The sequence below is a fragment of the Paraglaciecola sp. genome, from assembly GCF_039942875.1.
Classification (GTDB): domain Bacteria; phylum Pseudomonadota; class Gammaproteobacteria; order Enterobacterales; family Alteromonadaceae; genus Paraglaciecola.
Map to the genome: position 1 here is coordinate 57672 of NZ_JBDVBQ010000049.1, position 115343 is coordinate 173014.

Below are 115343 nucleotides of genomic sequence, written 5' to 3' on the forward strand. Positions count from 1 at the left end.
ACAAAGGTAACCACAAATAATGCTAAAGCCACAAAGCCGTAAACAGTCATAGTGAGCTGCCAGCCCAAAGCTTCATTACCTTGGCCTAACCAAACCACTAACTTTGGTGTCATATATGCCACTAATGTTCCGCCAGAAAATGCCCCGATAAACCTAAAGCTAGTCAAGGTAGTGCGTTGTTGGCTATCCGCTGTTACTACACCTAACAAGGCTCCGTAAGGCACATTTATAAAGGTGTACGCCAACATCATAAATATATAGGTACAGTAAGCCCAAATAAGCTTACCGCCCTCATCTAAATCAGGCACAGTAAAGGTTAATATACCAGCGGCTGCAATTGGGATGATGCCCCACAGTAAATAAGGTCTGAATTTACCAAAGCGAGTTTGAGTACGGTCGGCCATGGCGCCCATTATAGGATCAGAAAAGGCATCAATGAGCCTAGTCACCAACATCATAGTACCAACAGCAGCGGGAGATAAACCAAAAACATCGGTATAAAAAATAAAGAGAAAAACATCAAACACACGCCAATAGAAATTTGAGGCTACATCCCCCATGGCATATCCAACTTTTTCAAACATAGTAAGTTTTGAGTTTGAAGATTTATCGGTCATCAAGTACACCTTAATTAAACGTACAACTTTAAAACATAATAAATACAATGCTATTACATTAATGAAAACGTTTACAGTGTTATTTGATTTCTACAATCAAACCAAATAAAAGTTACAAGTTTTGCAGGTGTTGTTTATCTATGATTGATTTTTTACCGCTGGACTCAAGTAACTTGAGTCCATGATTAAATTCATCAATCCATTTTTGACCTTGTGGATGTTGTTTACTGATAACTAAATAAAGAGGGATATTGCCTAGTAACTCGTTAAATATCCTAATTGAATCTACTTTTTCATCAGAGATAATATTTATTCTCGCCGCATCAATATAGCCATTGGTAATTCCTGCATCACTCCAGCCTTTGTTCACATGCTTTACACATGCAAAGCCGTCTTTAGCTCTATTGATAATCATCTCAAATTTATCAAAAATAGCTTGTTCCACCGAACCGATAGTATAGTCCAAAGGAAAACACAGCCGTTTACCTTTAAGTTGCTCTATGGATAAAAAGTCCGAATCTTTGGCGACATACATATGTATAGGTACATAGTTTATTGGTTCAGAAAAAAGAAATTGCTCCGCACGCTGCTTTGAATAAACGAATGGAAACGCAGCCAGCACCTTTCTATCCTTGGTCCATTTTAAAGCTCGGTCCCAAGGTAGGACATCAAGCTGAATATCTAGACTTAGCTGCTTAAATGTCTGCCTAACTATATCTACAGACCAGCCCCCAGCAGACAAATCTTCATCTACAAACGGAGCATATCCTTTACCTGTTGCTAGTTTTACTGAGCCTCTTTCAAAAAGCTCATCAGCATAGCTAACGGGTAACCATCCGAAAACAATTACCAGTACAGACATGGGAAGGAATATCGAAAATTTCATAGAAACATTCATTCTTGGCCCTATTAAGTCCTTTATTTATGGGTCTTTTTGTAAAAATCAAAAACGAAAACGCTTACTTAGCGAATACCGCATCAACAACACATTTAGCTGGAAAAGCGAGTATTAAAGGCAAGTAAAGTTAAAAATTACAGGCTATTAAATAATAAACAACCGCTAATGTGTATCATTAAGTTAGCTCAAAAAAGAAAAACAAAATAACTCACCAATCAGTCAATGCATCCATTATAAATTTATGGCCTTTATAGCTTAAAATAACCTGCTGTGGAGAAATGCTAATAATTTCAACTGCGCTTTCTATCATATCTCCCTCAACCATTCTGGTTCCATTTACTCTGACCCAACGTTCAGAGTCATCAGAGGCGTACATATGGGCAGAAAATGACATATTTGGTAGCTCTGTCAGTACCCACACAGGTAATTGATCTATTCTAGACACGCCATTATCAAGCTGAGCATTTTGTACTTCTGGATTTGGAGCATCTTCTCCTACTTCAGACACAGCCTCTCTAAATTTTGCTAACAGATCTGCAGATATCGGCTGCTCTTCTAATGGTGTAGTCGCAGGTTCTGGAGCTAATTCAGGCGTAGCTTCTTTAACTAAGTGTGCTTTATCAGAAGTTTGGGGGACAAGTTTTTCATCATTTTGTGGGAGTTGAGCCGAACTTTCTTGAGTAGGTAAGGCTTGTGTAGAGATAACTTCATTTTCGCTATCCACAGTTTCAGAAGATGACAGGTTACCGCTTTTATTAACTTGTGGAGGAGCTGCTTCTACCACTGATTTATCTAAGTTAGGCTCGATAACAGGGGCTGAAACAAACAACTTTTTAACCCCTTCATAATGAGATACTGCCCACCCAAGCCCAAAACCTGCAATAGCAATTAACACAGCTAAGCCGTATCGTTTAGTATAAAACAGCCATGCTGACGGAATATCTTGCACGGAAGGTAGAAACAAGCTGCGATGGAATTGATCAGACAAGCCATCATCTATCCGTGTATTAGTAACGTGGTTACTTTCAAGCATTTTCTGGGTAGCAGACTTATTAACCTTTGGAGGCTCAACTTCGACGGTTTGCTCTGGGTCTATTTCAACTTCTTGAATACCCATTTCAATCAAGCCTTGCACCATAGCTTGGCTACTGACTAAGCCAGTCTTTCTTATCTTCACAGGGCCATTTTGTTGAGTAACTCGGATAATTACCATGCCAGGGGTTAGCGCTTGTATATTAATTACCTTACCCATTTAGCGACCCTACCCAAAAACCTGCAGCCACGGAGGCTGCAAAAATGACTAACAGGGTATATGCCCATAGCTTACCTCGCCTTTGTTTAACAACATCAGCGCCTAAAATTTGCTCCGCTGCCACTACAAATATATGTTGTGGTACCGTGGGTAACTGTTTGGTGAATGTCAAAGTCAGTGCTCTGTCACACAAAAGATTAATCACTCTGGGGATGCCGCCACTTATATGAAATGCGGTTTTGAGCGTAGCTTTTGAAAATACACTCACGTCACCATTTGCCACTCCTAGTCTATGGCCAATATATGCACCGACCTCAGCAGAGGTCAATGGCAATAAATGATACCGGGCGGTAATACGCTGAGCTAATTGCCGCAACTCATTGCGCTTTAACAATTGCTGTAGTTCTGGCTGCCCAATTAGCACCACTTTAAGAAGCTTTTCTCGATTGGTTTCTAAGTTGGTTAATAACCTTAACTGTTCTAACACCTCGGGCAATAAGTGCTGCGCCTCATCTACAATTAGCACAGTATTAATGCCCAACTCATGATTGCTGGCTAATTTATTTAAAATCTTGTCTGTAAAATACTTCAAACTAGCCCGTTCGCTCGAATATTCAATACCTAACTCATCACATATAGTGGCCAATAACTCTAATGCTGAGAGTGTTGGGTTTAAAATCATTGCCACTTGGGTGTTTTCAGGCAACTGCTGCATTAACTTACGTGATACAGTGGTTTTTCCAGTACCTACCTCACCAGTTAACATCACAAATCCACCGCTTTCTCTTAACCCAAAAATCAAATGTGCCAAGGCTTCTTTATGCCTAGGGCTCATGTATAAATAATCAGGATTAGGAGCGATTGAGAAAGGATTATCAGATAATCCAAAATAGCTTAAGTACATAAGTTTGGTAGATACTCGTGAGTTAAATAGCAGGTTAAAGTAACTGACGTAAACTAACCAGTTAGCTGGATATTGTCAAAGGCACTGTGTTTTTTTAATTGTATTTTTTCGACAAAGTTGGCTTCTGCAATGCAGTGCACTGAGGCATAATAGTTTGAATGAAAATTACGAACTTATTATGCAAACCTACCTAGTTGGCGGCGCTGTCCGCGATAAATTATTAGAACGCCCAATTAAAGATAAAGATTGGGTGGTGGTAGGCGCCACCCCAGAACAAATGTTACAACAAGGTTATGTGGCGGTGGGGGCCGATTTCCCGGTATTTTTGCATCCTAAGAGTAAAGAAGAATACGCATTAGCCCGCATAGAAAGAAAAGTAAGTGCAGGTTACACAGGCTTTAGCTGCGACGCTTCAAGCAAAGTGACCTTAAAAGAAGATTTATTGCGCAGAGACCTCACCATCAATGCCATGGCCATGGATGAAACAGGAAATGTCATTGATCCTTTTAAAGGCCAAGAAGATCTAGATAAAAAATTACTACGTCATGTCTCTGAAGCTTTCGTAGAAGATCCTTTAAGGGTATTGAGAGTAGCTAGGTTCGCCGCCAGATATCATTACCTAGGGTTTACCATAGCCCCAGAAACTCTATCGTTAATGCAAACCATAGTGACCAATGGCGAACTTAAAGCCCTGAGTGCAGAGCGAGTCTGGCAAGAAACCGCTAGGGCAATACTTGAAGATCACCCAGAAGTGTACTTTGAAAGTTTAAGAGCCTGTGGTGGATTAACCGAGTGGTTCCCAGAACTAGATGTATTATGGGGCATACCCAACCCCCCTAAATGGCATCCAGAGGTAGATACTGGCGTTCATATTATGATGGTTTTACAGCAAGTAACTCGGCTTTCAAAAACCTTATCTGTACGTTATGCGGCGTTAGTGCATGACTTAGGTAAAGGTTTAACGCCACCAGAAAAATGGCCATCACACAGAGGGCACGAAAAACTAGGGTTAGATGCAATTAAAACCTTAAGCGCACGCTTAAAAGTACCCAATGGCTGCCGAGATCTCGCTTTAATGGTAAGTGAATATCACACCCATGTGCATAAAGCGTTTGAGCTGAAAGCCAGTACCATTTTGTCTATGCTGAACGCCTGCGATGTGTGGCGTAAACCAGAGCGTTTTGCTGACTTTTTATTAGCATGTAAAGCCGATGCGAGAGGTAGAACTACCTTTGAAGACATCCCATATACAAATGCAGACTACATATGGCAAGCCTATTCACGGGCCGCTAAAGTTGATATCAAAGCCATAGTCGCCAAAGGTTACAAAGGCTCGGCCATAAAAGAACAACTTAACCAAGAACGTATACGCGTTATCAACGAACTTAAAAATAGCGACAACAAATAAGGATCCGCTCCATTATGCTTACACCCACGCAATTAGCCACTATGTTAACGTTACAAGGCAATATGAATGCAAAAGTAAACCCTGATTGGTTAAACGCCGGTTATGCTTATTTACGAGCCGCTATGATTGAATCTGTTGAAGGGATTGAACACCACGGCTGGAAGTGGTGGAAAGCACAGCATAGAGATTTGCCACAACTGCAAATGGAGTTAGTAGATATCTGGCACTTTGCCTTATCAGAAATACTCATTAGTTTTAAAGGTGATGTAGAACAATCGGCCAACACCATAGCTGGGCAACTCACCTCGACTAAAACCACGGTTACCTTCGATGGCAAAGATTACGATTTTAGCACCTTAGATATTTTAGATAACTTAGAACTAATGACAGGTTTATGTGCGGCTAAACGCTTTGATGTGCCACTATTTATCAAAATAGTAGAGCAAGCTGAAATGGACTCAGACGAGTTGTACCGCCAGTATGTGGGGAAAAACGTTCTAAACTTTTTCCGCCAAGATAATGGCTACAAAGACGGAAGTTACATTAAGGTTTGGAATGGCCAAGAAGACAATGAACATTTAGTAGAAGTGTTGAATAGTTTAGATATCAGCTTATCCGATTATAGTGATCAAGTTTATGTTGGGCTTCAAAAACGCTACCCAACAGCTTAGTCTTTTTAATCCTTTTTAAAAAATTAACGCGCTAACCCAAGTGTTTGGCGCAACTTATTTCAGCCACTTTTGGCTTAATAATAATCCAAACGAACAAGTACCCGCCTTATGAAAAATAACCTATCAGATTGGGGTCTCAGCAAGTATCTATCTTGTATCTTATGTTTACTGGCCTTCAGCCAAGACGTCTATGGGAAAATTGATTCAGAATTACAAAACCGTTTAGTCCAAATGGCTAAACAATCTCTAGAAATAACTCAACAAAACCATTCGGACAACAATGAGGTATTACAACAGCTACAAACCGATTTGCTGAATTTACATAGCGAAACACTACAAGCAATCGTATCCCTGCACGGCTGGCCAAGTGAGTCTTTAGTGGGCACTCAAGGGGTCACGGCGGCCTTTATCATAGTGCAGCATTCACAAGACCTGCTGTTTCAACAAAATATGTTGCCATTGATTATTCAGTCTTATTTAAATGGCCAAGGTATAACAGGGCAAAGTGTCGCCATCATCACTGATTTAGTGGCCATCAAGCAAGATAAGCCACAAATATTTGGTACTCAATATGATGTCATCAATGGCAAGGTTATTTTTAAACCCATTGCAAACATTAGTACTATTGACTCACTAAGGGCTGAGTTAAGCCTAGTGCCATTTGCTGAATTTAAGCAGCAACTTGAATCCAAATATAAAGACAATTAGGCACTAACGTTCTAATTTAGAAAACCCAAGCTTCAGGTAAGTATCCACCTACAGCTTGGGTAGGCTCTAACCCGTTAGGCTCGCTAGTCCACACCACTAAGGCATACTTTTCAGCCCTAGCTGATAGTTTGGGATATTTTATTAGATGCTGGCCACTTTTGAAGTTTTCTTGTCTGTAACCTAACACTATAAAATTTTCAGACAGTGTACGGTGAGCGTTTTCACCGGCTTGGACTTGAGTATTTAAGTCAAACCCTAAAACCGCTAGATGCACCTTGCCCTCTTTATTACTGTTTGGCTCAGTAAAAGCGTACTTAATATTAACCCTGTCTTGTTCAGCAGCGGCAGTGAGGTTGATATTAGATGTACGCTCAAGTTTAGTAGGGTCTATATCTTGTCCAGTAAACCAGCCCTTCCATTCATGCCCATTAACAACAAACCCTGGTGTGTATACTGAATTGACTAAACCCTCACGACCAAAACTTCTTTGTCGGCTCGAAAACTTGGGAGATGAAAAGGGGTCTTTCCACCCAATGTAATCCCAATAGTCCACATGAAACACAATAGGAATAAAATGACTCCATAAATTAGGAGACTCAGTAAAGCTATTTACCCAGCGCTGGGCAGGTGGACAGCTACTGCAACCTTGAGAAGAATATAATTCAAGTAAGACTGGGCGCACTTCAGTTGAAGTAAATACAATGTCGTTTGCACTGGCCACATTACAACTGCACAAAACAATCACTGCCGCGCACATCGCTTTGAGAGTGCTGGCTTTACAAACTATTGAAGAAAATTGAAAACTCATAAATAGGTTACCCCTGAAAACACTATCAGAGATAACATCCTAAACCCTAGTCATCACAAAACCGTCACAGCAATTGTCACATTTTTAAATCATTTACTGATTAATAAGAGACTTCAAGGCCAGCGTTTTAGCAAATAACCTAGCATCATCAATGTCGTTCAGCATGCTATGGTCAGGTAAACAGTCATCATCCACATAATCAGCAAAATCAGAGCTCGCATCAAAAACAAGTATGTCCCAAGCTAATCTTTCTAACCCATATAAGCCGCGGTGTATCATGTCTGCTGAAAACACTAATAGGTCGCCTGCTGCCAAAGGAATAGTTGCACTGTCAGACAAGCTATCATTACTCAGTTTGCCGTTGAGCTCTTCACGCACCTCTAGCTCTTGTTGATTATCCCAACGCTTATGAGTACCAGGAATCAGCTCCATACCCAACTCATCAAATAATGGTACCCGCAGGTGCACCACTTGCGTCTCTTGGATCGCTTTTTGTTGTCCCGCAAGGTCATGGTCGTATTGACAGTCTCGATGCCAAAAATCTTTTAATTCAGGATTTACCGGATTGAAAAACAATTGGGTATTCATAAAAGCAGCATGAGTTGGGATCAAAGACTCAATCACATGCATCATTTTTGGTGAACTAATAAAATTAAACAGCTTAACCCTGTCTTTAGCTTTAAGGTATTGGCTACCGGTAATCAAAGAAGAATTAAACGCCACTTCTTTATAAAACTCAGGGTTATCTTGTTTCCATCTTTCATGAAACATTAAGATAACCTCTCTAAGTGCCGACATTTCAGATTGAGTGAAATACTCTCTAACTACAAAATATCCCAACTCGTCATACTGACATTTCCAACCACTTTGTTTATCTACCAAACCCACTTAAACCCATCCTGCTTTACTAAAATAATGTGAGTAAGTGCGACTACTTACTCATTTCTTTCATTGAAGTTAACCCTGCTACGCGCACCATGTAATACACCACAGGCATTACCAACAGTGTCATCACAACGGCACTTGCCATGCCCCCAACCATAGGAGCTGCAATTCGACTCATAACTTCAGACCCTGCTCCCGTTCCGTACAAAATAGGTAATAAGCCAACAATAATAGCAAGAGCCGTCATCATCACAGGCCTTACTCTCATGCCTGCACCATGCAACACCGCTTGCGCTAAATCAGTTTTATCGGGGAGCTTGTTTTCAACACGGCAGCGATCATACATGTTATTAATTGACTGATTAAGGTAAACCAACATAATCACGCCTATTTCTACTGCCACGCCAGCTAATGCGATAAACCCAACCCCTACCGCCACAGAAAAATAAAATCCTTCTAGGTACATCAACCAAATGCTGCCAACCATAGCAAAGGGCAATGTCCCCAAGATAATGGCGACTTCAGTCACATTTCTAAAATTTAAGTAAAGTAAAAACAGAATAATGCCAAGAGTAAGAGGCACCACATAGGTTAGTTTTTCTTTGGCCCGCTGCATATATTCGTACTGTCCAGCCCACGAAATAGAATACCCAGCAGGTAACTCTAGGCTTTCAGCTAAAACTTGTTTTGCAGCCACGACATAACTCCCTACATCTACCCCTCCAATATCCACAAACACCCAACCATTAATTCGCGCATTTTCGCTTTTTATCCCAGGAGGACCATCTTCAATGAATATATTTGCGACATCAGCTAGGGCAATTTGCTCTCCATTAGGAGTAATCAAAGGCAGCCTTGCTAATTGCTCTGGTGAATCTCGATAACTTTGTGGGTAGCGTAAATTAACAGGATAACGCTCTTGTCCTTCAACGGATTGCGTAACATTCATGCCACCAATTGCAGACGAGATAACATCCTGCACGTCAGCTATGTTTAAACCATAACGTGCCGCTCTATCCCGTTGAATATCTACTTTTAGATAACGACCGCCTGCAACACGTTCAGAATAAACCGAAGCAGTCCCTGCAACTTGCGGCAAAATCTGTTCTAGCTGCAAACCAATCTGTTGAATAATGTCAAGATCTGGCCCTGCGACTTTAATCCCTACAGGAGTTTTTATACCTGTCGCTAGCATATCAATCCGCGTTTTAATTGGCATCACCCAAGCATTTGTTATCCCTGGAAAGTTAACCACATCATCGAGCTCTTTTTGTAAACTTTCGCTGGTAACACCCGCTCGCCATTCTGACTTGGGTTTTAATTGGATAAACGTTTCAATCATGGTCAGTGGAGCGGGATCGGTAGCCGTTTCTGCTCGGCCTACTTTTCCAAATACGGTTTTAACCTCAGGTACTGTTTTTATTAACTTATCTGTTTGTTGCAACAACTCCCTAGCTTTACCAATTGAAATGCCGGGATAGGTTGTTGGCATATACATCAAGTCACCTTCATCTAAAGGCGGAATAAACTCATGACCGATTTTAGATAGGGGGACAAAACCCAAAACAGTAATGATTACGGCGGCAACGATAGTTGACTTAGGAAATGCCAAAACAAGCTTTAATGCCGGCATGTAAACTTTAATAAGCACTTTGTTTATTGGATTTTTATGTTCAGCCAGTACTTTTCCTCGAATAAAATAGCCCATTAACACAGGTACTAAAGTCACCGCAATGGCGGCTGATGCAGCCATTGCATAGGTTTTGGTAAAGGCTAAAGGTGAAAACATTCGGCCCTCTTGAGCTTCTAGGGTAAACACAGGTACAAAAGATACGGTAATAATTAATAAAGAAAAGAATAAAGCAGGCCCTACCTCAGACGCAGATTCAGCCACAATTTGCCAACGGTTATCTTTGGTTAATGGCGTTTTTTCCATGTGTTTGTGCATATTTTCAATCATAACTATTGCGCCATCAATCATGGCTCCAATCGCAATCGCAATACCTCCTAACGACATAATATTGGCGTTAATTCCTTGCAGGTGCATGACAATAAAAGCAGCCAGAATACCCACGGGTAAACTAAAAATAGCCACCATAGACGAGCGAACATGAAACAAAAACACCACACACACTAACGCCACCACGATGAACTCTTCTAACAACTTACTCCATAGGTTTTCTACTGCCTCTGCAATCAGTCCAGAACGGTCATACACTGTGACGATTTCTACGCCATCCGGTAATCCTTGTTTTAATTGTTTAAGCTTTGCCTTAACACCATCAATCGTTTTTTGGGCGTTTTCACCAAAGCGCATCACAACTACGCCCCCTACAACTTCACCCTCTCCATTTAACTCAGCTACACCACGGCGCATTTGTGGGCCAAGATTGACCTGTGCTAAGTCACCCACAGTCAGAGGAGTGCCCTGTCTATTCAGATCTAACGGAATAGCTTCAATATCCTTTATGCTTTTAATGTAACCCGAAGCACTGACCATATATTCAGCTTCGGCCATTTCGATAACAGACGCGCCTGTTTCTTGATTACCTCGCTTTAATGCCATTTTAATGTGGCTTAAAGGTATGCCGTAAGCCCTTAATTTAATAGGGTCAACTTGCACTTGATATTGCTTCACCATGCCACCAATGACTGCCACTTCTGATACACCAGGCACAGTTTGTAGCTCATATTTTAGAAACCAGTCCTGAATACTGCGCAATTCACTAATATCTAAATTTCCAGTTTTATCAATCAAAGAATAAAGATAAACCCACCCCACCCCAGTAGCATCAGGCCCTAGTTGAGGTCTAGCATTTTGTGGCAGTGATGGGGTTACTTGGCTTAAGTATTCGAGCACTCGGCTACGCGCCCAATATAGATCTGTGTCTTCGTCAAAAATTACATATACAAATGAGTCACCAAAAAACGAATATCCTCTGACGGTAACCGCTCCGGGAACCGACAACATAGCCGTAGTTAATGGATAAGTAACCTGGTCTTGCACAACCTGAGGGGTTTGGCCTGCATAGTTAGTTTTAATAATAACCTGTACATCAGACAAATCAGGCAAGGCATCAATTGGGGTGTTTTTTAAAGAATACAAACCACCTCCGATAATAAGTAAGGTGGCTAACAACACAAAAAACCGATGACCAATCGACCATCTAATAATAGACTCAATCATGACAGTTCACTCCTTACTTAATGATGGGAATGATCAACATCATGATCATTCGACATAGTGGATGGCATGCTAGTGTTTGTTGGCATCATTCTTTTAAAGTCTGAGCTTTTGCTTGATTCTGAATCTAATAGAAATTGAGCTGAGGTCACGACTTCGTCACCTTCAACAATGCCTTGTAATATCTCAATACTGTGATGATCAACACGGCCAACGGTCACTTCGACTGACTTAAACTGCCCTTCTCCTAGCGCTAACACCACCCTGTCTTGACTGCCTGTTCTGATAACAGCATCTTTAGGCACTAACACTGTACTTGTGCTTTCAAGCTGAATTAAAAGCTGTGCAAACATATTGGGTTTCAACATCAAATCTTCGTTATCAAACTTAATGCGAACCCGTAATGTTCGTGTTTTGGGATTTAGTGCGGGGTATACATAATCCACTACACCTGACCAATTTTCGCCAGGAAAATACCCTAGAGTCATAGATACTGCTAGCCCTGCTTTAACTAATCCTGAGTCACGCTCAAATACCTCAGCTTCAACCCAAACTTGTTCAAGTTGACCGATGCTCATTAAAGTAGTGCTTGGTTTGACATAAAAACCTTCGCGTATATCCAGACCCACGACTACGCCAGATTGAGGGGCGTAAAAAGTGACGGTTTGCTTAACTTGTTTGGTTTTCTGTAGCTGTTGAATAAACTGTTGAGGCACCTGCAATGCCTCTAAGCGTTCTTGAGCTGCATTAATTAAACTGATGTTATTTCGCTTTAGAGCAATGAGAAGCTCTTCTTGGGCATTAACCAATTCTGGAGAATACAAGGTATAAATAGCTTGGCCTTTTTCGACTGGGTCACCTTTTGCTTTTACAAATAAGGCGTCAACCCAACCATCGACTCTAGGGTGAATATGTACCAGTTTATCTTCAGCATATTGAACATACCCTACTGTTGATAAACTAGTATTCATTGGCTTGAACTCTGCAAGCCCAGTTGTCACGCCAAGGTTATTGATCACATGAGAGGCAATGGTCACAGCACCTTCGATAACCTCATTAGAGTCAGTATGTTGTGCATAAACGGGAATAAGATCCATACCCATAGGCGACTTACCCGGTTTATCCCTGCGGTAATTTGCATCCATAGGTGCGACCCAATACAGAGCCTTATCTTGTGACGTAGCAGTATCATCATCATGGCTATCAGCTGAATAAAAAAAGCTGACAGCGCCTGCCCCAAGAGCTCCCCCTAAGAATACAGCAACAAGTATTTTGCTATTAATTGACATTAGGCTCTCCAGAATTTTGATGTTTAGATTTGGTTAAGAAATAATTGATTTTGGAAATGGTTTTTAACACATCAATATCGATTTGAAGTGCCGAAATTTTAGTGTTCAATTCAGTGATTCTTGCCCTTACCACCTCAGAAAAATCACCGTCGTCATTCGTATAGGCAGTTAACACAGATTCCGCTTGGTCGTGGGTTTGTTGTAGCAGTTGATCTTGATACAGAGCTTGACGGTCAAACAACCTTTTTAACGAACTGGTTTCTTTTCCTAAACTAGCCAGCATCTTTTTCACTAACAGTAACTTTTCAGTTTTAATCGCTGCTGATTCCGATTTTGCAGCTGATAACACTCTATCTTGGCGGTTAGAAGTAAATAAAGGCACATCAAAGGTCACACCTACCGAAAATAAATCCGCTCTATCAACACCAGCAGAAGCATTATCTCGCAACCCATAACTCGCATTGACCTCCCATTGTGGTTTGTATTCTTGTTTAGCTAACAGAACACCTTTACGTGCGACTTCTTGTTCAACCTCAAGAGCTAATACCGAGGGGTGCTTAAGAAGCTTCTGGGCTAATTCATTACGTGAAAAAGTGCCGCTGTTCACTAGGCCAATATCCTTTAATTGCATGGCGCTCAACTGAATAGAAGGTAATAAGGACGGAAGCGACCATTCATGAGAGTGTGAGTCAAAATCTATGGCATAGTTAGCGTCGCTATCATATGGATGCAGCCACTCGTTCAACTGTGCAAGAGACGCCTCTAACTTTTGCTGTTGCACAATTAATCGGTCATCAAGCTGCACAAGCTCTAGTTGTGAACGAATCACGTTTTGCTGGCGAGTATTACCACTAGCAGTGGCATAACTTGCCTTGGCAACATCAACAAGCTGCTCAAACAAAGCTTTATCTTGGTTAATTAAGTTTATAGTGGTTTGTGCAACGTAAACACTTAACCATAATTGACTCACAATCGTTTTAACCTTTGCTTGACGGTCGTCACGTAATAGTGGGAATTTCTGCGCAGCGCTACGCAACTGAGCCTGTTTAATATTTAAAGCATTACCGCGGGGGAAAACCTGAGACACTCCCACTTTTAACTGTGTCATGTTTTCTTGCTCAAAATTCCAAGTATCAGTAGGCAAGTTGGCCACACTAAGAGACACTTTGGGATCAGCTAATGTACCAGAAGCTATGCTTCTATCTAACATGGCTGACTCCTTCAGCCTGCTCCCCTGTAACCAAGGATCATTCACTTGTGCAAGCTCTATAGCCTGCGCTAAAGATAAGGTAGGTTTTGCAACCACTGGCTGCATAATAAAACCAATACTTACAAGTATTAGCACAGATGTAACTTTCAAATATCTAGATATCATTTTTGCCTCCAGAACATCTGGAATTCAGCCTCAAAGCACATAGTCATAAAGCATACTGGCTTAAAGCGATTAAAAAGGGGGGTAACTAAAGTGAGTGCGTGAATTTTAGGCGCACTGATCCTGTATTAGGCAAGTATTGGGGGGCGGTATAAAGATTTTTGGTATGAAGTAATAACAGAAATATTAATAATAAGAAAAGAATTTTCTCTGAGTGGGACTCTGTCGGATAAGGTAACAGCATTTAGCATTGAAAGACTAGAACATACGTTTGAGGGGCATTCACAATCAATACCGCAGCAATCATCAACCTGAGTATTGTCATGCATCTGAATCATATCAGCAGCCATACTCATACCATGTTGCATACTAGCATGGTCCATAACCATCGAGTTTTCATCTAACATGTTCGACATATCACAAGACATAGCTGTATACGCCAGCGTTTGCCCTATAAAGGCAAGCAGCATTGTCGTAACCACTAATACTTTTGAAAATGACTTGAACATAATGTTCTCTTTTTAGAAATTATCTAAAGGATACGCTGACAGTCTACATCTGTAAATATAGCTGTATCAGCATATTACCTCTCGGACTACTGATAAGAACTATTATTAATTTTGAAATATCAAAAACATAAAAACACATCACAGCTATTGAACGTGTATCTCGCCTGTTTCGTCATTTATAAACCCGTGGCAAATATACCCAACTAACAATCTAGGCTTTTTGTTTAAATATAAAAAGTGTTCAAAACCAACAGAAAAAGCAAACGGGTTGGCATTGTACTCAGCGTAATACTGGTCTCGACCTAAGCGGGCTTCGTTCACCCCCGACGCAAATCCGCTTAAAAAATCATCTCGGTTATTCATGATGAGGCAGCTTAACCCATCAGTATCATCTACCAGCTCTAACAAACCAGCATCAATAAATTTATTGACTACAGCTTGATTGAAATATCCCATGTACTGCTCGGTTTCGATATCATAAGTAACGGGGGTACCTTCACTTTGTGCTTCCATCATAGACGTAAAAAGTTCACGGACTTTTTTAGAAATCATATGTTTAGTTATGCCTTAATCAATATTTTTTGCAGGGCTTGGGGCGAGTTGATGCCTTAAAGAATAAACACCTAATGATATGATACTGCCTAATTTGAAGGAACTCATTTAACTGCAAAAAAATTCAATAAATATCGTTAGCAAATACTATTTTGTTTTTCGCATTCACCTATATAATAAGTGAGCACTACTGACTGGTAGTGAAATAACAACCTTTAAAGGAACCAAAATGAACAAACAAAAAAAGCAATTAGCAAAAGCTAATAATAAAACTGACTTGGGGCGAGGAGAAATTAAAGATAATTTTTTAGCGGCGTTAGTCACATCTAACGTTTACAAGATGCAAGTTGTCAAACCTAAAAAAGGTAAAGGCTCTTACCAACGTAAAGCTAAAAATGTAAGACAAGAGTCTTATTTAATAGCTGCTTAAAGCATGGCTTGTAGCAGTTATCAAATAAGGTTTTTGTCTTTGAATCTTACCATAAGACACATCAATTAGGCCGACACCACATGGCTAAGCCTAATAAAAAAGCTCCTAGCTCCTCAGTCGATATCTATTGTAGCCAATGCAAAACTCAACTTTTTAAATATCGTAAGGGCGGCAAAGGTGCCTTAGTGAAATGCTTTAAAGAACGAATAACCAAAGACTTTACCAGTACGCCCTGTACTTGCCCAAATTGTCATGCCACTTTTGCCAGAGATACCCTTATACGGGGCGCACCCGCTTTTAAAATAATTGGCGGAAAAGTATTTAGCAAATGAAGCCTAGCGGCCTCCCCTTCAAGAGGTCATCACTTAAACTCTTGAAATTCCGAGTTTTTAAGGTCAACATCAGAGGCTGTCTTGCCAATTAAACCAAAATTTAAGGAATCACAATGCGGTATCTAGTTCTCAAGATAATTGCGATAACTCTCTTTCTAACAGGGTGTGGCTCAACCACCATTCAATCAACTCATATATCATCCAGCAGTGAGCTACCTATGGGTAATGGCGTAGTCGCAGTGCAGGTCATCAACAATACTGACAGATTAGCCTCATTACACAAAGGCTGGACAGAAATTATCGTTATTCGCACCGATAACATGGATGAACTCAAACAAATCGCCATTGATGCAGCCAAAGCTAAGGCAGCATCCAAAGGTAAAGCCTTTGATCCAGACAAAGTGGACTGGGATCCCGAAATATATTCCTTAGCACCCAATAATATGGGCGTGATTGATAGCCAACTGTTTGTGGGAAGCATGCCAGAAGGCACCTATATGATTTCTAGCTTGTACAGTTTCTTTTCAAATGGCGACCTAAGTTCATGGTTATCTATGCCTGTATACCAAGCGGCAGGCACTTTTGAAGTCAAAGAGAATAGGTTTACAAATTTGGGAAGCTTAGTATTTCAACCCCTTTTAAACGTTAAAGAAAAGTCCTTTTGGAATAACCGCTCTTCTCAGAAGGCCTATGTCACACGCTTAAATGACACCCAAGATTTTACTCGCTTTATTCTTAGCCACTACCCTAACTTAAGTGAGAATATTAATTTTGAAGATACCCTCAGCTGGACCGCTGATGATCTAGATACACTTAGGCAAAAGCTAGGTGAGCTTTCAAGAGAAAACGCTTACGGAGAAAGGGCATCTTATCTAAACACAGGATCGATGGGAGCCATTGCCGCTAGGTTTGGACAATTGAAAATTTTACAAGAAGATGGCGAGTGGATCCAAAATGACCTCCCCACCAATGGTCAACTATCATCGGTCATTGAGCTTGGTAATACGATTGCTGTAGGCAGTGAGCGGGGATTGGTTTTTGTCAAAGAAAGCCAAGCCCAAGATTGGACAGAATTACAACCGGTAGCAGCAAAAGAAGCCATAGTTTGGTTTGGACAAGGTGTAGATAAACACTATGCCTTGACTAGTGAAGCCATGGACTATCACGTATACGAGTTTGAATCACTCACCACTCCTTGGAAACATGTGGGTAATTTTAAAAAGAAAAACAAGAATGATTGGTTAGTACAAAACGGCGGCTTATTTCCTTGGATTAAAGCAGACGGCTCTTTAAGAGTGATAAATGACAACAAAGTATATGACTACAGCAGTACAACTGGCGCTTGGACTTCAACTAAAACGAATTCTTTGGTAAAACTTGAGAAGCTTAGAAGCGGAGCCTTAGTAGGCCTTGAAGTCAGTCAGTGGGACGGTGTTGGCGATCAAGTTTATAGCTTAGATGACGGACAGACCTGGCATGACATAAACCGTAACTTAAAATTGTTCGGTGATGCAAAAAGTGATACTAGCTTACCGACTATTCTAGCCGACAACACGGTAGTGACGGTGGCAAGAGTAAGAAAGAGCAGTGCAAAATCTAGCGAGTTAAAAATTGTAACTGCTGCCGCGGTAGACACAGTTAGCAAGAATGATTGGCAAGCTCACGGGCTAACCCAAGATACCTGTCACACCTTACTTCCCAAGCTCACTTATCAACAAACCTTGTTCTTTTTATGTGACAAAGGTGAAGTGATAAGTACCAAAGATTTTGGAGAAACCTGGCAAACTGAATTTGATATCGACCTAGATGACATGCAGAAAAAGTTTCAAGCTATGCTCGAAGCGATGAAAGAACAAGAAAGTGAAAGTGAAGTCGAATAAAGCACTCTCTATCAGATCAAAATCCTAATCTTTGCGACTTAACAGTGATTTTTAAAAGCACAAAAGAAAGAGGCTGAGCAACCTAACGGTAGCTCAGCCTCCAGATATTCAATTTAACTTAAAGTACATAACCTTGTACTTGATTGAGTTCGGCTCAAATTTTAAGCTTTAACACTTAAATTACCAATTTCAGGTTAAGTATCTTGTTATGTAGATTTAACTTAAAGGGCGATAACTTTGTTAGCGCATGGACCTTTTTGACCTTGGCCAACTTCAAACTCAACAGCTTGACCGTCGGCTAAAGTAGCGTATCCGCCACCAGCTTGGATCTCTGAATGATGTACGAACAAATCTTTGCCGCCATCTTCTGGAGTTATAAAACCAAAACCTTTGTCAGCGTTAAACCACTTAACTGTACCTTTACTCATATTAATGTCTTCTTTAATCGGTGAATTTTAATGACTAAACTCGTTATCACCATTACGAGCTCAGTTTTTTGAATCACAAATAACAGACTTTATCACCTAGCCAAATCTTTATTTTTTAAGACTTAGTAGTTACAAATTTAGGGAATACATCACTAAATGTCTGTTCAAGTGCGAAGAGACTAACAGATTAAGTACGCAGCTAACAGGATAACTCGCCATTCAAGGCAAACTAACTAAGAAATACAGCAAATAAACAAGAATCAGCCAAGATATCATGCAATAAGTATCATATTAGGTATCGTTTAACTGCTAGTTGCAAGACAGCGTCGAAACAGCAGCAGGCTTCCCCCAAAAAATAAACCACCTAAACTCACCATAGTCACCAACTGCGGCCAGATAATACTGAAGTCGGCACCACGAAACACAACCGCTTGAGAAAACGAAACAAAATGTCGTGACGGAAGAAACCAAGTCACCGGTTGTATTAATTGGGGCTGGCTTTCAATGGGCGACATTCCTCCCGACAAGGTCATCAAGGGTATGATTACCATCATAACCAACAAACCAAATTGCGCCATGGTACTGGCTATGGTTCCTAAAAAGATACCAATCGCAGCCGCCGCAAATAAATATAAAGAGGTACCTATCAGCAGCAATAGACTCGAGCCCGCCAAAGGCACATCAAGTGCCCATCCAACTATGAAGTACAAAGAGACCCCATAAGCTATCAGAATAACCAGGCCATTAGCCCAGACCTTAGCCATTACAATTTGAAACGAGGTGAGAGGCATTACCATTAAATGCTCTATGGTGCCGTGCTCTCGCTCACGCAATAATGCAGAACCAGTTAAAATAATGGTGATGATAGATATTTGATTAATTAAGGCATTAATCGCACCAAACCACATGCCGGTTGCATTGGGGTTAAAGGCAAACCGCTTAACCAATTCAACCGAACTCTGAGTACTGTTATCTGTGCGGTTAACGAATAGACTCACTTCTTTGTTCACAATACTTTGAATATAACTGCTGCCAAGGCTGGCCTGTGAAACAGCGGTTGCATCCACATTAATTTGTACCTTTGGTTGGCGCCCTTCACGAATATCACGTTCAAAGTTTGGGGGGATTTCAACCACGAACATAAATAGGCTTTGATCCATTGCAGCATTGACTTGATCCGCTGAGATCAACTCAGGCACATTAAAGTAAGGCGGATACAGGGCATTAGCAATAATGCCTGACAAAGCAGAATGATCTTCATCTACAATAGCAACCGAAGCATTATTGACGTTTTCACTGGTCGCAGTAGCTTGACCATAAATGGCTAAGGTAAATGAGTAAATAATCAAAATCACCATGCCTGTATCACTCATGATACTGCGCAGCTCTTTGGTACCTAACCAAAAAATGTTCAACCACGTTTTTAGCATTTAAGCCTCCTGCTTCTTAAGAAACATAGTCGCTACTGTGACTAAGATAGGCCCCATAATGGCGAGAATGATTAAGTCGTAGCCCAACTCATAAAAGCTTAAACCTTTAGTGAAAGCCGCCACACTTAAATGTAAATAGTAAGTCGCAGGCCAAATTGTACCTATAAAGTACGCCCCTCCCTCTAATGTAGAAATAGGCTGTAATAATCCAGAGAAAGAGATAGTCGGCATAGCAGTGAGAATGGTTGTGGCAAATACGGCAGCCACTTGCGACTTAGTGATTGAAGACATTAACAAGCCAAAACCAGTAGCAGCAAATACATACAAAAAAGCCCCTAACGTCAAACCCACTAAACTGCCTTTGATAGGCACCTGCAACACAAACACCACTAACAAAGTTAAAATAAAGAAATTAGCCAAACCTATACCCAGATAGGGTAACTGCTTACCTAACAAAAACTCTAAAGGTCGAGTTGGCGCCACATAGAAATTAGTAATGGTGCCAATTTCTTTTTCTCTGGCAATACTCACTGCCATCAAAATAGCAGGAAACATTAATAGCAATAAAGCTGGGGTTTTGGGGCCAAAAGAATAAATAGACTCAAAAGAAGGGTTGTAAACAAAACGAGGTTGTAATGAAACCTTCAGTGCTGCACTTGCATCAATACCAGCATCAGTTGCAAGTTGCGTTAAATACCTGGCATGACTTCCTTCCACATAGCCTTCAATGGTGCCAGAACGTAAGGTATTGGCTCCATCTATCCAAACAGAAACGACAGGCGTATGACCATTTTTTAAGTCTCGCCCAAAGCCCGATGGTATCTCAATGGCCAAGGAAATATCATTAGCTTTTAAGCGGCGCTCAACCTCATCGACACTATGTAACTCATCTTGTTCCAAAAAATAATACGAACCAGAAAAGTGACTTAAATACTGGCGACTCTCAGGTGATTGGTCATTATCTAATGCAGCAAACCGCAGGTCTTCTACGTCTAATGAAATACCATAGGCCACAACGAGTAATAAAATAGCACTTCCGAAAAAAGCAAAGGCGATACGCACAGGATCTCGCATTACTTCCATCACTTCTAAATAACTATAAGCCAAGAGACGGGTCACACTAAAACCTTGCACGGCCTTTTTAGGTGATGAAGATGTGGCCAGATTTGAGTTAATGACCGGCTCTATATCAGCAGGTTTAGAGGCTGTAGTTGCCTCACGCTTTTCTAGCTTTTGCTGTTGAACTTGGCTGGCATCTTCTAAGTAATGAATAAAGGCCTGCTCTAATGAATCCGCTTGTTTGGTTTCAATAATTTGTTGTGGTGTATCGTAGACAAGTACCTGACCTGCATGCATTAACGAAATACGATCACAGCGCATTGCCTCATTCATAAAATGGGTCGAGATAAAAATGGTGACCTTATCTTTACGGGACAACTCGATAAGTAATTCCCAAAAACCGTCACGCGCAACGGGGTCTACACCAGAGGTAGGTTCATCAAGAATTAACATTTCTGGTTCGTGGATCACAGCGACTGCTAAAGACAAACGTTGTCGCATGCCCAAAGGTAAAGCATCAGCTTTTTCATCTAATTGGGCTTTTAAGCTAAATCGCTCAACTAAACTTGCGATGCGTTCTTGGCATTTTTCTGCACTCAGGTGAAACAAACGCCCATGTAACACTAGGTTTTGTCTCACAGTCAGCTCACCATAAAGAGAAAATGCTTGGGTCATAAACCCAACGCGTTTACGGGTTTCTAAATCATTGGCATCTAATGGCTTACCAAATAACTTAGCTTCCCCCTCAGACAAAGGTAACAAACCAGTTAGCATTTTCATTGTGGTTGTTTTACCGCAACCGTTAGATCCTAAAAATCCAAATATTTCACCTGCTTGTATTTCAAAACTCACATTATTCACAGCAATAAATTCGTCAAAACGCCGAGTCATTCCCTTAGCAACTATGGCAGGTACCCCAGTACTTTTTGCTAATGGAGGGATAGTTAGTGAATGACTATCTCCTCGCTTACTTTCAGGCAACAACTTTACAAAGGCGCTTTCGAGATTATCAGTGGCAGTTTTGGTTTTTAATTGCTGGGGGCTGCCTGTATCCAAAACTTGCCCTGCATCCATGGCCACCAACCAATCAAAGCCCTCCGCTTCGTCCATATAAGCCGTCGATACAAGCACACTTAAATTGGGTTTTTCTTGACGAATAGAATCAATTAATTGCCAGAATTGACGTCGTGATAATGGGTCTACCCCAGTGGTAGGTTCATCTAGAATAAGTAAATCTGGATCATGGATAAGAGAGCAGCATAGACCAAGCTTTTGTTTCATCCCTCCTGATAATTTACCTGCAGGACGAGGCAAAAATGGATATAGGCCAGTAGCCTTAGTTAATCGTTCAATGCGCTCTTTACGCTCTTGTGAACTTTGGCCAAATAGCTTTCCAAAAAAATCGAGGTTTTCATTTACACTGAGATCTGCATACAGGTTTTTACCCAGCCCTTGAGGCATATAGGATATTTTAGGCCTCACGAGCTCTCGATGTTTCAGCGATCCCATGTCTCCGCCCAAAACCTCTAGGCTACCTGTTTGAAGCTTACGAGCGCCAGAGATAAGGCCAAGCAAGGTAGACTTACCTACACCATCAGGCCCAAGCAAACCTATCATTAACCCTCTGGGTATAGATAAGCTAATGTCATCAAGAGCCTGAACTTTCTTATAAACATGAGAAAGGCTTTTAATACACACAAGTGGTTGCTTGTCATCAGCCATATGCTGTCGTTACCCTATTGTGTTGTATCAGTAGATGGGAGATATCCTGATGGCAAGTTCTTTAGAAATTTGGGCCAAGGAGTAACAGAGTCTCCCGCAACAGGGCTCAATTGAATATATGCCACGCCTCTTACGCCGGTTTTCACAAGCTCAATATGTTGTTGCACTAAAGCTTGAGGGACCCTCACTTTAACGCGAAACATCAATTTTTCTCGCTCGGTAGCGGTTTCAACAGACTTAGGTGTAAATTGAGATTCAGGAGAGACAAAACTCACGTTGGCAGGAATGATAGTGTCCATGAAATCTAGTTGAATACGTGCTGGCGCGCCAATTGAAATACGCTGTACCACAGAGGTAGGTAAATACACCTCCATGTATATATCAGTCAAATTCAATAAGGTTAGTACCTTGCCACCACTGCCCAACACTTCACTTGGCTCTGTGAGACGGTATAAAACACGTCCTTTGCTAGGCGACACGAGAGTGGAGTCGTCTATCTGAGTCTGAATTTCGAGTACAGTAGCTTCTGATGCATCCACATTACGTAACCTAGACTCCAACATTGCTTCGGCGGCGGCTACATTGGCTTTTGCCACGGCCAGTTGGCTTACTTTAGTGTCGTATTCTTCGGTGCTGGTTAATTGTTTTTTGACTAACTCTTTAGAACGGGCCAGCTCTTGCTCGGCTAATACCTGCTGGGCCTGGCTTTGTGCTATGGCTGCCTGAGCGGATGCGACCAAACTCTCGGCACTTGCGACGGCGGCCTGAGCTTGAAGTAACTTGGCCCGCAATTGACTGGTTTCTATGCTGGCAACTATTTGGTCTGCTTCTACTAAATCGCCTTCTTGGACCAAAATAGCATCGACTCGCCCGGCAATTTTGGTTGAAATATCGGTTTGTACCGCTTCTATTCGGCCATTACCAAATGCTATGCCATCTGGCACACTTGGCTCTTGCATCTTTTGCCAAACTTGCCACACCACAATGGCAACACCAGTGACGATTACGGCCACCAATAATTTTTTTAAGCCTGTCGCCATAATATAAAACTCTCCAGTAATACCTGAAAAGTATTATGACAAAGACTAAAAAATGGTCATTGATGTGGGTCAATTATAAACTTATTTATGTTACTTAAAGTTCATCAATAAAGCTTAAGTGACCCATTAGTTACTCAGCAATTTTAATCTCAAATTCGGGCATGGCTTGAATCACTTTTTTAACCGTGCATGTGTTAGCGGCAGCCAATAACGCTTTTTTGTATTTTTGAGGAAAGCTGTCAGGAACGCTCACATCGATACTAAAACGCTTATGATATTTATCTTCGCCAATATTACTATTGTCTTGAGTTAAGGTTATGCCCTCGGTACTGATATCTCTTGACTCACAAAACTTGCGTATATAAAAAGCGGCGCAAAGCGGCATACTGGCAAGAAAGTAATCGAAGGGCTCAGGGTGAGATTCATCACCGCCGGCACTTATACTTTGATCACTAATAATTTTATGTTTGCCAAAACTCGCCTGTATTTTTTGACCTTCGAGTAAATCAATTTCAATTTTCATAACGCACCTTTACAATAAAAATTAAGCTGGTCTTTCAGTATACGTCAGAGCCAAAACAATAAACTAGGTTACTCAATTTCTGTTTTTTCAACTAACTGTTCAGCTAATTCATAGTTACCTTGGCTAAGTGCTATATCCACTAGGCTATTTCCAGAACTATCTTTAGCACCTAAATCAGCGCCCGCTTCTGTTAGCGCAGTAATCGTCTCTGTGCGATTAAAAAGTGTGGCGAACATTGCCGCGGTTTGACCGTTTTCATTAGTTTGGTCAATATCACAATCAGCACCAATTAACGCTTTTATCGCGCCAAAGTTACCTTTAAAAATTGCGCCCATTAACGCGGTGTTTCCAGAGTTGTCTTCTTGACAAGCGTTAGCATTAACCTCATTAAGCAAATAATTAACGGCATCTGTTTCACCGTGATAAGCCGCTAAAATCAAAGCTGTGTAGCCTTTCTTATCTGCAACATTTGGGTTTAACCCTGCAGCGTAATAAGCGGTGAGTGTTGATACGTCGCCTTTTCTAGCGGCATCAAAGTAAATGGTTTTTAATTGCTCACTATCAACGGGCTCTGCTTGGCCTGAAAATGCCAGAGTAAGCACAATTAGTGTCATCATGCTTTTAATGGATAGTTGAAAAACTGTCTTCATGATTGCGTCCTCTTTAAATAAAGAAGGCGTGCGATGACTGAACCACTGCGCGCCTTAACGTTAAATTGTTTCCTGCCACTGTGTGACTTAAAACGTGGCAAGCGACATACTTGAGTTATAAATCAGCTTTGTAAGAAATACGGCTGAAACCCTCTGCGACTTTCTTAGCGCGCTTTTCACGCTCAGCTTGTACATCCATTAATTGCTTAGCTGTGACTTTTACTTTGCTTAATGGTGCATTCGCAAGCTTAGCAACACCTGTACCGTAGTTTTTATCAGCGTTATACATGTAGGCACTGATAATGACGCGGATTTCTTCTTCAGGTACACCAGCTAGTGTTGTTCCTAAGTTTTCAATTAAGTGCTGCTGCTCAACTTTTGTGAAAGAGCGGAATTTCTCACCTGCTTGTGCAAAGTTACGTTGCTTGTAAAAAGGGGCTTGTTGAGTCGTTCCAGCCAAAGGCGTTTGTGCGTATTTGTACTGGTTGTCGTCATCTAAAGCAATACGGCGACTTGGTTGATAATTCACATCACGAGAGCTGCTTGTAGTACGTAACTTGCCGTGTTGTTCATGGTTATCAATCACTGCATTACGAGGAGCATTGATTGGAATGCGGTAAGCATTCACGCCAATTCTGTAACGCTGTGTATCAGCATATGAAAACAAACGACCTTGTAACATTCTGTCTTCAGACGGCTCGATACCAGGAATTAAGTTACTTGGAGCAAAGGCTGCTTGCTCTGTTTCTTCAAAGAAGTTATCTGGTACACGGTTAAGTGTTAATTTACCAATTTTCTTAGCCGGAACTAAAGATACAGGCCAGATTTTAGTGGTATCTAATGGGTTAAAATCAAAGTCATCTAGTTGCTCAGGGTTCATAGTTTGTAAGTATAAATCCCAAGAAGCTGTTTCACCTTTTTCACCGATACGAGTATAGATATCAGTCGTCATAGGTTGGAAATCTTTACCTTGCATAGCTTGCGCTTCTGCAGCAGTGAAGTTTTTCTCACCTTGGTTAGTTTTCCACGTTAACTTAAAGTATTTTACTTGGCCTTTGGCATTCACAAATTTAAAGGCGTGAACACTAGAGCCGTCCATGTTTAAGTAGCTTTGTGGCGTGCCCATATCAGAGAATAAGTGCGTCAACATGTGAGTTGATTCTGGCACGTGAGAGAAAAAGTCAAACAATCGTGCTGCACTTTGCGCATTAGTCACAGGCGAAGGTTTTAAGCTGTGAACCATATCAGGGAACTTAATTGCATCACGAATGAAGAAAATCGGGAAGTTGTTACCCACTAAATCCCAGTTACCTTGTTCAGTATAAAACTTAACAGCAAAGCCACGAGGATCACGCAATGTTTCTGGTGATTGGTGACCATGTATTACAGCTGAAAAACGTACAAAAACATCAGTTTTTTTATTTTCGCTTTGGAAAGGAGCAGCCACCGTAATGTCTGACAAATCCACATAGTTTTCATAGTAACCATGCACACCGGTACCACGAGCATGTACAACACGCTCTGGAACACGCTCACGGTCAAATGCAGCTAGTTTTTCAATTAAGTGACTGTCTTGTAATAATACAGGTCCCCAAGGGCCTGCAGTTTGAGAATTTTGGTTGTCGCCAACTGGCGCGCCATTCTGGCGTGTAAGCGTATTAGCACTGGACATAGTCGCTACGCTAAAAAGCGTTGCTGCAATCATAATTGATGCTTTGATTTTCATAATAAGTCTCCAATTTAGTCTTATGTTGCTTAGGGTCATTTGTGTCAACAACCTTAAGCTGTGTCTTTCGTTTTAAGTTGCGACAATTCACTTTGTCGTGTGTCGCAAACATTTCACAATTCGAATTTTTCGCTAATCTAGTTGTAATTTTTGCGGCCAATCCTGTGGCTTGAAAGAAGTATGCTGAGAAAGGTAATACTAATAAATTGAATTAAATCGAAGGTGATGTTCTAGATTTGTGAAGCAAGGGGTAGGGTTTGAAAATGCATGTAAATAAAGGGCTACATATATAACTTTGTAACCTAATTAAATCTGGAAAAAGTTAGAATTTCGGTTTGTAATTAGAGTATTCTTGAATTAAGGCTTGAATTTGTTGCAAGCTATCCTCGATGGCTTGGTTAAATACCCCCAATTGTTGCTCATCCATTAACCCTTTCCTCAACATGTAATATACGGGCTCATTGAATACAACTATTTGGGTATTAACTATATGTTCATAATAATTTGCATCTGCCATCAAAAAAACGCCAGCCAACTCATCTTCAATAGCAAAGTCTACTCTGCCTTTCTTAAGCAAATCGAAACGCTGTTTAGCAAACGTAGTACTAATTGTATTACCTTTAAAATCACCTAAAAACTGATTGAATTCTTTACCGTAATGACTTCCACGGTGCACAGCTATAAAAGTATTTTCTTGATTAATATAATCTTTATAATTTGCAGTGGTGGCGAGAGGTTGAGAAAGTGTTTTGTTATGTTTATTTTCAAACATAACCATTTTTTCATCACGATACGATTGACTAAACTGCGAAAAATTCGCTCTGTCTTGATTAAAACTTGAAGCAACAAGTAAGTCTACTCGATTATGTTTTAATTCTTCAACAGCTCGGCTTAAAGAGGGCATAGCCACAAATTCTATACAGTAAGGTGTTTTTTCTAACACTGTATGTAATATATCAACTTCTAAGCCAGCTTCTTTACCGTAGACTTTATAGAAATATGGAGGCCAATCATCACTACTAACAGCCTTTATCATCAGCTCACAAGCCGTCGACGGTAAACCGATCATTAGCATGCAGCTCAATATCATTGAATAAACGTAACGGGGGACTTTGAACATTTAACACCTTACATCAACATACTTGGCGCGATAGAGCGAGCACTACATTTCATGCAAAACTATCTACAAGCTTATGATTTTACAATAAAAACCAAAAAACAAAAGGTAATATTACATATACCTACTTATTAGATTACATAAGTGGGGCTGTGTTACAAACATCAGCTCCCAGTTTTAGCTAAACGTAACTTCAGCTCATATTAAAAAACACAAAAAAAAGCCCCGATGCTTGCGCTCGGAGCTGTATTTTTTGACGACTAAGAATTATGCAACATCAAACCTATCTGCATTCATAACTTTTACCCAAGCTGCAACAAAATCTTTTACAAACTTCTCTTTGCTATCATCTTGCGCATAAACTTCAGCATATGAACGTAAAATTGAGTTTGAGCCAAAGACTAAGTCCACTCTCGTCGCTGTCCATTTCACTGCATTGGTTTCTCGGTCACAAATATCATATGAATTTTTACCAGTTGGTTTCCAACTGTAATTCATATCGGTAAGGTTTACGAAGAAGTCGTTGCTCAAAGCACCTTCATTATCAGTAAACACACCATGCTTGGTGCCGTTAAAGTTTGTACCTATAACTCGCATTCCTCCCACTAAAACTGTCATTTCTGGAGCGGTTAATCCCATCAACTGACTTCTATCAAGCAATAGTTCTTCAGGCGTCACTACGTAATTGGCTTTTAGGAAGTTACGGAAACCGTCATGTACAGGTTCTAACACTTCAAATGCCTCTACGTCAGTCATTTCAAGACTTGCATCACCTCGGCCCGGTGAAAATGGCACATGCACATCGAACCCCGCTGCTCTAGCGGCATGCTCAACACCAATATTACCGGCAATAACGATGACATCGGCAACACTTGCACCTGTTTCAATGGCAATACCTTCTAATACCCTAAGCACACTGGCTAAGCGTGCTGGTTCGTTTCCTTCCCAATCTTTTAGGGGGGCAAGTCGGATACGAGCACCGTTAGCACCACCACGTTTGTCTGAGTTCCTGTAAGTCCTGGCACTGTCCCAAGCAGTAGACACCATATCGCTAGCACTTAAATCACTTTCGATTATTTTTGCCCTTACAGAATCGATATCATAGTCAGTTGCACCGACTGGGACAGGGTCTTGCCAAATCAAATCTTCACTGGGCACATCAGGCCCAAAGTAACGTGCTTTCGGCCCTAAGTCTCTGTGGGTTAACTTAAACCATGCGCGAGCAAATACTTCAGAGAAATAAGCTTGATCCTTACTGAATTTTTCTGAAATCTCTCGGTAAGTAGGATCCATTTTCAGAGCCATATCTGCGTCTGTCATAATCGGGTTCAAACGAGTTATTAAATCTTCAACATCAACGGGCTTATCTTCTTCAGCAATATCGATAGGCTCCCACTGCCAAGCCCCTGCAGGGCTTTTTTTCAGTTCCCATTCGTGATTCAGTAGTAACTTGAAAAATCCATTGTCCCATTTGGTTGGGTGTGTGGTCCACGCTCCTTCAATACCACTTGTGACTGTATTTCTACCAATACCTCGCTTGGTATTATTCATCCATCCAAAGCCTTGCTCTTCTAAGCCTGCGCCTTCTGGATCCGCTTCAAGTAAAGCAGCATCACCATTTCCGTGGGTTTTACCTACAGTGTGCCCACCAGCAGTTAGTGCCACAGTTTCTTCATCGTCCATTGCCATACGCTCAAACGTCACACGCATATCTTGAGCCGTTTTAAGTGGGTCAGGATTACCATCTACCCCTTCAGGATTGACGTAAATAAGGCCCATCATCACTGCCGCCAAAGGATTCTCTAAATCTCGCTCACCAGAGTAACGAGAACCTTCGCCACCGCTTGGGGCTAGCCATTCTTTTTCAGCTCCCCAATAAATATCTTTTTCTGGGTGCCAAATATCTTCTCGGCCAAATGCAAACCCAAAGGTTTTTAAACCCATAGATTCATAGGCGATGGTACCTGCGTAGGCAATTAAATCAGCCCAGCTTAGTTTATTGCCATATTTCTTCTTAATGGGCCAAAGTAAACGCCGAGCTTTATCCAAATTAGCATTGTCAGGCCAAGAATTTAATGGTGCAAAACGCTGATTACCCGTCGCAGCACCTCCACGCCCGTCGGCTATACGGTAAGATCCAGCGGCATGCCAAGTCATTCTTATCATCAAGCCTCCATAATGGCCCCAATCTGCGGGCCACCATTTTTGGCTATCTGTCATCATTGCATGCAGGTCTTTTTTCAGTTCGTCAACGTTTAGTGTTTTAAGCGCTTCTGTATAATCGAAACTATCTCCCAAAGGGTTGGTCTTTGTATCATGCTGATGCAAGATATCTAGGTTGAGGGCTTTTGGCCACCACTCCATTACTGACATATTACTTGCTGTTGCACCACCATGCATAACGGGACATTTGCTCTGTGACATATCTAAATCTCCTACTTCTTTAATGGAATGAATTATTTACTTGTAAGTGTCTATGTCGTCATTATTAACGACAATCACAATCACTTAAAATGATTAATATAGATTCAACTAATAGCTTTTAACTATTAATAGGTATTTAACATATTGATGAAGATGCTATTGTTAAATTGCTAATAAGGTATAGCATAAGGTTAACAACTCTGTTGTTGTGTAAGGTATTGGTTTCGAAACTATTATTGCCAGCGGACCTGCAGCCAATGCAAGCAAACACTCTATTATAAAGCTACTCTGGGCGACCCAAAAACCGCCCCAATATTGCTATTTACATAGTGACATCAGGGTTTCAAAAATTACTGTTTATAGCTTATTAAGTCTTTGTAAAAATGACATGGGTCTTACTTTAATGTAACAATCAGTTGTACTGAACGCCTATTCAGCAGTCTAAATTTTACAGTCCCGCTAAGCTAAAGACGTATAGATGAATACTAACAGGGCGAACTCACCGTAATAATACAAAGGAACCTTGCAATAAATCTTTTGTTGCTTTTAAAAATCCTTAGACCTAGTAATCCAATTAGGGCATCTAATTACGACATAAACATGTCTGTTTCTCACCAACATCATTAGACCTTAGTTGTATTATTCAATCAGTAAGTGTACAAAACTAAAGCTCTTTTTGGTTTTGCAGAAAACGTGAAAAAAACTTCCAACTTACTGTTTTCTATTAACATTAGATTAAAATAACTATGACAATAAAATCTAAAATAATTGCTCTGATCGCAGTCAGTGTGATTCTTCCTTTACTAATAATTTCATTAGTAATTATTAACAATGTACGCTCAAATGCTTTACTCGCTTTCGAACAGAAAAGCACCCATGAAATTGGACTAGTCGATACTATGTTTTCCCATTTCCTTAATGGTCTAGCTGAAAACGCTGCTTTTTTTGCAAGTGCAAATGCACTCACAGAATTGCAGCCTGGTGATATTAAAATTTATTTAGACCAAGCATCGTACATGATGACGCCCGATAAAAACTCAGTAGCTGAGCAAAAAGCCTTTGCACTGATGGATGACTTTGGAACATCTCACCCAGAACTTGCCTATATTTGGCTAGGTAGCAGCGACGCAGGTTATTTACAATGGCCACCTTCGGTGGGAAGTGCTAATTACGACCCAAGAAAGCGGGACTGGTATACTAAAGCCGTCAACAGTAAAAAAGCTGTGCGTATTCCAGCCTACGCTAACGCATCGGATGGAGAGCCACTATTAGATTATGTTCAAAGGTTTGATGGCAAAAACGGTTTTCATGGGGTAGTAGGAGTCGATGTTTCCTTAGCTAAACTAACCGAAGTAGTAAAAGGTGTGAAGTTTGGTGGAGATGGTTATGTGGTCATGGTTGAAGATACCGGTTCGGTATTAGCTGACCCTTCAGATCCTAATAACAACTTTAAGCCCTTGTCAGAATCTTCAAAACCATACTTTCAGTTAACTAATAACACCGCACTACAAGAAATAGAAATAGACGCTGAAACCTGGCTTGCAAAAGTCTATACCTCGCCCGATTTAGGTTGGAAATTTATTGGTTTAGTCCCAAGTAGAGTAGTTTTTGCCAATGCCAACAAACTCATAATTACCACTGTGATCATTGCTATTCTCATGGTGGCGATCTTTATCGTTATTGGATATTTCTTAGCAAGTACCGCCATTCGCCCTATTAACGTTATGGCAAATCGCCTAACAGACATCAGCCATGGTGAGGGAGACTTAACTCAACGTTTGTCGATAAACTCCAATGATGAGTCGGGACAAATGGGACAAGCTTTCAATCACTTTGTTGAATCAATCGACAGTATTATTGGCCACACAAAGTCATCATGTGCTCAAATTAGCGATGTTGCAGATCAATCGGACACCCTGTCTGATGAATTAAGTGAAGTAGTTTCCCATCAAGTCAAATCTGTTGATCAAGTATCAACTGCTTTTAATGAGATGGTTCAAACATCTAATGTGGTTGCCACAAACTGTACAACAGCAGCCGAAGCTGCAGAGAATAGTGAAGAGCAAGTACAAGAAGGTAATGACTTAATCAAACAAACCATGACATCGCTGCAAGATTTGCAAGTTGAGATTGACGAGTCAAACGATACAATGAGCGCCTTGGCAAAAGAGTCTAGCAACATTGTAGGAATTTTAGACACCATTAAAGCAATCGCAGCACAAACAAATTTATTGGCTCTAAACGCTGCTATTGAAGCGGCAAGAGCGGGTGAACAAGGCAGAGGGTTTGCAGTGGTAGCAGATGAAGTAAGAACTCTAGCTGGGCGCACCACCGAAGCCACCGATGAAATTGATAGAATGCTCAACAACTTTCAACTAAAAACCAATGCTTCTGCAACCAAGATGAGTCATAGCGTAGCGGTAGCGAAAAGCTCTGTAGACTTAGCGACCGAAACATCTTCAGTGTTCGAAAACATATTACAGTCAGTATTAGATATAAAGAGTAGAATGATAGAAATCAGCTTATCTGCCGAAAAGCAGCATCATGTTGCCGAAGAGATCAATACCAACGTAACCCAAATTCATAATGGCACAGTAAAATCAGACGCCCTGTCTAATCAAGTATCCGAATCAGCTACTACGCTAAATAAATTATCCACAGAATTACAAAGCATGGTATCCCATTTTAAATCAAGTGAATCTTAGTGATTAAGGAAACATGGCAATTTAAAACAAACTTTACGTGAGTCACAAAAGGTTAGCTGAGGCGGATTAAAAACAAGATTTGCGGTTACTTGGTTCGACTTAAGCACAGTAAACATTTACTGAACCTTAAACTCCGCAGTAAAGTGATTGGATTGGTTTAAAATATACGAGCTTTTTGGCACACCATGGGGGGCAACAAATAACTTTGTAGTATGCCTATATATATCTTTCACTGCACCATTTACCACCTTAACTGCAGCAGTGTTCACAGGTATTTTTACCTCAGTAAAAAGCACTGAGGTCTCGTGTCCCAGATAAACTGTACCTTTCCCAAGTGAAATAACGTTACCTTTCACAGTCACTTGTAGTGTTTTATTTAAATGGGCCAACACTTGCTGATTGAACTCCTCGGGGGTGGTGTATGGAGTATCAGAAAAATGCATTTTCACCTCTTTTCTAAATGCGTCTAATGACGATTTTATCTGTAAGCTCCAAGTATTGTTATCTTGCTCGGTAAACGTCACCACGGAATAGTCAAAGCCGTGAGCTTGAACATTTAATGATAACCAAAAAACCGCTATAAACAGTATGAATTTTTTCATACTAAACGCACCTCAATTAATTTACGTGAAATTGAAAAAAAACCTAAACCTTTCTAGTAAGGTTTAGGTTCTGTACTTGAATAAAACTATTTAAATAAAGTCGTCATCACGCTATTTTATTCAGCCCAAGCTCCATAGAAACAATCTAGAAACTCATTACTTTCCAATGACAAGACATGATAATGGTAACCACGGGTATCATCCGTATGCCCCCTACATTCATCTAGTTCAGTCGCTTCGTTATCTTCATCATCTAACTTCGCGTACAACCCATAGCCATCTAAGGCATAACCAATCATGGCAGAATGACCATCAGACTGTTCAATACGGGTCGTCATGCCAGTATCACCATGGTAGTGATAACCCAAACTATTGTTAACATGCCCGCCAGCATCATCTACTGGTGCTATTTGATATCCGGCTAGAATAATATCTATGTCAGCTGGATGATCAAACCTCACACCATTAAATGCTAAGCCTCGCACAGTTGGGCCATACTCAACCCCTTGCACTTCTAGGGTTGGCCCATCACTAAGAACGACTGACTCGCTTTGTTTACTTGGGGTAATTGGAATTAAGTAAGACACCTGAGTACTCACCCACTCTGGCAAACACTGGGCACACATATTAGTAAACTCATCTTCGATATTAGGATCGGCACCTTGGGCGCATTGCTCCGCGGTTTCCATACGGCGCACAGACCCATCATCTTCATACATCTTAAAACCGGGGTCATCATAGTAAGTCGCCAGGTTTAAAATAAACTCACCATCAAGGTCGTTTATTTCACCATTATCAAACCATAAACCACCGTTTTCAGCAGTGTCATAAATAGTCTCTGGGCACCAAGGGCCCATATCATGTTCGGTGGCAGTGTGTTTAGAGGTAATTTCATAACACAAGGTTTCTGTACCATCACTTAAGGTACAAGACACAGTATCAACACTGACATTTTCACCCGTTAAAAATAAAGTAGCGTCTACATCTAAAACAAGCTCATCAGAGTCAACACTTGAGTCGTCAGTGCCACTATCAACGACAGTGTCTTCGCCAACCGTGGAATCGTCAGAATGACTATCGCTACAGGCCGCCATAAACAGACAAAATGTAATAGCACTTACTCGAATTATTTTATTATTCACACCACTCTCTCCAATCAACGCCAAGAATTAAAGTCACAACTACAACCAAACACATAAGTAGTTTTTTAATGAAAAGGTGCTAGCAAAAATAGTAGCTAATTAAAAACTGAATACTTGATAGCAACCGATATCGAGGTTTACTCTAAAAGATAAAAAATAAAAGAATGTGGATAAAATGAGGAAGCGGTAACATTTAATAACAAGGGCTATTTTCTTAATACCTTAAAGTACAAAAATACTTTAATAATCGTTTTAAGGTTTTCTTCTATTTTATAAAACTAAAATACTTTAAAAACCTTACACCTGTGATGAAGAAGATCACCCCCAATTTTGAAAATATGTGTGTTTGATTACAATCATAATAAACAGCTGATAACGGCAGTTTTTCTAATTTCCTACTTCCTTTTAAGATTGGCCACTTATTTCCCAGTCAAAAGTGACTGAATACTGTCAAAACCAGAGCGTTATGCGAACTAAATTCCAACATCATCAACTCCCTCTCCTAGATTTGCTTTCAGTCTAACAACAAAGCGTCCTTCATCAGGCTCAGCCTCTTCATTGTCGTTAAGTTGCCATTCACCAACTAATAACAAACGGTTTTGATCTTCTAATCCACCATATTCTTCAAATCTTAAAGAACCAGTCCACGCTTACTCATAAAATATATCTATTAGAGACCTTAGAGTTCAAAAAACATGCCTACTTAAGTCTAGAATCGCACTCCTAAACCTAAGAAAAAGTGACCTGTTACTTAACGACTAAAAATCATTATGCTGATTAAATCTCTAAAAATAATAATTGAAACCGAATGACAACGTTTTTCCATATAAGTCCTTGTCATAAGATGCGGATACAGCACTATAATGGTTTACCTTTGATGTACCCGTGAGCTTCACGATATTACCCAGATTCGATACATTATCCCCAAAAAACTCACGTCCTACTGTAACCGAAAAACGAGTGTTAGTATTAAAGTTAGCGGTTAGACTGAGTGTTGGCGCAATGAAAACGCTGCCATTATTAGCCACATTATTACGTACACCACCCTTTATTCCGTATTGTAGCCAAGTACCATTTCCCAAAAAATAAACATCACCAAAATAACCACTCGCAGAAAATAGCCCTTCAAAACCATCACCTTTAAGCTCTACATTTCGATAGTTAATTTTCATTCCCCATTCAAATGCATCATCTCCATATTGGCCTGTCTTACCGATTTCACTCTTATGAACATCAACAATATCTAAAGAATCCAAGGTGATTTTGTCTCCGATGAATAACGATGTTTGAAAGAAAATCAACTTCCCACCGTTACTAACATCATCAGGCCTATCAGTTTGGTTATAATGCGCAGGACGAAAAACCAGTTTCAACCCATTCCTGTAATTTCTATTTTCCCAACTTACAGCTACTGTTACTGGCGCACGACTAGTCAAATCTTTTTGTTTAAACTGACTCTTATCATAGGCTTTACCACCAGAAAAAAATAATCGTAGCTTTTTAATAGCATTTAGCAGTTCGACATCGCTTTCTTCATTTAGATGAGCGTAACCATAAAATAACAGGGCTTCTGCAATTTCTTTATCAATTCCATTAGCGACTACTTTTACACTCTCCTTAGCTTGGAGTTTCAAAATCGCCATATCTATAGATTTTCGCTTCTCAGACGCAGCTGCAAAATATAATTGAGAAAATTTAGTTTTATTTGAAGGTGAGTATTCAAATGACCTAATCAAACTATGTTCATTTAAGTAGGCAATCAAATGCACAGGATAAAATAAAGGCTTAGCACCAATATGAGTCATGTTGGGTTGTGCGTATAAAAATCGGTAAATTTCGTAAGCACAATTCCGATGTGTAAAATAATAGGTGAAGTTTGCTTGTTGCAATTCATATAAATGTAAACTTAAAAACAATACACTCTCTGAGCTTAAATTAAGTTTGTACTCATACAAATCACGGCCTTCTAGTTGAGAGTAAACATGACTTTGTTTGTAATAACTCGTTGACGTAAATTGGGTTTCATACACACCAAACACCCCCTTAACCATATACGCTAACGGGTTTTCATTTTCTGGAACATTAGCACCAATGTTCAAGGTCTCGTTGGCAAGTTTAATGTTACTTCTGCCAAGTTTAATAAACATATGCCCAAAATAAGAAGCCGGATTCCCCATATATCCAGCTGCAAATACGATGGATATATCATTTACACCCTTTATAAAAATCGCCAACTCAGGGCAGTTTTGATAATGGGCAGACGGTAAATGACTTAAGTGTTTCTGAAGAACATAATAAGTAGCTGGGAAACGACAATAATAAGACGCTACATTTTGCTGTTGGGTTAATAGTTGTAAATGCTTATCTAAAAATGCTATTTCTTTTTCTGGTGAAAAGTATTGGTCATCTGAACTAAATAACCGGGGGTTGGTAAATTCAGTTTTGTATAATTCCTCTTCTTTTTGAGCATGCATCACTCGTACAAATTGCTCTACAAACGTGTCCGAATAACTAGCAGCAAATACTGTAGGCGAGAAAGAAAAAAGATAAAAAAAGACCGATAGAACTCGGCCTTTGTCTAAAACAGCTTTCATCTAGTTACTAAGATTGTATTGAACAGCTTTTAGCAGCTTCAGTACTCATAACATTTAAATATAAATCTTCAGCTTTTTCTAAACGTGAAGAGTCTATTGCCAATTCAGCGCTTGCAATATTTTGACGAACTTCAGCAGTCATTTTAGAGGCCGCATCTGCATCACAAGACATGATAGTAGCAAGCGTATTAATGTATTCGCCTTCTCCTTGAATTATATTTTGCTCAAGAGATTCATAAGTCTCATTGATGAAAACAGCCGTTTGATAGCTAGTTCCATTACATGTTTCTGGGCTAGCAGTTGCAGAAATAACAGCGGTTGTACCTACATCCCAAATAACGTTTGAGGTCACTGCAGCCCAAGCTGTATCTTTAAATAAAGCAGCACCGATGCCACAATCACTAAAAGGGTTGGGGCCATTACCGGCAGCAAAAACACCACTAGACAGTGACGCCAATAACATTGTTCCGAAAATACTTTTTTTCATTAATAATCCTTAATTTATTATAGACCTATTAAACTAATAGCCCATGCAGAATACTACCTAAGTATATGTATTTTGACAAAAAATATTATAAGTAAGCAAGATTGGTTCAATAAGCTTTAAAAAATCAGAAATATATTTAATCAAAAGGCACTGCCAATATCCCTTGTAAAACACACCTACTTAAATCTATTCTCGCACTTCTATGTCCAAAAGAAAGTTACTTCTTAATTTGAAATTCAAATTAGTGAGAGAAAATGCCATATCGATGTTTTAGGTTACCTTTTACCCAATAAAAAATTACGTAAGAAAAACTATCCCCCGCCAAGAGAGCCATACCCAAAACCAATGTTTTCCGTAACTTATAAAGGAGTTAATTTAGATGTCACAGCTCTCTGAGCCTCTGCGCAATCCAGACGAGAGCGAGAACACTTGCTGCAAGAGCAATAATTTTACCACGCTCTGAAACACTCTATTTCCCAGTCAAAAATGACTGAATACTGTCAAAACCAGAGCGATATGCGAAATAAATCCCAACATCGTCAGCTCCTTCACCTAAATTTGCTTTTAGTCCGACAACAAAGCGTCCTTCATCAGGCTCAGCTTCTTCATTGTCGTTAAGTTGCCATTCACCAACTAATAACAAACGGTCTTGATCTTCTAATCCACCATATTCTTCAAACCTTAGATAACCAGCCCACACTTTGCCTCTTGGTATTGAGTTTTTGTTAGTACGCATGTCTTTACCGTAATAACGATACTCAAGAATCGGTCCGTAGTAATAAACCACCGCATCTAAATCATCAGCCACTTTATCTCGTGTTTTAAAGCCAGCAATGCCCCCGACTGCAAAATAATCTTTCAACACACCAGAATCATCATTCCAAAAGCTCGTAGTAAGCTTGGTGTATACATCTAAAGAACCTACAACATCATTGAATGTAGGTTTAGTTACACTAGTCACATCCTCATCGGTGGCGGTATCGTCATCGGTATCAACCTCTACTTCCTCCTCTGCACCTGGTTCAGGATCAACATCTAATTTTGATGAGCTATCCTCTGCATCAATAAACGAAGGGCTACTAGCCAAAAACCCACCTATCTCCCAATGAATAGGCGCTTTCTTACCAACAAGCCATCGCCCATCAAAACTAAATTGAGCTAAAGGAGATTGCTCAGTCAGCCCTTTATGTGTGCCATCATCTTCATAGGCCGAAGCAATGGCGTACCCCACCATAAATTGATTAGTCCAACTAGATGACTCGGTAAAAACTGCATTGTTCTTTTCTATTTCTTCTGGAGTGGGTTTGTCTTTACATAGCTTTAATACAGCGCTTATCCAATCAGCTCTAGACTGTTTTGTGATATCTGTAGGAGGATCTGATGGAAACTTCTTAACAGCAAATAGATCAAGATCTATAAAATCATAGTTTTTTGTTTGCTCTTGTGAACACAACTCAATAGCCGGAATTATGGTTTTAAGCTCAGTACTCAAGCACGTTTTTTGTTCATTATTCTCACAATCGACAATGATATTATTAGCCTCCGAAGTATCAGCAGTACTAATAAATGAGGTGACACAAAGACTTAAAAAAACAGGTGCGATTAAGGTTAATGCTTTCATTTTGACTCTCCAATTAAGGTTTAACTTAGTTGGTGATACGTAAATCTAATACCTCTCATAAAGTGAAAGGATTTTTGAAAAGCTGATAATAATAAATTTGGCGTGACACCTATGCTAATTACTTAATTTTTAGCTCCCAATCATTTTAAGTAACATTTTGCCATGAGAGATAACTAGAATAACAACCACTAGTAAAACAAGTAACTGATTTGCTAACTCCTCAGAAAATTAATAAGGACAAGAAATGAAGTATTTATTAGTAGTATTCTTTTTAGCTGTAATGACTTCTTGTGGTTCAACAGTGTCAACAAAACATAGCCTTACTGATTGTGAACACCCATCAGGGTGGTGTAAAGAAATTAGAGAAACTGCACAATCTTCATTTATTTTTGCTCAAATAGCAGCTAACACATATGAACCAACGCCTTTATTCACATTACCGAATCAATACTCGTTGATCGAGTTTAAAGACAATGACCCAATAGGTTTTGCGTATTCAATTTATGAAAATAAGAATACAAATACGCTAATAATTTCATTTCGAGGTACTGAAAATATGAAAGACTGGTGGTATGGTAATATCCTCGCATCACAAAACAAATCAGGACTGAATCTATTTGATAAACTTAGAGAAAAATATTCTGATGACACTAACTTTATTGTTACAGGTCACTCACTAGGTGGGGCCATCGCTTTGGAGGTGTCACTAAAAAGAAATAATGTTGATGCATATGTTTTTAATACCTCTCCACGATTCAGTTCTAAAGGGTACAATATCTCAAATAAAAGAGTTTCAATTGTAGAGTATGGAGAAGCTCTTAAAATTCTGAGAGCACCATCCATAGAAGCTTCTCAAAAATATACTTCTATTGGATGCTCCTCGGGCTGGCCTATATCTCAACATGAACAATCAAAATTGGCGGCTTGCTTAACTCAAATCGCAGCAATACACTCCGATTTAGCGAAGGAGTCATTAAAAAATAATAATCTTGAATTTAAATACAAGTAAAAATTGATCCTAGGGAGCATTAACATAACACCCTATTTTTAGGATCACCCTCATAGTTGATTCCATAATTAAGGGTTACCGTAAACAAAATAAATAAGCTAAATGAGTACAACTAATATTTGGAAAAGTGCCCAAAAAAAACGCCCGTGAAAAGTTTACATAGTTCGTATACTTTTTACGGGCGTCTCGTTTGTCCGATTATTTAGCGTTTAGCTATAATCCATACTGCGTGAATAATTCCTGGAATATCCCCTAAAATAATCAGAAGTATGTTTAACCAAAAGGCTCCGCCTAGGCCCACTTGTAAAAATACGCCTACTGGAGGAAGTAAAATTGAAAAAATAATCCTAATTAAATCCATTATTGAGCTCCTAAATGTTTGAGAAAGAAACGTGTTTTTACGCAACACATAGCATCAAGAGCAAATGCCATACCGATGTTTGAGATTTACCCTAGCCGATTTAAAACTAACTAAGAAATTACTCTGCAAAAAACAATGTTGTGCTAAGTACAGTGTTGCCAAATTCTTTTTCATAACCAGTGGCATTTTGTTTGAGCTTAAATCTAAATAGATATTAATAACTTAGCGTACTTGCGTTAAGTACGTAATTGTTACAATATAACAATTAAGACATTGACTGTCTTTGATTCTCCCCATCACTTTCTGTGGGCAATGCCCGACATTAAATGAAGAGTTATTACGCTTTTAAATTTAACCTAGATGCCCTAAGGGGTTTCGGTAAAGTTTTATGCGCCTTTTTATCAGTCTAAATTGAATGGTTAACTAATATGAATAACAAATTAAACCTTTTACCAATTGTTTTTGTTTTATTGATTACTGCCTGCTCTTCTGAATCTGAGCCTGAAACACAGGTTGCAGCTGAAGAGACAGAAGAGGCACTTATTACCCGAGCATTAGAGATACACGACAGGGTATTAACATTTGATTCTCATGCTGATACCCCTTTAAGAATGATCGAGCCTGGGTTTGATATGTCACAGCGACATGACCCTAAAGAAACAGGTTCAAAAGTCGATTATCCAAGAATGAAGGAAGGAGGGCTAGATGCCATTTTCTTCGCGGCATTTGTCGCTCAAGACATCCGTGATGATGAAGGTAATAGTCGCGCTAAAAAACTGGGTCTTCAAATGCTCGATGCCGTCATTGAGTCAACCGAGAAAAACTCAGATATTGTTGGCCTAGCACTTACCCCAGAAGATGCTTACAAGTTAGAAGATGAAGGTAAGCGAGCGATTTTCCTTGCTATAGAAAATGGCTACCCCATCGGCAATGACATTTCTAATATTGAGTTATATTACGATAAAGGCGTTCGTTACATCACTTTAGTACATTCAACTAATAACGATTTAGCAGACTCTGCAACCGATTCAAAAGGCCCTGAGCACCAAGGTATAAGTAAATTTGGTGAAAAGGTAGTAGCAGAGATGAATCGCCTTGGGATTATGGTTGATGTTTCTCATGGCAGCGAAGAAGTATTCTATGACGCTATTGCCGTGTCAAAAGCCCCTATTATTGCGAGCCATTCGAATGCGCGAGCAGTAACCGAGCACGACCGTAATATGTCAGACGCCATGCTAAAACTCATGGCCAAAAATGGGGGCGTAGTACAACTCACTATGCTTGCTGATTACCTTCGAAAAGCACCAGAAAACCCAGAGCGCACTGCAGCAATAAAAGAGTTCAGGGCAAATCTAAAACCCACCAGTGAAATGACTGACGAAGAACGCAAAGCTGCAAGAGCGGCCTACGCAGAGCTAGCAAAAAAGTTTCCTGCAGCGCCAGCAACCGTTCAACATGTAGTTGACCATATTGATCACATAGTCAAAGTGGCGGGTATTAATCACGTGGGGATAGGATGTGACTTTGATGGCGGCGGTGGTATCGAGGGAATTTTTGATGCCAGTGAAGTTATGAACATAACAATCGAGTTGGTGAAACGTGGATATACCGAAGAACAAATTGAAAAAATTTGGAGTGGTAATTTAATGCGTGTATTCCGAGAGGTACAGGACATCGCCACAGAAATACAAGCAGCCAGCGTATAATTTATAACACTATGTGGGTGAAATCTTTTTGTATTAGATGTGTTTTCCCGCTGATTTTGCTGTTAACACATCAACATTCAGCGGCCCATCCTCTTAGACTTTCTCTGAGCCAAATTGAGTATTCTTCAGAAAAGAAGTTGTTATCACTTAGCCTCAGGTTGTTTGTAATGGATGTGAACGAGGCAATAGTTTTTGACCCAGAAAGTACAGAGTTAAACCTAGGTCTACCTACTGAGTCAGAGAATGCAGAAGTCTTGTTGTTGCAATACCTCAATCAATATTTTTACATCAAAGTAAACGGACAAATTCAGCCTTTAAACATAGAAAGTAAAAAGCGACATGGAGAAGGGATCAACACTGCACTTGGCCTTGTTTTTGAGTTTAGAAATCTGCAAGCTTTAACATCACTTGAAGTAAAAAATACCGTCTTCACAGATCTATTTTTTGATCAAAGTAACATAGTCTACTTACACATAGATGGAGATTCAGACAGCTTTATGCTCAACAAAGACACACCTACTCATCACTTGGAGTTCTAAAATGGGATCATTTGACCTGTATATAAAATTAGGCTTCGAACATATTTCGGATTTCGCAGGGTTTGACCACATTTTATTTCTTGTCGCCCTGTGCGCTATTTATAGAATTGAACAATTTAAAAGCCTATTGATACTGGTTACCGCCTTTACTGTGGGGCACAGTATTACTTTAGGTTTATCTTCCATAGGTACTATTAACATACCTTCAGAGATAATCGAGTTTTTGATCCCAACGACTATTTTAATCACAGCTTTGCATAACGTGATGAGCCATTCTTCTGGTGATACAAGCTCAAGAATGACAAATAACTATATAGTGGCGTTATTTTTTGGCTTTATCCATGGTATGGGCTTTTCCAACTTCTTTAAAGCTTTACTCATGGGCGATAACGCTATCCTAATGCCTCTGTTAGGTTTTAATATTGGTTTAGAACTTGGCCAACTGATGATTGTGGCAGTAATAATTGGCCTTGCTTATGTGTTTTTGAATATTATTAAAGTCAAATATCGAGACTGGAATGTATTTATATCTGGAGCTGCAGCTGGCCTTGCCATATACCTAATGTTCGAAACCAAATTTTGGTAAGGCTGTTTCGATTAATCTAGAAAAAGTCATCACGACTGCAATATGAATAGTAGGGGGAGAATAAGCAATCGAATAGCATACTCACTTATCTAGCGAATGAAAAACGCAGAGACCCCTCGCCTATTATGCTAACCTCACCAAGCAAAGAAAAACAACCGTCACCCACACCATTGGAAAAGACATAATCATGCAAATTTTTTCTTACTCTACTTTGCTTGCTGTACTACTAATATTTACAAGCTTGTCGAACCACGTAAAAGCCGAAAAATCATGGCCAAACAACGATAAGGTGGCGATTAGTATTTCTTATGATGACGCCCTACCCAGCCAACTAGACAACGCCTTACCCGCATTAAATAAACACAATTTCAAAGCTTCGTTTTACGTTGTACCGCTATCTGAAACATTTAAAAACCGTCTGAGTGAATGGGCTCAACTTGCTAAAACTGGCCACGAGTTAGGAAACCATACCTTATTTCATGCATGTAAAAAGTCTAAACCCAACCGAAACTGGGTACCATCGCATAATAATTTAGACGATAGACGGGTACTTTCTATGGTCGATGAAATCACCGTAGCCAACACACTTTTAATGGCCGTTGACGGTCAATCTATACGCACATTGACCCCACCATGCGGTGATAAATCAGCTAAAGATGGAGATTATATAGAGGCAGTAAAGGATCAATTTATTGGAATTAAAGGCAGCGAAGATCCAAACTTTGCACGGCTCATTGCACCGAATAACATCAGCGCCCAACAAATCATTACGTACATAGAAAAGCAGCCAAAAAATATAAAGCTAATCAACGTGTTATTCCACGGTATAGGCGGCGATCACTTAGCCATCACCACAGCCGAGCACAGTAAGCTATTAGATTATTTACAAGCTAACAAAGATAAATATTGGGTAGATACCTATCGTAATATAATGTTGGCCATGCCCAAAAATTGATGAAACCCCGCCTAAAAACGTAAAGAATACCATTTAAAAAACATACAGTGACGCAGCGCGAAATTCCTATTAGTATGTGCATAACATAATCAAAAGTTAACTAGTTGGTCTAGTTGTCTTTTAAGGATATACATCCTATTACACTTGGCATGACCTAGAACACATATTGCTATTTACAATTTATTATAGAGCTAATTAATGGAAATAATCGTTCGAAGTAAGTCATTCTTTTCGCCATCAAATATTATGGTATTTGCCATTATGGTAGTGAGTTATATGGCCATGATCTATCTAAGCGCTGCTTTTTTCATGGTGGGAAATATAGCCATACTTTGGCTAGGAAATGGTATTGCAAGCGCATTATTTTTAGTCTGCTCCCCAAAGCGCTGGCCGCACTTAGCTCTGGGTATTACGCTCGCTTATTTTATGGGGGTATATACCCATTTTGGCAATTTTGAAATCGCTCAAACTGCATTTCTATTAGCCAATGTATTCAGTGTCACCTTAGCTGCCACCATTTTTAAACAGCTATGCAAAGAACCCATTACCTTCATTAATTTACGTCAAAATATTCTATTTCTAACCGTGCTATGCATGCTTAGCGCTTTGTTTAATGTCGTCATAGGCGTCACTGCACTGTGGGTTATTTCAGGTTTAGTGCCAGTTCTCAGCCACTCACTGATTTGGTTTGTAGGCAATACGGTAAGCATATTTGCGTCAACTCTTACAGCTTTCCATATTTTTAACTCTATCAAGCACAAAACATTCTCTGTGCATGTAAACAAACACAAAGTCATCGAACTTGTAGTGATGTGCGCAGCTACTGTGCTGATCCTCGTCGAAGTATTTGGTAGAGAGCACTACAACAAATTTACTGTAAGTTTAATTTTTTTACTGTTTCCCGTGGCTATGTGGGTGGCGTTGCGATTCAATCATTACATCACCTCGGTTTGGATAACCGTTGTTTTTTTAACTTGTGGCTTTTACAGCACAGCAAAGCTCGGTCCCTTCATTTTTATGTTTAATGACTTGAGTTATGCAATTTTTTACATGCAAATTTATATTTTTACCGCATGTAGTACGGCACTTATTATAGGAACAATGAACACAGAAAAAGAAAGTAAAAACCAAATGATTGCTCAGTTAAATAAGCAATTAGATAACCTCACTAAAATTGATCCTCTTACCCAAGTCGCCAACCGCCGTAAATACGACGACGCCATAAAAAATGCACTGGCAACATCTAATTCAGAAGGCACACCTTTAACGCTCATCGCAATTGATATTGATTATTTTAAGCTGTTCAATGACGAGTACGGCCATTTAATGGGTGATGAATGTTTGATATCTGTGGCAAATGCTATCAATCAAAATTTACTACGAACTCACGATATCGTAGCAAGAATGGGCGGAGAAGAATTCTTTTGTATCTTACCGGATACAGATGCCGTAGCGGCACTTGGTATTATGCAAAAAATACAAGCCTCAATCGCTGAACTTAATATTCCCCATCAAGCCTCACCCATTGAACCTTATCTAACCGTAAGTATGGGCGCTTGCACTAAAACACATAAAGATAATATTGATGCCATGCGTTTATATCAGCTTGCAGATACCGCCTTGTATGCAGCGAAAGAACAGGGCCGAAACACCTTTGTAAGTGCTGATTACACCGACCATTCTGCTTAGGTCGACAACATGTTCACCCTACTATCTTTAGTTGTCAAAGTACTGCTAATTGAGTTGCTACTTTCAGCTAAAGCACATCATGGCTAGGCGGCCAGTTTAATCCCGGCCAACCTTTTGAAGTCAGTGACACAAGGGTTCACTCTCATCTAATTTTTATAACTAGGATCTAACCTCTCTAGCTTTCTAAGCCAAGCCTGCCACACTATTTGGCGTTCATGCTCCACTTTTTTAAACTGAGAACTAACATACTGAGACAATTCGTTAGAGATGGTATTCATTTTTGACAGGCTCCCCATTTGAGCCGCCGCTAGTTGAATTTCACAAGCTCGATTTAGGTAATACATAATTTGAAAAGCATCAGCGACACTTTCACCTACCGTTAGCAAGCCATGACTGCGCAACACTAAACCTATGTTATCGCCCAGCGATTGTTGAATACGCTTACGCTCTTCTAAATTCCAAGCCACCCCTTCATAATCATGATAACCAAGGCGATCGTAAAACTCGGTACTAATTTGATTTAGCATCAACAGCCCATCATCGCAGGCAGCCGTAGCCATGCCTGCAGTGGTATGAGTATGCATAACACAATGAGCATCGTCGCGAGCCATATGCACAGCACTGTGAATAGTAAAGCCCGCTAGATTATAATCAGCATTGCCTTCTAATATTTTGCCCTCGGCATCAACCACCACTAAATCACTGGCACAAATTTCATCAAACATTAATCCAAATGGATTAATTAAAAAACGAGGAGTGCCAGCGCCAGGCAGTCGAACTGAAAAGTGGGTATATAAGGTATCTTCCCACCCCAGCATGGCTGCTAATCTATATGCGGCAGCTAAATCGCGGCGTAATTCGGTTTCAGTTTGTATACTTTTACTACTCATAGCTTCAATCTCAAATGGCCTCAATAAAAAATTGCAGCAATGATGTCGTGTAAAATGCATAAAAGAAAGCACTAAACACTATCAGATTCAAGATATCGATCCGTTTTAGGCTCTACCGACAGTTTCTTAGAGACCAAGAATCAAATAAGTCTCCTTAGATGCCCCGACTATATTCAGAGAAATAAGAATCACAGTATCCGCAAAGTCCAAAGTATAAGGGCATTTAGTCGGTAAGATTTCTAGGTACAAATCGCTTAATTAGTTAACCAGGTCTATTATTAAAACCAATAATTTTTCTATTGATAATACTGAAGCTCAAGCTGAAAAATTAAAAATACTTAATTATTTGAAATATTTTCGTCAATAGAACGGTTAATACCGATATAGAACTTCAATCACTAATGAGATGCCCATGAGAAATTTATTTAAATATTTAGCAGTTATCGTTATTACGTTTTTTACAATACCCGCTTTTGCATTAGACGACGCAGTAAACACTGGCCGCTTTAACAATATCGCCATTGATGGTTACGACACGGTTGCATATTTTACTGAAAGCAAACCGGTTAAAGGCAATAAAAACATCACAGCAGTCTGGCATGACGCAACATGGCAGTTTTCTAGTGAAGAGAATCTAGCCTTGTTTAATGAAAACCCAGAAAAATATGCTGCACAATATGGCGGTTGGTGTGCTTATGGCATGTCGAATGAAGCAACTGTGCGTATCGACCCTGAAGCATGGCATATAACAGACGGTAAGCTTTACTTAAACTACAGTAAAAGAATTCAGAAAAAATGGTTAGCAGACAAGATGTATAGAATTGAAGATGCTGACTTGTATTACCCTGAAGTGACTAATATAAATACGTTTTCTGACAAGTAATGGGCTAATAAACCAGTTAAATGAAGTGGATAGAGGCAAGCTTTTTCTATCCACTCAATAACAAAACCAACTGTAATTTATTACTCACCCATTACTCAATTCACGTTTTTGTACATCATTTAAAACGTTAGTACCATATCATTCTATCTAGCTCCTCCATGACTCGAAGCAGATACGCCACCATTAACAAACCCTAGCCTCTCGTAGAATTTAACTAAATAATCTTTGCAAGTAAGTACCATTCCTTCACGCTTACCTACTCGACTAACTTCAATAAAATGCTTAGTGAGCGCAGACGCATACCCTCGATTCTGATACTGAGGCTCAACCGCAAGCCCGAAAACCGTTTGGTAAGCACCATTTGGGCAATGTAAGCTAACATCAGAATATAAGGCATCAGGAAGCTCTGGCGCACTGTAAACACAGCCATTAATGTGGCCTACCACAATGCCTTCAACTTCAAGTACATAAAAACACTCAGGAAATACCGAAAAACGTTTTTTAAATGACTCCAAAGACGCGGCCTCTGACTCAGGAAAACAAACAGATTCAATGTCTGCCATTCTGTTAATATCTGCATGCGTCGCCTGGCGAATTGTGTACATCTTTCACTCCTAATAAAAATAATCACTCACCCACCGCAGAGCCAAAAGCCACAACGGAAGCGTTACTGAATAAACATCTCTTTACGCAGCGCAGATTGATTGCAAGCCAACAGCCCACCTTTTTAAAGGCCATAACGAAATTGAATCACCTTAACATGATTGCAATCAACTCAAATAGACTAACTTTGACAAAGTCGGTTAGCGCGTCGCGTTAATAAAATCGCGACAAATTTTCCATGACTCACCAGTAAGGGGATGGCTTTTTTATAAAACAACAAAGCATGAGCATTTTTGTCTCCTTAGTAATGACTCACGCTCAAATTAAAAATTAAGTAAGATTTTTACACTTAATCGGGTCTGGTAAGTGAATTCAATTAACGAAAGTGTGTGACCCATGTCGAAAATGTTATATTCCTGCCTGTTTATTTGTTTGCTTAGTTTTAATGCATTAGCCAAAAATGAAATACTTACCGATGGTTTCAACCACATAGGCTTAACAGTAAAAGACTTAGAAAGCTCTACAAACTTTTTTACAGATACATTAGGTTGGAACGAAGTAGGAGGTGACCCCTCTTATCCTGCAAAATTTGTGAGTGATGGAAAAATATTTTTAACCTTATGGCAAACCACCGCAGGTCAAAATACCATCGAGTTTAATCGTAAACATAACGTTGGCCTTCATCATTTAGCACTAACCGCTGTAAGCTTCGAAGCATTGGATGAGCTTTATGAGCGCTTTAAAGAAGTTGAAGGGGTAGTGATAGAGTTTGCACCTGAACTAGCATACGGAGGCCCAACAAAACACATGATGATACGTGAGCCAAGTGGCAATCGTTTAGAGTTTACGTTTAACCCCAAAAACTAACACACTGTTCAGCAAACAATTATTACCTTGTTCGAATAAAGACGTCAAAGTGTAAGCTGATGAATGAGAAACCACATTCTGTCGCTTGACTCGCTCAACAAGGATGTTGAAATTAGGTGCCAATCATTAGGGGTGTATGATTAACTAATTCAAAGCAATTTAATTCACCGCTTTGGCATCGTTTATGAAATCCCCCTTTCGCCTCTCACTGTTCAAAAAGGCTAACTTGTGGGTGCCCCTGCGACCACCACATGTCTCTTTTTGTTAAACTTTTTGAATAAACGCTGCTATTTAAGTTTATAATGACGGCCACCGAATTATCCCAGTTGATGAACCCAGCCGAGCAGAAAATGGCCCATAAAGTACGTTATAAGTTTAAAGGTGTGGCAAAAGAGATTAGTTTTTCTTACAGCCTCCATCAAAATATGCATGAAGCGGTGGCCGATGCTGAAGGAGTAGACCTTACCCACTTTTTGCAAACTGAGCAGCAAATTGCCTCAATCAGTAAAGGCAAAGCTACCGTAAGAAATTTTAGAGATGCCGAATTTGTAAAAATGGGGTTTACTGAATTATATTTCTTAAAAAATGGCCAAGAATGATGTTCGTTTTGGGTCATTCGCTTAATAACGTCGTGCTTAAGCAATGATTATATCGACATCAACAAATCGACGAGAAAGCCGATTGGCACAGGGCGTGCCTAATGCATATCTATTGCTAGTCGAAATCTGATCTCGAAATACATATTTTTGGTTCAAGACCGCTGACCTTTATATCTAATCTCTACTCTACCCATAAATTATAGTTAATGTGCGTGCCGCCCTATAGCTCTAAAAACAAAGCGTCGTAAAGAATTTCTATTTTCTAACCTAATACAGAGTTATTCCAATTTTGTTCTTGTTTTACACTATATATCAAGATTTTGTGATCTGAATCTGCATTTGGCACATAACCTAGATATGAACTTAAAATGTACCAAAGGATTGTTTTGGTTTAGGCATGACTTACGCTTAGAAGACAATCAGACCTTAAATCTATTATGTGCCAAAGTCGATAGGCTAATATGCGTGTATGCATTTGACTCATACTCGGATAGACAAGATTCCTTGTTAGAAGGCGAGGTAAGCGCTCATCGAAAAAACTTTGAGTGGCAAAGCGTCGCTTTGCTAGATAAAGCATTGCGTAGTAGAGGCCAGCACTTACATATAATTAAAACAGACAGTGTCACGAATATCACTAAGCTAGTTGTTCAGCATAATGTGACGCATATTGGAGTCGCAAGTCATGCTGGTGTCTACGAACAACAAGACTGCGCGGCATTGAGAAAGGCACTGCCTCAGGTAAGCTTTATTTCAGAAAATGGACATAGCTTATTTGATATTCAACAATTACCTTTTTCTCTTGCCGATTTATCTCCCAGTTTTACTCCGTTTCGCAAGCAGGTTGAAAACCTAACTATATCTGCCCCTACGAGTGCTTGTGCTGACTTACCAGAAAGTGTGTTGTCTACTCCTGCTGAGCCTAAGTTGACAACCACTGTTAGCACGGTACAAGGAGGTGAATTTGCGGGGGTAGAACAACTGCAACGTTATTTGTTTGAGAGCGACGCTATCAAACACTACAAACAAACCCGAAATGAGTTAGATGATTGGTATAACTCGAGTAAATTATCGTTCTGGCTAGCTAACGGCTGCATATCGGCCAAAACGGTGTACAGGGAAATTAAACAATACGAGCTTTTAAGAGGGGCAAATGAGTCAACCTATTGGTTATATTTCGAGTTACTGTGGCGTGAATATTTTCATTGGAATTTAACCTTGCATCAATCCAGGCTGTTTACTTTTGACGGCGTGAAACAAGTAAAACCCGAAACCACTTTTGAACAACCAAAGTTTACCCACTGGTGCGAAGGCACAACAGGTTACCCTATTGTTGATGCATGTATGCGTCAGCTTAATCAGACTGGGTATATGTCGAACCGAGGACGGCAACTTGTCGCCAGTTGTTTGATACATGAGTTGGCGTTGGACTGGCGTTATGGGGCAGCCTATTTTGAACAACAGCTCATTGACTATGATGTGGCCAGTAATTGGGGGAATTGGCAATACTTGGCTGGGGTGGGCGCAGATCCTAAAAAAGATCGTCGCTTTAATTTGCAAAAACAAACCGAACTTTATGATCCCAATGGCACCTTCAGGAAAAAATGGTTATAGATGTAAAGTGAAGACATCCATAATAACTAATTTCAAAGCATCTCCTTGAGTTGGCGAAGCCATGCTTTTGATTTGCCCAAGACTCAAAGCTCACCCAGCAACGCAGACAAAATAAGAGCGCACTTTAGTGCGACCCGCAAGGTGACATATAAGGTTGTATTTCGTAAAATAAGTATACCGAGCAGCACACCTCTGGTCCCAAAACCCTTTTATTCGTCGCTCAAAATCTTAAAGTTAGCTCACATTTTTTACTCACTAAATTAGATGCAGTATAGTGAAGGTCCATTTTTAGGTAGTAAATGAATGTCGATTAACCTGCGTAAAACAAGCCGCAATTTTCACTTGTGGCTTTCATTAGCCATCTTTATTCCTGTCGTTGTTGTGATTGGCAGTGGCCTTTTGCTGCAGGTGAAAAAAGAGTTTGATTGGCTACAACCTCCTACCCAAAAAGCGGCCGGTCGCGCGCCTTCTATTAGCTTCGATAGCATTATTGAAGCGGTGCAACACGTTCCCGAAGCTGAACTGAATAGTTGGGATGATATCGACCGTTTAGATGTTCGCCCCAATAAAGGCATTATAAAAGTTCGCGGAAAAAATCACTGGGAAGTACAGCTGAATGCAAGCAACGGCGAAGTGCTGCAAGTTGCTTACCGGCGTACCGATACCATTGAAGCTATTCACGATGGCAGCTGGTTTTTTGAAGGGGCAAAACTATGGCTGTTTTTGCCCGCTGCCATTTTGCTTTTCATTTTATGGCTAACAGGCTTAGTAATGTTATTTACTACCTTAAATAGCAAATATCGAAAACGTTATTATCGTTCACAGCAAAAAGGTTAATGCTAGCTGTACGCTTTCACCTTGGGCAAACGCTGCTTTATCATCGGCGCTCACATAATATTGTTGATTGGTAAGATTACGCCAACTTGCTTGCACTGAAGTACGTGGGTTGAATTGCCATGCCGCGCCAATATCTAAGGTAGTTACATTATCGAGTGCTCTTTCGCCATCTGCAATATCTCGCTTGCTGGCACGATAAACAAGCGTTGAAAATAGCCGTAACTCACTCACCTCATACCCTAGTGTTAATCGCTGACTATTAGGTGAAATATCAGCAATGGCACTGCCATGATTATCTTCGCCATCAATCCATGCGCCATTTAATTGCGCAAACCAATAGCCCTTTTCTGGTACGGTGTTTTGCGATTTAATTGCAGCTTGTGATTGCTGCCAATCTAGCTGATAGCTAATTCCGGAAATCGTCGCACTGTCTAAATTACTATAAATTTCCACATCTTCAGATACCCTAGTACGTTCAATGTAGTGATTTATTTTCTGATGAAATACTTCCACAGAGCCCTTTAAACCACTGCTCTTGTACGATAAAGAAGCCTGTAAATTTGTGGCCTGCTCTGTGTCTAGATGGACATCACCTAGCACTGTGCCCCTAGGGGTTTCTCCTGAAAAATAACGTTCGGTTAATGACGGGTTCCGAAAGGCGCTAGACAAATAAACACTTGCCGCCCATTGTGGCGAAAGCGTATGGCTCGCCCCAATAAAGCCACTTACGTTAGTACTAGTGACATCATCAGCATTGTTAGACTGTTGCTGCCAATCAAGCCTGCCTCCAAACGCTAACGAAGTAGCGCCAAAGGTACACGATGCATCGGCAATACCTGCAACTGTGGTTTCACTGGCATCCAAAGTACGAAGCTCGTATGCCAATTCAGGTATAAAGGAGCTCTCGGTCAAGTCTGAAGACTCACCTACAGGAGACTCGTCTATAAGCAATTCAGTAGCAGAGGAAACTAAGGTTAACTCTCTTTCATCAATAATAACCCCTGCCCGTCCCATCAATTGAACTTGCCAATTGACTTGCCAGTTATTAATACGTGCATCACTGCCCACATTAAACCCGAAATCTAATGCCTCGCTTTCACTTTCATTTATCCGGTCTTCGGGCCTTAAGATATGAGTGTCCAATGTGGACTGATGCCACCAAAGATTGCTAATCAGTTCTGTGCTAGATGGGTCATTGCTAAATATATTAGAAAATGCAAACGACATTTTGCCTAGCCAATGAGTATTTTCTGGGTAGGTAGTCACTCTATCTTCTGGAAAATCACTGCTAGATTTACCAATATCACTGTTGTCTGAATATAAAGTCCATGCTTCTTTCAGCACCCCATTTTCTGGTCGATGCCTGATAAACAACGCGGTTTGTTCGAACTTATCAAACAGGGTATTACCTTGTGCGTCAGAGCCATTATTGCCTTTACGGTACGAAAGGTTCCAATCGGTATTCCCTGCGTAATCGGCATAACTATAATCTTGGGCCTCTTGGTTACTACTCCAGCCTACTTGAAGGTTTGCTTGTGTATTGTATGAAAGTAACAAATCTACCGCGCCCCCCATAGCGCCCGACCCTAAGTAGGTAGACGCAGCACCTGGAGTTACGGCAACACCTTGAATAAACGAGGGAGGCACAAACCCAACACTGGCCCCTGCTCGGCGGTCGCTAACAATAGGTACGCCATCAAGAAGCGATTGAATTCGCCAGCGAGAAAAGCCACGAATATTGATGTTTTGAATTTGCCCACCTTGCCCATTTAAGTTAACAGAGGGCGCTTGCAGCAAAATATCATTGATATGGGGGCTACCCACAAGGTTTGACTTATCGTAGCTAAGTTGAGGAAAAATACTGTTTAAGGTTTGATTGTAATACGGGCGCTGTGCGGTGACAGTGTAGCGCTCTAGCTCATCAGCACTTTTAGTGTCAGTGCTCATATCATCGGCCCCGGCACAAAAAACGGGGGCAGTTAAAAATAAAACGGTTGAAAATAACTTAAATTTTGCTGATTCAACACTCGATAACTTAGCACGGGGTATAACACAACAAGGATACAACTGGGTTTTCATTAAGTATTGCTACGGTAATAAAATTAAAAAGGAAGGGTTAAAAAAAATACGGCAGCTTAACGCTGCCGCACCTATCTTCGCTAGCGCAGGTTAGTTTGCAATAACAGGAATGCCAGCAGTCCAAGGACCACCTTCACTCACAACCGCTTGCTGTAACGCTGGCACAGTCGTTTCATGCAGAGTTTTAATCCGTGCACTTACTTGGTTTAATTCATCTTCAGCATAACCAAGTTGGTCTTTATGTTGTTGAGTAGGCCCATAAGATGAGTTTAATGCTGAACTTGCATAGCGTAAACGGCTCAAAATATTAGCCGGCTTAATACCTTTACGATCTCGCGATTCTAACCCACTAAACGCCTTATTAATGTCGTTTAATTCACTTTGAATACCCGCAAAATCAGCTTCAAGCTGGCTGACATCGCTAGGGGTACGGTCAATAGCAATACGCAACAATGCCAAGGTTTCTTTCATTTTCTCAAGTACGGTGGTTGAAGACATGGCACGTTTTTGGACTTGTGTTACCGCGTTTCCATAGGCTGTAATGTCATCCGCAGATGCCCCTTTCAGTGCGCCTTCGTAGATAGACTCCAATGTAAAATCAACAGGCTCAGCTAATTGAGTAATCGTCGCACCTTCACGCTTAAATAAAGTAGCGCTGTACGTACCAGGCAATGCCATTAAGCCATTACTCCTGCGGCCTTTTTTAGCAGTTGACGTGGTATTCGCATACTTCATATCCCACGTAATGCGGTGTAGTCCTTTTTTAGTGCCACCCGCTACACGATTTATGACATCGCCAGTATTATCACGAATTTCGATGTAAACTGCAGGCTTTGGCTCTTGGTTTTCAGCTTCTATCGCCTCCCAACTTGGGTACTTAGGATATTTTCTATCTTCAACTAGCTTTTTCTCAGCTTTTTGACGTGTTTCCTTCGCGGTTAACAAACTGTCTTTCAAGAAATAAGTTAACGTAGCCCCATGCGCAGGGTTCTCAGCCACAAAGCGATCGTCACCGTCTGAGTCAGAATGATTAGTATCTAACTTAAACCATTTCACAGGGCGGCTAGGTGCGAACAACAAAGCGTCTTGCTGCATCGATTTTTCAGTTAACTCACGAAGCGGTGCGTAGTCATCTAAGATATAGATACCACGACCAAACGTACCGGCCACTAAGTCGTTTTCTCTGCGCTGAATTTTCACATCGCGAGTTGAAATAGTTGGAATACCGCCTTCAAGCTCAAGCCATTTTTTACCGCCGTTAACCGTAAAGAAAATGCCAAACTCGGTACCAATGAACATCAAGTCTTTTTTCACATGATCTTGAACAATACGCCAAACCAGATGTTTTTCAGGAAGGTCAGCAGCAAGTGATGTCCACTTTTTACCTAGGTTAGTCGACTTAATTAAGTACGGTTTATAGTCACCATATTTATGGTTATCCAAAGCCACATACACGGTATTCGGATCGTACAAATCAGCACGAATATCATTTACATAAGCGGTATCAGGAATACCTCTAATATCGTCTAATTCAATCTTTTTCCAAGACTTACCGCCATTGGTGGTTACTTGAATAATGCCATCGTCGGTACCTGCCCACAGAATGTTTTCATCCACAGGGCTTTCAGAGAAGTTAGCAATGGTGTGGAACTCTGTCATAGCATACAAATCCCAACCAGCTTCAACTGACCACGTTCTGCCCATCATAGGCATATGCATGCGGTTTCCGTCTTGGGTAAGGTCGCCAGAAACAGCTGTCCAGCTATCGCCGCGATTATCTGAACGCCATACTCGCTGCGAAGCAAAGTAAATACGAGCAGGGTCGTGGCTAGACACATTAATGGGTGCATCCCAGTTATAGCGCTCAGCTGGGTCGCCCGGCAATGGTTGCGGCTTAACATACACACCCTCTTTGGTGGTCATATCTACGCGGGTAAGGTTACCCTGTTGCCACTGAGAATACATGATATCTGGATTGCCCGGCTCAATTGCTGGCTGATGCCCATCGCCGCCCAGTGTTAAAAACCAATCTTTGTTCTTAATGCCTTCTTTGCGTTTAGTACGTGATGGCCCACCTTGGGTAGAGTTATCTTGTGCACCAGCATAAATCGTGTAGAAAGGTTTTGAATCATCCGGCGCAACTTTATAAAACTGAGTTAATGGCAAGTTAGCCATAAAACGCCAGTTCGCCATTCTGTCATGAGACATGTAAATACCGCCGTCTGAACCCATCAAAACAAAATCAGGATCAGTAGGATGGAATGCCATAGCATGGTCATCTACGTGCTTGCGTTTAGTGTTAATTGGCGTCCAGGTTTTGCCACCATCATCAGATACTTTACTGTAGTTACTAGCAATATAAACACGATCGAATTTATGTTGGTCAGCAAATATTTCTTGGTAATAATGAGGGCCCGTGCCTGCACCTATTTCATCAGATACCTTGGTCCAACTTGCGCCTTGGTCGGCTGAACGATAAAAGCCACCTTTGCGGTTATCTGTTTCGATAGTGGCATACAGCACATCTGGGTTCATAGGCGATATCGCCATACCTATTTTACCCATGTTGCCTTTTGGCAAGCCGGTTTTAAGTTCGGTCCACGTTTCGCCGCCATCGTCAGAGGTATGAATGCCAGCTCCTTCGTTAGTCCCTACATATACAGCAATAGTACGCTGGCGAGCCCATGTGGCAGCGTAAAGTTTATCAGGGTTGCGCGGGTCAATAAGTAAAGAGGTTACGCCCGTCCATTTGTCGGCAGGTGTAAGTACTTGCTTCCACGTATCGCCACCATCGGTAGTTTTATACAAACCGCGTTCGCCGCCCCCAGTCCACAACGGACCTTGAGCTGACACCCACACAATATCCGGGTTGCTTGGGTGAATAATAATGTCAGAAATGTGCTCCGATTTCTCTAGCCCCATATTCTCCCATGTTTGACCGCCATCGACAGACTTGTAAACACCGTCACCAAAGCTAATATGGCGACCGCCGTTGTTCTCGCCTGTCCCCACCCAAATTATGTTCGAGTTACTCGGTGCAATGGTCACGTCGCCAATAGAATATACATCTTCTTTATCGAAAATGGGCGTCCAGGTATTACCTGCGTTAGTGGTTTTCCATACGCCACCAGAGCCTACTGCGGTGAACCATGTTGAAGGATTATTTTGATCAATAGCAATATCGGCAATTCGGCCCGACATATAAGCAGGGCCAATATTTCTAAGTTCCATCGCTTTGAATGTTGAACTGCTAAAAATAGGTTTGTCGTCGTCAGATTTTTCTGCAAAAACAGTCGAGCATGAGAGTGCAAGAGATACAGCAACTGCAGCTTTAAGAAGCTTTTTCATTATAATTATCCACGGATTAATTGTTATATTATCACATCGAGTGAATGTGACCCATTAGAACTACTAATAAACCGATAAAGATTCAATCAACACGCGACCAAATACCGAATATAGAAGTTAAACAAAGGCAATTATTTTTTGTGGCTGACTCACCGGTTGACACCACAAAAACTTTTGCCATATGGCTTACAACAACGCAGTATATGCACTTCTACCTTTAAAAATAATAAACATAATACAGGGCACTCAACTATGATTTCACGAAGAATGTTTGCGACTATTGCTATTTGCATTAGCGCACTTTCTAGCGTCTCAAATACGGCTTATGCACTCAACGATACGGTTAACCCAGCGCTTTTCGATAAACTAGAATATCGCTTTATTGGCCCCTACCGAGGTGGGCGCTCGACGGCGGTAACTGGGGTTGCAGGCAATACCAATCTTTATTTCATGGGGACGGCAGGGGGCGGTGTTTGGAAAACTGAAAACGCGGGCTTATCTTGGACAGCCATTTCAGATAAAGAGTTCGCAGTGGGCACCATTGGGTCAATTGCTGTTGCCCCTTCTGACCCTAACGTTATATACGTGGGCACAGGTGAAGGCCCTATTCGCGGCGTAACCACTAGCCACGGTAAAGGCATTTATAAGTCAACTGACGGTGGTGAAAGCTGGAAGCTAGTAGGCTTAGATAACCGTGGTCAAATCCCTAAAATTCGCATCCATCCTACAAACCCTGATATAGCGTGGGCTGCTGTACAAGGCAATATTTGGGGAGCAAACGAAGAGCGTGGTATTTTTAAAACCACCGATGGCGGAAAAAGCTGGCAACATGTTTTAAAAGTTAATGCCGACACTGGCGCTGCCGACTTAACTATCGACCCAACTAACCCGAGAATTCTCTACGCCAGCATGTGGAATCACGGCAGAACGCCATGGTTTATTAAATCTGGCGGAGACGGTGGCGGCCTTTATAAATCAACAGATGGTGGCGAGAGTTGGGACAAGTTAGAAAAAGGGTTGCCTAAGCTAATTGGTAAAGTGGGCGTGGATATCGCCGCCTCAAACCCGAAACGTCTTTACGCCATTATTGAAGCTGATGAAGGTGGCTTGTATCGTAGTGATGATGCAGGAAAGTCTTGGTCGCTAATGAACGGCGACAACATTCTTAAAGCACGTGCATGGTATTACAACCACATTAAGGTTGATCCTAACGACGAAAATACCCTTTACGTGATGAATGTGCAGCTTCATAAGTCTATTGATGGTGGCAAAACATTCGAGATTAAATCCTTGCCTCACGGTGATACCCACGACATGTGGATTAACGCAGACAACAGCTTAAACATGATTAACGCCAATGATGGTGGCGCAACCGTTACTTTTGACGGTGGCAAGTCGTGGTCGAGTATTTACAACCAACCAACGGCACAGTTTTATCGAGTCATTACCGACAACTTAGACCCTTACTATGTCTATGGCGGCCAGCAGGACAACACAACAATGGCAACGCCTTCTAAAACGTGGGATCGCGGAATTGGCATTGAAGATCAATTCTCGGTAGGCGGTGGCGAAAGTGCCCATATTGCGTTTAATGCAGATGATCCCAAACTAATTTATGCAACCACTATCAACGGTACACTCACAGAATTCAATCGCGATACAGGGCTAACCCGCCCCATTATGCCGTACCCTGAATATGTGTTTGGCAGAAACGCACGAGATCAAAAATATCGCACCAACTGGAATGCACCCGTGTTAGTGTCAAAGCACAACCCAGATACCGTGTACTACGGTACTCAGATGATTTTGAAAACCACCGACCGTGGCGTGAACTGGCAGGAAATTAGCCCAGACTTAACCCGTAACGACCCTGCAAAGCAAGGGCTTAACGGCGGGCCAATTACCAATGAACAAGCGGGCGCTGAATACTACAACACGGTTTTCTATATTGCCGAATCAGCGGTAAACAAAGGCGAGCTTTGGGTAGGTGCAGACGACGGTAAACTTCATATTACCCGTGATGAAGGCAAAAACTGGAAAGACATTACCCCCCACAAGAAAGAAGCACAGGTCAATGCCATTGAGCTTAGCCCTCATGCCCAAGGCAAAGCCTACGTAGCGGTAACAGGGTATAAACTTAATGACTATACACCCTACATATATAAAACCGTTAACTACGGCAAAAGCTGGATGCGTATAGACAAAGGCTTACCCGATGATGCATTTGTACGTGTGGTTCGCGAAGACACAGAGCGAGAAGGTTTACTGTTTGCAGGCACCGAAAGCGGTATGTTCACTAGTTTTGATAACGGTGAGAACTGGCAGAAATTAGAGTTAAACCTACCGCCAGTAGCCATTACCGACATGCAAGTAAAAGACAATGACTTAGTGGTCGCCACCCAAGGCAGAGGCTTTTGGATTTTAGATGACATCAGCCCGCTGAGAGAAGTACATAAGTCACTAGATAACGAAGCGCTTTTCCAGTTTGAACCCATTGATGGTGTTCGTTTATTATCTGGCGGTGGTATGACAGATCAGCCCCAAGCGAAAAACCCACCGCGGGGTGCAAGCTTCCGTTATTACCTAAAAGATGCGCTAGAAGATCAGCCCCTGCGCATTGATATTTTTAACGCCGATAATAACTTGGTTCGTTCGTTGTACTCAACTCCTAGCGCGTTTGAGATGTGCGCAAAAAGCAACCAAGATAAGCGCAGCCCTATTTCGTTTAAGCACCCTTCGATCCACAAAGGTTACAACACCTTTGTATGGGATCTCCGCCGACAGCCGCTCGACTGTATTGAGAACGTAAAACTGTTTGGTGGCTGGGAAGGCGCAAGGGTGATGCCGGGTGACTACAAAGCCAAAATAACCGTAGGTAATTTATCGCAAACACGAGCGTTTAAGGTACTACCCGACCCAAGAGAAGAAGCCGACAAAGCTCAACTTCAAGTGGTTGAAAAAAGCATTCAAGCGACTGAAACACTGCTAAATGATTTGTTTTTCAACTTGCAGAAAGCACGTGACGTTCGTACCCAATTAAATAATGCAACAGCAACCAACTTAATGCTGGCAAGTGATGTATCTGCATCTATTGAACGAATTGTTAGCGCTATTAATGATTGGGAAGCACTGGTTATTCAACCAAAACATCAAACTTTTGAGGACGACATTAACTGGCCCAATATGCTTGATAGACAAGTACGCTTCTTAATGGACAACTTTGATAGAACAGGCGCACCTGCGCAAGCCGGCGCACTCAAACGTTTAGAAGATTTAGAAACTAAATGGCAGCAGTACAAAGTACAGCTAGAAATATTGTTTAGTGAAGAAGTAAAACCCCTAAACAAAAAGCTATCTAAACAGGGGGCGTTTGACTTAGAGCAGTTGTAAATACGTTAACGTTTTCGGACATGAATAGCCTCGCATTTAGCGGGGCTTTTTATTGATGTAAGCGAAAGCGTTCGCCCACTTTAACTTAGATGACGTGTTAAAATTTTGAGTACGTTGCACATCGTTTGTGCCACCCAAGTAACCAGTTTTTTTCAATGTCTCGCTGGGGTGAGTTTCTTACACGATTTGACAAGACTCTTTTACATGATTCGCTAAAAGCTATATGAATATTTGCCTCATCGGCAGTATCGATCCCCAACAACACTTGCAGTAAACCCCACCCTTGGTTTTGATAGCGCTCACTCTGTGATACCCCCTCCCCTTTAAAGTTGATGTAATCTATCAATGTGTACAAACCAAGTTCCGTTTGGCTTAAATCAGCAAACTCTTTTGCCACTAAGGCTTTTTGTTGTTCGCTGTCGATAGTATCTAATATCTTTGGAAGCGCCGCTTGCATGCGTAAATGAATAAAGCTTATCTGAAATTCAAACGTCGAAAGTAATAAGGCCTGTAAATCACGCCATTGTTGAGTTTCTTTGGCCTTAGCTTCTGCGAAACTTTTTTTACTGCTCCACGGGCAATGTCGGTTAAATAACATCCAATAAGGCACCTCTACCTTTTGTTCGATTAAATACTCAATAAAATCAGGAAACGTCTCAGTAAATCTACTTTGATGCCCATCAGCAAACCAAATAAAGTGGCCTATACCTGCGCTGACAAAAGATTCGCCATTATTCCAAACTATTAGGTTTTCGGGCTTAGCGCCCGTTTCATTTTGATAAATTTTGTCTGCAATATGAAGAAGTTGAGCTTGGGTTAAATCCATTCCTGAATGTTGTGCTTTAACATTCTGCGAATAGAAAACATGTAACAAAGCAATAAAAAAGCAAACTACAAAAAGAGGTTTTAAAGTAAGCACATTAACCCACCACAGTAATTAAGAGTGGCAGTATTATACTCAATTGACGCTCACCTTATAAAGGGGCGTTCGTCACGCTAGCTTGCCACCGTCCCTACAAACTTTACGAATGAGCACCTTGTTGTTCTTTATAAAAGGGATTGCATAGAGCATGAATCATTTAATTTCACTCTGGCCTTCTATTACGGCAATGAAAATAGGTATCGATAAATACCTGGGATGTGGCGTATTTTGTGCTAGTTCTTCATCTGTCTAGCGAAATTGCTTTGTCACTCTATGTTATTGCAATCTATTACTAGATTAATGAAGCAACGAAGCCAAGCGCTGCACTATTTTGCGTCAATACTTATATTGACCCTTCGCCGTAAAGCGAGTTTACACCGCTCACGCCATCTTGGTTGAGCTCACAGTTATTGTGATAGTTAACGATGAGAAGTAACCAATACTATGTCGACACAAAACGCCACACCTGCGCCCCCTTCGCTACGCCAAATTATGCTTCTTGCTATAACCATCATAGGATGCATAGTGTCGTTTTCTGTTGTTAACAATGTGCCTGTTCAAGTGCCATTAGTGTTTAGCTGGTTTAGTATTATCGGGCTGGGCATTCTACTTGGCCACTCCTATCATTCTCTTCAAAAAGGCCTAATTGATGGCATTACACAAGGGGGAGACGCTATTTTGGTACTCATTGCCGTTGGAGCGCTCATTGGTAGTTGGATCTCTGGTGGAGTGGTACCCAATATCATCTATTACGGCTTATCGGTAATGAGCCCCGAGTATTTTCTTGTAGGCGCTTTCTTTGTTTGTAGTATCACCTCACTGGCAACCGGTACATCTTTTGGTACTGCGGGTACCGCTGGCGTAGCCATGATGGGTATTGGCGCCTCGTTCGGCCTGCCATTACCTTTGGTAGCTGGCGCGGTTATTAGTGGCGCCTATGTCGGAGACAAACTCTCGCCTTTATCAGACACCACAGTGATGGCAGCCTCTCTGTGTGAGGTCAATATAGTTGAGCATATTAAATCAATGCTAACGGTAAGCTTTCCAGCAATTATAGTAGCTGCCAGCCTCTTTTTAGCGGTAGGGCTGTTTTATGATTTTGACCCATCCAATAACCAAACTGACGTTGTGCTTATGGCTTTGGAACAAAACTTTTCTATTGGCTGGTACATGCTGTTACCAGCGGCCATCGTCATTGCCCTACTGGTATTAAAACTCCCCTCTGTACCTGTTATTTTCTTTGGAGCATTACTGGGTGTGATATGGGCAATGCTATTTGAAGCAAACAGCTTCGACACCGCATTTGGAAGCCTAGTTAACGGCAATACCATTGAATCAGACCTTCCCTTTTTAAATATATTGCTTAACCGCGGTGGAATACAGTCAATGGCAAGCGTGGTAGTGATCATCATTCTTGCCTTGGGTTTAGGCGGCTTAATGCAAACCGTGGGGGTACTCGATACAGTATCAAAGCGCATCAAAAAATGGGCAACATCCATAGGCCGCTTAACATCAGCAACCATGATTGCAGGCATTATGGGCAATGTGATTGGCGGTGCCGCCTACGTGGCAATCATTACAGCCAGCACACTGACCAAGGAGAATTACCGACACCTTAATATTGATAAACGTGTTTTATCTCGCAACACCGAAGCGGGGGCAACCATTCCCACGCCCATGGTCCCTTGGTCTGACGGGGGTATTTTTATGGCGTCGACCCTAGGTGTCGCTACGGTATCGTATTTGCCATTCTTGTGGTATCACCTATTGGTGATTGCCATCACACTCATTTACGGAAAATTAGGCTGGTTCAATTTTAACAAAGATTAAGGGGTAACCAGCCACAAGCTCATTTCGGACATAATCAAAATGGTATGTCCCCTTCCCTGCTGGGTTTCTGGAAATGTTACATCCTGCCACTAAATGTTGAGAAATAATTGCGGCAGGAAGGCGAGAGAAAACAAATAAAAACCGATAGGGTAACAAAATCCAAAATCATCGTCTCTGCCCCCTTTGATTAGGCTACCCGATTAGCTATTTTAGCTGATATTTAGATAATTTCTGTAACTAGGATGAACAGACCACACAACATCATTATTTTTATTTTCCTGCGAGTAAAATAAATCAGGATCATCTGAATAGAACGTGAAATTTTGCTTACTATCTGGGAGTTTTGATATTAAGCCTGTCTTATACATAAAGTGGCCTAAATCAATCGGTGCCGTATAAGGCTTACCATCAATATCAGGGATATCACAAGATTCTCTACCTTTTATGAACTTGGTATCAAAGATAATTTCTAAATCAGAACATGTATACTCTTTTTGACCTGCTCTGAATGAATCTATAAGGTTCTCAAGCTGACGGAATTGATGAATATGTTCTTTAATTAGGTCATCTCGCCTGTTTTGACCAAATTTAGTTAAAATTTCATTAAATTGCTTTAATGAAACTTTACATCTACTTTTATGAGCTTGATTCGCTGCCATTCGACATAATTGCCCCATTGAACGAGGTCTGTGATTGGAAAATGCGTTTATTGCATCAAAAACAGGTCTTTCTTTCCCTGACCATCTAATAGGGGACAGGAATATTAAAGCTATCAATTTATTGTAATCTTTATCAAAAATATACTTAGCTTCCGATGACTCAGGATGTTTCCTTTTTACATAGGATAATATCTTTTTGGCCAGCATGTCCCTCATTTGGCGTTTAGTCCAAACGATATTAATTATATATTGATCCCATTTATCTAAATCTTCTACGTGTCTTAAGTTGGTCCAAACATCCGAACGCACTGTAGCTCTTATATTTAAGTTTTTTACATCGTGACACAGGCCTCTAATAGCACTAAAAAAAGAACTTATACGATGTTGGTAATCTTCAGTATCAATATATTTAGCGTCTATATCATCAACTAATACCCAAACTTTCTTTTCACTATTTTTTTCTAGGTAACTAGATAATAAACGTTCTAAACTTTCCGGTTGAAAACCTATAGTTTCAGCCGATAACAAAGGTAGCTTACCTTTAATTCGAGAGATAAGACCGCCTATTAAATTTTTACTTTTCATTCCCTCCAGTTCAGAGATTTCAACCATAGATATTTCATCACTGGTAAATGCAAAGTTAAGGCTATTACCTATATGAATATTTATTTCTTTGCATATTATTCTTTTCCAATAATTTTCTAAATAAGCCGGATCTTTATCCGCAAAGTCTCCCAAACCTAGTAGTGAATTTCCTGTCACCCTAACGACGATTGGGCTACCAAACTCTTCTTTAGTACTCAGGTCAAAATCTAATTTAGATAGGAGAGTAGATTTCCCCATTCCTTTTCTAGCGCTAACTACACTTAGCCGGTTATCAGGTTCATAAAAGTCATCAAAATCATCATTTTCAATGAAATATGAATTAAGTACTTCTTGTAATTCATCTTCTCCAGCATCATTTCCAAATAGTGATTTATCGTTTAACTTTACTCTTAACGTTTTTACTTACTTCCATATTAGTTTTTTATTTTTTTCGCCGTTCATCCCAAGTTTCTAGAACAAAAAGTGCGACTGTATGAGCGGAGTTGATCGCTAAGCGAGCATGCCTTGGTTTAAGGTTATAGACTTTACGACCTTCACCATGAGCTGAGCTTGCATGCGTGCGTGCGGAATGCGCCAATTCCATCGACTATTGACATAATCCCACTTAGAACTCTCTTAAGGTCTTCATCTTGAACTAATTTAGTATCGAAGCCTAAATCTCCGCGAACGATTTTCCAGACGTTTTGTAGGTCTTGCTTTTGTGGTTTACTTAACCCTTCATCAGCTATGTAAACTTTAAAAATTGACTCTAATATATTACATGCAGCTGAAACGGCTTCTCTTGGTTCAGAGTTAACGTTAGCCAATGCCCTGTTAAATTCAGCGTCAATTGATGGAATATCACGCCCCTTAATAAGCTCGGATAAAGCTTTACTTGGCGCGGAACTACCATCGGATAAATGCCCCCCTGAAGTATACGTAAGGTTGCATTGCTTAAAAATTGATAATAATTTTTCTTTAAACTCTTTCTTATGATTAGTAACATTATGTCCCCACAAGATTTGCTCTTGCTCATCTTGCTCGGGTAATTCCATATGAGTCTCAATTAACTTTCCTAATACCTTTAACGGATAATCACATTCTTTATTAATTATTCTGAGCCATGATTGAACCTTTACTACTTTTGAGCCTTCTGGCGGCTCACCTGGGGCATCTGCATATAAGAACAGATTGTCGAGGCTCGCGTGTGTTTCTAAATCGGAAAGGTTTTGAGAAACAACTGCAATAATTGGTGCTGGGATTTCTTTTTTCATCATATCTCGAAAGTTTGACTAAATAGCTAACAGCTTATTAGTGCGACCTTGCAAGCTATACCCCTACTGTAAAGTAGGAGTATAGCTATGTATCGACGCACCAGTAAATATCAAAAATTATTAGCCAAATCATACACTAAAAGAGTAAAAAAAGAACCGGGGTTTGAGGCGGATGTTGACCATCAGCCGGACATTTACAAAACCTTAACAGGATAGCTAAGATAACTTCCCGCTTTTTCTTAGCTGTAGACCATATTTACAGGATAAATATAAAACCTTAACAGGACAGCCATCATTGCCTGCATCAGAAAGATGATTGTGATACTCAATTCAATGCTTAGAGATGGGGCAAATTAACAGGGCAGGTTTTGAATACCAAAGCTTACTCTAAGTAAGAGCATTCAGCTGATTTCTACCTATTGGATAGTATTTGAATAACGAATTTATCTCGGGGTGTTTCAAGCTTAAATCCCTTTACAAACTTAGAATATTTTTTGATATCTTAAGAGTGAAACATACAAAGGAAAAAGTGGCGCGGGCTCAGGGAGTTACCCCGTGGCGTCTACATCCCAAGCTATCGTTACTATTTCAGAACCAGTACTAGACTTGAAGCCTTTGCCCGCGCAAACACCACCCCGCACCAAAATACTGTCTCCATATTAATATCCTTAAAGAGCTTATCAATTACTAAAGAACCAAAACAAACTAAAGTTGCGAGATCCGCCATCAATGGCAAGTAACTTAGCCCTGAAATAAATAACAATACCAATTGGAATTCAGGTAATCTTTCTCAAAATATCAGCTTTTAGAAGTAATTACTACCGCGCATTGGATAGGCTTGTAATGTTCCTTTCCAAGAACCCTTTTGTTGTGATCATATAGTCAAACGCTTTTAACAAAGTTATGAAGCCAACAATAAATGTAGAAAAGATTAGTGAGCCGTTAAATATTTGGCTAAATAAATCACTTTTTGGAGATAGTGTAGAGAAAAAGCCACCAAGAACAGATAAGCTAAAAAACTACATTATCAGGACATCCATAATAATTATTTGCAAAGCAACTCCTTAAGTAGACGCAGTCATGCTCTTGATTTTACCGCGACTCCAAATTCCCCATCAATTTATTGGCTTGTCGAATGTCCGAACAAGGACGTTCGGACAAGGCAATCTTTTATAGCAGGGAGCGGCTTATTGCCGCTTCGACATCAAAGCCAATAATTTTATGGAAAAGGAACTTGGTTGGAGGCCGGCCTCTTTCTGGTTACTCTTTCTTGGCTGTTGAAGAAAGAGTAACTGGCTCTCACGGATGTGAGTCATAAACTGCATGGATTGCGGTGAACGAAGTGAATAATCTCAGTGTGCGCAGCACATACCCTGTGCACGAAGTGCATGCCTAGTAAGCGAAGCTTATGCCCTATGGCGCAGCCATGCTTTTGATTTACCCGCGACTCCAAGTTCACCGAGCAATGCAGACAAATAAAGGGTAAATGACAGGCGACCGCCAAGGATGGCGGAAGGTAGAATAACGCAGGACGCAGTTATCGAGATGTCATTTAAGCAATGCCTTGTCGGGAACAAATCATTGCCACAAAGGCGTTGCGACCTTTATTTGACAAGTCGCGCAGGTAACAAACCTTGATCATGTTAGTTTTAGAGATTAAATAATCAGTACTAGTGATAAGGTTAGGAAAGTATTTTAACTCGGATTTAGTTCATCTAACTTATATTTAAATTTACGGCTTACTTTTACAACGTCACCAGTACTTAGCAATGCCATATATTCACCATTTGAGTTGGGAGTCAGTTTCAATAACTTACTGAGGTTAACCATGGCTGAACGACTAACTCGGGCAAACACCTCTGAATCCAGTTCTTTTTCAAACTGTTTTAAAGTCTTACGAATTATATGTGTACCCTCTGTTGTGTGCACACACATATAGTCACCGGCAGCTTCGATCCAAGAAATAGTATCAATTTTCACTCGGAGCCATTCTGAGCCATTTTTCAAAGAAATCACTTGTTGCATGCTTTCTAATGAAGTTCGCGCTGATAGCTCTAAGTTTTGCATCAGTCCGTCGATAGATTTACCCGTTTTTCTGAGTAACAACGAGTCTAACTTTTTGTGTTGTGTTGCGGCTTCGCTCTCAGCTAATGCTTCTTCAAGATTATCAATACATGCCACTAGACGATTGTCGAAAAAAGGCTTTAATAAATAGTCAAACGCTTTAAACTCGAAAGCATCAATTGCAAACTCTTGAAAAGCAGTCACAAATACTATTTTAGGGCTAACTTGCATGTGCAAGTTAAGATACATAGCTAAATCTAAACCACTCATACCTGGCATTTTTATATCTAAAAAAACCACATCTGGCTGCAGCTCTATAATGCATGTGAGAGCTAACTCTGCATTGTTACATTCGGCTAATATATGGACTCGTTCATCTTGGCTCAATCTTAACCGCAACCCCTCACAAGAGAGCGGTTCATCATCAACTAGAATAACCTTAATCAGTCTGTCCATGAATATTCTACGGGGATTGAGATAGTCACAGTAAAGCCGCTTGATTGCTGATTAGCTATCTCAAAAGTATGTCTTTTGGGATAAAGTACATTCAATCGCTCTTTAATATTTTTGATGCCTACGCCAGAATGCCCTTTTTCATTTTCTTCATGCTTTAGCTTACGATTAACATCAAGATTGGGACCGTTATCTGCAACCATAAGTACCAACTTTTGTTTTTTCAACTGAGCACTGATCGTGATAGTCCCCCCTAGTATCATATTAGCAATGGCGAACTTAATTGAATTTTCAACTAATGGTTGCAACAATAAGCTAGGCACCAGCATTTTTTCAGTACATGATTCAACCTGAAACTCTATACTGAGCCGCTCATCAAACCGAGTCTTTTCTATCTCAAGATATAACATCAAAGCTCTTAGCTCTTCATATAAAAGGATTTTCTTTTCAGGATCATTGTCTAAAGAATAACGTAAAAACGTTGCTAGCTTTACCAACATGCCATTAGCCTTATTCTTATTACCTTTTACCACCAAAGTTGAAATTGCATTTAAGGTATTAAACAAAAAATGAGGATTAATTTGATACCTTAGCATTTTGATTTGAGCAATATGAGATAGCTTATTTGCATGTAAATGCAGCAGCTTCTCTTCTATTAATCGATAATGATAGTTAATACCAAAATATAGACTGCTCCAGGCTAGAATCATAAAAAAGGCATTGCTCATAGACATAAAAAGCATGAACCACTTAAATTTAGGCTCAATATATTCACCACTTATAAACCCCCAAAAGTCAAAGTCTTCGTAAAACGACCACATCACTAAGTTCTTGATTGGTATCCAAATCATAGTGACAATAAAACTTGCCGAAATAGTAACTAATATTAAATTTGATGCAGATAAGCTCCAACAATGTCGATAAAAATAACGTAAAGGAAGCGTCAAAACAGCTGCTGCTAAACCAGACAGTATTAACGGATAAAAAATTTCAACTCCAATCGTGTTAAATTCACCAAAGAAAAAAAGCCCATCAAAAGCAAAAATAATGACATAACAAAACCAACCGATACTATGCAAAAGCCAAAACGACGGTTTACTTTTTTCATCTAAATAAGTTTTTACTGATGTTCTCAACTCAATACATCACTGAGAGTTTGGTTTTCGTATTGGCTAGGCAAAGCTCCCTTTTCTTCTGGGTTATCTATGCCTAAAGATTCGAATAATGCTCCTTTATGACCTTGCCCGATCTTAACTTCATCACCATTTGTTAGATGTAATAACGAAAAACGACCTAATTCGCTACTCAGGGATTGAATGTGGTCTATGTTGACAATAGACGAACGATGAACACGGAGAAACTTACTAGGGTCAAGCAGGTACGCTAAGTTGGTCAGTGTTTCTCGATGTAATAGCATTTTATGTTTACAATGCAATTCAACATAATTGGCCGCTCCTTTTACCCATATGATGTCTTGCACATTAATGAACTCTACTGTACCAACAGATTTAACCGCCAAAATCGATTTTCTTGAACCTGACTCTCCAGCTTTTAATTTTTCAACTTTCATTAATGTTTCTACAAGCCGGCTATCTTCAAAGGGCTTCAACAAATAGTCAGCGACATTCAGCTCAAATGCCTTAATTGCAAACTCGTAGTGAGCAGTCGAGAAGACCCAGTGACACGTTAATACTTGATTCAGAGATTTAACCAGCTCTACTCCACTACCGCCTACCAAGTTTATATCCATAAAACACAAATCAGGCTTGTGGTGAATTAACATTGCTTGTGCTTGTGAATACTCACCACAACTTGCTACAACTATCCATCCAGGGTGGGCATTAACAAAGCTTACTATTCGCTCTCTTGCTAGACTTTCATCGTCAATGACTATACATCGATACATATCAAAACCTTAGAATACCTATGGCACAAAATATACATAAGCAGTGACTAATTCCAAATTCATCTGAGATGAAGCGCGGTGAGCTGCGATTAAAGAAAAGGAGGTCAAAAATGTTTTAAGAGTCTTGCAGTCACTCTTAAGTCGTTACTTCTCCAATTTACTTTGGGACTAACAACAAATATCCCCGTATAAAAAAGGGCTGAGTTTCAACTCAGCCCTTCTATTTCAGGGAAATATACATGTTAAAATAATTAACACATATTTATCGGTTCACTACACCGACCTTTCTAGTCTAACTATCCATTATCCTAGTAAGTCCACTTAGTGACGAACTACACTACTGGTGGTATTAATTGTAAAAATACTTAGAAGCGCGCTTCAAACCCTATTTCTACGTAACGAGGAGTTTGCCAAGTATAAGCTGCACCATAATACTGGTTAAAACTCCCCTCTGAACGTAAGTTTTCATAGTGTTCATTTTGAGAAGACACGCCCTGATTATTTAACACGTTGTATATGTTAAGTGTCGCACGCATATCAATGCCACTTACATTGAAGGTATAATTTGCAGATAAATCTACATTAAATGTCCAAGGTGTACGGCCCACCGTACCACGAGGTTGGAACTGATAAATTTTTCCGTTTTGTGGACAGGCATTATCAACCAAATCAACGGTACATTCATTATTAGTAAATAAGTAGAATGTGTCTCCGTAGCTTCCATAAACAGTTGGATCGTTATCAGGGTATCCTTGACCAAAAGCACTGAGCGGGCGACCGCTAGACAAGACGGAATTGACACCTAATGTTAGATCATCAGTGACACTATAAGAACCAAAAAGCTTAAATACATGACGTCTATCGTTGGCTTGATACCCATAGGAACCATCCTGTAATGCAGGAAAGTCAAAATCTTGCGTAATACCAGCATCAGCTTGTCCTATATCTGATTTTACTGCCCCTTCAAAATTACCGATACTGCGACTCCAAGTATAAATAAACGTCATACTCCAATCGTCTGCTATATAGTTTAATTGAGATTGCAATGCAGTATATTCATTCACGGCTTCTGGCAACCCAATTTCCTCAGCTGTATAGGTTCTTCGACTATTAGCATCGGTCACACTATCGAAATCATTATCTAATTGCCAAGTTGAATCTGAACCAGGATTAAGAAGCGTACAAGTTGCCTGAGATGCAAACGGCCCACAATAATCATCTAGCGCTGTAGCTACTTCTCGGTATATACCACGCAACGAAACAGACAAATCTTCAGTAATTTGAGTTTCATAACCTACTATGTACTCATCTTTGCTAAATGGCTCGGCTTCTTCTGCTTGAAAGGTGTCTTGAGTGGCAGGATTAGGAACAGAATTTACTACTTGCGAGTTAGCATCGGTACCAGCTATTGGAGATAATCCAGTTGCCGCGCCAGTACTATCTGAACCAGTAAAGGTATAGTAAGTAGTAATATCGCTTATCCCTGATGCCGCACGATAGTTAGTATTATTAGGAACCGGCAGATAATAGGTACCATAAGTACCGAAGAACTTCGATTCTCCATCACCAGTAGGATCCCAACTAAAGCCTAACCTAGGTGCAATATCAGTTTTAAACGATGAGAATACTAAGCCTGTAACCCCTGAGTTCTCAAATTCATCTTGACGTAAACCTAGATTTAAACGCAGGTCATCAGTTACTTGCCATTCATCTTCAATGTACCAAGCGTTAAGGTCGGTAGTAAAGCCACCACCACCCGCAAAAATACGGTCGCTAACGAAGTCTAATTCAGCACCGGTATTATTCGTAAACAAAGGCCCATCTGTACCAGAAATAACTGCGTTGGCGTTTAAGGTTGAATATGTCCACTGATGACCAGTAATGGGCTCGGTAGTGTGGAAGGTCTCACGTACTTGTTTGTCGTATCCCACTCTCAATAAATGGTCATCAAATGCATATTCAATGTCTATACGGGTTTGTTTATTATTATCGATATTAACCCCAGTAGAACCACCTGCACCACAACTTGAAATACGCTCAGAAGCTGACACACTGCGAGCATCTAACACTGTTGGACAATCCAAATTACTAGGCGTATCTGTGTATTCGGTTTCAATCTCTCCATACATAGCGGAAACAGTTAGTCTGTCTGTGAAGTAACCTTTATATGACAAGCTTTTTAGTTCACCACCGCGTTTACGTATTGTGGACTGAGTCAAATCGCCAATTTCAGCAGTTTCAGGATCAAAGTCGAAAGTATTTGAGGTTGTATCATCTTTATTAGAGTAGGCAAAAAAGTTAAGTTGATGGTCATCGTTAATTAGCCAATCTAATTTAAGCCCCCAAAATAAATTATCGGAACCGCTTGATTCACGATTGATAAAAATATCGTCAGAAGCATATTGCTGTCTTCCACTGGATTGAGAAGAAAAGTTATTTTCTACATCTCGAGGGTTAACCAGCGCGTATACGAATAATGTATCTTTAATCAGAGGACCAGATGCTGAGAGCGTAAGTTCCGTTTTTGAATACTCGTCGTTTGTTTGATTACGAAAAACTTCGATACCATTTTCGCCACCTGCAGAATAAGATATTTGTCCATCTTCTCGCAAAGACTTTGGAGTAAATAACGCGGTGGCAGCAAATTCCCAATCATTCGTTCCGCTTTTGGTAACCGCGTTTAAAACGCCACCAGTCGTTCGGCCAAACTGAGCAGAGTACCCTCCAGTTTTTACTTGAAACTCCTTATAAAACTCAAATGGAACACTACCACAACCTAAACCTTGGCTAGTATTTGTAACTTCCATACCATTGATGTAGCAAGAATTCTCTGCAACAGAAGCGCCACCAAAAGAAGCTGTTCCTCCGGAATTAGGTGAGCTAAAACTTGAGTCTCCTTGTATTGTACCTGGCGCCAATAAAGCCACTGAAGTGATATTTCTCGCGACTGGCATACGATCTAATTCAAACTCTCCAATGACTAAACCTGAGTCAGTTGAACTCAAATCAATCGCAGAGATACGTGCCCCAGTAACTTCAATTCTTTCAGTTCCATCTTCTTTTAAAAAATCAAACTCTAGCCCAGTATTTGAACCAAGAGACAACCTTGCTTGCTGCTTAGCAACGACTGCTCCATTTTTAGTAACGGTGATTTCATATATACCAGTTGGTAATTGCGCAAACCTAAACTCGCCACTCTGGTTAACTGCCACTTCACGCTTTAAACCCGTTTTTGGATCAGAAGCTGTTACAACATATTGTGAGTAGTCGTTAGCGCTAATAGAACCGCTAATATTAGACGTTATGCTATCTGCAAGTACAGGAGCACTCAGACCTAATGCTACAGCTACGGCTAGTGCTTTTACATTGCCTTTAAATATCTGTTTAGGTTGGATATTAATTTTTTTCATTTACAAACTCCCTGATAGTTATATTTTTATTTTTAGTCGCCCATAGTCGATGTATCAGACATAAATACGGACTATTGGCAACTAGCCGAAGCTATCAAAAAGTTCAACTGGAAAACTGCAATAGGGATAAAGAGAGCGCACAGTGTGTTAAAAACCTAATATATTAGGGATGAATAATTACTGAAAAAGATAGGTAATGCGCATAGTGGAGAGGGATAAGGCTTAGAGTGTACCGTACATAAAAAAGGCGAGCTAAATGCTCGCCTTACTTAATTTTTTAAAAATCCCTAATCTTGATAACTCTCAATACTCGGACATTCACAAAACAAATTCCTGTCTCCGTATACATCATCTATACGATTCACACTTGGCCAGAATTTATTACGCTTCACTGATTCAACCGGGTATGCGGCAAGTTGCCTGTCGTAACTGCGGGTCCACTCGCTATCGCAGATGTCATCTAAAGTATGCGGGGCATTATGTAATGGGTTGTCGGTTGCGTTCCACTCGCCGCTTTCTACTTTAGCGATTTCGTAGCGAATATTAACCATAGCTTCTATAAACCTATCTAGCTCAGCTTTTGCTTCTGACTCGGTGGGCTCAATCATCAACGTACCTGCTACTGGGAAACTCATAGTCGGTGCATGAAAACCGTAGTCGTTTAACCGTTTGGCTACGTCCATTTCGGTTACACCACTGGCTTCTTTAAGTGGGCGTAAATCGATAATACATTCGTGAGCCACACGGTTATTGCGGCCACGGTATAACACTGGGTAATGAGCTGATAATTTCTCGGTTACATAATTGGCATTTAACATAGCGACTTCGGTGGCTTTTTTAAGGCCTGCGCTGCCCATCATTTTAATGTACATGTAGCTGATTGGTAAAATAGATGCACTACCCCATGGTGCAGCCGATACCGCACCGTGCTCGCGCACTTCGCCGTCGCCTGCGTTTTCTACACCGATGATTTTGTGGTTAGGTAAAAATGGCGCCAAATGCGCTTTTACACCTATTGGCCCCATACCTGGGCCGCCGCCACCGTGTGGAATACAAAAGGTTTTATGTAGGTTTAGGTGCGACACATCTGAGCCAATAAAGCCTGGCGATGTTACCCCTACTTGGGCGTTCATGTTGGCACCGTCCATGTACACTTGGCCACCAAACTCGTGCACTATGTCGCACATTTCTTTGATGGTTTCTTCGTATACACCGTGGGTAGACGGGTAAGTGATCATGGCACAAGATAGGTTCTCGGCGACTTCTTCAGCTTTTGCTCTAAGGTCGGCCAAATCCACATTGCCGTCTTTATCGCAGTTCACTACGACCACTTTCATGCTAACCATTTGTGCCGAAGCAGGGTTGGTACCATGGGCAGAGCTTGGAATTAAACAAATATTACGGTGCCCTTCGCCGCGGCTTTCGTGATATTTCTGAATGGTGATAAGGCCCGCGTATTCACCTTGCGCCCCTGAGTTGGGTTGCATTGATAGCGCATCGTAGCCTGTAATATCAATTAACCATTCGCTTAGCTCGTCCATCATTTGTTTGTAACCTTGCGCTTGCTCAATAGGTGCAAACGGGTGTAATTGACCAAATTCAGGCCAAGTCACAGGTATCATTTCGGCGGTGGCGTTTAGCTTCATGGTGCAAGAGCCAAGTGAAATCATTGAGTGATTTAAGGCTAAATCTTTGTCTTCTAATGACTTGATATAACGCAGCATTTCGGTTTCGCTGTGATAGCTATTGAACACTGGGTGTGTCATAAACTCAGTTGTTCTTTGTAATTTTGCTGGGATAGATTGGCTAGCATTTTCAACAATATCTTTGTCAAAAGCATCAATGTCTAACTCTACATTGGCCCCAACAAAAGCTTGATACAAAGCTTGTAAGTCATCACGGCTAGTGGTTTCGTCTAAGCTAATAGCTAACGCGCCTTCAATGTCGGTGCGTAGGTTTAAATTGCTGGCTAAGGCTGCCGCCACAATTTTATCTTTGTTAGCGCTTACTTTCACGCTTAGGGTATCAAACCAAGTATTGTTTACTAACTCGAACCCAGATTTTTGTAGGCCAGCTGCTAGAATATCTGCAAATCTGTGTACGCGAGATGCGATGGTTTTAAGGCCTTCAGGGCCATGATATACCGCATAAAACGACGCCATATTGGCGAGTAATACTTGGGCTGTACATATGTTTGAGTTGGCTTTTTCGCGGCGAATATGTTGCTCGCGAGTTTGCAATGCCATGCGCAGAGCTGGGCGACCACGGGTGTCTTTAGACACACCAATAATACGCCCGGGTAATGAACGCTTGTAGCTATCGCGAGTAGCAAAAAATGCAGCGTGTGGACCGCCATACCCCATAGGTACACCAAAACGCTGGGCACTACCTAGCACTACATCTGCCCCGAGTTCACCCGGAGGCGTCAATAAGGTTAAGCTTAATAAGTCGGCAGCAACGGCAACTATGCCTTTATTGCTTTGAACAGCGGCGATTATCTCTGAAATATCGTTAATGGCACCTGATGTTCCAGGGTATTGCAATAAGGCACCAAATATATTGTGCTCGCTGGCAGCGCTTGCTGGGCCAATAATAATATCAAAACCAAACATATCGGCACGGGTTTGCACCACGTCTAATGTTTGTGGATGTACATCGTCGGCCACATAAAAGCTGTTGGCTTTGCGATTTTTAGACATACGCTTGGCGAGGCCCATAGCTTCGGCAGCGGCTGTGGCTTCATCTAATAATGATGCAGAGGCAAGCTCCATACCTGTCAGGTCAATGGTCACTTGTTGAAAGTTTAATAAGGCCTCTAATCGACCTTGGGCTATCTCTGGTTGGTACGGCGTATAAGCGGTGTACCAACCTGGGTTTTCAAGCACATTTCGCAAAATAACGTTGGGGGTTAGGGTGTCGTAGTAACCCATACCAATAAACGAGCGCATTACTTTGTTTTTGCTAGCCACATCTTTTAAATAGGCTAATGCGTTGGCTTCTGTTTCGGCCTCTCCTACTTTTAAAGATTCTGCTAAACGTATGCCTTCAGGCACGGTTTGTTGCATTAAGTCATCTAGTGATGTGGCACCAATGTCAGACAACATAGCGGCCATTTCTGTGTCACTTGGACCTATGTGACGACGGACAAAATCTTGGGTTTGTTCAAGTTGAGATAGAGAGTGAGTGACAGACATAGCTAACTAATAATTCCTAATAAAAGCAGGCGACCAAAGTATGCGAACTACTTTGGCCTCAGGACTAAAAACGTATAAAACAGAACAGCGCTGTTGAGTGTTGACAAGCAGCACCAAACAAATGGGCAATACTTGCCCTAGGCTTGCTATTCTTCGATGTTGCCTTCGTATGCTTCAGCGTCTAACAAGGCATTTACTTCTTCAGGGTCTTCAGCTTTAATTTTGAAAAGCCATCCATCACCGTAAGCATCTGAGTTTACAAGTTCAGGGGCATCTTCTAGCTCTTCATTCACAGCAACGATTTCACCGCTAATTGGTGCATATACATCAGAAGCAGCTTTTACAGACTCAGCTACTGCGACATCGTCACCAGAGCCAACTTCAGAGCCGATTTCTGGTAATTCAACAAACACCATATCACCCAATAATGATTGGGCATGATCACTAATGCCTACCGTAAATACACCATCGCCGTCTGGACGAACCCATTCATGAGTACTTGCATAACGTAATTCTGTAGGGATATTGCTCATCTTAGTTCCTATTTTTTATTTAGTTTGATGTAATTTTGCTTATTATTAATGACAGTTATAAGACACTTTTACCATTTCTGACGAAGCTGGGTTTGACCACTTTCACTGTAACCCACTTTTTGCGGATTTCAACTTCTGCGTCAGCTTCTACTGTCGCAGGCACTCTGGCCATGGCAATGCTGTGACCTAATGTTGGTGAGAAGCTACCCGAAGTAATAACCCCCTCGCCACCTGCTACTTTTACTTTTTGGCCAGCGCGTAATACGCCTTTGTCGGTCATCACTAAGCCTACTAATTTTTCAGTACCTTGCGCTTTTTGCTGCTCAAGTGCGCTACGGCCAACAAAGTTTCTATCACTTGGTTCCCAGGTGATTGTCCACCCCATATTGGCGGCAAGAGGTGATATGGTTTCGTCCATATCTTGACCGTATAAGTTCATACCCGCTTCTAGTCGCAAGGTATCTCTCGCTCCTAACCCACAAGGCACTACACCGGCATCTAGTAACTTTTGCCAAAAATCAGCTGCATCATCAACAGGCACCATGATTTCGTAACCTGCTTCACCTGTATATCCTGTGGTGGCAATAAATAAGTCTTCAGCTTGCACACCGTAAAATGGCTTCATATCTGCAACAGACTCGACTTGAGCGGCTGAAAAAAGCTTAGCAGCTTTAGCTTTAGCGTCTGGACCTTGCACCGCAATCATTGCAAACTCTGGGCGCTCGTTAATAGTGACGTCAAAATCAGATGCTTGAGAATGTAACCAGTCCATGTCTTTTTCGCGGGTAGCAGAGTTAACCACTAGGCGATAATTAGTCACGTCAAAATAATAAACGATTAAATCATCTACCACGCCACCGATTTCATTCAACATGCCGCTATATAATGCTTTACCTTTGTCTTGTAGCTTGGCCACATCGTTAGCCAACAAAAAGCGTAAGTAAGCTTGAGCTTGGTTACCAGTAATATCAACGATTGTCATGTGAGACACATCAAACATGCCTGCGCCTTGTCTTACAGCGTGATGCTCTTCAATTTGAGAACCATAATTAATTGGCATTTCCCAACCATGAAAATCCACCATTTTGGCACCAGACGCTAAGTGCTGTGCATGTAAAACTGTTTTATTTGGCATGTGATTTAGTGTCCATTGAAAATAGATTGAGCTGAGTATATGCACTGAGATTATTCACAACAAATTGAAAGTTTTAATCTATACATTTATATTTTTAATGTATTATTAAATAAGCATTTAAAACTCTTATTTATCAAGGCCTAACTTTGAGACAACTATCACTCGATAATTTACGCACTTTTGTCACAGTAGTAGATTTAGGTGGTTATGCTAAAGCGGGTGAAATGCTGGGGCGATCTCAACCCGCTATCAGCATACAAATTAAGCGCCTAGAGCAACAACTCACAAAACGCCTTTTTCATAAACAAGGTCAACGGCAGGTTGTTAATCAAGATGGCCTTGCTTTATATCAACAAGCACGCACCATGCTTGCTCTAAACGATAATATATTTAAACAGTTTCAGCCTACTGGTTTAAAAGGGCGTTTACGTTTGGGTATACCCAGTGAGTTTGCAACAACTTTATTACCTAATATTATTGGTGAATTTGGCAAGCTCTACCCTGATGTATCCCTTGAGGTCACTTCAGCGTTGAGCAAATCTTTGTTAGCTAAAGATACCTCTGAGTCGTTTGATTTAATTATGGCATTAGTGGATCCAAACGAATCCTTTGATGGTCAAATACTATTACACGATGATTTAGTATGGGTAGGTGACAAAGCATTAGGATTACAAACTCAAGCCTTATCTTTAGTGCTTGCTCCAAACGGATGTGTGTACAGAAGTAGAGTCATCAGTAAACTAAAACAACAGACTCAGAAGTGGAAAATAAGCTATACCAATGCAGATTTAACTGGGATCACTGCTGCAATAAAACAGGGCCTTGGTATTACTGCGCTAGCTAAAAGTAGTGTCCCTGAGCAATTAGATATAATTAAACATAAAAGCTTACCTGAGTTAGGTAAGATCAAAATTTGTTTATTTAGTGGTAATTCTGCACACCCACAAGCCAGCGCTAAACTTGCCGAGTTTATTCAATCTAAGTTGACCCGCTAAACGCCCCAAATAGCCTACTAAAACTAAAAAAGCCGATTACTAAGTTTTAGTAATCGGCTTTTTTAATTTATTTCTATACACAATGAACATTATCCATTGTGTTGCAACAGAAATATCAACGCACATGTTATGCAAACTAAAAGAACTAACTCTCTTCTATGATACTTGCCATGGTAATAAGCTTTCCGTCGTTCCTTGATAACAAAATTACTGGGAGCTCCTTCAGACGACCTTCGTCTATCCCCAATTAAGTTTTTCATAGAACACTCCCAAACTTAAATTAAAGACACAAATATCAAAGTTTTTTGAGCCTAAGCAGAATAAAAAATACCTGCGTATAAGATATTATCCCATTCATAAAACTTATTCACCGACTTTTGTCATAAAAACTTAATTATTTTGTGCACTAATTTAAATTAATGGGCTGGAGCCTCCAAAACTAATCATCTGACTTCATTCTGACGTAGGTCTTGTACTTTTTTTGTAATAAGCGATCTATATATCGAGTCAGTTTTATCTTCTGACTCAGGGCATTGTCTAATGCGTCAACTAACTCAGTTAACATAGTTTTATAATAATCAACGTCCTTAATTTGTCCGTCTTCTGTGGTTGCATCAAGAATTCCAGCAGCACTTTTTACTTTTGGTTTAGCGGCCTCTTGGTCTTCTGGCTGAAACATTTCTACTGACACTTCTTTTATGACGTTTTCAACAGCATTTTCATCTAGGGTTTCTAACTCTTCAAGAAAACCATATAAAAGTATTCTGTCCATAAGTGTATTAATTTTACGGGGTACACCATGGGTAAACTGATAAATTCGATCGTATGCCTCTGCTGAAAACAAAGTCGCTCCAGACCAACCAGCATGCTGCATACGATACTCAATATAAGCTTGGCATTCTGTATCCGTTAATGGCGCTAAATGACAGGATGCAACAATGCGCTGCCTAAACTGCTCCATGTTAGGTGCTCGTAAAATAGGCTGTAACTCTTCTTGCCCGAGTAAAAAGCTTTGTAACAAAGGCTTACCTGACGCTTGAAAATTGGACAGCATTCGTAACTCTTCAATGGTCTCTAGTGGTAAATTTTGCGCCTCATCTACTAACAATAACGCTCGTTTCCCCTGTTTGTGGAGATCCATCAAAAATAATTCGAGATCATTCAATATATCTGTTTTAGTACTGCCCTTAACTGGCACACTGAATTTACTGGCTACCATTTTTACTAATTCGTCGGGGGACAGTTTTGGAGATACAATTTGTGCTGCCACGATATCTTCTTGCATATCGTCTAATAAACTATTGGCAATAGTCGTTTTACCTGTCCCAATATCACCCGTAATGACGATAAACCCCTCGGCTTGAGATAGACCATATTGAAGGTATGACATAGCGCGCTTATGCCACTTACTCCCAAAAAAGAAGCTTGGGTCAGGTGTCAATTGAAACGGTTTGGACTTTAGCCCGTAATAACTCTCATACATAAATAAAAATCGCTCAATCCGAGATAAGAAAAAGATAGTTAACTGTTAGCTTAAGCGATGTAACTAAGGCATAGCAATTAAATACCTAGAGAAATGTTATCCTTGATTGCAATCAGGTATACATAATGATGAGCTGATTAAATGACGTATTGGTATATTGACCAAAAATGGCAAACGCAACCTGCAATAACAAATAAGTGCCAAACAACATGAGTAAACTGAAATTGTTTAGCCGCATAAAATACCGCACCCAAGGTATAACATAAGCCACCAGCCAGTAGTAGCCAAAACCCTTCTGCTTGTAGAGAGTTGTATAAAGGGAAAGCAAAAAATACCGCCAGCCACCCCATCAATAAATAGGTCATTAAGGACAATTTTGGGAAACGACTACTGACAAAACATTTACAGTAAATACCAATTGCGGCCAAGGCCCAAATTAAGCAAATTGCCAACATGCCTAATTGGCCTCCCACGGCAAAAATTGTATATGGTGTGTAAGTACCCGCTATCAACAAATAAATAGCAACATGGTCAAATATCTTTAATTTTGCTTTAAGATCTGGACGGCTTACTCCATGATACATAGTTGACGATAAAAACATTAACATCATGGATAATCCATAGATTACACATACAAACTGGGCCATTAAGCCATCCACTTTGAGTAGCATTAATGCCAACCCAATGCATGCTGCCAGAAACCCTAAACCATGGGTCAGCGCATTTAACGTTTCTTCTGTAGTTGAATAAGTCGAGGTATTTTTTGAAACTGATGTGTTCATTTAACTAACTAAAAGTTTGTAGGTCTTTATCATAATATTTGCTAACCCGTTTGCACACCCAATATTTATATAAATCAAAGACAAGAACACAGTACACTAGGCAAAAAATACTTAAGATAAAGGTACTCAGTGACTCACTGGCATGTATATATTATTGAGAACAAGCTCAAACAATATTACACAGGAATAACCAAAGACATTCAGCGACGTTTCAATGAACATCAAGAAAGCGGCCCTAAATGTGCCAAAGCCCTAAAAGGTAAAGGGCCACTCACTCTGAAGTTTTATAGTAAGGCGCTAACCCATTCTGAAGCGTTAAAAACTGAAATTTGGATAAAAAAGTTAAACAAGGCAGACAAAATTAAATTGGTCAATAATCAGTTACATGACTCAACGATTAAAAACATAAAACGATTAGAGCCAAGCCCAACGCCTTGCGAAAAGGTATCAAATGTATGAACTCAGCACCCAATAAATTACCCAATGAATTGAACTTGATAGCCGAACAGAGATGGCAAGAATTTAGTGCCAATGTGAATTTTTGTAAGTCAATAGAGCCGCTCAAGGCCGACATAAGAACAGCATTGGCCTTGAGTGACTTTATTCACAAGCACAGCCTTTCTCATCCCGAATGGCTAGAAACTTTTTTAATCGCAAACAATGGCGAAATTGATACTCGCCAGTTTAAAAAGCAGTTGCGTGAAACACTGAGTATTATTAATGATGAGTCAAGTTTACATAAAACTTTACGAGATTTTCGTCACTACCACATGCTGTGCATTGCTTGGAAAGATCTGTTAAAGCAACAAACCATTGAGGATTCTTTACACCAAGTATCCGAGCTTGCAAACCAACTTATAGTGCAAACCAACGATTGGCTTTATCAATCATTGCAGCCTCGTTTTGGAGTACCCAATGGTGACTCAGGGCCCCAACCTATGCTAATTCTAAGTATGGGAAAACTTGGCGGCCATGAACTCAACTTTTCATCAGATATAGATTTGATTTTTACTTACCCTTCTCAAGGCCATACCCAAGGCGGGCAAAAATCAATTGAGCATCAACAGTTTTTTACAAAACTGGCTCAAAAACTGATTAAGGCGTTAGATCAGATAACAGCTGATGGACAAGTTTATCGAGTGGACATGCGCTTGAGGCCTTTTGGAGATAGCGGCCCTCTGGTTATGCATTTTGATGCGTTAGAAGATTATTACCAAGAGCAAGGCCGAGAGTGGGAACGTTATGCCATGCTTAAGGCTCGCATACTCAACTCAGAATCTAATTACAGCCAAGAGCTTAGAACCATACTGAAACCTTTTATCTATCGCCGGTATTTAGACTACAGCGCTATTGATTCACTAAGAGTTATGAAATCAATGATAGAACAAGAGGTACGAAGACGAGGCCTTAGTAACAATATAAAACTCGGTGAGGGCGGAATTCGTGAAGCTGAATTCGTAGTCCAAAGTATGCAGTTAATTAATGGCGGCCGAATGCAAAGCTTACAAGTGCAAGGTTTACAATTAGCATTAACAGTATTAACCCAAGAGTCACTTCTCCCTGCAGACAGCGCAGCAGAATTAAGACAAAGTTATTTGTGGCTGCGAAAAGTAGAACACTGTTTACAGCAATTTGCAGATAAACAAACTCAACTTTTACCCACAGATACATTGGATCAAAAACGTTTACTGTGGAGTATGGATATTGAAAACTATCCTACGTTTCAAAAGCAAGTTCAGCACCATTGCCAACGAGTCCATCGACAGTTTTCCCTATTGATAAGAGAAACTAGCCCAACCGAAAAAACCTTAATAGACGATCACCAACAAGCTGCCCAGGACATTTGGTTGTTGGAGCTCAACACCGAAGAAACCCAAAATTTATTAGTTCATTGGGATGTAAGTAATGAATCACATTTTTTTACCGCAGAACTTGGCTTATCAGTACATAAGCAACTAACAGATTTTAAACATAATTTAATTAAAAAACGGGTTGGACAAAGAGGATTAGACACATTAAATAGACTTATGCCCACTGTCATTAGTTTAGTACTTTCTAGAAGCGAAGATACCGACCCCAAACCATTACTAGAGCGGGTACTGATTGTTTTCACTGCAATCCTTGGGCGCACAGCTTACTTACAATTATTATCTGAAAATTTGGGTGCATTAAAGCACCTCATAAAATTATGTGCCGCTAGCCCTTGGGTGACAGCACAAATAGCTAGGTTCCCATTATTACTTGATGAACTCATTAACCCTGCTGAACTCTACCAACCCATACAACTTAACGAGTATAAGGATCAGCTAAGACAGCTATTATTAAGAGTTGAACCAGAAGATTTAGAATTACAACTTGAGACACTTAGGCAATTTAAACTTAGCCAACAGTTAAAAATTGCGGCAGCTGACATTACAGGGGTATTACCTATCACAGAGGTGAGTAACCATCTCTCTCAGTTAGCTGAGTCTATTTTGCATCAGGCTGTAGACTTAGCTTGGGGGCAAATGGAAGCTAAATTTGGTGTACCCGTTTGTGAAACTCAAGGCCCAATGAGTATTCAGAATAAAGGGTTTGCAGTCATAGGTTTTGGAAAATTAGGCGGTTGGGAACTTGGCTATGGCTCAGATTTGGATTTAGTGTTTGTACACAATTGTGTAGGTAACCAAGAAACTCTGGGGGCAAAAGCGACTGAATCTATCAAATTCTATATAAAATTAGCTCAACGAGTCATGCATATACTCACTATCAAAACTGGGCTCGGTTTGCTTTATGAAGTGGATATGCGCTTAAGACCTTCGGGCAATGCCGGGCTTTTAGTGTGCCATATTGATGGTTTCGCTAGTTATCAAATGGACAATGCCTGGACGTGGGAACATCAAGCTTTGTGCCGAGCTCGCTTCATATCAGGGGATACCCCCTTAAAAATACAATTTGATAAAATTCGCTTTAATACGCTTTCAAAACCTAGAGTGCTTAAAGACCTTGCCATTGAAGTGGTAGAAATGCGTGAAAAAATGCGTACACACTTAGCTACAGGTGACTCAACTCAATTAGATCTAAAACAACGTAAAGGAGGTATTGCTGATATAGAGTTTATTACCCAATTTATGGTACTGGCCTACACAGAACAGCACCCCGCATTAGCGAAGAGAACAGACAACATCAGGATACTTGAAGACCTAGCCAAATTTGCTTTGCTAACTAATCAGGAAGCAAGACGACTGACAGAAGCTTATTTAACATTTCGCAATAAAATGCATAGGTTAGCGTTACAAAACGAAAAATGGGCTAAGGCAACTGAAGAGCTAACTAAACACCAAGCGAATGTAGAAACTATTTGGGATAAATATCTACAAAACCTTATTGCATAGGTTTTATGAGGCTATCTAGCCTGCGTACATTCGCGAGTCAGGTAGTCATTAGCTTTAGCTGTGATAACGAGTGACCTCTGTTTGGGACACATATAGGCTTTTACCTCACCATCGAACTCAGCATCAATTGCAGTAGCAATCATATTCAAACTGCCCAAAATCGAATCATCTAACTGAAAATGGTGCTTAACAATAAAGTCCCGTTCTAGCTCCCAAATTACCTGCATTCCTTCAGACTCAGCAAAATTCGTGATTGCACTTCTAAGTGTACTTCCTACCTTGAAAGTACGGTGCTTGTGCTCACCAACCCAGCGTCCAGAAATAGGTTTTTGGAGGCTTTCCATTTTTTGTAAACGTTCACTTAGTGGCGTTTCAGACGTATTAACCTCAATAACGAAGTCCCCTAAATCTTCTTCTCTGGGGTGACGTGATGACAAACGATAATCCGCATAAAAATTACTCATGTTAGTTTCAATGGACTTATGACCTGTATGCCCTTCTGGCCTAACCGTATTCAAGTTAGTCTGTTGCAAATACAGCACTATGCCTGCAATGACTAAAATACTTACAGCAAGCATTAAGTGCTTAAGCCAAAATAAAGAACTTGAACTTTTTGTAGTTTTACTCATAACTCTTACAAACTCTTTTATTTTCTTAATCGTATAACGATGGATCTTCTTTATTGGGACGTGTTTTAAAACGTTTGTGCATCCATAAGTACTGCTCTGGCGCTAACAAAATCATTTTTTCAACCATCTCATTGATACGGGTAACATCATACTTATCGTCACCTGAAGGGAAATTCTCCAGTCCTGGTAACACTTTTACTTTATAACCAGCCTTGGTCTTTAAGGATACAAAGAATACAGTCTCACAATCGGCTTGCTTTGCAAACAATAGAGACCCTGTAGTGGTAGCAGTTTCAGGAACGGCAAAAAATGGCGTGAACTCACACTTTTTTCGTCCATAATCTTGATCAGGTAAATACAAACACAGCTCTTTTTCGTCTAATGCCTGTATCAACCCTTTGACATTACGCTTGTGGATCATGTACTTATTCGCACGGTTTCTACCATGATATTGCATGTATTCCATTAAAGGATTGTTATGCTTACGATAAAACACCACTGATGGCTTTTTTATGCCTAACAATCGGCACCCAAACTCAATATTCATATTATGAATAGCGTAACCAAGAACACCTTTACCTTGGGCCTGGATGTCATCGATTAATTCCAAACCTTCATACTCAACCATATTCTTAACACGCCAATCTGGCCACCACCAGCCCATACCCGTTTCAAGAAGCGCCATCCCTGCATTGTCTAAGTTTTCTTTAAGCATTTGTGCACGCTGTTCTGAACTTATATGAGGGAAACACAAATCTATATTACGCTTTGCAACTAGATAACGTTTTTTAGCAACCACTTTTAAAATTCTGCCAATCAACTTCCCAATGGGGCTTTGCACAGAATAAGGTAACCAAGAAATACTATACAAAAAAATGACACTAACCCAAGTAGGCCAATATTTAGGCCCTAAAAAAGACAACTCAAATTTGGGGGCGACGACTTTTTTTTGCTGCAAACCTAACCTCTTCATATAGTTTTCAATAGCGTATCGGGGTATTTTAACCTACTTCTAAAGCCCTAGTGAAAACAAATAACAGATAATTTACCTAACCTAAAATAATTATTCACAATACAAATATAGGCAACATTAATTTAGCTAGACTATGCCAACAAGCCGACAGTGTATTAGTTATGCTGATTAATACTCACCTGCTTTAAAACACATTTAAATTCATATTAATTAGACTAAAGTCGTATACTAAGATCACAACGAAAAATTAAGCTATCGGGTTAACCTTAATGAATAAAAGAGTTTCGATAGTCATATCAGTTTCTAAAAGGGCTTTGGCATTAACATAGACACATCACTTCAACAAAGACTGCAACTGGATGCCGCAAATAGTTTGTACAGTAATGGCGTACTTGGTGTTTTAACCAACATAGCCGCCAGCGTTATGCTTGTATTACTGTTTGCAGAGGGTGCTCATCTCGACGAAAAGGCTTATTGGTTGGGTGCAATCAACCTTATCTTAGTGGGCCGCATAATAGATGTAGCTTTATGGAAATCAAAAAAAAATGTAAGTGCTGACTCGGGTCCTTTAGGTATACAGCGTTACGCAATAGGTACTATTTTGACTTCAATTATGTGGTCTATGTACGCACTGTTATTTTTTGATGCTATGCAGGTCCCCGAATTTACCTGCTTTATTGTCATACTGGCATCACTAGCGGGTGCTTCTGCGTCTATGTTCTCTGCGAGCAGTTTTATCGCTATTAGCTATTCAATTATCATACTAACACCGACAGCTATATTGGGAATATTTACCGATCAAAGTGAAAGAGTTCACCTTGGTATATTGAGCCTCTCTTACTGCGCACTTATGATAATTTATAGTTTAAAGAACTCGCGATTTACTGAACAAGCTATATACAACAAAAATGTTAATCAAAAATTGGTTACCAAAGCGATAAAAGAGAAAAACCGCTTTGCGACTATTAATAACGAATTAACTACAACAACGGAGGCCCTTAATCACGTAAACCAAAACTTAGAGCAACAGATTAAGGCGCGAACAGAAGAAATATATAACCTTAGTAACTTAGATTCATTGACAAAATTAGATAACCGTAAAGCATTTACTGCAAATCTAGAAACATTAATTAAACAAGCAGTAGAAAAGGACAGGCCATTAGCGTTACTTTTTATCGATTTAATTGGTTTCAAAAATATTAATGACACTTTGGGCCATAAAGTAGGTGATAGTGTTTTAGTACAGGTAACCCAAAGGATCTCAGCATTTTCAGAAAACCATAGAGCCGGAAGGTGGAGCGGCGATGAATTTTTAGTAGCTTTACCCTACAGTGACTCAACCACAGCTTTAGCTATCGCCCAAGCCATCACCCATAGCATCTCACAACCTATTTATGTACATGGAAACGAAATACATCTGACCGCATCCATAGGCATAGCTATGACTCCCACTGACAGTCTATCTGCAACTGAGCTAATACAACTTGCTGACTTAACCATGTGTGAGCAAAAGCAATCAAGCACCAACAAACCACAACTATTTTCACATGATGTGAAAGACAGGATCTTGGCTTCACAACACATTTTAGAAGGCCTTCAACATGCGATAGAGAACAAACAATTATATTTATGTTACCAACCTATACAAAATGCCAAAAACTATAACTGTTGGGCTAACGAGGCGTTATTGAGATGGGACTTTGACAGTGAACTTATAGGACCCGATGTATTTATTCCTCTAGCAGAAAAATCTGGCTTGATAAAAGAAATTGGCGCATGGGTATTAAATCGCGCTTGCATGGATGCGGTCCATTGGCATGACGCGCCAAAGGTAGCAGTGTCGGTCAATGTATCGGTTATCCAACTTATGGATAAAGGATTTATACGCCTTCTAGATAAATGCTTACAAAGCAGTGGACTGCCGCCAGAACGATTACATCTAGAAGTAACCGAATCAACCTTTGTCGAGAATCAAGCATTCATTTTGCAACAGCTTGAACAAATTCGAGCTCGAAATATAGCCGTATCAATCGATGATTTTGGAACCGGTTACTCATCATTATCGCAACTACAAGCTTTACCCGTTAATTTTGTAAAGATTGATAAAACCTTCGTAGATAATATTGAAGGTAAAGGTGAAGCCATTATAAGAGCCACCTTATTCATTGCTAGAGAGCTAGGATGTAAAACCATAGCCGAAGGCGTGGAAACTAAAGAGCAAGCTATGGCCCTGTCGGCAATGGGTGTAGATTATTTGCAAGGTTACTACTTTGCTAAACCTATGAAAAGTAACGCTTTAGCTGAATGGCAAAAAGCTACAATAAAAACTCTAAACGTTAAATAACATCTAAGCCTTACAATTAAAGTAACAATATCAAATGCATACAGGTAATATTGAGCTTTTACTGTTATTAGCCTGCAAACATCCCACTTTATTTCAGTCGTAAATAACACAACAATTTCTTGCGAAGAGAACACCTTATGGCACAACTTTATTTTTATTATTCAGCAATGAATGCTGGTAAATCAACGTCCCTATTACAATCAGCTTACAACTACACTGAAAGAGGTATGCGCCCAGAAATATTCACCGCAGCCCTAGATGATAGATTTGGTAAAGGTAAAGTTGCCTCAAGAATAGGCTTGGAATCTAGTGCTAACCTTTTTACACCACAAACTAATCTTCAAGATACCATTCAAACGCTTAATAAAGAAAAAGCGATTGATTGTCTTTTTATCGATGAAGCACAATTTTTAACTAAACAACAAGTCCAGCAACTTATATATGTAGTAGACAACATGAATATCCCGGTTTTAGCCTATGGTCTTCGAACAGACTTTTTAGCAGAAACCTTTGAAGGTAGCCGATATTTACTGGCTTGGGCTGACAAACTAATTGAATTGAAAACCATCTGCCACTGTGGGCGTAAGGCTGCCTTTGTCGTCAGGATTGATGAGCATGGCAATGCTGTAAAAGAAGGAGAACAAGTAGAAGTCGGTGGTAATGACAGGTATGAATCTATGTGTAGAAAACACTTTGCAGAGCTAGTTTGGTAATCAATCGTATTTAATTTTACTACAAAAAAAAGCAAACAGCTTACGCTGTTTGCTTTTTAAAAATTTAATCCTCTATTATCAAGACTGATTTCTCAGTGATAACTAAGGTCGAAGTGCTTTTTCACCTCTAGCCAAGCCACAGACACCTGACCTTGATACTTCGATAATTTCAGTACTTTGCCCTAGTGTATAGGCAAATGCGTCTAACTTATCACTCGTACCTGTAATTTGAATCGTATAGTTATGAGCGTCTACATCAACCACTTGAGCTCTAAAAATATCCACATTACGTTTTATCTCAGCGCGTACCGACTCACTGCGAGTGGCGACTTTGATCAACATAAGCTCTCGCTCAATATGCACACCGTCAGATAGATCAGACACTTTTAATACATCAATTAGCTTGTTGACTTGTTTAGTAATTTGTTCAATGACTTTGTCATCAGCCTCAGTCACTATGGTCAACCTTGATAAACTTTTATCGTCTGTTGGCGCAACACTTAATGAATCAACGTTATAGCCACGTTGCGAAAACACACCAACTAATCGAGACAAAGCACCAGGTTCGTTTTCCATCAATACAGATAAAATTCTTCTCATTAGGTACGCTCCGTCTTACTTAAACGCATATCATCCATAGCACCGTATTTAATTTGCATTGGGTATACGTGTTCATTTTGATCTACTCTGATGTCCATAAACACTAATCTGTCTTTTTCTGCAAAGCAGCGCTTCATTGCATCGTCTAATTCTTCTGGCTTATCAACTCTAATGCCAATATGGCCATACGCTTCAGCCAATTTTACAAAATCAGGCAATGAATCCATGTAAGAGTGAGAATGACGACCTTTATAAATCATGTCTTGCCATTGGCGAACCATACCTAGAGCACGGTTATTAATCGATATAATTTTCACTGGAATATTGTATTGCAAACAAGTCGCTAGCTCTTGAATATTCATTTGAATACTGCCGTCACCTGTCACACAAGCAACAACTGCCTCAGGGTGAGCCATTTGCACGCCCATCGCTGCAGGGAAACCAAACCCCATGGTTCCAGCGCCACCTGAATTGATCCAGCGGCGAGGTTTAGCGAATGGGTAATAAAGTGCAGCAAACATCTGATGTTGACCTACATCAGAGGTAATGTAGGCATCGCCACCTGTATGCTTATAAAGTGATTGCACTACTTCTTGAGGTTTTATCTGAGTGTCACTGGTTTTATATTCAAGGCATTTTTTAGCACGCCATTGATTAATTTCTTGCCACCAGTCAGCTAAACGTTCGGCTTGAGCTTGGGTATCGAAGTCTTCTAACTTTTCAAAGAACTGCTCTAATACTCTATCGATAGAGCCAACTACTGGAATATGCGCTGCAACCGTTTTAGAAATAGAAGTAGGGTCAATATCTACGTGTACTATGGTTGCATTCGGACAAAACTTAGCAACATTATTCGTTACCCTATCATCAAAGCGAGCGCCTAATGCGATAATACAATCAGCATTATGCATAGTCTTATTTGCTTCAAAGGTACCGTGCATACCCAGCATACCAACAGATTGCTGATGTACACCAGAGAAGGCACCTAAGCCCATCAAAGTAGATGTAACTGGGCAGCCTAACGTTTCCGCCAATTTAGTAACCGAATCAGTAGCTTCACACGCTACCGCTCCACCACCAACATACATAACAGGACGTTTAGCCGCTTTGATAACTTCAATGGCTTTCTTAACCTGCTTATTATGCCCTTTCAAAGTAGGGTTATATGAACGCAGCTCTACTGAACTCGGAAATTCATAAGGGTGCGATTCTTGTGGATTCACAATATCTTTTGGCAAATCCACAACCACAGGTCCGGGACGCCCTGTGTTAGCAATATGGTAGGCCTTAGCTATTGCTCCAGGAATATCCACTGCGCGTTTAACTAAAAAGCTATGTTTCACTATAGGTCGTGAACAACCAATCATATCCGTTTCTTGGAATGCGTCTTCGCCAATGTGCATAGTAGGGACTTGGCCTGAAAGCACTACTAGTGGAATTGAGTCCATATATGCAGTTGCAATACCTGTAATGGTATTGGTTGCACCTGGACCAGAAGTTACTAAAACAGTTCCAGTTTCACCCGTAGCTCTGGCATATCCGTCTGCCATGTGGGCAGCAGCTTGCTCATGTCTGACTAGTATATGTTCAACATCATCTTGAACGTATAAAGCATCGTAAATATCTAGTACAGAACCACCAGGGTAACCAAATACATGTTTAACTCCAGCGTCTTTAAGCGCTCGCACAACCATTGCAGCGCCTGACATCATTTCCATAACGAATTCTCCCAAAAGAAGGTTATTAAATAAGGACGGGCACTATACGTGAGCAGTTAGAAAGAATAAACAGCTAGAGCCATAAAAGTGAGATACATATTCCTATATACGGCAATATTAGGATAAAAATACCAATAAAAAATAAAACAACCTAAATTTTAGTATAAAAAACCAAAAAAATTAGAATAAATAGTTAAAGCATCCTATTCATCATCTAATTCTATGGGAATATCGTCATCTTCATCGGTACTTTCACTGTCAATATCAACGGAAGCCTTGTGTGAACCATAGATACTGCCCATTTTAGGACGGTTAATTCGTTTTTGATATTTTAGCCAGGCTTTTTCAGCAATACTTTTTGGGTCTTGTTTACCAAAAGCCGAAGCCAAAAAACTTTCGTCTTCGGGTGTTGAAGGTGAAATTTCACCATCAACTAATGCAGCGATGAGTGCCCCATATTGGGATAATGCTTTGCTTTCATTTATTGAAAAATCACCTGAACGGGAAAAGCCATATGGATAGTTTTTAGGATCGTTGAATAATCGATTGACTAAAGATTCTCTGGTAAGTTTTGTCATCGCAGTACCTATCAAAATCATTTAAATTATTGGTTTAAAAGAAACAAGGTTAAGCCAAGGTAAAACACTGAACCTTGTATCTTGCTTTATAATTTAAATCAAAAATCTGTCAACTATTTTTCTAGGTTTTGCGATTAATTTTTTATGACATGTACATCATCTGACAACATATTCTAGCTAGCGCTTAGGAACCCATGCCCAAATCATCTCACATAACAATGGCTCAATCCCTGTTGCGTCTTGGACCACCACTTTCACATTAACTTCGCCTTTCTCCGTGGTCTGCATCAAATTAATTTGCTCATCGGTGAGGCTTGCCACCGCCGTCATGTCGCCCGTGGCTCGCTTTACATAATTCAGGTTCATTGTTTTTATGAGTGGCAATTTATCGGCGGGTAGATTGATACCCACTATAAAACCAGTACAAGACTCTGCTAGCAAGGCCATGGCGGCGGCATGGACACTGCCAATATGGTTTTGTGCTTTACTCTTGTTTTTTTGCCTGTAGGTAGCTGACTTACCATCGGTGTGCAGCACTTCAATCCCAGTAGTTCCTGCTAGTTTAACTTTATACCTGAATACCCAAGTCATGAGTTTTGAACTGACCCAAATTGGGTATTGATTTACTTTATCAACAAATTTTCTTAGTGGATTAATGCTAGTCATGACGCTCACCTCTGGTTTGACCAGTTGAATTATGAGAGTGTAACAACTTTATTGCAATTATTTAATGTTCTTTAAATATATTAAATAGCTTCCATAGGAACATAATCAAGGTCAAAACCAAAACACCTGGGCGACACAGCTTTCAACGCTTCGGGTGTTCTATAAAACTCAGGGCAACCGATAGCAAAAACAGCCACTCTCTGCCCATACCTTAATCTTTCGGCATTTATAGGGCTGGAGGTTTCATATTCAACTATTACTATTAAATCTGGGACGCTAGCCACAACCTTGCCATCTAATTTAGCAATTAAGTATTCATTTTTAATACTGATACTCATAGGTGGGCCTTGTTCTTCAAATGAGGCAATAGTCACTTCACCAACATCAAAGCCGCCTAGTACTGAATTCTGCTTATCAGTGACTTTACCTGTATGTAAAAGTCGGCACTCTCCATATACCGAATCTTTAAACAAAGATTGTAAAGGCGATAATAATTGTTCTGCACTACCTCTACTTTGGCGCAACAAAGCACCTAGCTTAACCGAGAAGCTAACGGTACCAGAAATAAGGGCTTTTTTCAGAAAAGCGCCTGTCATTGGATGTTCAACAGTTAGCATCATGCCACCGGAAGCTTGAGTTAAGCCTCTAATATGACGCTCGTAAGTATGAGTATCTTTGGTAGAAAATAACGTGGCATTACCTTGATAATCTAAGGCGACAGCGGGAGTTGGGCATGCACCACATATTGCGTATGTCATCATCTGGGCTTCTGGCAAGGCTCGGCCCATTCCATCACCGTCTACCACAGGTATACCTTTAGCTAGGGCCGCCATAATAGGGATCAACGAATTTCCACCGCCTATTTCAAATGAAACAAGGGCGTCGACTTTTTTTCCTGTATGCTTTTCGTAAGCCAACAAAGCTTCAAAACTTTCATTTTGTGATGGCAGTAACTCTAACCCTACAGTGGGTGCGCCTACGCCACCAATTGTAACCACATGGGCGTCATCTGATAATTCACTCACATCTATCAAGTTCACTGGGCCATATTTTTTAAATGCTAATGCTGTGAGTAATTTAGATACATAAGGGTCACCCCCTCCACCAGTAGCCAAAAAGACGGCACCAAGTGCTAAATCTTCTAAATGGGATTCGTCTAAATTCATGATGATGCTTCCTCTACCTTATTATGAGTCGTTGAAGCCAATGCTTGCACATCACCCATAACTTTTATTCTTAATTTGGTGCTGGCACCATCCATATAGGGAATTGCGGTTTCTTCAATATCAACCATTTCTAGTGATGCCTTAGATGCCCCCGCCGCGATGGCATGACTAAACGCTTCTTGCTTTACCTGTTCTATTGCTTCCTCACGGGAAATATTCTGATAGGACACCATTTTTTCACTTTCGCCACTGATCTTGGCGATAGATGCTCCAATGGCATTAGCGACTTCTGCATGTTTAGGACGTAACACCTGTGATGCCGATTTCAGATCGCCACTCACTAACACAGCCCCCCCGCCAACTAAAATTACTGGTACAGGTTCACTATTAAGCTTCATCATATCAATGCCACGATCGAGCATTTGATTAATAGTCTTTATACCGTTTTCAATCACTTCCTTAGATAAGTGATTTAACTTGGTTTTATCCCCAATGTCAGGACCACCAGCGGCGACTATAAGGTCGGTTGCCGTTAAAGTATCCCCACCAAACACTAAGCCGTCAGTGACTAGCCTATGGCCAACGGATTGTGGGCCAATGTGCAGGCCGTCGGTTGCAACGATACTACCTCCGCCTAGACCAATCGCATTTATATCTGGCATTCTGAAATTTGTACGTATACCGCCTATATCGACAATAGCGCTAGATTCTCGGGGAAACCCATTCTGTAATACGCCAATATCTGATGTTGTGCCACCAATATCTACCACTATGGCATTAGCTACACCAGATAATTTAAAGGCTCCTCTTAAAGAGTTAGTGGGTCCGGATGCAAAGGTTAATGCAGGGAATTTTTTAACATAACTGGCATTCATTAAGGTGCCATCATTCTGGCTAATAAATACTGGGCAATGAATGCCAAGTTTTTTTATAGCCAGACCAAAAGCATCAACTACTCTGTCTGCAAAATCCAAAAGAGCGGTATTCAAAATGGAAGCGTTCTCTCGCTCCAATAAACCTAAACGTCCAATATTATGGGATAAGGTAATCCTAGCTTTTGGGATCACCTCTTTTACTTTTTCAGCAAGAAATAGTTCAGGCTCAGGGTTCATTGGTGAGAAGGCAGACGCTATAGATATATTAGTCAGGCCTTTTCTTTTTATATCATGCAATACATCATTTATTTCTGCTTCATCGAACTGGGCTAATGGCCAATTGTCGTAGAGGTATCCGCCTTTCATCATGTAGGCATGGTTCCCTACAGCCGCTTTGATATCAGCAGGCCAATCCACCATAGGGGGTAACCCCTCGCCACTGGGTAAGCCGATGCGAATGGCTGCAACTTCAGACAATTCCCTGCGTTCTACCACTGCATTGGTAAACTGAGTTGTACCAATCATAATTGCATCTACTTGAGTGCCAGATACCGCACCATCAGTGAGAATAGTGCTCAATGCTTTGGCTACTCCAGTAACAATATCTGCAGAGGTGAGTGCTTTGGTACTTGCCACAATATCATCATCGCTAATCAATACCGCATCTGTGTGTGTGCCGCCAACATCAATACCAATATGCATTAGATTTCTCCTTCGACATTTTTAACGGGTGTAGACCAAACATTACAAAGAAGCGCATAAACAATGCCAGAGATTAGAACAGCATCTAACACGGTAATGCCGGTAAAAGATGGTATGAATGCCACATCACTAAACACTGCAAGGGCTGCACCGAGTAACCACGCAATAAAAGCAGCAGGTGAAAACTTTACATTATTATTAAGGGAATCCAGATTATAAAACTCTCGCCTTACAAATAAGAAATCAACCATAATAACGCCCGATACGGGCACAAATATCGCGGCTAAAAAAGACAAGAAAGCGATAAACATATCTAGGATGTTAAAGAAGGCTGCTATGATCCCTGCTAATCCAAACAAACAGGTATATAACTTACCCGTAATTTTTGGCCAAGTAGCTTCTACGCTCAGCATAGTGCTGTAAAGATTTAAGGAATTAAGTAGCCAACTACCTGCAATCACAATCACAAAGGCCGCTAACCCCAAACCCAAACCTAACATTAAACTTAAGATTTCTGATTGCCCAATAGCAGCAGCGGCAAATGCAGCTACAAATAACACGATCAATTCAACCACCATATAAGCCCAAAAAGCGGTGTAGACACCGCCTGTCCAGTGTTTGCTGAAACGCGTGATATCCGGAAGTATAATCGCGCCTACAATAATCGCTCCTACTATGGCACTGACGGCATCACTTAATGTTAGTGTGGCGCTTTTTTCAAAATACCAAAACTGCTCTAAACTTAATTGATTGTAAGCAGCCCAAAACATCATCGCGGTTACCACAACCAACACAGGGACCATAATCGAAGCCAGTATATTGATTGCTTTAAATCCAAAAATAGTGGTAATGATCATGCAAATACCAGCCGCCATTTCTATTGGCCAGTCAGGAATATGTATTTCAAAAACATCTAATAATAAGTGGCTCACTGCGCCAGAAAAAAGATCTATATTGACGCCGAACCAGCCTATAAGTGACAAGGCAAAGGCTAAGTTAACAACCCCTGCTCCTCTGTCACCAAATGCTATTCTCACCAATAAATAAGAGCTTAAGCGTGTTTTAGCACCAATAGCGCCCATTGTGCCACCAATGATAGTTAGCAGCACTGAGCCAATAATCAAAGCCCACACCGTATCAGGAACAGTTAACCCTTGATAAACCTCAATCCCAGTTATGAAAGTCGGTAATGAAAATGCAATCATTACAGAAACCGCTGCGACCCTAGGCCAAGACACTATTTGTTCAGCTGTAACAGCCACACTTGAGTATTCGTTTTGATTATCCAAAATATCACCTTTGTTATAATTTTTAGTATGTGGTTTTGCAGCAATTTAAAAAATGAGACAGGCTTATATTAAAGGACTATTGAAAAAATAATCTATTGAAGATTACCGTTTTATTTAAAGAATGTATTTATTAGTCGACTTGTATCAAAATGATATTTTGCATTAATCAGTTGCCAGTATGAAAAAACATAAAACCGTAAAATTAGACGCAATCAATAAAAAGATACTTGCAACCCTGCACAAAAATGCTGACCTATCAAATCAAGAGCTTTCTGATGCAGTGGCCTTATCACCGAGCGCATGCTTTCAGAGAACTAAAGCTTTAAAAGAAGCAGGATATTTCGTCAATTTTCAAACCGAAATGGATTTAGATAGAATTTGCGAACACGTATTAGCTTATGTTGAATTCAAGCTAGCAAATAACACAATTGCAGGAAGAGCTGCATTTGAAGAAGCGATTCAACTTATTCCGGAATTTATGGATTGTGTGCGAGTAAGTGATGATATCGACTATATTTCTTTTACCTGTTTTCCCGATATCAAAGCCTTGAATCAATCGTGTAATGAACTCAGTGCTAATCCAAAACTAGGAATTGAGCGCCTTAAAACACGAGTTATTCTAGAACGGGCCAAGTGGTGTTTAGGTTACCCATTGGAAAAACTGAAATGGATTGAATGACTTTTGGCAAGTACCCATTTCCTCATTAGTAAAGTAACGACTAAAAGACAGTACCAATAAACGTCAACAAAAGAACATTGAATAGAAAAAGATACGAATTAATTGAACCCAAGAACTGAAAACTAATAAAATAATATCAACTAACTCAAGGTATTATGTAATTAATTATTATTTTATACACAGAATTAGTGATGGCCTTTCTAGTTAAAGCCCTAGCACAAAAATAGAAATAGAAACTTAACGAGAATTAATTTGTCTAAAAACGATATTAAACAATTGCATATTCAAGCCCAACAACTGGTTAATAAAGGACGGTTTAAAGAAGCACATCATTGCTGTATCCAAATATTGTCAAAACTCCCTAACCACCCAGACGCTCATTTTTTATTAGGCATGATTGCATTAAATATGCGACAAATGAGTAAAGCTATAGGGTTAATAGAAGTAGCAATTAACAATGATTTACACAACCCAGAATATTATGCTTTTTACGCACGAGTTTTATCTTTAGTTAACAGACATAAAGACGCGTTAATTGCAGTTGATAAAGCCTTAGCACTCCACTCTCCTTTGGCAGTTGTAAACGATACACTCGCTGTAGTCTTAAGCCGGCTTGGAGATCATGAAAGAGCCGTTACTTTGTTTAAGAAAGCGATCAATAAGCAACCAAACAATCCTAGCTTTCATTACAACCTTGCAGCATCACTAAAGTTTATGGGTGAGTTTACACTCGCTAAAAACGCTTATGAAAAAGTAATTAGTCTTAAATCAAATTATTATCAAGCCCACTCTGCCTTAGCCGAATTGCAACTAGCGACAAGAGAAAGTAATAATATTCAGCGTTTGCAGATCGAGCTCACCAAAGTGGGTAACGATAATATAGATGGCAAATTACATGTATGCCACGCGCTTGCGAAAGAACTTGAGTGTTTGGGAGAATATCAGAAAGCGTTGAACATTCTTCAACGTGGTAACAGTGCCAAAAAGAAACAATTAAATTATACAATTGACCAAGATAAAAGCTTATTCAAAGGGATCGAGTCCATATTTAAGGATAAAAGCCTATCTAATAAAGAGAGCGACTGCACAACTGATAGGCCAATTTTTGTACTCGGCATGCCAAGATCAGGCACTACGTTAGTTGACCGTATCCTATCTAGTCACTCACAAGTCATGTCGGTTGGAGAGTCACAAAATTTTGCTGTTGAGCTAAAAAAACTGACGAGAACACAATCTAGCAAAGTATTAGATCTAGACACAATTGCAGCTATAAAAAATATAAACTTCACAGAACTAGGCAATAAATACACCCAAGCTACACAACCCGTCCAAGATCAAGCTAAATACTTTGTAGACAAGATGCCCTTAAATTTTTTATATATAGGATTAATTAAAAAAGCCCTACCTAATGCCAAAATTATTATTTTGGATCGCCAAGTAATGGATGTGTGTTTAAGCAATTTTAGAACATTATTTGCAGTTAACTTCTCTTACTACAATTACGCTTATGACTTAAATGACTGCGCTGAATACTTATCTCTATTTAAAAATTTAATGGAGTTTTGGCAATCAATTTATTCTGATGAATTACTGCAGATATCTTACGAAAAATTAGTTGCTGAACCTGAAGAACAAATCAGACGTCTGTTGGATTATTGTGAGCTGGATTGGCAAGATAACTGTCTAAATTTTCACGAGAATCCCTCTCCTGTATCAACAGCAAGTAGTGTCCAAGTGAGACAGCCAATGAATGCAAACTCTATCGGTCGTTGGCAAAGATATGGAACTGAGTTAGACGAAATTCAGAGTTTTTTATCTTCTAAAGGACTTATGTGAGAAACATAAAAAAGGGGCTAAAAGCCCCTTAGTTCAAAATTGTAAATATTAATCACCAAAATTGTAGGTGAACTCAACACCAACTGTTCTTGGTTGATTAATATAGCGACCGTAAGATCTAACATCAAATCCTGCAACTTCTCGAATATCCTCTCTACCAGAACGAGTAGATGTTATAGCATATTTATCAAATAAGTTTTTGGCATACAACGTCACGTCCCATACATCCCCAGAAAGTGTCATAGATAAATTATGTAGCGTATAGCTTGGTAATACTTCGCCAAAATCTCTCAAACCAACCCTAGTATAAACATCACCAGTATATGTCAGACCATAGTTTACAAGTAAAGGCATACCGTCAAACACTTCTGTTTCGTAAGTTGCGCCGAGAGACAATGAATGTTCCGGTGAACCAGGTAATCTATCACCACTAAATGCGTCATCACCATCAACGAAGTCTAATTCATCTGTAGCCAATTCTGCATTTGTATAAGCATATGTTCCTTGCGTTGACCATCCGCTGCCTAACAAAGCTCTCCAAGACAGTTCTATACCTTGCGACTTAGCTTTCCCACCGTTTTTGGTGATGGGCAAACCACCGTTTTCGGTCACACCCGAAATTTGAATATCAGTCCAATCAATATAAAACAATGATCCATTTACAATTAACTTATTATTTAACCAAGTACTATGTAAGCCAATCTCATAATTCTTAGTTTCGTCAGGCTTAATTAATATTTCATCGGGTTCTGCACATAGTGCTTGACCAGGATTATCAAGATCTTCTTCTGTACACGGAGGTACAGAGTTAACACCACCAATCCGATAGCCTTCGCTAGCAGTGAAATACACTAATGCATCATTAGTAACTTCGTAACCAACATTTACTTTGAAAAGACTCCCATCATCAGACGCGCCATTTGACTGAAGGTTTGGTTCTAAGCTATCCGAAGGAGCTCCGTAAAGCGTATCCAATAGCGGTAAGTCAAATCCTTGAGTAACATCAGTTTCATATTCATAGAAGCGAGCTCCAAGAGTAATTGTTAATTGGTCAGTTACTTCATATCCGACTTCACCGAATAGGGCACTTTCTTCCTGAACTGAGTCCAAAACAGAGTAATATTCAAGATTATCTGGTCGGACTATCCCATAAAATTCAGGGATACCTGGCGTAAATTCTTCACTAGTAGCATAAGTTTCAAACTTGTTATAGAAACCTCCCACAATCCAAGAAAGTGGGCCATCAGAACTTGATACAAGCCTAATTTCTTGAGTAAATGTTTCTTCTTCTTGAATTTCACGTGTAAAAGCAGTAAATGAAGGGAATGACTCGTAACCATATTCAAAATCGAGTAGTAAATCAGTTTGATCTCGCTGCCCAATTTCATCATATTGAGAAAAACCTGTGGCTGAAACTAACTCTGCAAACCCTAAGTCGTAACTCATTTCTAGGCTATATAGCTGATTCTTCAAATTATTAGGTTCGAGAACTCTCAAACCAGACTCATAAGGACCTGTATTAAATGACTCTTGATGAACAAGGCTCCTCCCTTCGACTTCTTGGTCTTGATAGTAATAATTTAAATTTGCCTCAAAATCATCTGTTGGGGTCCAACGTAATGATACTTTTGCGGTATCAGCGGTTTCACCATTAGCGTCCTTTACTGTTTTTAAATTCGCATCGTAATCTTCATCTTCTGGTTGAGGGTTAGACACACCTATTTCTTGTACTACATAGGCATAATCAATAAATCCTGGATTTTCATAATGTTGAAAGCTCGCACGCAATGCTAACGTATCGTCTATAAGTGGAAAATTAACAATAGCGCCAAAAGTATTACCGGTGCCATCACTATGAGAGACCGTATTTACCCCTCCGTAAACTTTCGCACTTGTAAGGTCTAGTTCGGCTTTTTTAGGGATATATCTAATTGCTCCTCCCAAAGCACCTGCGCCGTATAGTGTTCCCTGTGGACCAATTAAAACCTCTACCCTTTCCATATCTGTTAGTTTTAAATCCAAATATAAAGGTATCTCACCAAGGTAAGTAGCAACAGTCCCACCACCGGAATTTGAGCCGCTTGGGCCAAGAGAGTCAGTATTCAAACCTCGTACAACGATAGTATTACTAGTACGTCCACCCTGATCAACCACGGTTAACCCTGGCACCCATTTAGAAACATCAACAAGGTCATAAACACGATCTCGCTCAAGTTGAGATGCACTTAATGCCATTATATTCACTGGAATATCTTGTACGTCGTTGACTCTTCTAGTACCTGTAACCAATACTTTTTCAATGCCTACTTCTGCAGAATTCTCTTGTGCAACCGCGACGTTTGGTAAAAGGTTAACAGAAACAGCTAATGCAATTGCCGAGTAGCTAAAAGCTCTTTTATGTATTTTATGTATTTTATGTGTCATGTAAGTCTCATTGTTCGTAACTATTTTGGAATGGGCTAAAAAGGTAATTAGGTTGTTGCGCGATCCGATGCGGCTCTATTCCAGCATCAGCAAATACTGTGCCGAGATTAATTCAGCTGATGAGTTAAAGTGGCTATTTTAATGCTAATAGCTGAATATTTATTCACTTCTTCTTAAGGTTTTTTTTAAAAAAATTTTAGTAAAACGAATAACTTCACAAATATAGTGCAGAATACTTGAAAATCTCTATTTGCGCACCAAAAACAAACACCAAAACACCATTAAAGAGCAATTAAAATTTAATATTTATGCATTTATTGAAAGTTAATAGACATTTGATCCGGTTTAATTGAAGTCAGGTAAATATATTTAACCAAAATAAACGAGGTTAAACATTTAGTATGTTTTACAACGTGTATAAATCATAAAGAAGAGAGTAATAATCAAGATAAAAAAGCCAAGTTAGCTTTTCAAAAATTGGAGCGGGAAACGAGATTCGAACTCGCGACCCCAACCTTGGCAAGGTTGTGCTCTACCACTGAGCTATTCCCGCGTAAATTTTTGTTGCTCGTTTTAAGTTGTGGTTACCTAAAACGGAGGCGCATTTTACAAAAATTAAATTGTGATGCAAGTCAAAAAAGGAGTTTTTTTGATTTTTCTCATCATTTGCATAAATACTCAGCAAATAATTCAAGAATTGTACAACTAAAATAAAGTAATACTTAAATATTAAAAACGTGCTGGCGGTAATAAGCCATTTCGGCGATAGACTCACGAATATCATCTAGTGCTAAATGCACTCCTTTTTTATGAAAACCATCTAGCAATTCTGGTTTCCAGCGCCGCACTAATTCTTTGATTGTACTCACATCAACATTTCTATAGTGAAAGTATGCTTCTAACTCTGCCATGTACTTAACTAGGAAGCGGCGATCTTGCCCAATAGTATTTCCACACAAAGGAGAGATACCTTTCGGTACGTAAAGCTCTAAAAATTTAATCGTTTGCGAAACTGCATCTTCAACAGTGATACTACTCTGCTGACATCTAGCAGTTAATCCTGATTTTCCGTGGGTATTAGTACACCACTCATCCATACCATTTAATACGCTGTCTGGTTGATGGATCGCCAGCACTGGACCTTCAGCTAGAATGTTTAAATTTTTGTCTGTGACTATTGTGGCAATTTCTAATACAACATCTGTTTCGGGCTCAAGTCCTGTCATTTCCATATCGATCCAAACCAAATTTTCATTATTTACTGACATTGTCGCTCCTGAGTTTAAGAAGAATGCTTGATAGTGTTTGGTTTAAAGCCAACCAAACGGTAACATGATACTAGAAATAGTATTAAATACAGCAAAGATTAACGTGGCAAAAAAACCAAAACTTACTCATCGTCAAAAACGTCAAGTTTCAGTAAACCGTTCTAAACGTCTATCTGAGCCCTCCAAAAAGTCAGAACTTGAAGATAGCCAGTTGGGTGAACAACAAACTGGACGTGTTATTGGCCGTTTTGGAAAACACGCTGATGTTGAAGATACTGCAGGCATAACGCATAGATGCCATATGAGACGGACCATAGGCAGTGTTGTTTGCGGAGATGAAGTGTTATTTCGTCCAGGAAAAGATCAGACACTCACCATTAGCGGTATTATTGAAGCAGTTCAGGACAGAAAGTCGGTACTTACACGACCGGACTTTTACGACGGTGTTAAACCTATTGCTGCAAATATCGATCAAATTATAATTGTCAGCTCGGTATTGCCAACCTTGTCTTTGAATATAATCGATAGGTACTTGGTGGCTTCTGAGGATGTTGAAATTACCCCTGTTATCTTGCTGAATAAAGTTGAGTTACTTAACGAACAGCAAAGAAGTGAAGTCGAAGAACAACTCAACACCTATCGAGATATAGGTTATCAAATCGTCTATACCAGCTGTAAAACACAAACAGGAATTGAGCAATTAGCAGCTTGTTTAAAAGATAAAGTGAGTGTTTTTGTGGGTCAATCAGGTGTTGGGAAGTCTAGTTTGATTAATGCCCTATTACCCGATGCGGACGAAGTAATTGGTGATATTTCGGACAACTCAGGTTTAGGCCAGCACACAACCACCACGGCAAAACTTCTGCACTTCCCCGCGGGTGGTGACTTAATCGATTCTCCTGGTGTTCGAGAGTTCGCCCTTTGGCATCTACCATCTGAGCGTTTAACTTATGGTTTTAAAGAATTTAGAGACTATTTAGGAGGCTGTAAATTCAGAGACTGTAAACATGGTGACGACCCTGGCTGCCTAATAAAAAAAGCAGTAAATGATGGCAATATAAGTCAACAGCGGTATCTCAGTTACCACAAGATACTGGCAAATATGGACGAACTTCGCCCATCTCACGCCAAATAACCCAGAGCACTAGAACTTTAAATTCTACTAGCATATAGCCTATTGAACTTAGTGAAAAATACACCTACTAAAATATTCAGGTACAATTTTAGGTGGATTATAAGCTAGGATTTTCATTTTGTTGGATTCATTAAAAATTGCACTGCAGTTCATTACCCCAAAGCACCTATTATCAAGATTGATTGGGAAACTCGCAGCTGCAGAGGCCGGCGCTCTTACTACGGCTATCATTAAGCTTTTTATCAAGCAATACAAGGTTGATATGGCTGAGGCATTAGAGTCAGATCCAAAGTCTTATCCATCTTTTAATGCTTTTTTTACGCGATTATTAAAAGCCGATGCTAGAACTATTTGTGCCGATGAAAATCAATTGGCCCTTCCGGTAGATGGAGCAGTGAGCCAATTAGGTGATATTAACTTTGACTCTATTTTTCAAGCAAAAGGCCACGATTATAGTTTAACCACCTTATTGGGAGGGAAACCTGAAATAGCCCAACCTTATTTAGGGGGGAAGTTTGCCACTATATACCTATCACCAAAAGACTATCACCGCATTCACATGCCTATTGATGGCCAACTAACCGATATGATTTATGTTCCTGGTGAGTTATTTTCAGTTAGTCCGCTAACTGCAGAACGAGTACCAGGCTTGTTCGCTAGAAACGAACGTGTAGTCGCTATTTTTGATACTGAAATTGGAAAAATGGCCATGGCCTTAGTCGGTGCAACGATTGTTGCTAGCATAGAAACTAAATGGGCCGGTACAATCTCACCACCAACAGGAAAAACCGTACAACATTGGAAATATCCAGACCAAGGCGAAAACTCTGTAACCATCAAAAAAGGTGAAGAAATGGGCCTCTTTAAGTTGGGCTCAACTATTGTTGCTTGCTTTGAAGCTAACAAGATTGAATTCGCAGAATTAGAAGCGGGAGACGTTACGCGCCTCGGCGACGTTTTTGCAACAATTAAGAAATAACTCAGTGGATCCCGTTAAAAAAAGCTTAATCTCCCTACACTTCACTGTAGTTTTATTAGGGGCCACAGCGCTTTTCTCGAAAATAATACCCTTGTCGGCCATTGATATTACCTTTGGACGTTCAATTGTTGCATGCCTGATGTTAGTGGTTATTCTAAAACTCACGAAACATAAAATAAGGTTACATAGTAAGAAGGATTATGGAATAGCTTTAATTCTTGGCCTTCTAATGGCTGCTCATTGGGTTACGTATTTCGCAGCAATGCAATACTCTTCTGTATCAGTGGGAATGATAGCTTTGTTTACTTTCCCCGTTATTACAGTATTACTTGAACCTTTTTTTGAAAAAATACGCTTAGTTTGGCAAGACCTATTTAGTGCTTTGATTGTATTGTTTGGAATTTGTCTAATTGTTCCGGAGATTTCTTTAGACAATGACGTCACCTTAGGTATTGTAATCGGGGTGGTTTCAGCTCTGTTATACGCACTTAGAAATTTAATCCATAGGAAACACTTTTCCCATTATTCTGGTGCTCACGCTATGGCTTACCAAACACTTGTTATCTTTGTATGCCTGAGCTTTTTTTCTTCAGAGCAATTGTTCACTGCTGATAAGCATACTTATATTTGGCTTGTAGTTTTAGGTACTTTTTTAACTGCATTACCCCATGCCCTTATAGCGGCTAGTTTACGGCATTTACGCGCAAAAACCTTTTCTCTAGTCGCCTGCATGCAGCCATTTTGGGGGACGATCATGGCCATAGTCATTTTGAATGAGCAACCCAATTGGCAAACATTTTTAGGAGGTGTATTAGTTATTTCAGCTGCCATATATGAAACAATTAGTGCTCAAAAACTCCACGGAAAACAATCCAGAACAAGTCAAGGTCGGTAAGTAACAGGAAAATGCTCTCAAGATATTCATGACGAAGAAAAAAGGTTAGAAATAGCAGTGATTTAATTCGCTATAAACTCGAGTGCATTTCTTACAGTACATTCGTTAGGTATAACAATATTGACTTCCAATCCACTCTCAAGAGCTATTTTTGAAGTTTTTAAACGAACAAACTGATCTAATGCATCCTAGCTGAACTTTACATAATAATGATGTTTTTTCTTATTAAGTAGCTATTTAGCTCTACAAATAATAGGGGAAGTGCAACATCAAATGCAGCCATAAAGAATAATTTAGGAACTCGCACAACCTGATTTACAATCATGACAACTTTGGCATAGTTTCAGATTAACAATGTGTGATCCAACAATCAATATTGCACCAGTTGCGACGATGAAAGGTTCGTAAAGCTCACCAAACATATCTTTATTCCAGTAAATTACGCCACCTAAAGCTAAACTGTACAAAGGGTAAAGCTGTCTATGATAACGGTAAAAACCTGAAAACAATGCCCAAAAACCAACTACCATTGAGATAGATAAAATAGTTCTCTCAAACCAACCTTGGGCAAAGAATGACGCACCTATAAAAGGAATAATAGGAATAAGGACAGGTAACAACAAGCAATGTAGTGCACACAAACTTGAGGCCCATATACCTAGTCTGTCTAGTAAGCTTCTATCATTATTTACTTGCATTAAGATACCACTCCAATTTTCGGGGCGTTATAGTATAACATTTCAAAAAATATACAAGAGGCCATATCCAGTTAAGATGAACAAATTTCAATCGTTAACTAAAGTTAGCGCTTTATTTTTTTTGTAAGGGTAAAAACAATTAATACGATAGCACCGGCTATTACACCAACTAAACCTTCAAGTAAAATTGGGGCTAATATAGAAATAAATTTTATGCCTTCGAAGGTTTGGATCATAGGCTCTAACAAATGATGAATAATTGAAATACTGTGAACCAAAATTCCCCCGCCGACTAAAAACATAGCAGCGGTTCCCACCACAGAAAGTGTCTTCATCAACAGCGGAGCCACTATTAATAAAGCACGACCGCAGGCTCTCTGAAAAGTATTAAAGCCACCAGTAACTGACTTTCTTAGCAAATATAAACCTGCATCGTCTAGTTTAACAATACCTGCTACCAAGCCGTACACTCCAACGGTTATCGCAATGGCCAGTAATGAAACCACTGCAACTTGAGTCATAAAGGGTTCGGCTTGTACCGTACCTAATACAATTACTACAATTTCTGCTGATAAAATAAAATCGGTACGAATCGCCCCTTTTATTTTATTTCTTTCTAATGCCACCAAGTCCGCTTGAGGATCAGCAACGGCCTGTAACTTTTGTTTATGTTCTTCATCTCGCACTTCTTTTGAATGCAAAAATTTGTGGGCAAGCTTTTCGACTCCTTCAAAACATAAATATAACCCACCGAGTATTAAGAGTACGGTAATTAGCCAAGGTAAAAATGCGCTAATTAAAAGAGCTGAAGGCACTAAAATCAGTTTATTTAAAAATGAGCCCTTTGCTACAGCCCACACGACCGGTAATTCCCTCTCAGCTTTGACACCGGAAACCTGCTCCGCATTCAACGCTAAATCATCGCCTAGTACTCCAGCCGTTTTTTTAGCTGCAACTTTTGAAAGCACAGCAACATCATCTAAAATAGTCGCGATATCATCAATTAAAGCCAGTAAGTTTGCCGCAGCCATAGATTAATCCTTAAATGAAAGTGGTAATGAAACAGTGTACTTTGGCAAAACATCACTCAGCTTTGACAATGTTATCTGTTGTTTCTTAAGTTCAGGTAAATGCCCTTTCAGAAAATTTAAAGTTTCTGGGTGAGGATGTGCGATGCCTACTGCATACCCATTCTTTTTTGATAGTTCAATTAACCGATTAAATTGGATTTCAATTTGTTTTAACTCAACTACATGATCGAGAAATACATGCCTCATAATATTCGGTACACCAACTTGCTCAGCTATGCGTTGAGCTTTACTGTATCGAGTAGTTCGACTATCAACAAAAAACAAGCCTTTATCTAATAAAAACTCCATTGTCACAGATAAGGGAAATGATAGTTGCGTAAACTTACTTCCCATATGATTATTTAATCCAATAGCATTAGGAACACTGTCTAATGCATGTTGTAGGCTACTCACAATATCTGAGGCAGACATATTAGACAATAAAACACCTTGCTCTTGTTTCACTCCCCCTAAAGATTCCATGGGCATATGCAGAATCACTTCTCTGTGCTGTATCGCAGCTTTTTCAGAAAAACGTTTAGTTAGCGCTTTATTCGGAAGGATAGCAAAGGCAATATTTTCAGGTAATGAAAACGCTTCTGCATCTTGTGATTTGTTTCCCATATCATCAATAATCAAAACAATTTGTGATGATTGCGCTGAAACGGTGAGGGTCAATAATAAAAAGCTTATAAGGAAACGCATTGAATAATGATTAATCTCTTCTTTAGTTAGGGAGTAATTTTAAATCACAAAAAACGAAGTAACTCCTAGCCTTCTTAAATGTGAGTGATGAAAGCCTTTAAAGTTTCAACCAAGAAACTGGATTGACAGGTTTGCCTTTATGGCGAATTTCAAAATATAAATTCGGTCGACTCTGACCACCACTTTGCCCTAAAAGAGCAACGGATTCACCAGCAATCACCGAATCACCAACTTGCTTTAGTAACGCTTGGTTATGTCCATACAAGCTCATAAAGCCATCTCCGTGATCTAAGACAGTGACTAATCCAAAGCCTCTTAACCAATCTGCGTATAATACTTTTCCATCATGTATAGCAATTACATCATCGCCAGAGTTACCGTAAATAACGATACCCTTCCACTTTATTTGCCCCTGCCTAAATCGACCAAACATTTTACGTAAGGTGCCCTTTGCGGGTATCAACAAGCTGCCTTTTTGTTTACTTAAACCATTTAAGCTGACATTTTGCTGGGTAACCCTTTGCTGTGCTCTGGCTAATGCTTCGGTTAGATTTTTTTCATTGATTTGTAACTGAGCTATTTTAGCTTCATCAGACTCTATAGAAGCTTGCAGCTTAGTCATTGTGACTTGCCTACTTGCTAATTGTTTTTTCAAAACAGACTGCTCTGATACTTGCTGAGATTTAAGGCGCTGTAGTTCTGACTGCCCTTCAATTAATTTTTCTCTAACGAGTTCTAATTCTTTGACTAAGGCATTAAAACCGTCAATTTGCTCTTTTCTGGCTTTATTTAAATATTGGTAGTAGGTAATACTTCGCTCAAAATTAGCTGCATCTTCTTGGTTTAACAGCATTTTTGCAAAATCATAATTACCTGTCATATAAGCGCTTCGTATCTGCTTAGCTAATTCAGACTTTTGCTGATTTAATGCATCTTGATAGTCTTCTTGCTGCTTCAGTAACTTTGCTTGCTGTTTTTGATTATTAGCTATTTGGTTATCTGTGTGGTTTAAACTTTTAGCGGTTTGAGCAACATTTAGTTCTATTTTCTTTAAATTCTCTTGGAGCTTTTTGGCTTCGTTTAGCTGTTTTGCTATTTGTTTCTTTTTATCTTCGATCTGTTTTTGAATTGACTCTAAATCACTTTTTTCTTGAGCCAAAAGTTGCGGAGTCGTTGCTAGCAATAAAAACGCTATCGAAACTAAGCTGCGAAATAAGCGACTTAGTTTCGATGGCTGTTTAATGACAAACTGTTCCAAAGCCTAAGCCAAGGTCACAATAGGTGTTCCTGTCATTTCGCTAGGTTGTGGCATCCCCATCAAATGCAACATAGTCGGGGCTACATCACTCAATGTTCCGCCTTCTCTAGCAATTGATTTTTTTCCAACATGAATAAAAGGAACCAATTCACTAGTGTGTGCGGTATGTGCTTGTCCTGTTTGTTCATCTTGCATTTTTTCTGCATTACCGTGATCAGCAGTAATTAAACAGTCCCCACCATTTTCTTTAATCGCTTCTACAATTCTTGCAATACAAGAATCAACAGCTTCACAAGCTTTTACTGCGGCGTCAAAGTTACCAGTATGACCGACCATGTCACCATTAGGATAATTGCATATGATGGCATCAAACTTTCCAGATTTTATTGCCTCGACCAATTTATCGGTGAGTTCTTCAGAGTTCATTTCTGGTTGCAAGTCGTAAGTTGCGACTTTAGGTGAAGGGATCAAAATACGTTCTTCACCTTCATAAAGCTCCTCACGTCCACCACTATAGAAAAATGTTACATGAGCGTATTTTTCTGTTTCTGAAATGCGCAACTGAGTTTTATGATTTTGTGCAAGCCAATCCCCCATAACATTAACTAGTGGTACAGGTGGATATGCTGAAGGAGCATCGATGCTCTCAGCGTATTGTGTCAATGTAACAAAAGCACTTACATTAATATGTTTAGCTTTAGGAAACTCATTGAAGTCTGCTTCAACAAACGGACGACTAATTTCACGAGCTCTATCTGCCCTGAAGTTCATAAAAAAGACTGCGTCGCCTTCTTCAACAGGGCAAGCGTCACCAATAACGGAGGCTTGCATAAACTCGTCATTCTCATCTCTTGCGTAAGATGCATCTAAGGCTTCAATTGCATTCTCAGCGGTACAACTACCTGTCCCATTTGCTATGAGGTTGTAAGCTTTCTCTACACGGTCCCAACGAGCGTCACGGTCCATAGCATAATAACGGCCAATCAATGTTGCTGTTTTGCCCACACCTAAATCTTTAAACAAGGCATCTGCTGCTTCAAGGGGCTTTTTAGCGCTTCTAGGCGGAGTATCTCGTCCATCTAAGAAAGCGTGAAGATATAACTTCTTAGCACCACGTTTCGCCGCCATTGTTAACAAAGCAAAAATATGGTCTTGATGGCTATGGACACCACCTGCAGACAATAACCCCATTACGTGAATTGCTTTATCTTGGGTAATCGCTTTATCAAGATTGCTAGTTAAGATTGGATTTTCATAAAAATCACCATCATCTATTGCTTTGGTCACACGCGTAAAGTCTTGATAAACCACTCTTCCAGCACCTAAATTTACGTGGCCTACTTCAGAGTTTCCCATTTGGCCTGGCGGTAAACCAACATCCATACCAGAACCTGAAATCAAGGTATTAGTGTAAGAATCACATAAACCATCTAATACAGGGGTGTTAGCATGTGCAATTGCATTGCTAGTTAGGTCTTCACGATGGCCCCAGCCGTCTAATATAATTAACGCTGTGGTTTTTTTCTTCTCGGTCATTATCTAATCCTCTTGAATGAACTATGCATTTAAAGTTGATTGGTGCTTAAACCCTAATTTCAACGTTTACTTGAATAATACTAATGGTATCTTTACTGGCGGTGCTCGTCACGACCATTTCGCCTAAAAAACTAAATGGATAACAATAAGTTATTCATCGCTTATAATATCTAAGTATTTGGGGGCTAGTTTCTATCAACAAATTCTATATACTTTGGCCTCATTTTTTTAAGTAATTACGTAAAGAGACTCAATCCATATGGATCAATTAATAGAATTTGTTACTAACCACTACATATTGTCTGGTTTGTTTGCTGCCATTTCAGTGGCATTAGTTTATTCAATCGTCGCAGGGCAACTCTCTTCAGTAAAAGATTTAGGTACTCACGAAGCGACTTTACTTATGAATAAAGAGGACGCATATATTTTAGATATTCGCCCTGTAGCTGAATTTAAGAAAGGCCATGTATTGGGCTCTAAACAAATCAAAGCTGATTTGGTCAATAAGGCAGACTTTAGCCCCCTTGAAAAACTAAAAGACAAACCCATTATTGTTATCTGTGCCATGGGCATGACATCAAAACGGACGGCTGCACAAATGTTGAAAGCTGGATTTGAGAATGTTGTAACATTAAAAGGTGGATTTAACGCCTGGCAAAGTGCCAACTTACCAATTACTAAGTAGTGTCGAGAACAACAATGAGTAACGTAATTATATATACAAAAGGGTACTGTCCCTATTGTCATAAGGCAAAAGCTTTATTGACTGACAAACAAGTGAATTTCAAAGAAATTGATATTGAAGTACAACCAGAGTTACGTGGTGAGATGATAAGTCTTGCGGAAGGTCGCTCTACTGTTCCTCAAATATTTATTAACAATAAGCATGTAGGCGGTTGTGATGACTTGTTTGCATTAGAAGCGAAAAACAAACTAGATAGCCTATTAGCTAACTAATCAACTAAAGTGGAAGGACATTACAATGGCTGACGAAAATCAACCTAACGAAGCTGCAGAGCAGCCAGCGGCTCAAGGCCCTCAATTCGCAATTCAAAGAATTTATACTAAAGATATTTCATTTGAAGCACCTAATTCACCAGCCATGTTCCAAAAAGAATGGAAACCAGAAGTAAAATTAGACCTAGATACAAAAAGTAATCCAATCAGTGAAGGTCTCTATGAAGTTGTTTTATCTGTTACCGTAACAGCATCTATCGGTGAAGAAACTGCTTTCCTATGTGAAGTACAGCAAGCAGGTATATTCAGCATAGGTCAAATGCCAGAGCAAAATATTGCACAAATGATTGGTGCATTTTGTCCAAATACATTGTTTCCATATGCCCGTGAAGCAATCTCAAATTTAGTTAATAGAGGTACTTTTCCTCCACTAAATTTAGCTCCTGTAGATTTCAACCAGGTATTTGCAGCATATATGCAAAAGCGTGCTCAACAAGACCAAGCTCCTCAGAAGCTCGATGCGTAAACGGATATCGACGCATTGAACTCTGTATGTGTTTTAGGAGCGGGATCTTACGGTACCGCTCTAGCGTTTTGCCTTTCTAGGAATAAAGTAACTACCACTTTATGGGGGCGAAATAAACACCACGTCGATTCTATGTCGAGATCTAGAACAAATGAAAAGTACCTACCTGGTTTTACTTTCCCTGACTCATTATCATTAGAGCCTAACTTACAAAAAGCAGTAGCATCCAGTCATGATATTTTAGTTGTAGTACCAAGCAGTGCATTTGCAGAAACCTTAAAAACCATACAACCTTATCTAACCCCAAAGCATCGAATTATTTGGGCAACGAAAGGATTAGAGCCTGAAACCGGACGGTTACTACATGAAGTAGCAGTTGAAATATTAGGTAAGGATTTACCTTTTGCAGCTCTTTCTGGTCCAACATTCGCCAAAGAAATGGCCGCAGGCCTCCCTACAGCGATTTCTTTAAGCTCTACTGATGAAACCCTTGCGACTGAGTTTTCAAACAAACTACATTGCTCTAGTACATTTAGAGTTTATAAAAATAATGACTTCATTGGCATTCAGTTAGGTGGAGCCGTTAAAAATGTCATTGCTATTGGCGCAGGTTTAGCTGATGGTTTAGGGTTTGGTTCTAATGCTAGAACAGCACTGATTACCAGAGGCTTAGCTGAACTTACCAGACTGGGTATCAAAATGGGTGCAAAACCTGAAACCTTTACAGGTATGGCAGGCCTGGGGGATTTAGTATTAACTTGCACCGACAATCAGTCACGAAATCGAAGATTTGGCTTAGCTTTAGGGAAAGGCGCATCCATTGACGAGGCTATATCTGAAATCGGCCAAGTAGTTGAAGGATACAAAAACACTAAAGAAGTACATGTTTTAAGTGGCCGTATTGGCGTTGAAATGCCTATATGTGAACAAATATATTTAGTTTTGTATCACAATAAATCAGTCAAGGAAGCAGCCATTACACTTCTAGCAAGAGATAAAACAACAGAGTAGCTTACCTTCATTTAAGGCATATTAAACCCTAATACTTCACCCGTAGCATATCATTAAGATACTTTTTAGTAGTTAATCATTTGTTCTAGCTTGAACATAATCAAAAGACTCATTACATATTTCACTAGTGCACGACTAGTATTTACATTAACGGAGCTCCCATAATCAGTTATAGAGCGCTGAAGAAAATTCCCCTAACACACCAGAACAACTCTTTTTAAACTAACCTTTCGTCGGCTCAAATATTACTGCAGTTGTTTTAGCAGGGATTTAAGCGCTTCTATAGCCATAGTCAAGCAAAGATGGTGGCACCGGCTGAGCTTCATATGTGATGTGTATATGAGTACTCTAGGTTTATTGGAACGAGCTAAGCTTCGCTTAGGTCCGGGGATCCACTTTGTGCGGGGCTGGCCTACCAGAGGATGACCGCGGGATAGCATGCCGCACTTTTTCAGATGAAGGGCCACCTTCTCCCAATCTAATTGAGATTTTACTGTCACTGATTTTCACGCAAAAAAAAAGGCCACCTATTAAGGTGGCCTTTCTTCTGAATAGAAGTCTGGCAGTGTGCTACTCTCGCATGGGGAAACCCC

At 40.1% G+C, this 115343-nt stretch carries 92 protein-coding genes, 1 tRNA gene, 1 rRNA gene and 1 pseudogene (2 of these 95 cut by a window edge); 34 read left to right on the forward strand and 61 right to left on the reverse strand.

What is annotated here, in order from left to right:
• From ABJE44_RS17115 to ABJE44_RS17130, 4 genes are all read right to left on the reverse strand, one after another.
• Positions 1-617: the beginning of a glycoside-pentoside-hexuronide (GPH):cation symporter gene (locus ABJE44_RS17115; RefSeq protein ID WP_348112786.1), read on the reverse strand. It extends 760 nt beyond the left edge of the window; 617 of the gene's 1377 nt are visible here — the first part of the coding sequence; it begins with the start codon at positions 615-617; the stop codon falls past the left edge of the window.
• Between the two features lie 112 nt (positions 618-729).
• Positions 730-1503 carry a transporter substrate-binding domain-containing protein gene (locus ABJE44_RS17120; RefSeq protein WP_348112787.1) on the reverse strand — a complete coding sequence of 258 codons (774 nt, stop codon included), beginning with the start codon at positions 1501-1503 and terminating at the stop codon, positions 730-732.
• Positions 1504-1723: 220 nt separating this feature from the next.
• The gene (locus ABJE44_RS17125; RefSeq protein ID WP_348112788.1) at positions 1724-2767 is read right to left on the reverse strand and encodes a general secretion pathway protein GspB; all 1044 of its coding nucleotides are present in this window, start codon (positions 2765-2767) and stop codon (positions 1724-1726) included.
• The gene (locus tag ABJE44_RS17130) at positions 2760-3671 is read right to left on the reverse strand and encodes an AAA family ATPase (RefSeq protein ID WP_348112790.1); all 912 of its coding nucleotides are present in this window, start codon (positions 3669-3671) and stop codon (positions 2760-2762) included. The genes ABJE44_RS17125 and ABJE44_RS17130 overlap by 8 nt, the downstream gene beginning before the upstream one ends.
• A 178-nt stretch (positions 3672-3849) precedes the next feature.
• On the opposite strand from ABJE44_RS17130, the gene ABJE44_RS17135 reads away from it, so the two are divergent.
• The 3 genes from ABJE44_RS17135 to ABJE44_RS17145 all read left to right on the forward strand — a co-directional run bounded on the left by ABJE44_RS17135 (position 3850) and on the right by ABJE44_RS17145 (position 6458).
• On the forward strand, positions 3850-5079 hold the full coding sequence (locus ABJE44_RS17135; RefSeq protein ID WP_348112886.1) for a multifunctional CCA addition/repair protein: 1230 nt from the start codon (positions 3850-3852) through the stop codon (positions 5077-5079).
• A gap of 14 nt (positions 5080-5093) precedes the next feature.
• Positions 5094-5750 carry a dUTP diphosphatase gene (locus ABJE44_RS17140; protein ID WP_348112791.1) on the forward strand — a complete coding sequence of 219 codons (657 nt, stop codon included), beginning with the start codon at positions 5094-5096 and terminating at the stop codon, positions 5748-5750.
• A gap of 108 nt (positions 5751-5858) precedes the next feature.
• Entirely contained in the window at positions 5859-6458 is a 600-nt protein-coding gene (locus ABJE44_RS17145; protein WP_348112793.1) for a DUF6624 domain-containing protein, read from the forward strand.
• Between the two features lie 16 nt (positions 6459-6474).
• Here the strand turns inward: ABJE44_RS17145 and ABJE44_RS17150 are convergent, their stop codons facing one another.
• The 7 genes and pseudogenes from ABJE44_RS17150 to ABJE44_RS17180 all read right to left on the reverse strand — a co-directional run bounded on the left by ABJE44_RS17150 (position 6475) and on the right by ABJE44_RS17180 (position 15057).
• Positions 6475-7266, reverse strand: coding sequence for a DUF1223 domain-containing protein (locus ABJE44_RS17150; RefSeq protein ID WP_348112794.1), 792 nt, complete (start codon positions 7264-7266; stop codon positions 6475-6477).
• A gap of 93 nt (positions 7267-7359) precedes the next feature.
• Positions 7360-8148 carry a phytanoyl-CoA dioxygenase family protein gene (locus ABJE44_RS17155; protein WP_348112887.1) on the reverse strand — a complete coding sequence of 263 codons (789 nt, stop codon included), beginning with the start codon at positions 8146-8148 and terminating at the stop codon, positions 7360-7362.
• A gap of 49 nt (positions 8149-8197) precedes the next feature.
• On the reverse strand, positions 8198-11338 hold the full coding sequence (locus ABJE44_RS17160; RefSeq protein ID WP_348112795.1) for a CusA/CzcA family heavy metal efflux RND transporter: 3141 nt from the start codon (positions 11336-11338) through the stop codon (positions 8198-8200).
• A 53-nt stretch (positions 11339-11391) separates the two neighbouring features.
• A pseudogene (locus ABJE44_RS17165) lies at positions 11392-12624 on the reverse strand (efflux RND transporter periplasmic adaptor subunit); the annotation flags it as partial.
• Positions 12614-13999: a TolC family protein gene (locus tag ABJE44_RS17170; RefSeq protein WP_348112796.1), complete on the reverse strand. Its 1386-nt coding sequence runs from the start codon at positions 13997-13999 to the stop codon at positions 12614-12616. The gene ABJE44_RS17170 and the pseudogene ABJE44_RS17165, both read right to left, overlap by 11 nt.
• A gap of 125 nt (positions 14000-14124) precedes the next feature.
• Positions 14125-14505 carry a hypothetical protein gene (locus ABJE44_RS17175; RefSeq protein WP_348112797.1) on the reverse strand — a complete coding sequence of 127 codons (381 nt, stop codon included), beginning with the start codon at positions 14503-14505 and terminating at the stop codon, positions 14125-14127.
• Positions 14506-14649: 144 nt separating this feature from the next.
• On the reverse strand, positions 14650-15057 hold the full coding sequence (locus ABJE44_RS17180) for a hypothetical protein (protein WP_348112798.1): 408 nt from the start codon (positions 15055-15057) through the stop codon (positions 14650-14652).
• Positions 15058-15286: 229 nt separating this feature from the next.
• Between ABJE44_RS17180 and ABJE44_RS17185 the strand changes: the two genes are divergently transcribed.
• From ABJE44_RS17185 to ABJE44_RS17195, 3 genes are all read left to right on the forward strand, one after another.
• The gene (locus tag ABJE44_RS17185) at positions 15287-15487 is read left to right on the forward strand and encodes a ribosome alternative rescue factor ArfA (RefSeq protein ID WP_348112800.1); all 201 of its coding nucleotides are present in this window, start codon (positions 15287-15289) and stop codon (positions 15485-15487) included.
• Positions 15488-15567: 80 nt separating this feature from the next.
• Positions 15568-15819: a hypothetical protein gene (locus ABJE44_RS17190; RefSeq protein WP_348112801.1), complete on the forward strand. Its 252-nt coding sequence runs from the start codon at positions 15568-15570 to the stop codon at positions 15817-15819.
• A 113-nt stretch (positions 15820-15932) separates the two neighbouring features.
• Positions 15933-17699, forward strand: coding sequence for a hypothetical protein (locus ABJE44_RS17195; RefSeq protein WP_348112802.1), 1767 nt, complete (start codon positions 15933-15935; stop codon positions 17697-17699).
• Positions 17700-17920: 221 nt separating this feature from the next.
• Here ABJE44_RS17195 and ABJE44_RS17200 read toward each other — a convergent pair whose 3' ends face one another.
• The 9 genes from ABJE44_RS17200 to katG form a co-directional block, all read right to left on the reverse strand.
• A complete protein-coding gene (locus tag ABJE44_RS17200) occupies positions 17921-18127 on the reverse strand; it encodes a cold-shock protein (RefSeq protein WP_133468841.1) in 207 nt (68 codons plus the stop codon).
• Positions 18128-18429: 302 nt separating this feature from the next.
• On the reverse strand, positions 18430-19557 hold the full coding sequence (locus ABJE44_RS17205) for an ABC transporter permease (RefSeq protein ID WP_348112803.1): 1128 nt from the start codon (positions 19555-19557) through the stop codon (positions 18430-18432).
• Positions 19558-22338, reverse strand: a complete 2781-nt coding sequence (gene rbbA, locus ABJE44_RS17210) for a ribosome-associated ATPase/putative transporter RbbA (protein WP_348112804.1) — start codon at positions 22336-22338, stop codon at positions 19558-19560. It lies immediately after the preceding gene.
• A 14-nt stretch (positions 22339-22352) separates the two neighbouring features.
• A complete protein-coding gene (locus tag ABJE44_RS17215; RefSeq protein WP_348112805.1) occupies positions 22353-23378 on the reverse strand; it encodes an HlyD family efflux transporter periplasmic adaptor subunit in 1026 nt (341 codons plus the stop codon).
• A 130-nt stretch (positions 23379-23508) separates the two neighbouring features.
• Positions 23509-23901 carry an OsmC family protein gene (locus ABJE44_RS17220; RefSeq protein WP_348112806.1) on the reverse strand — a complete coding sequence of 131 codons (393 nt, stop codon included), beginning with the start codon at positions 23899-23901 and terminating at the stop codon, positions 23509-23511.
• Between the two features lie 68 nt (positions 23902-23969).
• Positions 23970-24551, reverse strand: a complete 582-nt coding sequence (locus ABJE44_RS17225) for an ankyrin repeat domain-containing protein (RefSeq protein ID WP_348112807.1) — start codon at positions 24549-24551, stop codon at positions 23970-23972.
• A gap of 115 nt (positions 24552-24666) precedes the next feature.
• Complete coding sequence (locus ABJE44_RS17230; RefSeq protein ID WP_348112808.1) at positions 24667-26277, reverse strand: catalase; 1611 nt, start codon at positions 26275-26277, stop codon at positions 24667-24669.
• Between the two features lie 322 nt (positions 26278-26599).
• Positions 26600-27397 (reverse strand): transporter substrate-binding domain-containing protein, encoded by a 798-nt coding sequence (locus tag ABJE44_RS17235; RefSeq protein ID WP_348112809.1) that lies wholly within the window; start codon positions 27395-27397, stop codon positions 26600-26602.
• A 264-nt stretch (positions 27398-27661) separates the two neighbouring features.
• Positions 27662-29818 carry a catalase/peroxidase HPI gene (katG, locus tag ABJE44_RS17240; protein ID WP_348112810.1) on the reverse strand — a complete coding sequence of 719 codons (2157 nt, stop codon included), beginning with the start codon at positions 29816-29818 and terminating at the stop codon, positions 27662-27664.
• Positions 29819-30564: 746 nt separating this feature from the next.
• Here katG and ABJE44_RS17245 point away from each other — a divergent pair.
• The gene (locus ABJE44_RS17245; protein ID WP_348112811.1) at positions 30565-32523 is read left to right on the forward strand and encodes a methyl-accepting chemotaxis protein; all 1959 of its coding nucleotides are present in this window, start codon (positions 30565-30567) and stop codon (positions 32521-32523) included.
• Between the two features lie 116 nt (positions 32524-32639).
• Here the strand turns inward: ABJE44_RS17245 and ABJE44_RS17250 are convergent, their stop codons facing one another.
• The 5 genes from ABJE44_RS17250 to ABJE44_RS17270 form a co-directional block, all read right to left on the reverse strand.
• The gene (locus ABJE44_RS17250; protein WP_348112812.1) at positions 32640-33125 is read right to left on the reverse strand and encodes a hypothetical protein; all 486 of its coding nucleotides are present in this window, start codon (positions 33123-33125) and stop codon (positions 32640-32642) included.
• 116 nt (positions 33126-33241) lie between these two features.
• Entirely contained in the window at positions 33242-34267 is a 1026-nt protein-coding gene (locus tag ABJE44_RS17255; protein WP_348112813.1) for a YHYH protein, read from the reverse strand.
• Between the two features lie 785 nt (positions 34268-35052).
• Entirely contained in the window at positions 35053-36861 is a 1809-nt protein-coding gene (locus tag ABJE44_RS17260) for a DUF4105 domain-containing protein (protein ID WP_348112814.1), read from the reverse strand.
• A gap of 7 nt (positions 36862-36868) precedes the next feature.
• Positions 36869-37348, reverse strand: coding sequence for a DUF3015 family protein (locus ABJE44_RS17265; protein ID WP_348112815.1), 480 nt, complete (start codon positions 37346-37348; stop codon positions 36869-36871).
• Positions 37349-37817: 469 nt separating this feature from the next.
• The gene (locus tag ABJE44_RS17270; RefSeq protein WP_348112816.1) at positions 37818-38969 is read right to left on the reverse strand and encodes a hypothetical protein; all 1152 of its coding nucleotides are present in this window, start codon (positions 38967-38969) and stop codon (positions 37818-37820) included.
• 244 nt (positions 38970-39213) lie between these two features.
• On the opposite strand from ABJE44_RS17270, the gene ABJE44_RS17275 reads away from it, so the two are divergent.
• A complete protein-coding gene (locus ABJE44_RS17275) occupies positions 39214-39978 on the forward strand; it encodes a hypothetical protein (RefSeq protein WP_348112817.1) in 765 nt (254 codons plus the stop codon).
• 202 nt (positions 39979-40180) lie between these two features.
• Here the strand turns inward: ABJE44_RS17275 and ABJE44_RS17280 are convergent, their stop codons facing one another.
• The gene (locus tag ABJE44_RS17280; RefSeq protein ID WP_348112819.1) at positions 40181-40339 is read right to left on the reverse strand and encodes a YqaE/Pmp3 family membrane protein; all 159 of its coding nucleotides are present in this window, start codon (positions 40337-40339) and stop codon (positions 40181-40183) included.
• Between the two features lie 428 nt (positions 40340-40767).
• Between ABJE44_RS17280 and ABJE44_RS17285 the strand changes: the two genes are divergently transcribed.
• The 5 genes from ABJE44_RS17285 to ABJE44_RS17305 all read left to right on the forward strand — a co-directional run bounded on the left by ABJE44_RS17285 (position 40768) and on the right by ABJE44_RS17305 (position 45814).
• On the forward strand, positions 40768-42045 hold the full coding sequence (locus tag ABJE44_RS17285; RefSeq protein ID WP_348112820.1) for a dipeptidase: 1278 nt from the start codon (positions 40768-40770) through the stop codon (positions 42043-42045).
• A gap of 11 nt (positions 42046-42056) precedes the next feature.
• Positions 42057-42584: a DUF6702 family protein gene (locus tag ABJE44_RS17290; RefSeq protein ID WP_348112821.1), complete on the forward strand. Its 528-nt coding sequence runs from the start codon at positions 42057-42059 to the stop codon at positions 42582-42584.
• Position 42585: 1 nt separating this feature from the next.
• Entirely contained in the window at positions 42586-43170 is a 585-nt protein-coding gene (locus ABJE44_RS17295) for a HupE/UreJ family protein (protein WP_348112822.1), read from the forward strand.
• A 187-nt stretch (positions 43171-43357) separates the two neighbouring features.
• Positions 43358-44125: a polysaccharide deacetylase family protein gene (locus tag ABJE44_RS17300; protein WP_348112823.1), complete on the forward strand. Its 768-nt coding sequence runs from the start codon at positions 43358-43360 to the stop codon at positions 44123-44125.
• 198 nt (positions 44126-44323) lie between these two features.
• Positions 44324-45814 carry a diguanylate cyclase gene (locus tag ABJE44_RS17305; RefSeq protein WP_348112824.1) on the forward strand — a complete coding sequence of 497 codons (1491 nt, stop codon included), beginning with the start codon at positions 44324-44326 and terminating at the stop codon, positions 45812-45814.
• A 146-nt stretch (positions 45815-45960) separates the two neighbouring features.
• Here ABJE44_RS17305 and ABJE44_RS17310 read toward each other — a convergent pair whose 3' ends face one another.
• Positions 45961-46704: a class II aldolase/adducin family protein gene (locus tag ABJE44_RS17310; RefSeq protein WP_348112825.1), complete on the reverse strand. Its 744-nt coding sequence runs from the start codon at positions 46702-46704 to the stop codon at positions 45961-45963.
• Positions 46705-47116: 412 nt separating this feature from the next.
• On the opposite strand from ABJE44_RS17310, the gene ABJE44_RS17315 reads away from it, so the two are divergent.
• On the forward strand, positions 47117-47587 hold the full coding sequence (locus ABJE44_RS17315; RefSeq protein ID WP_348112826.1) for a YHS domain-containing (seleno)protein: 471 nt from the start codon (positions 47117-47119) through the stop codon (positions 47585-47587).
• Between the two features lie 143 nt (positions 47588-47730).
• Here ABJE44_RS17315 and ABJE44_RS17320 read toward each other — a convergent pair whose 3' ends face one another.
• Positions 47731-48192, reverse strand: a complete 462-nt coding sequence (locus ABJE44_RS17320; protein WP_348112827.1) for an N-acetyltransferase — start codon at positions 48190-48192, stop codon at positions 47731-47733.
• A gap of 394 nt (positions 48193-48586) precedes the next feature.
• Here ABJE44_RS17320 and ABJE44_RS17325 point away from each other — a divergent pair, with 394 nt between their 5' ends.
• The 4 genes from ABJE44_RS17325 (at position 48587) to ABJE44_RS17340 (ending at position 52104) form a co-directional block, all read left to right on the forward strand.
• A complete protein-coding gene (locus ABJE44_RS17325) occupies positions 48587-49057 on the forward strand; it encodes a VOC family protein (RefSeq protein ID WP_348112828.1) in 471 nt (156 codons plus the stop codon).
• A 350-nt stretch (positions 49058-49407) separates the two neighbouring features.
• Positions 49408-49656 (forward strand): DUF2960 family protein, encoded by a 249-nt coding sequence (locus tag ABJE44_RS17330; protein WP_348112888.1) that lies wholly within the window; start codon positions 49408-49410, stop codon positions 49654-49656.
• Between the two features lie 357 nt (positions 49657-50013).
• The gene (locus tag ABJE44_RS17335) at positions 50014-51267 is read left to right on the forward strand and encodes a DASH family cryptochrome (protein ID WP_348112829.1); all 1254 of its coding nucleotides are present in this window, start codon (positions 50014-50016) and stop codon (positions 51265-51267) included.
• 303 nt (positions 51268-51570) lie between these two features.
• The gene (locus tag ABJE44_RS17340) at positions 51571-52104 is read left to right on the forward strand and encodes a PepSY-associated TM helix domain-containing protein (RefSeq protein WP_348112830.1); all 534 of its coding nucleotides are present in this window, start codon (positions 51571-51573) and stop codon (positions 52102-52104) included.
• Here the strand turns inward: ABJE44_RS17340 and ABJE44_RS17345 are convergent.
• Positions 52087-54183, reverse strand: a complete 2097-nt coding sequence (locus ABJE44_RS17345; RefSeq protein ID WP_348112831.1) for a TonB-dependent receptor — start codon at positions 54181-54183, stop codon at positions 52087-52089. The genes ABJE44_RS17340 and ABJE44_RS17345 overlap by 18 nt on opposite strands.
• A gap of 90 nt (positions 54184-54273) precedes the next feature.
• On the reverse strand, positions 54274-57531 hold the full coding sequence (locus ABJE44_RS17350; RefSeq protein WP_348112832.1) for a glycosyl hydrolase: 3258 nt from the start codon (positions 57529-57531) through the stop codon (positions 54274-54276).
• 252 nt (positions 57532-57783) lie between these two features.
• Between ABJE44_RS17350 and ABJE44_RS17355 the strand changes: the two genes are divergently transcribed.
• Positions 57784-60921 (forward strand): YCF48-related protein, encoded by a 3138-nt coding sequence (locus ABJE44_RS17355; RefSeq protein ID WP_348112833.1) that lies wholly within the window; start codon positions 57784-57786, stop codon positions 60919-60921.
• Positions 60922-61018: 97 nt separating this feature from the next.
• On the opposite strand, the gene ABJE44_RS17360 is transcribed toward ABJE44_RS17355, so the two are convergent.
• On the reverse strand, positions 61019-61840 hold the full coding sequence (locus ABJE44_RS17360) for a hypothetical protein (RefSeq protein ID WP_348112834.1): 822 nt from the start codon (positions 61838-61840) through the stop codon (positions 61019-61021).
• 447 nt (positions 61841-62287) lie between these two features.
• Here ABJE44_RS17360 and nhaC point away from each other — a divergent pair, with 447 nt between their 5' ends.
• Entirely contained in the window at positions 62288-63673 is a 1386-nt protein-coding gene (gene nhaC / locus ABJE44_RS17365; protein WP_348112835.1) for a Na+/H+ antiporter NhaC, read from the forward strand.
• Positions 63674-63882: 209 nt separating this feature from the next.
• Here nhaC and ABJE44_RS17370 read toward each other — a convergent pair whose 3' ends face one another.
• The 10 genes from ABJE44_RS17370 to gcvT all read right to left on the reverse strand — a co-directional run bounded on the left by ABJE44_RS17370 (position 63883) and on the right by gcvT (position 78886).
• Positions 63883-65175 (reverse strand): hypothetical protein, encoded by a 1293-nt coding sequence (locus ABJE44_RS17370; protein WP_348112836.1) that lies wholly within the window; start codon positions 65173-65175, stop codon positions 63883-63885.
• Positions 65176-65359: 184 nt separating this feature from the next.
• Positions 65360-65521: an abortive infection family protein gene (locus ABJE44_RS17375; RefSeq protein WP_348112837.1), complete on the reverse strand. Its 162-nt coding sequence runs from the start codon at positions 65519-65521 to the stop codon at positions 65360-65362.
• On the reverse strand, positions 65472-66194 hold the full coding sequence (locus ABJE44_RS17380; protein ID WP_348112839.1) for an ATP-dependent RNA helicase HrpA: 723 nt from the start codon (positions 66192-66194) through the stop codon (positions 65472-65474). Before ABJE44_RS17380 ends, ABJE44_RS17375 begins: the two co-directional genes overlap by 50 nt.
• A 1692-nt stretch (positions 66195-67886) precedes the next feature.
• Positions 67887-68711, reverse strand: a complete 825-nt coding sequence (locus ABJE44_RS17385) for a LytTR family DNA-binding domain-containing protein (protein WP_348112840.1) — start codon at positions 68709-68711, stop codon at positions 67887-67889.
• On the reverse strand, positions 68699-69844 hold the full coding sequence (locus tag ABJE44_RS17390; protein WP_348112841.1) for a histidine kinase: 1146 nt from the start codon (positions 69842-69844) through the stop codon (positions 68699-68701). Before ABJE44_RS17390 ends, ABJE44_RS17385 begins: the two co-directional genes overlap by 13 nt.
• Positions 69841-70614 carry a LytTR family DNA-binding domain-containing protein gene (locus tag ABJE44_RS17395; RefSeq protein ID WP_348112842.1) on the reverse strand — a complete coding sequence of 258 codons (774 nt, stop codon included), beginning with the start codon at positions 70612-70614 and terminating at the stop codon, positions 69841-69843. Before ABJE44_RS17395 ends, ABJE44_RS17390 begins: the two co-directional genes overlap by 4 nt.
• 365 nt (positions 70615-70979) lie before the next feature.
• Positions 70980-74024, reverse strand: coding sequence for a TonB-dependent receptor (locus ABJE44_RS17400; RefSeq protein ID WP_348112844.1), 3045 nt, complete (start codon positions 74022-74024; stop codon positions 70980-70982).
• Between the two features lie 287 nt (positions 74025-74311).
• Positions 74312-77218 (reverse strand): aminomethyl-transferring glycine dehydrogenase, encoded by a 2907-nt coding sequence (gene gcvP / locus ABJE44_RS17405; protein WP_348112846.1) that lies wholly within the window; start codon positions 77216-77218, stop codon positions 74312-74314.
• 146 nt (positions 77219-77364) lie between these two features.
• Positions 77365-77751 carry a glycine cleavage system protein GcvH gene (gcvH, locus tag ABJE44_RS17410; protein ID WP_348112848.1) on the reverse strand — a complete coding sequence of 129 codons (387 nt, stop codon included), beginning with the start codon at positions 77749-77751 and terminating at the stop codon, positions 77365-77367.
• Between the two features lie 55 nt (positions 77752-77806).
• Entirely contained in the window at positions 77807-78886 is a 1080-nt protein-coding gene (gene gcvT / locus ABJE44_RS17415) for a glycine cleavage system aminomethyltransferase GcvT (protein WP_348112849.1), read from the reverse strand.
• 146 nt (positions 78887-79032) lie between these two features.
• Between gcvT and ABJE44_RS17420 the strand changes: the two genes are divergently transcribed.
• Positions 79033-79881 carry a LysR family transcriptional regulator gene (locus ABJE44_RS17420; protein WP_348112850.1) on the forward strand — a complete coding sequence of 283 codons (849 nt, stop codon included), beginning with the start codon at positions 79033-79035 and terminating at the stop codon, positions 79879-79881.
• A 439-nt stretch (positions 79882-80320) separates the two neighbouring features.
• On the opposite strand, the gene ABJE44_RS17425 is transcribed toward ABJE44_RS17420, so the two are convergent.
• Positions 80321-81364 (reverse strand): XrtA/PEP-CTERM system-associated ATPase, encoded by a 1044-nt coding sequence (locus tag ABJE44_RS17425; RefSeq protein ID WP_348112851.1) that lies wholly within the window; start codon positions 81362-81364, stop codon positions 80321-80323.
• A 137-nt stretch (positions 81365-81501) separates the two neighbouring features.
• Entirely contained in the window at positions 81502-82146 is a 645-nt protein-coding gene (locus ABJE44_RS17430) for a hemolysin III family protein (protein ID WP_348112852.1), read from the reverse strand.
• A gap of 129 nt (positions 82147-82275) precedes the next feature.
• Between ABJE44_RS17430 and ABJE44_RS17435 the strand changes: the two genes are divergently transcribed.
• Positions 82276-82605, forward strand: coding sequence for a GIY-YIG nuclease family protein (locus ABJE44_RS17435; protein WP_348112853.1), 330 nt, complete (start codon positions 82276-82278; stop codon positions 82603-82605).
• Positions 82602-85520 carry a bifunctional [glutamate--ammonia ligase]-adenylyl-L-tyrosine phosphorylase/[glutamate--ammonia-ligase] adenylyltransferase gene (gene glnE / locus ABJE44_RS17440; RefSeq protein WP_348112854.1) on the forward strand — a complete coding sequence of 973 codons (2919 nt, stop codon included), beginning with the start codon at positions 82602-82604 and terminating at the stop codon, positions 85518-85520. Before ABJE44_RS17435 ends, glnE begins: the two co-directional genes overlap by 4 nt.
• A gap of 11 nt (positions 85521-85531) precedes the next feature.
• Here the strand turns inward: glnE and ABJE44_RS17445 are convergent, their stop codons facing one another.
• Positions 85532-86149, reverse strand: coding sequence for a toxin co-regulated pilus biosynthesis Q family protein (locus tag ABJE44_RS17445; protein WP_348112855.1), 618 nt, complete (start codon positions 86147-86149; stop codon positions 85532-85534).
• Positions 86150-86174: 25 nt separating this feature from the next.
• Positions 86175-87107, reverse strand: a complete 933-nt coding sequence (gene lpxL / locus ABJE44_RS17450) for an LpxL/LpxP family Kdo(2)-lipid IV(A) lauroyl/palmitoleoyl acyltransferase (protein WP_348112856.1) — start codon at positions 87105-87107, stop codon at positions 86175-86177.
• 388 nt (positions 87108-87495) lie between these two features.
• On the opposite strand from lpxL, the gene ABJE44_RS17455 reads away from it, so the two are divergent.
• Entirely contained in the window at positions 87496-89466 is a 1971-nt protein-coding gene (locus ABJE44_RS17455) for an EAL domain-containing protein (protein WP_348112857.1), read from the forward strand.
• Between the two features lie 137 nt (positions 89467-89603).
• A complete protein-coding gene (locus ABJE44_RS17460) occupies positions 89604-90179 on the forward strand; it encodes a thymidine kinase (RefSeq protein ID WP_348112858.1) in 576 nt (191 codons plus the stop codon).
• A 102-nt stretch (positions 90180-90281) separates the two neighbouring features.
• On the opposite strand, the gene ilvN is transcribed toward ABJE44_RS17460, so the two are convergent.
• The 7 genes from ilvN to ABJE44_RS17495 form a co-directional block, all read right to left on the reverse strand.
• The gene (gene ilvN / locus ABJE44_RS17465; RefSeq protein WP_348112859.1) at positions 90282-90779 is read right to left on the reverse strand and encodes an acetolactate synthase small subunit; all 498 of its coding nucleotides are present in this window, start codon (positions 90777-90779) and stop codon (positions 90282-90284) included.
• On the reverse strand, positions 90779-92497 hold the full coding sequence (locus tag ABJE44_RS17470) for an acetolactate synthase 3 large subunit (RefSeq protein ID WP_348112860.1): 1719 nt from the start codon (positions 92495-92497) through the stop codon (positions 90779-90781). The genes ilvN and ABJE44_RS17470 overlap by 1 nt, the downstream gene beginning before the upstream one ends.
• 203 nt (positions 92498-92700) lie before the next feature.
• A complete protein-coding gene (locus ABJE44_RS17475) occupies positions 92701-93075 on the reverse strand; it encodes a DUF413 domain-containing protein (protein WP_348112862.1) in 375 nt (124 codons plus the stop codon).
• A gap of 177 nt (positions 93076-93252) precedes the next feature.
• Positions 93253-93741 (reverse strand): DUF4442 domain-containing protein, encoded by a 489-nt coding sequence (locus ABJE44_RS17480; RefSeq protein ID WP_348112863.1) that lies wholly within the window; start codon positions 93739-93741, stop codon positions 93253-93255.
• 80 nt (positions 93742-93821) lie between these two features.
• The gene (locus ABJE44_RS17485) at positions 93822-94907 is read right to left on the reverse strand and encodes a DUF917 domain-containing protein (RefSeq protein ID WP_348112864.1); all 1086 of its coding nucleotides are present in this window, start codon (positions 94905-94907) and stop codon (positions 93822-93824) included.
• Positions 94904-96484 (reverse strand): hydantoinase/oxoprolinase family protein, encoded by a 1581-nt coding sequence (locus ABJE44_RS17490; RefSeq protein WP_348112865.1) that lies wholly within the window; start codon positions 96482-96484, stop codon positions 94904-94906. The genes ABJE44_RS17485 and ABJE44_RS17490 overlap by 4 nt, the downstream gene beginning before the upstream one ends.
• Positions 96484-97773, reverse strand: a complete 1290-nt coding sequence (locus ABJE44_RS17495) for a cytosine permease (RefSeq protein WP_348112866.1) — start codon at positions 97771-97773, stop codon at positions 96484-96486. Before ABJE44_RS17495 ends, ABJE44_RS17490 begins: the two co-directional genes overlap by 1 nt.
• A 178-nt stretch (positions 97774-97951) precedes the next feature.
• Here ABJE44_RS17495 and ABJE44_RS17500 point away from each other — a divergent pair, with 178 nt between their 5' ends.
• Both ABJE44_RS17500 and ABJE44_RS17505 read left to right on the forward strand, forming a co-directional pair.
• Positions 97952-98452, forward strand: a complete 501-nt coding sequence (locus ABJE44_RS17500) for an Lrp/AsnC family transcriptional regulator (RefSeq protein ID WP_348112867.1) — start codon at positions 97952-97954, stop codon at positions 98450-98452.
• A 252-nt stretch (positions 98453-98704) separates the two neighbouring features.
• Positions 98705-100288: a sulfotransferase gene (locus tag ABJE44_RS17505; RefSeq protein ID WP_348112868.1), complete on the forward strand. Its 1584-nt coding sequence runs from the start codon at positions 98705-98707 to the stop codon at positions 100286-100288.
• A 48-nt stretch (positions 100289-100336) separates the two neighbouring features.
• Here the strand turns inward: ABJE44_RS17505 and ABJE44_RS17510 are convergent, their stop codons facing one another.
• The 3 genes from ABJE44_RS17510 to orn all read right to left on the reverse strand — a co-directional run bounded on the left by ABJE44_RS17510 (position 100337) and on the right by orn (position 103980).
• Entirely contained in the window at positions 100337-102712 is a 2376-nt protein-coding gene (locus ABJE44_RS17510; protein ID WP_348112869.1) for a TonB-dependent receptor, read from the reverse strand.
• 478 nt (positions 102713-103190) lie between these two features.
• Positions 103191-103265: transfer RNA gene (locus ABJE44_RS17515), tRNA-Gly, on the reverse strand.
• Positions 103266-103434: 169 nt separating this feature from the next.
• Positions 103435-103980 carry an oligoribonuclease gene (orn, locus tag ABJE44_RS17520; protein WP_348112870.1) on the reverse strand — a complete coding sequence of 182 codons (546 nt, stop codon included), beginning with the start codon at positions 103978-103980 and terminating at the stop codon, positions 103435-103437.
• 103 nt (positions 103981-104083) lie between these two features.
• Between orn and rsgA the strand changes: the two genes are divergently transcribed.
• From rsgA to ABJE44_RS17535, 3 genes are all read left to right on the forward strand, one after another.
• Complete coding sequence (rsgA, locus tag ABJE44_RS17525) at positions 104084-105115, forward strand: small ribosomal subunit biogenesis GTPase RsgA (RefSeq protein WP_348112871.1); 1032 nt, start codon at positions 104084-104086, stop codon at positions 105113-105115.
• A 118-nt stretch (positions 105116-105233) separates the two neighbouring features.
• Positions 105234-106094, forward strand: a complete 861-nt coding sequence (asd, locus tag ABJE44_RS17530; RefSeq protein ID WP_348112873.1) for an archaetidylserine decarboxylase — start codon at positions 105234-105236, stop codon at positions 106092-106094.
• Between the two features lie 4 nt (positions 106095-106098).
• Positions 106099-106989: a DMT family transporter gene (locus ABJE44_RS17535; protein ID WP_348112889.1), complete on the forward strand. Its 891-nt coding sequence runs from the start codon at positions 106099-106101 to the stop codon at positions 106987-106989.
• Between the two features lie 293 nt (positions 106990-107282).
• Here the strand turns inward: ABJE44_RS17535 and ABJE44_RS17540 are convergent, their stop codons facing one another.
• The 5 genes from ABJE44_RS17540 to gpmI form a co-directional block, all read right to left on the reverse strand.
• Positions 107283-107687: a MerC domain-containing protein gene (locus ABJE44_RS17540; RefSeq protein ID WP_348112874.1), complete on the reverse strand. Its 405-nt coding sequence runs from the start codon at positions 107685-107687 to the stop codon at positions 107283-107285.
• Between the two features lie 104 nt (positions 107688-107791).
• A complete protein-coding gene (locus tag ABJE44_RS17545; protein WP_348112876.1) occupies positions 107792-108718 on the reverse strand; it encodes a DUF808 domain-containing protein in 927 nt (308 codons plus the stop codon).
• Between the two features lie 3 nt (positions 108719-108721).
• On the reverse strand, positions 108722-109435 hold the full coding sequence (locus ABJE44_RS17550) for a divergent polysaccharide deacetylase family protein (RefSeq protein WP_348112878.1): 714 nt from the start codon (positions 109433-109435) through the stop codon (positions 108722-108724).
• A gap of 124 nt (positions 109436-109559) precedes the next feature.
• Positions 109560-110720 carry a peptidoglycan DD-metalloendopeptidase family protein gene (locus ABJE44_RS17555; protein WP_348112879.1) on the reverse strand — a complete coding sequence of 387 codons (1161 nt, stop codon included), beginning with the start codon at positions 110718-110720 and terminating at the stop codon, positions 109560-109562.
• A 3-nt stretch (positions 110721-110723) separates the two neighbouring features.
• Positions 110724-112256 carry a 2,3-bisphosphoglycerate-independent phosphoglycerate mutase gene (gene gpmI / locus ABJE44_RS17560; RefSeq protein WP_348112880.1) on the reverse strand — a complete coding sequence of 511 codons (1533 nt, stop codon included), beginning with the start codon at positions 112254-112256 and terminating at the stop codon, positions 110724-110726.
• A 259-nt stretch (positions 112257-112515) separates the two neighbouring features.
• On the opposite strand from gpmI, the gene ABJE44_RS17565 reads away from it, so the two are divergent.
• Genes ABJE44_RS17565 through gpsA form a run of 4 tightly spaced genes read left to right on the forward strand, consistent with a single transcriptional unit; the run spans position 112516 to position 114750 of the window.
• Positions 112516-112941, forward strand: a complete 426-nt coding sequence (locus ABJE44_RS17565; protein ID WP_133471806.1) for a rhodanese-like domain-containing protein — start codon at positions 112516-112518, stop codon at positions 112939-112941.
• A 14-nt stretch (positions 112942-112955) separates the two neighbouring features.
• Positions 112956-113213 carry a glutaredoxin 3 gene (gene grxC, locus ABJE44_RS17570; protein WP_133471805.1) on the forward strand — a complete coding sequence of 86 codons (258 nt, stop codon included), beginning with the start codon at positions 112956-112958 and terminating at the stop codon, positions 113211-113213.
• A 25-nt stretch (positions 113214-113238) separates the two neighbouring features.
• On the forward strand, positions 113239-113739 hold the full coding sequence (gene secB / locus ABJE44_RS17575) for a protein-export chaperone SecB (protein ID WP_348112881.1): 501 nt from the start codon (positions 113239-113241) through the stop codon (positions 113737-113739).
• Positions 113740-113754: 15 nt separating this feature from the next.
• Positions 113755-114750 carry an NAD(P)H-dependent glycerol-3-phosphate dehydrogenase gene (gene gpsA / locus ABJE44_RS17580; RefSeq protein WP_348112882.1) on the forward strand — a complete coding sequence of 332 codons (996 nt, stop codon included), beginning with the start codon at positions 113755-113757 and terminating at the stop codon, positions 114748-114750.
• Between the two features lie 557 nt (positions 114751-115307).
• Here the strand turns inward: gpsA and rrf are convergent.
• Positions 115308-115343 (reverse strand): 5S ribosomal RNA (rrf, locus tag ABJE44_RS17585); it runs 80 nt beyond the window's last position.

Coding starts and splice junctions, on each gene's coding strand:
- rbbA (WP_348112804.1), bottom strand. CDS start 22,338: ATGGCTGATGACAAGCAACCACTTGTGTGTATTAAAAGCCTTTCTCAT.
- ABJE44_RS17270 (WP_348112816.1), bottom strand. CDS start 38,969: ATGAAAGCATTAACCTTAATCGCACCTGTTTTTTTAAGTCTTTGTGTC.
- gpmI (WP_348112880.1), bottom strand. CDS start 112,256: ATGACCGAGAAGAAAAAAACCACAGCGTTAATTATATTAGACGGCTGG.
- ABJE44_RS17460 (WP_348112858.1), top strand. CDS start 89,604: ATGGCACAACTTTATTTTTATTATTCAGCAATGAATGCTGGTAAATCA.
- ABJE44_RS17285 (WP_348112820.1), top strand. CDS start 40,768: ATGAATAACAAATTAAACCTTTTACCAATTGTTTTTGTTTTATTGATT.
- ABJE44_RS17145 (WP_348112793.1), top strand. CDS start 5,859: ATGAAAAATAACCTATCAGATTGGGGTCTCAGCAAGTATCTATCTTGT.
- ABJE44_RS17355 (WP_348112833.1), top strand. CDS start 57,784: ATGATTTCACGAAGAATGTTTGCGACTATTGCTATTTGCATTAGCGCA.
- ABJE44_RS17280 (WP_348112819.1), bottom strand. CDS start 40,339: ATGGATTTAATTAGGATTATTTTTTCAATTTTACTTCCTCCAGTAGGC.
- ABJE44_RS17140 (WP_348112791.1), top strand. CDS start 5,094: ATGCTTACACCCACGCAATTAGCCACTATGTTAACGTTACAAGGCAAT.
- gcvT (WP_348112849.1), bottom strand. CDS start 78,886: ATGCCAAATAAAACAGTTTTACATGCACAGCACTTAGCGTCTGGTGCC.
- katG (WP_348112810.1), bottom strand. CDS start 29,818: ATGTCACAGAGCAAATGTCCCGTTATGCATGGTGGTGCAACAGCAAGT.
- ABJE44_RS17195 (WP_348112802.1), top strand. CDS start 15,933: ATGCGGTATCTAGTTCTCAAGATAATTGCGATAACTCTCTTTCTAACA.
- ABJE44_RS17170 (WP_348112796.1), bottom strand. CDS start 13,999: ATGATATCTAGATATTTGAAAGTTACATCTGTGCTAATACTTGTAAGT.
- ABJE44_RS17290 (WP_348112821.1), top strand. CDS start 42,057: ATGTGGGTGAAATCTTTTTGTATTAGATGTGTTTTCCCGCTGATTTTG.
- grxC (WP_133471805.1), top strand. CDS start 112,956: ATGAGTAACGTAATTATATATACAAAAGGGTACTGTCCCTATTGTCAT.
- ABJE44_RS17175 (WP_348112797.1), bottom strand. CDS start 14,505: ATGTTCAAGTCATTTTCAAAAGTATTAGTGGTTACGACAATGCTGCTT.
- ABJE44_RS17200 (WP_133468841.1), bottom strand. CDS start 18,127: ATGAGTAAAGGTACAGTTAAGTGGTTTAACGCTGACAAAGGTTTTGGT.
- ABJE44_RS17190 (WP_348112801.1), top strand. CDS start 15,568: ATGGCTAAGCCTAATAAAAAAGCTCCTAGCTCCTCAGTCGATATCTAT.
- ABJE44_RS17545 (WP_348112876.1), bottom strand. CDS start 108,718: ATGGCTGCGGCAAACTTACTGGCTTTAATTGATGATATCGCGACTATT.
- ABJE44_RS17295 (WP_348112822.1), top strand. CDS start 42,586: ATGGGATCATTTGACCTGTATATAAAATTAGGCTTCGAACATATTTCG.
- ABJE44_RS17340 (WP_348112830.1), top strand. CDS start 51,571: ATGTCGATTAACCTGCGTAAAACAAGCCGCAATTTTCACTTGTGGCTT.
- ABJE44_RS17370 (WP_348112836.1), bottom strand. CDS start 65,175: ATGGGGAAATCTACTCTCCTATCTAAATTAGATTTTGACCTGAGTACT.
- ABJE44_RS17225 (WP_348112807.1), bottom strand. CDS start 24,551: ATGAAGACAGTTTTTCAACTATCCATTAAAAGCATGATGACACTAATT.
- ABJE44_RS17430 (WP_348112852.1), bottom strand. CDS start 82,146: ATGAACACATCAGTTTCAAAAAATACCTCGACTTATTCAACTACAGAA.
- ABJE44_RS17470 (WP_348112860.1), bottom strand. CDS start 92,497: ATGGAAATGATGTCAGGCGCTGCAATGGTTGTGCGAGCGCTTAAAGAC.
- ABJE44_RS17150 (WP_348112794.1), bottom strand. CDS start 7,266: ATGAGTTTTCAATTTTCTTCAATAGTTTGTAAAGCCAGCACTCTCAAA.
- ABJE44_RS17540 (WP_348112874.1), bottom strand. CDS start 107,687: ATGCAAGTAAATAATGATAGAAGCTTACTAGACAGACTAGGTATATGG.
- ABJE44_RS17300 (WP_348112823.1), top strand. CDS start 43,358: ATGCAAATTTTTTCTTACTCTACTTTGCTTGCTGTACTACTAATATTT.
- ABJE44_RS17325 (WP_348112828.1), top strand. CDS start 48,587: ATGTCGAAAATGTTATATTCCTGCCTGTTTATTTGTTTGCTTAGTTTT.
- ABJE44_RS17180 (WP_348112798.1), bottom strand. CDS start 15,057: ATGATTTCTAAAAAAGTCCGTGAACTTTTTACGTCTATGATGGAAGCA.
- ABJE44_RS17565 (WP_133471806.1), top strand. CDS start 112,516: ATGGATCAATTAATAGAATTTGTTACTAACCACTACATATTGTCTGGT.
- ABJE44_RS17135 (WP_348112886.1), top strand. CDS start 3,850: ATGCAAACCTACCTAGTTGGCGGCGCTGTCCGCGATAAATTATTAGAA.
- ABJE44_RS17500 (WP_348112867.1), top strand. CDS start 97,952: ATGAAAAAACATAAAACCGTAAAATTAGACGCAATCAATAAAAAGATA.
- nhaC (WP_348112835.1), top strand. CDS start 62,288: ATGTCGACACAAAACGCCACACCTGCGCCCCCTTCGCTACGCCAAATT.
- ABJE44_RS17275 (WP_348112817.1), top strand. CDS start 39,214: ATGAAGTATTTATTAGTAGTATTCTTTTTAGCTGTAATGACTTCTTGT.
- ABJE44_RS17490 (WP_348112865.1), bottom strand. CDS start 96,484: ATGCATATTGGTATTGATGTTGGCGGCACACACACAGATGCGGTATTG.
- ABJE44_RS17220 (WP_348112806.1), bottom strand. CDS start 23,901: ATGAAAATTGAAATTGATTTACTCGAAGGTCAAAAAATACAGGCGAGT.
- ABJE44_RS17205 (WP_348112803.1), bottom strand. CDS start 19,557: ATGCTAAAAACGTGGTTGAACATTTTTTGGTTAGGTACCAAAGAGCTG.
- ABJE44_RS17425 (WP_348112851.1), bottom strand. CDS start 81,364: ATGTATGAGAGTTATTACGGGCTAAAGTCCAAACCGTTTCAATTGACA.
- gcvH (WP_348112848.1), bottom strand. CDS start 77,751: ATGAGCAATATCCCTACAGAATTACGTTATGCAAGTACTCATGAATGG.
- ABJE44_RS17315 (WP_348112826.1), top strand. CDS start 47,117: ATGAGAAATTTATTTAAATATTTAGCAGTTATCGTTATTACGTTTTTT.
- orn (WP_348112870.1), bottom strand. CDS start 103,980: ATGTCAGTAAATAATGAAAATTTGGTTTGGATCGATATGGAAATGACA.
- ABJE44_RS17510 (WP_348112869.1), bottom strand. CDS start 102,712: ATGACACATAAAATACATAAAATACATAAAAGAGCTTTTAGCTACTCG.
- ABJE44_RS17130 (WP_348112790.1), bottom strand. CDS start 3,671: ATGTACTTAAGCTATTTTGGATTATCTGATAATCCTTTCTCAATCGCT.
- glnE (WP_348112854.1), top strand. CDS start 82,602: ATGAACTCAGCACCCAATAAATTACCCAATGAATTGAACTTGATAGCC.
- ABJE44_RS17445 (WP_348112855.1), bottom strand. CDS start 86,149: ATGAGTAAAACTACAAAAAGTTCAAGTTCTTTATTTTGGCTTAAGCAC.
- ABJE44_RS17125 (WP_348112788.1), bottom strand. CDS start 2,767: ATGGGTAAGGTAATTAATATACAAGCGCTAACCCCTGGCATGGTAATT.
- ilvN (WP_348112859.1), bottom strand. CDS start 90,779: ATGAGAAGAATTTTATCTGTATTGATGGAAAACGAACCTGGTGCTTTG.
- ABJE44_RS17235 (WP_348112809.1), bottom strand. CDS start 27,397: ATGTTCAAAGTCCCCCGTTACGTTTATTCAATGATATTGAGCTGCATG.
- ABJE44_RS17215 (WP_348112805.1), bottom strand. CDS start 23,378: ATGGCGACAGGCTTAAAAAAATTATTGGTGGCCGTAATCGTCACTGGT.
- ABJE44_RS17400 (WP_348112844.1), bottom strand. CDS start 74,024: ATGAAAAAAATTAATATCCAACCTAAACAGATATTTAAAGGCAATGTA.
- ABJE44_RS17485 (WP_348112864.1), bottom strand. CDS start 94,907: ATGAATTTAGACGAATCCCATTTAGAAGATTTAGCACTTGGTGCCGTC.
- ABJE44_RS17320 (WP_348112827.1), bottom strand. CDS start 48,192: ATGTACACAATTCGCCAGGCGACGCATGCAGATATTAACAGAATGGCA.
- ABJE44_RS17265 (WP_348112815.1), bottom strand. CDS start 37,348: ATGAAAAAAAGTATTTTCGGAACAATGTTATTGGCGTCACTGTCTAGT.
- ABJE44_RS17380 (WP_348112839.1), bottom strand. CDS start 66,194: ATGATGAAAAAAGAAATCCCAGCACCAATTATTGCAGTTGTTTCTCAA.
- ABJE44_RS17250 (WP_348112812.1), bottom strand. CDS start 33,125: ATGAAAAAATTCATACTGTTTATAGCGGTTTTTTGGTTATCATTAAAT.
- ABJE44_RS17385 (WP_348112840.1), bottom strand. CDS start 68,711: ATGGACAGACTGATTAAGGTTATTCTAGTTGATGATGAACCGCTCTCT.
- ABJE44_RS17305 (WP_348112824.1), top strand. CDS start 44,324: ATGGAAATAATCGTTCGAAGTAAGTCATTCTTTTCGCCATCAAATATT.
- ABJE44_RS17345 (WP_348112831.1), bottom strand. CDS start 54,183: ATGAAAACCCAGTTGTATCCTTGTTGTGTTATACCCCGTGCTAAGTTA.
- ABJE44_RS17120 (WP_348112787.1), bottom strand. CDS start 1,503: ATGAAATTTTCGATATTCCTTCCCATGTCTGTACTGGTAATTGTTTTC.
- ABJE44_RS17260 (WP_348112814.1), bottom strand. CDS start 36,861: ATGAAAGCTGTTTTAGACAAAGGCCGAGTTCTATCGGTCTTTTTTTAT.
- ABJE44_RS17335 (WP_348112829.1), top strand. CDS start 50,014: ATGAACTTAAAATGTACCAAAGGATTGTTTTGGTTTAGGCATGACTTA.
- ABJE44_RS17185 (WP_348112800.1), top strand. CDS start 15,287: ATGAACAAACAAAAAAAGCAATTAGCAAAAGCTAATAATAAAACTGAC.
- secB (WP_348112881.1), top strand. CDS start 113,239: ATGGCTGACGAAAATCAACCTAACGAAGCTGCAGAGCAGCCAGCGGCT.
- ABJE44_RS17310 (WP_348112825.1), bottom strand. CDS start 46,704: ATGAGTAGTAAAAGTATACAAACTGAAACCGAATTACGCCGCGATTTA.
- ABJE44_RS17245 (WP_348112811.1), top strand. CDS start 30,565: ATGACAATAAAATCTAAAATAATTGCTCTGATCGCAGTCAGTGTGATT.
- ABJE44_RS17375 (WP_348112837.1), bottom strand. CDS start 65,521: ATGGAATTGGCGCATTCCGCACGCACGCATGCAAGCTCAGCTCATGGT.
- ABJE44_RS17480 (WP_348112863.1), bottom strand. CDS start 93,741: ATGACTAGCATTAATCCACTAAGAAAATTTGTTGATAAAGTAAATCAA.
- ABJE44_RS17475 (WP_348112862.1), bottom strand. CDS start 93,075: ATGACAAAACTTACCAGAGAATCTTTAGTCAATCGATTATTCAACGAT.
- ABJE44_RS17330 (WP_348112888.1), top strand. CDS start 49,408: ATGGCCCATAAAGTACGTTATAAGTTTAAAGGTGTGGCAAAAGAGATT.
- ABJE44_RS17350 (WP_348112832.1), bottom strand. CDS start 57,531: ATGAAAAAGCTTCTTAAAGCTGCAGTTGCTGTATCTCTTGCACTCTCA.
- gcvP (WP_348112846.1), bottom strand. CDS start 77,218: ATGTCTGTCACTCACTCTCTATCTCAACTTGAACAAACCCAAGATTTT.
- ABJE44_RS17230 (WP_348112808.1), bottom strand. CDS start 26,277: ATGAAAATCAAAGCATCAATTATGATTGCAGCAACGCTTTTTAGCGTA.
- ABJE44_RS17395 (WP_348112842.1), bottom strand. CDS start 70,614: ATGTATCGATGTATAGTCATTGACGATGAAAGTCTAGCAAGAGAGCGA.
- ABJE44_RS17160 (WP_348112795.1), bottom strand. CDS start 11,338: ATGATTGAGTCTATTATTAGATGGTCGATTGGTCATCGGTTTTTTGTG.